Below are 113,238 nucleotides of genomic sequence, written 5' to 3'. Positions count from 1 at the left end.
CCACGATACGCTGCAAACGCTGGTAGAGCGTTTTGATATCCCGTTCCACCTGGTCAGCCACGAAGGCCTGACGCGCGATCAACACGATCAGAAAATGATGGCCCAGATTGATCAGTATCAGCCGGATTACGTAGTGCTGGCCAAATACATGCGCGTGCTGACACCAGCATTCGTGCAGCATTATCCAAACCAGGTGATCAATATCCACCACTCGTTCCTGCCGGCCTTTATCGGTGCACGCCCTTACCACCAGGCTTACGAGCGCGGGGTGAAAATCATCGGCGCTACTGCCCATTACGTTAACGATAATCTGGATGAAGGCCCAATCATCATGCAGGACGTGATTCATGTCGATCACACCTATTCGGCTGAAGATATGATGCGTGCCGGGCGAGACGTCGAGAAAAATGCCCTTAGCCGCGCGCTATACCATGTGCTGGCGCAACGGGTATTTGTCTACGGCAACCGGACGGTTATCCTGTAATTGCTCAAGAAAGCGGTGCCTTTCGTTCAGGGATGCACCGCCACGAGTAAAAAATCGGCAAACGATTCATTTTCTGCATTTCAATGCTTTACACGCCCGTTTCATTTGATATGATGCGCCCCGCTTACCGAGACAGACGTTTCGCAAGCAAGGCCAGTGGTGGGGTTCCCGAGCGGCCAAAGGGAGCAGACTGTAAATCTGCCGTCACAGACTTCGAAGGTTCGAATCCTTCCCCCACCACCATCTTCTCTCTGTTAAGAGTGAAGACGCAGTAAAGGAACCGGCCAGGTTTCTTCCGGATAAAACCGGAACTACAATTTGTAAAACCATGAATACCATGGTGGGGTTCCCGAGCGGCCAAAGGGAGCAGACTGTAAATCTGCCGTCACAGACTTCGAAGGTTCGAATCCTTCCCCCACCACCATCCTTGTATATACCCCAGAATCAAATCAAACCTGGCAGTATCCATATCGCTCCTTACCGGGAGGGATGAGAAGCTTCGACAAGGTTCGAGTCTCATGCAATGAGACAACGCGCTTCAGCGCGGCCCGCAGGGTGAGTCGCACAGCGACGAATAATCCTTCCCCCACCACCATCCTTGTATGCCCCCCAGAATCAAATCAAACCCGAAAGTATCCCTTTCACTCTGTCCGTTCATCATTTATCAATTCCCTTAACCATTCAGCGCATCCTCAACTTGAACTCCGGTCAACAATTCGCTATACCACTGACTTCTTTAATGCAGTAAGGAAGAAAGTGCATGCGTAACAATATCTGCGTTTTTTGTGGTGCCAGCGAAGGCGTTAATCCTGCTTATGCCGAGAACGCGCGGCAATTGGGGCAAACGCTTGCCGCTCAGGGCCGACGCCTGATTTATGGCGGCGGCAAAAAAGGGTTGATGGGCATTGTGGCTGATGCCGTGCTTGCCGCCGGTGGTGAAGCCGTGGGCATCATTCCTGAGCGGCTGGTAGAAGCAGAAACCGCACATCGTGGCCTGACCGAACTGGAAGTGGTTCCGGACATGCACACCCGTAAGGCGCGCATGGCGGCCCTGGCAGACGGTTTTATCGCGCTGCCCGGCGGCATAGGTACCCTCGAGGAGCTGTTTGAAATCTGGACCTGGGGTCAGATTGGCTATCACAGCAAACCGGTTGGCTTGCTGGACGTGAATGGGTTCTATCGCCCACTGAACAGTTTCCTGCAGCACGTGGCCGATCAGGGCTTTATGCGCCATGACTATCTGGGCACCATGCACATCAGTGAATCAGCGCAAACCCTGCTGCAACAGTTTGACGACTATCAGCCCAAGACTTACGACCGCTGGGCAAAATAATTCAGCTTGCCGCCGGCGGCCTGATGCCGCTGGCCTGCGTTACATTTCTGGTCAAACTCTGCTACTATCTCAACACATTTTTCTTGTAAAAACGGCACCGCTCATGAAGTTTGTCTCTTTTAATATCAATGGACTGCGTGCGCGTCCGCACCAACTGGCCGCGATCATCGAACAGCACCAGCCCGACGTGATCGGCCTGCAGGAAACGAAAGTTCACGATGACATGTTCCCGCTGGAAGAAGTCAGCCAGCATGGTTATCACGTGTTCTATCATGGCCAAAAAGGTCACTATGGCGTGGCACTGCTAACCAAAGAGAAGCCGCTTGCCGTACGCCGTGGTTTCCCTACCGATGATGAAGATGCACAGCGCCGCATCATCATGGCCGATCTGGCGACGCCGCAAGGCACGCTGACGGTGATCAATGGCTACTTCCCACAGGGGGAAAGCCGTGACCATCCGATCAAATTCCCCGCCAAGACACGCTTCTATCAGGATTTGCAAAACTACCTGGAGCAGCAAATGTCAGTGGACTCACCGGTATTGGTGATGGGTGACGTGAATATCAGCCCAAGCGATTACGATATCGGCATCGGCGAGGAAAGCCGTAAACGCTGGCTGCGTACCGGTAAGTGCTCCTTCCTGCCGGAGGAGCGCGAATGGATGGATCGCCTGATGAACTGGGGCCTGGTCGATACCTACCGCCACGCCAACCCGGAACGTAACGATCAATTCTCGTGGTTCGACTACCGCTCACGGGGTTTCGATGAAAACCGGGGTCTACGAATCGATCTGCTGCTGGCCAGCACGCCATTGGCCGCACGCTGCACCGCCACCGGTATCGATTATCAGATCCGCGGGATGGAAAAGCCGTCGGATCACGCGCCAGTCTGGGCGGAATTCTCACTGTAATTGTCCCAACCCCGGCCATTGCCGGGGTTTCGCTATGTGGTACCTATGAAAATTATCGATGTCGTCGCCGCCATCATTGAAAGAAATGGCCAGATTCTTTTGGCGCAGCGTAATGCTGACAGCGATCAGGCCGGACTGTGGGAGTTCCCCGGCGGCAAGGTAGAAGCAGGCGAGAGCCAGCCACAGGCACTGGCGCGTGAACTGGACGAAGAGTTGGGAATTGTGGCCAGCGTGGGCCGCTATGTCGCCAGCAACCAGTGGCAGCAAAGTGAGCGCGTCATCCGGCTCCATGCCTGGCAGGTTGAAACCTTTAGCGGCGAATTACAAAACCGCTGCCATTCAGATTTTGTCTGGTTGGCGCCGGAGCAGGCATTTGATTATCCGCTGGCTCCGGCGGATGTGCCGCTATTAACCGCCTATATTAGCGCACTGCAGGCGCAAGGCTGAGTTACCGCGTCACTTCTTCAGACGCACCCAGATTAACGGATTGGTCCCCACCACGTTGGGGTCGCGTACGCACTGCAACGCTTCCCCTTCCACCTTCAGTATCGCCCCTTCAGAATAGTTTTTATCCTGATAGATACAGCAGCGACTGCAAGGTTGAGCTGTCGGCTGAGCAGCAGCGTTTTTGGCTGCCCCCCAGATTTCCGGCGAAACTGGCACCACCACATCGACATCGCCACGATTGGCCATCGCCGTGGAGCAAAACATCAGTGCGCTACCGGCCAGCAACAGTAAGCCGTGATTCATTCGCTCTTCTCCCGCGCCTTACCGGCGCTTTTCTTGCGTTTTTTCGCTCCGCCAGAAGGTGACGGCGGCAACCCGCGAAACGCCATACTCGCCCGGCTCTGCTTGGCCTGATAGATCAGTTCCTGCAGAGTGCCTACCAGAGGTTGCATAAAGTCCTGATAACGACAGGATTTCTCACTGATTTGCGTCAGCGTGGCTTCCCAGTTGGCGGTCATATCAGGACGGGCAGCAATATCCGGCAGCGAATGGATCAACGCTCGACCGGTTTCACTGGAGTGAATATAGCGCCCTTTCTTATACAAAAACGCCCGCTTGAACAGCAACTCAATGATGCCCGCGCGCGTGGCCTCGGTCCCTAAACCATCGGTCGCTCGCAGGATTTTCTTTAGCGCTTTATCCTGAACGAAACGTGCAATCCCGGTCATGGCGGAAAGCAGGCTGGCATCGGTAAACGGCCGTGGCGGTTGAGTCTGGCGTTCAACCACCTCACCACGTTCGCACAGTAGCTCATCATCCTTCACCACGACCGGCAACGGAGCGCCTTCATTTTCTTCATCACGCTCTTTACTGCCAAGCAGCGTTCGCCATCCTGCCTCAGCAAGAAAACGCGCCTTGGCGATAAACTTGCCGCCGGCGATATCCAGCTCAATCACGCATTTGCGGAACATGGCATCCGGGCAGAACTGCATCAGGTACTGCCGCGCAACCAAGCCATAAACGTTCAGCTCATCCTGGCTAAGGCTGACCTTACTGGCACGGGCGGTAGGAATAATAGCGTGGTGAGCATCCACCTTCTTGTCGTCCCAGCAACGGTTACGACGATCGCTGTCGATCACCGGCTGCGGATACAGATCCGGCTGATGAACGCTGATGGCGTTCAACACCGAATGCCGCCCGGCAAAATGCTCTTCCGGCAGGTAGCGGCAGTCGGAACGCGGATAGGTAATCAATTTATGGGTTTCATACAGCCGCTGGCACACGTCCAGCACCTGCTGCGCGCTCAGGTTAAAGCGCTTGGAAGCCTCAATCTGTAAGGTCGACAGTGAAAACGGCAAGGGTGCAGTATCTGATTCCCGTTTATCATTATAAGAGGTGACCAGCGCCGGCTGACCCTCGATACGCTTGAGCACGTGCTCTGCCAACGATCGATGCAGCAAGCGCCCTTCTTCGTCCTGATAAGGCTCGCAGGAGTCACTCGGTTGCCACAGGGCGACAAAACGCTCGTCTTTGGGCGTCACGATGTGCGCTTTAACTTCAAAGAAGTCCTTCGAGACAAAATTTTCAATATCTTCGTCACGTCGGACTACCAGCCCCAACACCGGCGTTTGCACCCGGCCCACCGACAACACGCCATCATAACCGGCATTACGCCCCAAAATGGTGTAGGCGCGGGTCATGTTGATGCCATACAGCCAGTCGGCACGGGAGCGCGCCAGGGCGGAGACACAAAGTGGGATAAAGTCGCGGTTGTCACGCAGCCGTTCAATCGCGCGCTCCACCGCCTGCGGGTTGAGATCGTTGATCAGGCAACGGCGAACGCTGTGACGTTTTTCCGGCGATAGCGCCAGATAATCCAGCACCTCATCCACCAGCAATTGGCCTTCCCTGTCCGGGTCACCGGCATGCACCACTTCATCGGCCTCGTGCAGCAGCTTTTTAATGGCATTAAGCTGTTTGCTGACCGAAGGCCGTGGCTGCAACTGCCACTTTTCAGGGATGATCGGCAGGTCCGCCAGCGACCAGCGCGCATAACGGCTGTCGTAGGCATCCGGCTGCGCCTGTTCTAACAAGTGGCCCACACACCAGGTCACCACATCATTGTTACCGCAGGCGATAAACCCGTCGCCGCGGCGATGTGGCTTGGGAAGTACGTCGGCAATGGCGCGCGCCAAACTCGGTTTCTCGGCAATAAACAGTCGCATTATTCACCGTTATTCTGGCTGTACGTCATCAGGAATTCTCTTACTTCAGCATAATTCCCACGGAACACAATCCGCTGGGATTTCTTTTCCAATTGGTAGTGATACATCGGATCGTAGTAGTGCTGCAACAACGGCACCAGCCACTGCTGATGCTGGTCACTATTTCCACTGACCTGCTGATGCTGCAGTGCCCGTTCCAGGTGCTGCGTCAGCAGTTGGAAACGCTCCAGCCCCAGGCGGCGGCGAATGGCAAACAGGCCGTGATGCAGATATTCATCGTACTTCTGCCAGCCAAGCTGCGCACCGTAGGCCTGTTCAAACTCAATACGCATCCGATCGATATATTCGTGCTGCAGCCGTGCCAGACGCACCTCAAAAGGATCGTCTATCACCGCCACCGGTGCCTGCTGCATGCGGTTGAAGATCGGTAATGGCAGGTTGTTGCTGCCGATAATGCGCCCTTCATCTTCCAGCACCCAGCGGCGGCAGCCACCATGCTGTTTTTTCAGCAATAACACAGCCAGACGATTCTCAAAATCAATCTGGCCGCTTTGACTCACCAGCGTTCGACCAAAAGATGACCCGCGGTGGTGCGCCGCACCTTCCAGATCAACACCGTCGGCCAGCTCATTGACCAGCAGCGTTTTACCGCTGCCGGTATTGCCGCCAATCAGCACCATCGGCAGTTCGGCGCTTTGCTCCAGCGTGGTAAGCAGAAAATTGCGCAGGGCCTTGTAACCGCCGGTGATGCGCGGATAGGCGACGCCGGCCTCACGCAGCCACTGTTGCACCAGTTGCGAACGCAAACCGCCGCGGAAGCAGTAAATATAGCCTTCCGGCCATTGAGCACATTGCGCCAGCCAAGCGGCCGTACGTTGCTCGCGCAGCCTGCCATTAACCAGGCTGTGGCCCAGGGCAATCGCTGCCTGCTGCCCTTGCTGTTTGTAACAGGTGCCAACCGCCTGCCGCTCATCGTCATTCATTAACGGCAGATTGATGGCATTGGCGAAAGCCCCCTGCTGAAACTCAACCGGTGCACGCACGTCAATCAGCGGGATATTCTGCAAAAAAATACGGCGATAGTCCTGGCTGTCTTCCCGTTCCCTGGTGGCTGACACTAGACAACCTCGATCAACGGCTTGCCCGGCACGACCGCATGCAGTTCACCGATAGCCTGGAGTTGAATGCCGTGGCGCTCGGCAATCGCCTGCACCTGCTGCTCCGCTTCAGGCAGTACCGCCAGCAGCAAGCCGCCGGAGGTCTGCGGATCGCACAGCAATTGGCGCTGCAGATCGGTCATTTCACCGACCAGATGGCCGTAACTGTCAAAATTGCGCCCGGTACCGCCGGGTACGCAGCCTTCGGCAATATAACGCTCTATGTCCGGCAATTTAGGCACCTGATCAAACCATACCGTCGCCTGTAGCCCTGAACCCTGGCAAACCTCGCTCAGATGGCCCAGCAGGCCGAAACCGGTGACGTCGGTCATCGCCGTCACGCCTTCGACTTCGGCAAAATCGGTGCCCGGTTTGTTCAGTTGGCACATCACTTCGGTCGCCAGGCCTTCATGCTCTGGCAACAGCTTGCTTTTCTTCTCGGCGGTAGTCAGCACACCAATGCCCAACGGCTTGGTCAGGTATAATTTGGCTCCGGCCTGCGCCGCGCTGTTTTTCTTCACCCGCTCGGTATTGACGATGCCGGTTACCGCCAGGCCAAAAATAGGCTCTGGCGCATCGATAGAATGGCCCCCCGCCAGAGAGATACCCGCCTGCTGGCAAGCATAACGCCCGCCGTCGATCACCTGTTGCGCCACTTCCGCCGGCAGCGTGGCAATCGGCCAGCCCAGAATGGCAATCGCCATGATCGGTTTACCGCCCATGGCATACACGTCGCTGATGGCGTTGGTGGCGGCAATGCGCCCGAAGTCGAACGGGTTATCGACGATCGGCATAAAGAAGTCGGTGGTGCTGATAATGCCCACGCCGTTGCCGATGTCATACACCGCCGCATCGTCACGGGTTTCATTACCCACCAGCAAGCGCGGATCGACAAATTTCTCCCGCTCGCTGTGCAGAATAGTTTCGAGAACTTTCGGTGAGATTTTACAACCGCAGCCGGCGCCATGGCTGTACTGGGTTAAACGGATCGCTGGCGATGTCATATACCACTCCCTTCGGTTAACGGCATTCAAGATATCATAGGGTAGCGCTTGCCGACGGGATTGGTAAGAGCGGGCTGCCGATAACCGAACGGCCTGCTCATAAACAACACAGAATGGCGGGATTTAGCGCATTTTTGCCGCAATCCCGCCGGTGGGATCAGAAATAGCTGACGAAAGGCGTGCTGTCCGGGGCGATCACTTTGGTCGAAGCTTTTAACTGTGGGGTACCCAAATACAGGAAGCCGACAATTTCGTCCTGCTCGCGACAGCCAAAGGCTTCACGAACCAGTGGGTGCTCGGTCCAGGCACCGGTGCGCCAGATACCGTTGAAGCCCTGCGCCAGTGCAGCCATCTGCATCGCCTGGACCGCACAACCGGCAGAAACCACCTGTTCCCAGCGCGGAACCTTGGTTTCTTCGGTGCAATGGGCCACCACGGTGATAATCAGCGGGGCGCGGAATGGCGCTTTTGTCGCCTTTTCTAGCGCGGCTTCATCCATTTCGTCCTGCTTTGCAGCAGCTTGTAACAATTGACTAAAACGCTCCAGACCCTGGTTTTCAATCATCACAAAACGCCATGGCTGCAAGGCGCCATGATCGGGCGCTCGCAGGCCCGCGTTGATGATATTCTGACGCGCCTCGCCTTCCGGCGCCGGGGCCGCGAGGCGTGACGCAGAGCGGCGATTCAGTAAAAGATCCAGTGCATCCATCGTAAACTCCTGATAACAATTTTCATTCAAATCACGGTAACATAGCTAAACGGCGAGTGACAGCCTCGACATTAGCCTCTGTGACCCACGATTTAAAGCTGACATTTCTTTGGCCGCTCATTAGGATAGCGGAACATTCTCGACTCTTGCTGGAGAGCACATGCGCACATTGTGGCAAATCATTGCCGGCGTTTTCAGGTGGACATGGCGTCTGCTGAACTTTATCAGGGAACTGATCCTCAATTTGTTCCTGGTGTTGCTGATCCTGGTTGGGGTTGGCATCTATCTTTCATTCCAGAGTGCCACCACCCCTGCCGTCCCTACTCGCGGTGCGTTGCTGGTTGATCTGAGCGGCGTGGTGGTTGACCAACCGTCGATGAACAACAAGGTTCGCCAATGGGGTCGTGAACTGTTGGGCGCTTCCAGCAACCGCCTGCAGGAAAACTCCCTGTTTGACGTGGTTGACAGCATCCGCAAGGCCAAAGACGACAAAAACATTACCGGCATGGTATTGCAGTTGAATGACTTTGCCGGTGCCGATCAGCCTTCGCTGCAGTACATCGGCAAGGCACTGCGTGAATTCCGTGACAGTGGCAAACCGATCTTTGCCATTGGCGACAGCTATAACCAGACACAATATTATCTGGCCAGCTACGCCAACAAGGTTTACCTGTCGCCACAGGGTGCGGTCGACCTGCACGGTTTCGCCACCAACAACCTTTACTACAAATCGTTGTTGGAAAAACTCAAGGTCACCACCAACATCTTCCGCGTCGGCACCTATAAATCCGCCGTGGAACCCTTGATCCGTGACGATATGTCACCGGCTGCCCGTGAGGCTGACAGCCGCTGGATTGGTGGATTGTGGCAAAACTATCTGGATACCGTGGCGGCTAACCGCCAGATCACGGCGCAACAGCTGTTCCCAGGGGCCGCAGGCGTGCTGAGCGGGATGCAGGCGGCAGGTGGTGATACGGCGAAGTATGCGCTGGATAACAAACTGGTCGATGAACTGGCGTCGCGCACCGTTATCGAAAACCAACTGATCAAGACTTTCGGTTGGGACAAACAGGCCAATGATTTCAACGCTACCAGTATCTACGACTACCAGCCGAAGCCGACGCCGGATCAAGGCGGTAAAATCGCCGTGATCTTCGCTAACGGCGCGATCATGGACGGCCCGCAAACACCAGGCACCGTTGGCGGCGATACCACTGCCGCAGAACTGCGTCAGGCGCGACTGGATCCGGCTATCAAGGCGGTGATTTTCCGGGTCAACAGCCCAGGGGGCAGCGTCAGTGCCTCGGAAGTGATCCGCTCCGAGTTGGCTGCGGTACGTGCCGCCGGCAAACCTGTGGTGGTTTCCATGGGTGGCATGGCGGCCTCGGGCGGCTATTGGGTCTCTACACCGGCGGATTACATCATCGCCAGCCCAAGCACCCTCACCGGCTCCATTGGCATCTTCGGGGTGATTAACACCTACGAGCAGACGCTGGACAGTATCGGCGTACATACCGACGGCGTGGCAACCTCGCCGCTGGCGGATCTGGCGGTCACCAAGGCACTGCCGCCTGAGTTCTCGCAGATGATGCAGTTGAACATCGAGAAGGGTTATCAAAACTTTATCGACCTGGTTGCCAAGTCGCGCAAAATGACACCACAGCAGGTTGATCAGATTGCTCAGGGTCACGTGTGGCTGGGCAGCGATGCCAAGACCAATGGTCTGGTCGATCAGTTGGGTGACTTCGACGACGCGGTGAAGAAAGCCGCCGAACTGGCGCAATTGAAACAGTGGCAGCTTAACTGGTTTGTCGATACGCCAAGCCTGACCGATATGGTTCTCAGCCAATTTGGCGTTTCCATTCACGCCATGTTGCCGGCGGCCATCCAGTCGATGCTGCCTGCGCCCTTGGCATCAGTGGCCATGGCGGTCAAAGAGCAACCGGGTTTGTTCAATAACCTGAACGATCCGCAAAACCGCTATGCCATCTGTTTGACCTGCGGAGAAGTCCGCTAACAAATTAATCCTCAGCCCGGCACCCGCCGGGCTTTTTTTCTGCGTTTATCCCCCTATAATTCAGCCCATCTTATTTCTGTTAAAACAATCACTATGCAAAAGAAATCGATTTACGTCGCCTACACTGGCGGAACCATCGGCATGCAGCGTTCTGAGCACGGCTATATTCCAGTCTCCGGCCACCTGCAGCGGCAACTGGCGCTGATGCCGGAATTCCACCGCCCGGAAATGCCGGACTTCACCATTCATGAATATGCGCCGCTGATCGACTCCTCCGACATGACGCCGGAAGACTGGCAGCACATCGCCGACGATATCAAACTCAATTATGACCGCTATGACGGCTTTGTGATCCTGCACGGTACCGACACCATGGCGTTCACCGCCTCGGCGCTGTCGTTCATGCTGGAAAACCTGGCCAAGCCGGTGATTGTCACCGGTTCTCAGATCCCACTGGCGGAACTGCGTTCCGATGGCCAGACCAACCTGCTGAACGCGCTTTATCTGGCAGCCAACCATCCGGTGAATGAAGTCAGCCTGTTCTTCAATAACAAGCTGTTCCGCGGCAACCGTACCACCAAGGCGCATGCTGACGGTTTCGACGCCTTTGCTTCCCCCAATCTGCCACCGCTGCTGGAGGCCGGTATTCATATTCGTCGCCAGAACGGCATCGACAGCCCGGTCTGCAATGGCGAGCTCAAGGTACATGACATTACGCCGCAGCCAATCGGTGTGGTGACCATTTACCCAGGCATTTCCGGCGCGGTAGTACGCAATTTCCTGCTACAACCGGTGAAAGCCTTGATCCTGCGCTCTTACGGGGTAGGCAACGCACCGCAAAAAGCAGAGCTGGTGGATGAATTGCGCGATGCCTCTGAACGCGGCATTGTGGTGGTCAACCTGACGCAGTGCATCTCCGGGCGGGTCAATATGGAAGGCTACGCCACCGGTAATGCGCTGGCCCATGCCGGCGTCATCAGTGGGTTTGATATGACGGTCGAAGCCGCATTGACCAAGCTGCACTACCTGCTGAGCCAACCCCTGACGCCGGAACAAATCCGCAGCCTGATGCAACAGGACCTGCGCGGTGAATTGAGCATTAGCGGTTAACCCTACACACCATGGAGTCGCAATGAAAACAGCGCTGTTGCTTATCGATTTGCAAAACGACTTTTGCCCCGGCGGCGCATTGGCGGTGACCGAAGGTGATGCCGTGATTAGCGTTGCCAATCAGGCCATAGCGGCCTGCAACGCACGCGGTGAGCCGGTGGTCGCCAGCCAGGACTGGCACCCCGCCAATCACCGCAGCTTTGCGGTAAATGCCAACGCACCAGTAGGCACCCTGGGTGAGCTGGAGGGGTTGCCGCAGGTTTGGTGGCCGGTGCACTGCGTACAGGAAAGCCAGGGCGCTGAGTTTCATCCGCAATTGCACCAACGGGAGATTATCGCGGTGTTCCGTAAAGGGCAAAATACGGCTATCGACAGCTACAGCGCCTTCTTCGACAACAGTCACCGCTCGCACACCGAGTTGGACAGCTGGCTGAAAGCGCAGAACGTTAGTCATCTGGCGATTATGGGGTTAGCGACCGACTACTGCGTAAAATTCAGCGTGCTGGATGCGCTGGAGTTGGGCTACAAAACTACGGTGATTACCGACGGCTGCCGCGGGGTTGATTTGCAGCCCGGCGACAGTCAGGAAGCGCTCCGGGTAATGCAACAGGCTGGAGCGCAATTAGTTACCCTGTCACAATTTATTGCCCACTGATACTCTTGGGCGCTTTTGCGCCCTTTCCCTCCCCTGATCCAAACCTCGACATCGCTCACATTCCAACCATTCTCCTGTGATTACATCTTGTTCACGTGCGGCGCTTTTGCTGTTATGACCGCTGATGCATTGGCATCAGTAAGTTATACGCATCCGGGGCCCATTGAGCCCGGCTTTATGTTACCGCCTCAGGCGGTTTCGGTCGGCCTTGCCGACCAAAGGAGATGACATGGTATTAACCCGTAAACTGCTGCCTTTACTGGTAGCGGTACAGCTTGGTATGGCTGGTGCCGGCATGGCTCATGCCGCTTCTTACCTTTCCGTCGGTTATTTCAACGGCGGCGGTGATGTTACCGCCGGCCCTGGCGGCGATATCAACAAGCTGGACGTCACACAAATTACCCACCTCAATTACTCTTTCGGTCTGATCTACAACGACGAGAAACAGGAAACCAACCCGGCGCTAAAAGATCCGTCCCGCCTGCACCAAATTTATCTGTCACCCAAGGTGATGGCGGATTTGCAACTGTTGCCGATTCTGCGTAAACAGAACCCGGAGCTGAAAGTCTTGCTGTCCGTCGGTGGCTGGGGCGCGCGCGGGTTCTCCGGCGCAGCTGCCACAGCGGAAAGTCGGGCGGTGTTTATCCGCTCGGTACAACAGGTCATCAAGCAATATCATCTGGACGGCATCGATCTCGACTGGGAATACCCGGTTAACGGTGCCTGGGGGCTGGTCGAAAGCCAACCGGCAGATCGTGCCAACTTCACGCTGTTGCTGGCTGAGCTACATAAAGCGCTGGATAAAGGCAAGTTGCTGACCATCGCCGTCGGGGCCAACGTGAAAAGCCCGCAGGAATGGGTCGACGTTAAAGGCATTGCGCCCTACCTCGACTACATCAACCTGATGACTTACGACATGGCGTACGGCACCCAATACTTCAACTCCAATCTGTATGACTCCAAACAATGGCCAACCGTCGCCGCTGCCGATCGTTACAGCGCCAATTTTGTGGTGGATAACTATCTTGCCGCCGGGTTAAAGCCAGCTCAGTTGAATCTGGGGATTGGTTTCTATGGCCGGGTGCCAAAACGGGCGACCGAGCCGGGCATCGATTGGGACAAAGCGGACGCGGCCAAAAACCCGGTCACCCAACCCTACTTCACCGCCCATGAAACGGCTGTGTTCAAGGCTATGGGGCTGGACCTGACCAAGGACAGCTATTTCAAATACAACGATATCGTCAGCAAGCTGCTAAACGATCCACAACGGCGCTTCACCGCCCATTGGGACAATGACGCCCAGGTGCCTTACCTGACGATGAAATCCGCCGAGGGTAAGCCGCTGTTCGCTATTTCCTACGAGAACCCGCGTTCGGTTGAACTCAAGGCTGACTACATCAAAAGCAAGGGATTGGGCGGTGCGATGTTCTGGGAATATGGCGCAGACGACAATAACCGGTTAGCGCATCAACTGGCGGAGTCGTTGGGGATTAACGGCGGGAAACGGTAACTCAGCGGGCGATGCGAGCATCGCCCTGCTGTCAGATTTACTGTGGTTTTAACTTGACCAGCGGTTCAGCAATGAACTGCTGTTTCAGCTCCTGCTTACTCTTCATCACTATCTGCCCGTCGGTGCCAATACTCATGTGCTGCGGGTCAGCGTTGTGTAATGACTGCCACAGCATCACCGCTTGCAGACTGTTTTCTTTCTGTTCCGGCGTCAGTGCCACGCCGTCCGGCCACTTGCCCAACTCAACGGCCAGCACCAGTCGCTGATAGATTTCCGGCGTCATGGCGGCAATCAGATCTTTTACGTCCATCAGAGCATTTCCTCACTCGTGGAAGAATAATTAGCTGAATCGATTTTTCTCACTGAATAATCCGTCAGCCGGCCGTTTTTTCGCCGCTCTCATCGTCGGTAAAGCTCAACGACGCCGAGTTAACGCAAAAACGCTCGCCGGTTGGCTGTGGCCCATCGGGGAAGACATGCCCCAGGTGGGCGTCGCAATGCCCACAGCGGATCTCAACGCGATGCATATTATGCGTATTATCATCAAGATAACGAATAGCATCGTCGGAAACCGGCTGATAGAAACTCGGCCAGCCGCAGCCGGAGTCATACTTGCTGTCGGAGTAGAACAGCGGATGGTTGCAGCACAGGCAATGGTACACGCCCTCGCGTTTGTTGTGCAGCAATTTGCCGGAATACGGCGCCTCGGTACCACGTTCCTGAGTCACATAACGTTGGATTTCATTCAGTTCCGTGGCCGGATGGTCAGGGGTTGTCTCTTTAGCCATTTGTGCGTTTCTCTGAATGTGGATAATGTCAACGAAAACAATGAGTAATAATAACAAAAAATTAACAACACTGCAGCGCTTTTTGGCCTAAACTGTAGCCCATAAAGGTCACGCCACGATGATTTGTGATGCCGATCACATATCTTACACGGGCTGACTTTATACTTAGCGGTTTGACCCCATATAACGGATGAGGCCGAACGCAAACGGAATGTGCAATAAGCACTCAAACCCGGCTTCCAGGTTTGATTTGCAGCAAGTATTGACACGATTCCGCTTGACGCTTGGTAAGGTTTTTGTAATTTTACAGGCAACCTTTTATTCACTAACAAATAGCTGGTGGAATATATGACTATCAAAGTAGGTATCAACGGTTTTGGCCGTATCGGTCGCATTGTTTTTCGTGCTGCTCAAGAACGTTCTGACATCGAAATCGTTGCAATCAACGACCTGTTAGACGCAGAGTACATGGCTTACATGCTGAAATATGACTCTACTCACGGCCGCTTCAACGGCACTGTAGAAGTTAAAGACGGCCACTTGGTTGTTAACGGCAAAACCATCCGTTGTACCTCAGAAAGAGATCCGGCTAACCTGAAGTGGAACGAAGTCAACGTTGACGTCGTTGCTGAAGCAACTGGCCTGTTCCTGACTGACGAAACTGCACGTAAACACATCGCTGCAGGCGCTAAGAAAGTTGTTCTGACTGGCCCATCCAAAGACGACACCCCAATGTTCGTTATGGGTGTTAACCACAAATCCTACGCTGGCCAGGAAATCGTTTCTAACGCTTCTTGTACCACCAACTGCCTGGCACCACTGGCTAAAGTTATCAACGACAAGTTCGGTATCGTTGAAGCTCTGATGACCACTGTGCATGCAACTACCGCAACTCAGAAAACTGTTGATGGCCCGTCTCACAAAGACTGGCGCGGCGGCCGCGGCGCATCCCAGAACATCATCCCTTCTTCTACCGGTGCTGCGAAAGCAGTAGGTAAAGTTATCCCAGAACTGAACGGCAAACTGACCGGTATGGCGTTCCGCGTTCCAACTCCGAACGTGTCTGTGGTTGACCTGACTGCTCGTCTGGCAAAACCAGCTTCTTACAAAGAAATCTGTGCTGCTATCAAAGCCGCTTCTGAAGGCGAGCTGAAAGGCGTGCTGGGCTACACCGAAGACGAAGTAGTTTCTACCGATTTCAACGGCGAAACTCTGACTTCCGTATTCGATGCCAAAGCCGGTATCGCTCTGAGCGACACCTTCGTGAAACTGGTTTCCTGGTACGACAACGAAACTGGCTATTCCAACAAGGTTCTGGATCTGATCGCTCACATCTCCAAATAATGGATTGATGTTAAGCTGATGATGAGGGCGACATTTTTGTCGCCCTTTTTTTGTTTCTACAGCGAACAAAAGGCAACCCGATGAACGAAAAGATTTTCACCCTACCCGTTACCGAACAGATTTCCCCTTTTATCAGTCAGCGCCAGCTCGATGAGCTGCCTGTCGTGGTGGTTTCCCATCCGAAAGTGCGTGCTGCTATCTCCCTTCAGGGCGCACATCTGTTGGCCTGGCAACCTAGCGGTGAAAAACCGGTTATTTGGCTGAGCAACAATACACCGTTTAAAAAGGGCAATGCCATCCGTGGCGGCGTGCCAATCTGCTGGCCCTGGTTTGGCCCGGTGGCAAAACCTTCGCACGGTTTCGCACGCAATCAGCCGTGGACTCTGACGGCGCATGATGAAGACGACAACGGCGTTATTCTGACCTTCACCTTGAAAGACAATGAGCAGACCCGCAGCCTGTGGCCACATGCCTTCACGCTGATCGCCCGTTTCAAACTGGGTGAGGAATGTGAAATCGAGCTGGAGTCCCACGGCGACTATCAGGCGACCGCAGCCCTGCACACTTACTTCCAGATTGGTGATATTGCGCAGGTCAAGGTAGCGGGTCTCGGCGAACCTTACATTGATAAAGTGGCCGCTGGTGCACAAGCACACCAGGTGGGTGACGTGACCTTCGTCGGCCAGACCGACCGGGTTTATACCCAACCGGACGCGTTCAGCCTGATCAAGGATGCATCATTACAGCGCACCATTGAGGTTCATCACCATCACATGAGTGACGTTATTGCCTGGAACCCGGGTGTGGAGCTCTCTTGCAGCATGGCGGATATGCCGAATGACGGTTATAAAACCATGGTTTGTGTAGAAACCGGTCGCGTAAGTAAACCCCTGGTGGCTGCAGGTGAACAGCCGGCCCGACTGGCCGTGACCTTCCGTATTCGTAACAACGCCTGATCCCGTTAAGGGCGGTGAACAGTACCGCCCAGTAACCACGCACTACAGATGTGCAAAAGGGGCGCTAGCGCCCCTTTATGATGCATACATTGCCCGATACTGGTGCAACCCTCGATTAGAAGGTGTATTTCACACCCGTCATCAACACCCCGGTGTAAGATTTATCCACCATTGGGCTGTCTTTCACTTCGCTGGACAGGCTGATGTAGCGCCCGAGGAAGAATGCGTCCCAGTCTTTGTTAATCTTATAGTTGGCGCTCAGCTCAACATAAGGTGCCCAGCTATCGCTCGGCGTGTAGCTGTCCAGGCCGCTGCGGTGGGACTCGTTTTCGCTGATACCGTAGTAGTATTTGTTCTGGTTTTTGCTGCTCCAGGCCAAGCCCACGCCAGGCACCAGGGTGAAATCGCCCAGATCAAATTTATACAGATAGGCGAAATCACCCACCATACCGTTACTGTAATTCAGCGTATCACCGGTAAAGGTGGTACGCAGAATGCCCCACTCGGCAAAATGCGAATAGGCCAGACCGGCCATCAGCGTACCGCGACGCTTGTTCAACTGCTTCATGCGGTCGTCGTCGCTGTCACCCGGACGATAGCCCAGCGGTGAAAAGTAGCCCATCAGACTCAGTTGGTTTTGCTGATCTTTCCACAGGTAATAACCAGCGGTCAGCGTACGGAAGTAGAAGTCATCACCTTCATAGTTAATGACGGGTACCGGATACACGCGGTCCTGATAACCACGATACGGGTCCGGGCTAACCAGCGCGGAAGCGCCGAGTGACCAAGTTCCTGCCTGAGCACTTTGCGCACAAACCATTGCGGAAGCGATAATTGCTAGCGTTTTGAGTTTAAAAATCTTCACTGGTTCTTTTTCCATAAATAACAGAGTTAATAGCGTGCTTAGTTTATGTGAGAATTTCGTGACGCGCTGAATCTTTACAATAGAAAACGACCAAGATCGAATAACTTAGAACCTAAATATGAATTAATCATGGCAGAACCATGACGTTTTTTGCCGCAGGCCGCGCCAGACAAGGCATTTGGCTATCCCTGTAATAACTGAGTCATTGATATGACTTAAAAAAAGCTTTTTACCACGCAGGAAATTTTCTGGTATGCAAACTAAGCTTAAATCAGAAGGTGAATAAATCCTGAGCCAGTGGCAATACAGCGCAACTCGCGATAATAAGCGCACCAAGTTGGCATACGAGTTGCTGTACTCAGGGATAACTTCTTCTTTCGGGAGCCAAAACACTATCACCAGCTCCCTTTAACCTGTGCTAATAACGAAAGGACGGGCATCGCCATGAACATATTTGACCACTATCGCCAGCGCTACGAAGCTGCCAAGGACGAAGAGTTCACACTGCAGGACTTTCTTACCATTTGCCGGCAAGATCGCAGTGCATATGCCAATGCGGCCGAACGTCTGCTGATGGCTATCGGTGAACCAGTAATGGTCGACACTGCGCTTGAGTCGCGCATGTCTCGCCTGTTCTCCAACCGCGTGATCGCACGCTATCCGGCATTCGAAGAGTTCTACGGCATGGAGGAAGCTATCGAGCAGATAGTCTCTTACCTGAAACACGCCGCTCAGGGCCTCGAAGAGAAGAAACAAATCCTTTATCTGTTGGGCCCGGTGGGCGGCGGTAAATCATCGCTGGCGGAACGCCTGAAAGCGCTGATGCAACTGGTGCCGATTTACACCCTGAGCGCCAACGGTGAACGCAGCCCGGTTAACGACCACCCGCTGTGCCTGTTCAATCCGCAGGAGGATGCCAATATTCTGGAAAAAGAATATAACATCCCGAATCGCTACCTCGGCACCATCATGTCGCCGTGGGCGGCCAAACGCCTGCATGAGTTTGGCGGCGACATCACCAAATTCAAAGTAGTCAAAGTACGCCCTTCTATTCTGGAACAGATTGCCATCGCCAAAACCGAACCGGGCGATGAGAACAACCAGGATATCTCTGCACTGGTCGGTAAGGTCGATATCCGTAAGCTGGAAAACCATGCACAGAACGATCCGGATGCCTACGGCTATTCCGGTGCCCTGTGCCGCGCCAACCAGGGGATCATGGAGTTCGTAGAGATGTTTAAAGCGCCGATCAAGGTGCTGCACCCTCTGCTGACCGCCACCCAGGAAGGTAACTACAACGGAACCGAGGGGATTTCCGCCCTGCCGTTCAGCGGCATTATCCTGGCTCACTCCAACGAATCAGAATGGGTGACCTTCCGTAACAACAAAAACAACGAGGCCTTCCTCGACCGTGTTTACATTGTCAAAGTGCCTTACTGCCTGCGGGTTTCGGAAGAGATCAAAATCTATGACAAGCTGCTGGATCACAGTGAGCTGACCCATGCGCCATGCGCCCCAGGCACTCTGGAAACGCTGGCTCGCTTTACCGTGCTCTCTCGCATGAAAGAGCCGGAAAACTCGAGCATTTACTCGAAGATGCGCGTCTATGACGGTGAAAGCCTCAAGGACACCGATCCTAAAGCCAAGTCGTATCAGGAATACCGCGACTATGCCGGGGTCGATGAAGGCATGAACGGCCTGTCTACCCGTTTCGCGTTTAAAATTCTGTCGCGGGTGTTCAACTTCGATCACGCAGAGGTCGCCGCTAACCCGGTACACCTGTTCTACGTGCTGGAACAGCAGATCGAACGTGAGCAGTTCCCTCAGGATCAGTCAGAGAAATATCTGGAACACCTGAAAGGCTATCTGATCCCGAAATACGCCGAGTTTATCGGCAAAGAGATCCAGACGGCTTATCTGGAGTCTTACTCGGAATACGGGCAGAACATTTTTGACCGCTACGTGACCTATGCAGATTTCTGGATCCAGGATCAAGAGTACCGTGATCCGGACACCGGCCAACTGTTCGATCGCGAATCGCTGAACGCCGAGCTGGAAAAAATCGAGAAGCCGGCCGGCATCAGCAACCCGAAAGATTTCCGCAACGAAATAGTCAACTTCGTGCTGCGCGCGCGGGCTAATAACAGTGGCCGCAACCCTAACTGGACCAGCTATGAGAAGCTGCGTACCGTGATCGAGAAGAAAATGTTCTCGAACACCGAAGAGTTGCTGCCGGTCATTTCGTTTAACGCTAAAACCTCAACGGACGAGCAGAAGAAACACGACGACTTCGTCGATCGCATGATGGAAAAAGGCTACACCCGCAAACAGGTTCGCTTGCTGTGTGAATGGTATCTGCGGGTCAGAAAGTCTTCATAACGTCTAATGAGAATTAGCGTCATGGAGATGGCGTAGAAAGTTGGCAACGTCGTTTGGGGGAAGTATGGCTTATTTTATTGACCGACGGCTGAACGGTAAAAACAAGAGCATGGTGAACCGCCAACGCTTCTTGCGTCGTTACAAGTCGCAAATCAAACAGTCGATTGCCGAAGCCATCAACAAGCGTTCGGTCACCGACGTAGACAGCGGGGAGTCAGTCTCGATCCCCAATGGCGATATCAACGAACCGATGTTTCATCAGGGTCGCGGTGGCACACGCCACCGCGTTCATCCCGGTAATGACCACTTTGTCCAGAATGACCGCGTTGAGCGCCCACAGGGTGGCGGCGGCGGTGGTGGCGGCCAGGGTAACGCCAGCCAGGACGGCGAAGGCGAGGACGAATTCGTCTTCCAGATCTCCAAGGATGAATACCTCGACCTGCTGTTTGAGGATCTGGCGTTGCCAAACCTGAAAAAGAATCAGTACAAGCAGCTCACCGAGTACAAGACCCATAGAGCCGGTTACACCGCCAACGGCGTGCCGGCCAACATCAGCGTAGTGCGTTCGCTGCAAAATTCACTGGCGAGACGAACCGCCATGACCGCCGGCAAACGGCGCGCCTTGCATGAGTTGGAAGACGAACTCACCCAGATGGAAAACACCGAACCGGTGCAACTGCTGGAAGAGGAACGGCTGCGGAAGGAAATTGCCGAGCTGCGCAAAAAAATCGAAAGTGTGCCTTTTATCGACACCTTCGACTTACGCTACAAGAACTATGAGCGTCGGCCCGAACCCTCCAGCCAGGCGGTGATGTTCTGCCTGATGGACGTTTCCGGCTCGATGGATCAGGCCACCAAAGACATGGCAAAACGTTTCTATATTCTGCTCTATCTGTTCCTGAGCAGAACCTATAAAAACGTCGACGTGGTGTACATCCGTCACCATACCCAGGCGAAGGAAGTGGATGAACAGGAGTTCTTCTATTCGCAGGAAACTGGCGGCACCATAGTTTCCAGCGCGCTGAAACTGATGAATGAAGTGGTTGAAGAGCGTTACGACCCGGCACAATGGAATATCTACGCCGCACAGGCGTCGGATGGTGACAACTGGGCCGATGACTCACCGCTGTGTCATGAACTGCTGGCGAAGAAGCTGCTGCCGATGGTGCGTTACTATAGCTATATTGAAATCACCCGCCGTGCCCATCAAACACTGTGGCGTGAGTATGAAGATCTGCAGGCGAAATTCGAAAATTTTGCCATGCAACATATCCGCGAACCGGACGATATCTATCCGGTGTTCCGCGAGCTTTTTCACAAGCAGACAGCATAATTAACATCTTTACCCACGGCCGGTTAATCAGACTAATCGGCCGTTTTCTTTTACAAAAATAATGAAAACTGCCACGAGAAAGATTTAATTCAGCTTTAACCTAACGCCATGGTCAATTAAATCCCTCCCTCACTATCCTTACCTCGTAGATAAAGCTGTAAGTAACTGTTCATCTAAAAGTTTTTTCTCCTGAACAGGCTCGATGGTCACCAGCTAAGGTAATTCCTAATTACACTTCCCCTACGCAATGTTTATTGCGCGGATTAGGAAAAGTCCTATTTAATGGTGTACCGAATTGCCATCTCAGGTGAGTGCCATGGAGTTACTTCCCGTTGCAATCATCGTCGTTTTGATCGCAGTTGTTGTATTTTCCTTTGTCATGTATTTGCGACAAAGAAGGGGAACTACTTTCAACACCAAGCGGAGACGACGCTAGGACGCCTCTCCACAAGGAAGTGGCTCAATAATCGCTATCAGGCTGTGCCCCTTTCCATTGAGTTAACCATTTAGCAAACAATTTCAATTTCTTATGAGGATATTCTGATAGCTGCGCTATTGCAGTTTTTCGTCTTGTCGTCGAAATTCAGGTGCGCTACTGTCGTGGTCTGGAAACACACAACACCGCATAATCAGAACAACATCCAGTTTGTCGCTATCATCCCTTAATCCCGCCGCTGTGCGGGATTTTTTTGATATCAACCGTGCTATTGAACACAATGATCGGTCGCAAACCCTACTGACAGAAATTGGCAGTGCTCACCCTTAGACTGGGTATTCCTGCGGGAGAAAACCTCCACGCCCATGACCAAATGCACAAGGAAATACGCGCCAATGACACGAGTTATCACCATTCTTACCGAGAATTTCTCCGACTGGGAAACCGCACTGATCAACTCAACCGGTCGTGGTTATTATGGCTTCGACACCCGTTTTGCCTCACCCAAGGGGCTTCAGGTCACCTCTTCCAGCGGCATGCTGGTGACTCCGCAGTTGTCAATCGAGTCCATCCGACTGGATGAAATCGACCTGCTGATCGTTTGTGGCGGCACCGCATGGCAAACAGAACAGGCACCCAATATCACCGAGCTGGTTGCACAGGCATATGAGAAAAACATCGTTGTCGCCGGCATTTGCGATGGAACCCGCGTATTGGCACAAGCGGGTGTGCTGGATAACCTCCGCCATACTTCCAATTCGCCGGAAAACCTGTCGCAGCTCAATTATCGTGGGGCGGCGTACTATCAGGATGTGCCTTACGCCGTGGCCGATCGACGCGTGATCACCGCCCCCGGTAGCGCTCCAGTCAGCTTTATGGCCGAGATTTTAGCAACTCTGGGGATTGGTGACGATAATCTCAAAACCTATCTGGCGATGCATGCGGCCGAACATCGTAAGTCGGTTTAACACTATAGGCTACTACAACGAGGCTAACAGCCCGCTGTACAGTACTGGTCCCGTCGGTTGTCCGGTTGGCGAGCCGCCAGCCGGTTCCAGGCTAATAGCGATGGTCATCCCGCTGGACAACTGGATCTGCTCCAGTGGCAATCTGGTGACCTGTTGTGACGCAATCACCCCCAATGACACAGGTTTCCCCCCGGCAGGTATTGCCCAGAGCTGCAAACTTTTTGCCACAGCGATTGGCTGCGGATTAACCGGTGTTAGTTGCAGATGGCTTGCCGCTTTGTCCAGACTCACAATCCACTGCCCGCTACCGGTTTGGCTACTGGTGAGCACCACCGCCGGGCTAAACTCCTGCGGCGATGTGATAAAACGCGGCACCAATATTACAGCAGCTAAACCGGCAGCCAGTGCCCAGGCAAGATAATCCCAACGCCAGCGGCTTTGACGGGATTCAGCTGGCAGACTAAGCAGGATTTTTTTCCACACCCGTTCAGGCGGTGTTATTGGCATCAACGCACTGTCCAGAGGAGACAACAACGCCTGCCATCGGGCCACCAAAGCGGCCAGCTCCGGTTCATGACGGATCCGCTGTTCCAGCCTGAATCTCGCCGGGCCACGCAGCGTGCCTAGTGCATACTCCGCGGCCAGGGCTGAGTCGTACTCCCCCCGGTTTTTCATAATCCCACGCAGTCTTTTAGATGATCGAGAGCTCGGCGGATCCAGCTTTTCACCGTGCCAAGCGGCTGTTGAAGATAAACAGAAACTTCGCCGTGCGACATACCCTGATAGTAAGCCAGCACAATACTTTGCCTTTGATCGACGGGCAAATTATCTAAACACGCCGTCAGCTTTTGTCCCTCCTGCGAGCGCTGTAACTCTTCAACCGGTTCAATGAGGCTGGCACCGTCAAGATCCCCCCACTCATCCTCGCGTTCTGCCGCCTTCCCACTCGAACCGCGTAGCCAGTCGATGGCACGGTTACGCACAATGTGTGTCAACCAGGTCAGAGGGGAACTGAGCTGTGGATCGTAACTGGCTGCCCGGTTCCAAACGCTGATAAAGCTTTCATGCAACACTTCTTCCGCCCAGGACTGCCTACGGAGTATACGCATGGCAACAGCAAACAAACGCGGTGACGTTTGGCGATAAAGCTGTTCAAAGGCCTGACGATCGCCACGACCTATAGCTTTCATCATCGCCACATCATCTTCTGCCAAAGGTGCTGTCATGTTCCATCCTGATTAAACCGCGGGTGACTGACACTCAGAACACCCGCAGCAAGTATAGCCCTAATTTATTTAGGCATCAGGACGGTATCAATAACATCAATCACCCCATTTTTTTGGAATACATCGTAGGTGCTTATATTGGCAATATTGCCCTTTCCGTCTTTAAGCTGAATATTATGTGGCCCGTTACTCATGATCCACAAAGGCTGTCCGTTCACCGTTTTCAATTCAGCAGAACCCTTGCCGTCATGGATTTTCTTTTCCAACTGCTTCATATCATATCTGCCTGCCACCACGTGGTAGGTCAGCACGCTGGTCAACAAAGCCTTATTTTCGGGTTTCAACAAGCTGTCTACGGTGCCGGCCGGTAATTTGGCGAAGGCCGCGTTGGTCGGTGCAAATACGGTAAACGGCCCCTTGCCTTGTAGGGTATCCACCAGCCCCGCCGCCTTGACCGCAGCCACCAGAGTCGAATGATCTTTAGAATTAACGGCATTTTCGACAATATTTTTACTTGGGTACATGGCGGCGCCACCTACCATGACTTGATCAGACATCATGGCAGCGGCAGACACGCCACTGAACAGTACCGATGCACATATAACGCCAGTAATGAGCTTTTTCATGACCAATTCCTCGAAGGTAAGAGAGGTGAAGTTTTGCCTCACATTCGGATATACGTACGAGGAGATGTTTTTGGATGCAGCTCAGCAAGAATAATTTTTATTATTCCCATATCAGGGCATAAAAAAACCCCGCAGTAGCGGGGTCTGAACGATGGGCGTTTACGAGGCGTTAGCCGCATCGTCAATCAACGTTGCCACTTCTCGAGGATGAGAAGCCAGCGATGCATGGCTGGCATTCAGCGTAATGACTTTTTTAGCCTTCAGCCGCGCCGACATATGCTGTTGATTTTCCGGTGCAATCATCCGGTCATTGCTTGAAATTTGATACCAGGAAGGTTTGTGCTTCCAGGCCGGTTCAGTGATCTCGTTGCCGAAGGTGCTGGCCAGCGGTGCCTTCTGCGTTACCGCCATGACCAGTGCTGCATCGGCGGAAAGATCCTGACAGAAGCTTTCGTGAAATTTATCGGCTTTAATCCATAAATAGCCATCGCTATCCGGTGCCAGGTTCGCCGCCGCAATCGGAGGATGTTGCTGGGTGATGCCGCCAGGGCTTTCCCCTGCATCTGGCGCAAAGGCAGCGATAAACACCAGCCCGACCACATTAGGCAGATTGCCCATTTCGCTGATTACCGCGCCACCATAAGAGTGCCCGACCAATAACACCGGCCCTTCTTGCTGTGCCACCATCTTGCGCGTGCGCTCTGCATCATCGGCCAGCGATGTCAGTGGCATCTCTACGGCATGAATCGAGTGATATCCTTTATGCGACAATTCGGTAATGACCTTACTCCAGTGCGCTGCACCGCCCCAAAATCCATGAACCAGGACTACTGTAGGTTTTGCATTCATTACAAATTCCCTCTTTAACCACGTGGAGGCGCTACACCAGACCCGATAATCAACATGGCCATGCTTCCAGCGCCATCTGCACCAAACCAAAACGCCTTATATGCCCTGTTGTATATAGTTCACATCAGCAGCTTTCAGCAATAGCTACGAATAGTTAGCCCTTCATCATATCCCTTCTGGCGTTCCATTCGGCCCGGCTGATCTGCCAGATTTCCGTCTGCATGCGTCCAACGATATAGTCATTTTCTTGAGTGGCAACCACGCTCATACCGTTATGCTCAGAAATACAACGTGATGCCAGATTGTCTTTTGCCTTGGATACTCTCAATACCTCCTGCCCCAACACATTGAACCAGAAGTCCGTGACGCTTTGACTGGCTTCAGTCATCAATCCCTGGCGTTGCCATTGCTGTGCTAACCAAAAACCACGATTGCTGTTGCCACCCAGGCTAAGGTTAATCACACCTATCAAATGTCGTTGATCCTCCAAACGTCGGATAGACCAAAACCACCCGTTACCCGCAGCCATCGCCGGTAATGCGACATTATTTATAAACTCAAGTGCTGCACCATCAGGATATGGCCAAGGAATTTGGCTGGTCATCAGACGTACGATTTCCCAGTGCGGAAACATAAGCTGAATATCTTCGGCATCATCAGCCTGCAGCGGGCGTAATACCAGACGGCGGCTGTTTAAAACAGGGATTTCCAAGGGGTAAACCTCCTATGCAAGTGCTGTATTTTGGTCGATGAAGAGTCACACCACCACATTAAAACTAGGATTTTTACCTATTACGATCTAAAATCCCATGAAAAAACAATGAGAAGTAATTTCAACGAAATCAAAAGGGAATTATTCAGTGAAGGAAATGATCTCCATTCTTTTTATTGCAGGCCTGCTGGCGATGTTTTTTTCATGGTTGTTTGTCTACGGCCTCAATATTCATTAGCCCCTTCAAAGATAAAAACCCCGGCATGTGCCCATACCAGGGTTGATAGCGTTACGCTGAACAGCAGCTTCCCTGGGCGATATGCCCGTAAAACCCTTACTGTTTGGTCTGGATCCAGAATGCGTGGATCAGGCCCGGGAAGTAGCCGAGCAGAGTCAGAATAATGTTGAGGATAAACGCCCCGCCGATCCCTTTATCCAGCAGTACACCCAAAGGGGGCAAGATGATGGTAAATACGATTCTCCAAAAGCTCATAATAACGCCTCATTTTGCTTTATAAGACACCAATATATTACATATGCTTAACATTTTCAAATTTCGCTCTCTCCAGAGAGTCTTATAAAACCGTTAAATTGGTATATATCTACAAAAACTGTGGTTATATATCGTCAATAAAAGAAAGAATTAATAAGCATTGATTATGTGGGATTGAGCCCTTAAAATTTAAGGCTTAAAAATACAACTGGGATTGGTTTCATGTCGTCGCTGTGGGTAGCAACACAATACTTTTATTTAATTGGCCTGTTAGTTTCTATGATTTTTACCTATCTGGTCAGCCGGGATACCATTAAAATTCGTTTTATCAGTGCGTTAACCATTGGCCTGACCTGGCCATTAAGCCTACCGGTAGTGTTGATGTTCTCCTTGTTTTAACGCTTGAGCAACCGCCCCGCCAAAGACCGACGGGGCAGTGATGAGCCTTCCCTTAAAAATCGTACCCTACCGTCGCCAGCACGGAGCGTTCTGCCCCCCAATAGCAATAACCGGTGCCATAACAGGCCGCGACGTATTTTCGATCGGTCAGATTATTCACGTTTAACTGCACATAAGCGCCTTTCAACGATGAGTTAACAGCATCCAGATTCATCCGCACCGAAGCATCCACCAGCGTCACCGAAGGAATACGTAGCGTATTCTCGTTATCCGCCCACTGCTTGCCGATATAACGCACCCCAGCCCCCAGATCCACCCCGTAGATGGTGGCGTATTTGCCCCACAGCGAAGCCATTTGCTCCGGCGCCAAATACGGCGTATTGCCGTTGTTGCCGTCAATCGCATCTTTAAACTTCACCTTGTTGTAGGTGTAGCCTGCTATCAGATCGAGATGTTCGGTTAACTTGCTGCGAGCTTCCAGTTCAATCCCCTGAGAATGGACTTTTCCGGCGGGCAGATAATAACTTTGCTGCACCACGCGGTTGGCGACGTCATTCTGCGTCAGGTCATACAGTGCCACGCTGTAGATTGATGAGCTGCCCGGCGGCTGATATTTCAGCCCCACCTCGTACTGCTCACTGGTGCTCGGCTTCAGCATATGGCCGTTTTGATCGGACAGCGCTTCCGGCGTCACCGCAGTGCTGTAACTGGCGTAAGGTGAGAAACCGCTGTCAAAGCGGTACAGCAACGAGGCACGGCCGCTAAAGTTATCGTCACGACGTTCATCGCTGGTGCCGGTGTTGAGCACCGTATTTTTGGCCTCCATACGGTCAAAACGACCAGACAGATTCAGATACCAGTTCTGCAGGCTGATTTCATCCTGCAGATAAACGCCCATCTGTTCATAGTGGCGGCGGGAATCGGTATGCGTCAGATTGGTCAACCCCGCGCCCCCCGAAACACCGGTATAAGGGTTCAATTGAGAGGCCTCAGCAGACTCATCCCACAGGTTATTACGAAAACGCTGGTAATCCAGGCCCAGCATCACTCGGTGATCCAGCGGCCCGGTAGCAAAGTCGGCTTCCAGTTGGTTGTCGACGGCGAATGCGTCCAGTGAGGTTGCCGATCCGCTGTAATAGCGGTTCAGTAACTGGTGATCCTGATCCCAACCAATCTGATAAACCTGCTGCAATTCAACGTTAGAATGGGTATAGCTGGCATTCTGGCGAAATGACCAAACGTCATTAAAGCTGTGTGAGAAGGCGTAGCTGTAGATCTGCTCCCAACGTTTGAAGACGTTACGGCTGCTCTCGCCATCAAAGAATCCGCGATCCAGTTTGTCGCCTGAGCTGGAATAGAGACTGCCATCTGCCGGTACGGCACTGTGATAACCGCCGGACGGATCCTTTTGCAGGTAAGCTTTCAGTAACAGTGAGGTATTTTCATCTGGTTGCCACAGCAGTGACGGCGAAATTGCATAACGTTCTTCGCGCTGATGGTCATACATGGTATCGCTGCTGCGCGTCATTCCGGTCAGCCTATAAGCCCACTGCTCCGACAAAGGACCGGTCACATCGAAAGCCGCGCCCTTGGTGCTGTTATTGCCTGCCGAAAGATTAACCTTTCCCTGCGTAGCAAACTGCGGGCGCTTGGAGGTCAAGGCCACCAGCCCGCCCGGAATGCTCTGCCCATACATCACGGAAGAAGGCCCCTTGATGACGTCGATACGCTCCAGGAACCAGGGATCAACCTGCAAGGCATTATAGGTGCCGCCGTCACTTAACAGACGAAGACCGTCGAGGAAGGTGTTATTGACATCTCCACCGTGGAAACCGCGCAATGCAATGGTGTCATAGCGTGTCGCACCGCCGGCGAAGTTGGTGAAAACGCCCGGGGTATATTTCAGTGCATCGTTAACCGTTTGGGTATTCTGATCGCTCATTTGTTGGCGTGTCACCACAGAAACAGACTGCGCCGTCAGGATCAGCGGCTGGTCGGTTTTGGTCGCCCCCTGGCTGGTGGTCGCCTGATAGCCTTGAGTCGCAGACTCGGCGGTATCCGCAGGTCTGGCGGTAACCACCAGGGTATCTTCGGCAAGCGAGGTCAGCGGCAGGAACATCGCGAGCGCACACAAAACACGCGACCGTTTGACAGGAAAAATCATCTGCATATTTATAATCCCCGGTAAGTATCATTAAGTCACCCCCGACCCGCCCCCATCAGCAGCGCTGGCTGACAAGAGTGCAAAAGTTCTATCGGTGGGCTGTATGTAAAGAAAAGGAAATATTAATGATAATTATTATCTTTATCGATAAGGGATTACAAGCATGAGGATACTTTTTATCAGCAGGCGAACTAACTTGTCGCAGGTAAAAACCCTGGACTGATTACGGAAATTTCGGGGTATTGGTCATCAAACTAATGCCAGCATTTGGCTGGCATACCAATTGGAAGCAAATTGATCTATCTGGTGCCCGTGCTCAACGAGTTCTTCTGACTAACCGGACATAGAGACGTCGAGCCATCAGCAAAATAAGCGCCAGCAGAATATTCGCTATAACCCATAAGATTAATATGTATATAAAGGTTTGATAGAGAGGAATGCCGCGGTCGGCGGAAAACGGATTAAAATGCCAGAAGCGAATAATGCTAAAGGGGTTGAGATTTAACCAATCAAAGAAGAAAGCGACCAGCGCCGGTGGCAGGAAAAAATAGAGTCCCAGGGTGATAATCAACAGATACACGGCGGAGCTATCGCTTTTATAATCTTTCATATCAATGAATTACCATTATGGAGCACATAAAAACACCTTACGTGTTGCAACGTTCAACAGACCTGGCGAATGCGGCTTAGTTCCAGGTCAGGGGGTAAAATAAAGCCTGTTTGGCGTTTAATTTTCATTTAGTTTTTAGGTGGTATAACGCTAGTCAGCTCAGGAGGCTCCAATGATATCGGATTATTGCCCAACCCCGCCAACGCCCAAAAAGCTCAAAATCATCTATGGCTGGTATATCTATACCATCTATGCCCAGTTGGTGTTTAATATCTATCTGGCGGTGTATAACGGCTGCGTCAGGCGCCCCATTGAAGCGCCACTGATCTCTGTGTGCCACAGCATTTTCATCGCATTTCTACTTTATCAGGTGCTGAAAAAACGTACCCATTTCGCCTGGCTGATGCTGGCTTATTATATTTTGATGCGGCTGTACTACGCCAATGTGCTGCACATCGAGTTCAATGCATGGAGTCGTGGGTTGGTATTCATTTTTCTGACGCTGCTGCTGGCCGGTACGGTTGCCGTGGGTCAGCTTGCGACACCACCACTGCGCCAGGATTGGTTGGCACGCCTTGGGTGGCGACAATGGGCAACGCTGGCCGCATTATCAGGGCTGTTGACGCCGCTTATCACCGCTGATTATCTGAGCTGACAGCCGAATTTACTTTGGAATATGCGGCTCCGAAATATCGACCAGGCGGCACACCTTGGTGTAGTTATTGGATTTCTCACATATTTTATCCGTGACGAAAACACCAAGGTAACTCAACACCAGCAGATAACCCGCCATACACAAAATAAAAATAAGCGTTCTCACCGATAAGACCAACCTGACAACAAAACCCTCAGCATCATACCTTGCTTACCCCGCTTTAGACTATTTCAAAGTATTTCATAAATCCGCTGGTTATTTCGAACTCACAAATGTTATGTTATCACATAACAAATAAACCCAAAAAGATGCGTCAATGGATAACCAAACCTCGCCGTTACTCACCGTAGAACACCTGACGCTGTCGCTCGACGGAGACGTCAAAATTCACGATTTGAATTTTACTCTGTATGCCGGCGAACGTCTGTGTCTGTTGGGTGCATCGGGTTCAGGTAAATCACTCACTGCCGCCGCCATTTTGGGGACGTTACCGGCTGGCGCAGTAGTAAGCGGCTCAATACGATTGCAAGGACAAGAACTCTGTGGCCAGCGTTTACAACAGCGCAAACACCCTGCACTGGCGGCCATCTTTCAGGATCCCTTTACCAGTCTCAATCCTCTGACCCGAGTGGGCCAGCAGCTAATTCTCGCAATACGCGGTCAGAACAACATGAAAAAACAACCGGCACAGTGCTGCGCCGCCGAGTTGCTGGCGGCATTAGGCTTGCCACCAGAGATCATCATGTCACGCTATCCGGGCCAACTGTCTGGCGGACAATGCCAGCGAGTCTGCGCAGCGCTGGCATTGGTGGGTGAGAAAAGCCTGCTAATCGCCGATGAGCCCACCACTGCGTTGGACATGGTCAGCCAACATCAACTGATCGCTATCCTGAAAGCTTACACCGAACGTCCTCACGCACCGGCATTGCTGTTTATTACCCACGATCTCACCGTTGCCGCCAACCTGTGTCAGCGTGCCATCGTCATGGTGGATGGCAAAATAGTCGAGCAAGGATCGTTCGCACAATTATTGCATCACCCTGCTCACCCCTATACCCGGCAGTTGGTTGCTACAGCGCAGCGTCCAGCCTTCAAACAGACATCGCCGTTGAGCCTGGCAGGTTAACGGAGTGAATGGCATGTCAATCAGTGGAACGCTGCCCTTCATCAGCCTGCAGCAAGTCTGCCTCCGATATTCATCACAGTCTGACGGACTAAAACCCACCGACCTGAATCTGTACCCAGGGGAGCGCGTCGGACTGGTAGGCTGCTCCGGCGCCGGGAAATCGACGCTACTCAGGCTGTTGCTGGCATTGGATACAGCGGATGCCGGCCATATCCTGTGCCAGGGCAACGCCATCCGCCCTGCCTCCATGAGGCAATTACGCTGGTATCGACGTTTGGTGCAATACGTACCACAAGATGCCCATGCTTCACTTAACCCGCGCCACACCGTGGCCGAGTTGATTATTGCTCCTCTGCGTCAACTGGCACCCTCGCAAGATTTGAGCATTGCCGCTGAACGGGCATTACGGCAGGTCGAATTGGATGAGGACCTGCTACACGCCCGTCCCGGCCAACTTTCTGGTGGGCAAGCTCAACGGGTGGCGCTGGCACGTGCTATCGCCCTACAACCCCTTTTTTTAATCGCCGATGAACCGGTCAGCGGTCTGGATCTGCCGCTGCGTCAGCAGATCATTGGCCTGCTCGACAAGATTACTCGTCAACAAAATATGGGCATGCTGCTTGTCTCCCATGATATTTCACTGGTCGCCGCCCTATGCCAACGAACGCTGGTGATGGCCTGCGGCGCCATCGTGGAAGATCGCCCAACCGATGAACTGCTGCGCAGTCCCAGGCATACCGCCACCTGCGAACTGCTGGCTGCAATTCCATCGTTACCCGCCCTTTATCAGCCCTGACATTCTGAGGACTTTTTCATGTTGAATCCGCGCTTTATTGGCCCCACCGGCTGCCTGCTCGCCGGCAGCTTGCTGCTTGGCGGCTGTTTTGACCCTGCCGAACCGAAAGCCGGTGCCGGCGAAGAACGGCGCATCCGGCTGGCCATGCTGCAACCGCCTCGTTCCGGCCTTACGCCGCTCAGCGATGATGCGTTTAAGCTTTCGCGCTGGAGCAATACCGAAACGCTGGTGCTGCTGAACGCCAATGGTGATGCCGAACCGGCATTGGCCACCGAATGGCAGCAGATAGATCAACACCGCTGGCGCTTTGTGTTGCGGCCAGGGGTTAGCTTCCACGACGGCAGTGTAATGACAGCACAAAGCGTCGTACGCTCACTTTCGGCGGCAATCAACGCCGCGCCAAAACCACGCATCCTTGACGGCATTGAATTATCAGTCAGTACAGAAGGTGATCACGCCGTGATCATCTCCACTGCGGTACCCGACCCTTTACTTCCGCAGCGGCTGTCCAGCCCACAACTGGCTATCCTTGCCGAACGGGCTTACGGTGCCAACGGTGTGGTTAATCCATTGCAGGCAGGGACCGGCGCTTTTGTACTGACGGAAATCAACGGGACCAGCAGCGCGCGACTCAAGCGCTTTGACGGTTATTGGGGCCAAAAAGCCGCAGCGCCAGGCATTGACGTCAGCTTTGTACCGGACGGCGCCGCCCGTGCCGCAGCCCTGCGCACTGGCAGTGCCGATCTGGTTGAAGCCGTGCCGGTATCACAGTTGCCACTGATTGCAGCAAAACTGATCCATGAAGTGCCGATGCCGCGCACCAACACCCTGTATCTGAACACCCGAGTGGGTGCCTTTCGCGATCCGCAGGTGCGTGCCGCCGCCGCAGCGGCTATTGAGCGTCAGCCTCTGGTGGACAATGTCTACGAAGGCCGTGCCGATGTCGCCAGCGGGCTGCTTGGCCCGGCACTGCCCTGGGCGGCACCGTTGCGACAGCCGCAACCCTTGCTGCCCACCACGACGGTGAAGGGACAAATAATCACTCTGGCCACCTTCAGCGATCGCGCCGAGTTGCCGGAAGTCGCCGTTTATCTGGCGCAACAGCTCAGCGCGGCAGGCTTTGTGGTGAAACAGGAAGTGCGGGAATATGCGCATATTGAAGCCGATGCGCTGGCGGGCAAATTCGACGCATTTATTCTGTCGCGAGCCACGGTGTTGGACTCCGGCGATCCACTGGCTTATATGTTCAGCGATTTCGCCTGTCAGGGCTCGTTCAATATCGCCCAACTGTGCGACCCCCAGGTGGATGCGGCTTTAACCCGGGCTGCCGCTATTGCGGCTGGTGCACAGCGACGCCAGGCGATCATGGCGGCGGAAAACCGCATCCTGGCCACTCATGCCGCGATCCCGCTACTGCATGAACGAGTGATCCAGGGGGAAACCGCGGACATGAAGAACGCAGAGCGCGATCCGCGAGAACGCCAACTGGTGACAGCGCGCAGCATGATCGCCAGCGGACAGCCCTGATGCGACTGGCCCAATGGCTATTGCCACTGGCCTCGCGCCTGTTTGCCCTGTCGGCAATGATATCTCTGATCGGTCTGATGCCCTGGCTATCCGGTCGCGACCCGGCACTTAGCCTGCTGCGAGCTCGCTCGGCCGAACAGGAAGCGACGCCCGAAGCCCTGAATGCCATTCGCCAACGCTTTGGTCTGGACGACGGACCGCTGATACTGCTTGGCCGCTGGCTTAATGGCGTATTACATGGCGACGCCGGTCATTCCTGGATCTCCGGTCGTCCGGTACTGGAGGGGCTGTTACAGGCTACCGGGGTTTCTCTGACGCTAATGGGCTACGCGCTGGCGATAGCGCTGTTGGTCGCATTATTACTGGCACTGCCAACCCTTTGGCGCGGCTTGCATGGCGAGAACCGCCGCCCTGCAGGCGTGTTGGCGGTGGCGCTGACCGCCCTGCCCGAGTTCCTGCTGGCCGCGCTGTTACTGATCCTCGGTGCCGTCTGGCTAAACTGGTTTCCCCCCTACGGCTGGCAAAGTTTGCGCCATGTAGTGCTGCCGGCGCTGGCATTGGGTTTACCTGCCGGCGGCCTGCTGGGCCTGTTGTTCAGTGACGGCCTGGCCGCGACCTTATCCGAGCGCTGGCTAATCACCTGGAGCCTGGCCGGTATCTCCCGGTGGCATTGTCTGCTGGCAGTGTTGCGCCGCACGCTACCCGCCTTGTTACCGCAAATCGGTTTGGTGCTGGTTGGGCTTACCGGCGGTGCCATCGCCGTCGAAAAAGTGTTCGCCATTCCCGGTCTGGGCAGAGCGACATTAGGTGCCGCCATCGCGCAAGATCTGCCAACGCTGCAATGCGGCATTCTGATCTTATTGCTGATCGCCTTCAGCACCGGTTTTTTTGCACAGGCCGCGCATTATCTGTTGCTGGGTCGGGTTGCGCCAAGCCTGGCCAATTCGACGCCGCCACAGCACAGCGGCAAAGGCAGTTACGTTTTCGCCGCCTTGGCCGCACTGTTGTTATGCCTGTTGGTGCTGAGCGGGATCATTCGCGATCCACTCTCGTCACTGCATATTCGCCTGCAGCCGCCCAGCCTCGATCTGCCCTTCGGTGCCGACGCCACCGGTCGCGATATTCTGGCGCGCGTCGCTTACGGTGCGCTGAATACCAGCCTGCTGGCACTGGGGGTCAGCTTCGCTTCGCTGTTTCTCGGGATCATGTTCGGGCTGATGCCCCGTCTGATGTGCGGAATGATTGAACTGGCCAACGCCACACCGCCGATTATCGCAGGCCTGCTGGTGGTCGCCATTAGCGGCCCTTCGGCCTACGGCGCCGCCTGCGCGGTGATGTTGGTCAGTTGGGCTCCGCTGGCCGCCCATTGCGCTTCGCTGCTGATGGAGGCCCGCACGCAGCCCTATATTCGCATGTTGCCGGTGTTGGGGATGGGTCGACTGCGTACGTTGACGCATTACCTGTTGCCTGCGTTATGGGGGCCACTGCTGCGCCATGCCATGCTGCGCCTGCCGGGCATTGCGCTGGCGCTGGCCGCCCTGGGTTTCCTTGGTCTGGGCCCGCAGCCACCCAGCGCAGAATGGGGGCTGGTGCTGGCGGAAGGCATGCCTTATATCGAACGGGCGCCATGGGGAGTGCTGGCACCGGCCATCGCTCTGATATTGCTGGCGGTGCTTGCAGTAACGCTGGCCAATACCACCGGCAACCGTCGGGGCTGACGGCGCATCCTGGTCCGGTTTGTAGTAATATTATGCATTACCTCAACCGGCCGGGAGACCCAATGCACCATCTGATGTTAGATATTGAAACGCTGGATATAAAACCCAGCGCGGTGATCCTGGTGGTCGCCGCGGTATTTTTCGATCCCCAAACCGGGCAGCTCGGCGCAGAGTTTGAAAACGCCGTCAGCAGCCAAAAAGATCAGCCCGGCAGAACCATCAGCCTGGATACCGTTGCCTGGTGGGCGAAACAGTCGGATGAAGCGCGCAAGCTGGCTTTCGGCGGCACAGAAAGCCTCAAACGCGCGTTGACCAACCTGAGCCGATTTATCCATATGAACAGCACCGATAAGGTCAAGGTTTGGGGCAACGGCAAGGAGTTCGATTGCGCCATTCTCGAGCATGCCTTCCAGCAGCTTGAAATGCCCTGTCCGTGGAAGTTTTGGGACACGCAAGATGTGCGCACGGTGATCACCCTGGCAGAAATGCTGGGCTTTAACCCGAAGAAAGAACGGGCATTTGAAGGCACGCCCCATCGGGCATTGGATGACGCCAAACATCAGGCGCGTTACGTGGCGGATACGGTATCGGCACTTTACTATCGCAAAGCCGCTGCGTCATAAATAGAACAAGACTGGCGTACCGGCGGCAGGCCTGGGCTTTGCCTCTTTCCATTTAGCGCCAGAATCTCTACTCTAGCCCTCTTTGTCACTCGGATGTGCTGTTTTTGTTATGCAAAAATTTCTGTTTCTGCTTCTTAGCCTGGTGCTGCTCGGCCCGCTGGGTATCGATCTCTATCTGCCGACCATCCCCGCCATCGCCGCTGGCCTTAACAGCAGTGAAGCGCTGATTCAGTCCACCATTTCTCTGTTTATTCTGGTGTTGGGCCTCGGGCAGGTTATTGCCGGCCCGCTGGTGGATAACTACGGCCGTAAGCCGGTGGCTCTGGCCGGTATTGTGATTTACATGATTGGCGCAGCAATGGCGGCGTTGGCCACCACGCCAACGATGTTTGTCGCCTCTCGCCTGTTGCAGGGTGTGGCGGTCTGTTGTACCGCCGTGGTGGCATTCAGCGGCGTGCGCGATCGGATGAACGGCGACGATGCAGCCCGTGCCTTCGGTTTTCTCAACGGTACGCTGAATATTATTCCTGCTCTGGCCCCCTTGCTGGGTGGGCTGCTGGCAGAAGCCTATGGCTGGCGCGCCCCATTCTGGTTCCTGGTGTGTTACGCGTTGGCGGTACTGGTACTGATCGCCCTTCGCCTGCCGGAAACCCGTCCGGCGGACACCGTGCGCGTCAAAGGATTGCCGGTGCGGCAATATGCCCGCATCGCCCGCGACCGCCGTTTTCTGTCCTTCGCCGTGGTCAACTCCGGTGCCATGGGCATGGCGCTGACCTACGTCTCGCTGGCACCCAACGTGCTAATGGGAACCGCCGGGCTGACGCCGCTGCAATTCTCGTTGGTGTTTGGCGCCAACGGCTTTTGGATCATGCTGGTGAGCTTTTTCGCCAACCGCATCATTCACAAGGTCGGGCGTCCCGTCTGTCTGGCGACCGGCGGTATCTTGATGGGTCTCGGGGCTATCGGGCTACTGCTGGGCGTCTCCTTACTGTCCGGTGCGGCGCAAAGTCACTGGCTGGCCTATATGCTGCCGGTCGCTTTCGCCTGCGCTGGGCTGGCCTTTGTGATGGGTCCGGCAACCAGTTACGCGCTGGAGCCATATTCCAATGAGGCCGGGGTAGCTTCTGCCTTGGTCGGTTTTGTGCAGATGGCCGGCGGTGCCGCTCTGGGCTTGTTGGCGATGGCGCTGCCGTTGCCGCCCAAGCTGTCACTGGCGCTGGTAATGCTGGTGGGTTGCCTGCTGGCGCTGCACGCACGACAGCGCAGCAAGCAAATAAAAGGTCAGTTGAAGAAAATTGCCTGAGGCTTAGGCCTCGGTGATGATGGGCACTCTGGCGGCCAACGCCGTCAGTAGTTCATAACCCAGCGTGCCTGCCGCGGCGGCGACATCGTCAACCGGTAGGCGTCGCCCCCACAGCTCCACTTCTGTCCCAATACCCGCATGTGGGCAAGGCGTCAGATCGACCACCAGCATATCCATTGAAACCGTGCCCAGCGTTCGTGTCAGCACACCGTCCACCCAGACTGGCGTGCCGGTTTGCGCATGGCGCGGATAGCCATCGGCATACCCACAGGCCACCACGCCGATACGTTGTGCTCCCTCAGCGCGGTAACGCCAGCCATAACCCACCTGATCACCGGATTTCAACGTTTGAACACCGATAATTTCGCTACTCAGCGTCATGGTAGGTTGCAGACCGCTGTCGGCAATATCGCTCCACTGGCCGCTGGGCGAAGCACCATAGAGCACGATGCCTGGCCGCACCCAACTGCCGTGGGTTTGCGGATGCCACAAGGTGGCGGCAGAGTTGGCCAGACAGCGCGGTGAAGTGATACCCGTCGCCGCCTGCTCAATGGCGGCCATTTGCGCTTCGACGCCCTGTGGGCCGTCAGCGGTGGCGAAATGGCTCATCAGCGTCAGGCTGGCGATGTTGCCGATCTCCTGGGCCTTCATCCAGACAGCGTGCAAACGTTCCGGCGTAAACCCCAGACGATTCATGCCGCTGTTCACTTTCAGATAAACATCCAGCGGCTCCGACAGTTTGGCCTCGGCTATCGCCGCCAGTTGCCAGTCGCTGTGTACCGAGGTCGTCAAACGATAACGGTCCAGCAAGGCCAAATCCTGTGGTTTGAAAAAGCCTTCCAGCAGCAAAATCGGTCCTTGCCAACCGGACTCGCGCAGCAAAATGGCTTCGGCCAGATCCAGCAAGGCAAAACCGTCGGTCTGCGCCATACTGCGCCAGACATGTTTGATACCGTGACCATAGGCATTGGCCTTGACCACCGACCAGACTTTGGCTTTGGGGGCGTAACGACGAACCACCTGCAGGTTATTATCAAAAGCGCCAAGGTGTAACGTGGCGGAAATCGGGCGAGGCATGAGCACTCCTACGGGCCGGCAAATGCGGTCACGGGCCAACGCCCGTGACAATAACATTATAAATTAGGGTTTTTAACGCGCGGGATGCACATCGTTCAAGGGGCCGGTGTAGTGGCTGCTAAATCCGGCGCTGTAACGAGCCACTCCCAGATCGTCTGAAGGAATGGCCGGAGTGATACCGGACATCAAATCGGAGAGCAACTGCCCGGAACCACAGGCCATGGTCCAGCCCAGAGTGCCGTGACCGGTATTCAGGAACAGATTTTTCAGCGAAGTCTTGCCGACAATCGGCGTACCGTCCGGCGTCATCGGCCGCAAACCGGTCCAGAAGGTCGCGTCTTCTACCCGTCCACCGTTAGGGTAAAGGTCGCGAACCACCATCTCCAACGTCTCTCTACGCTTTTGTTCAAGCTGAGTATTGAAACCCACGATTTCCGCCATGCCGCCGACGCGAATGCGCTGATCAAAACGGGTAATGGCAATTTTGTAGGTTTCATCCAGCACGGTTGAGAACGGCGCGGCGGACTCATCGGTAATAGGAATGGTCAGCGAGTAGCCTTTCAGCGGGTAGACAGGGATCGACACCAGATCACGCAACAGCGCGGTGGAATAAGAACCAAAGGCCACCACATAGCTGTCGGCTTTGAAGATTTCTCCGCCACATTGCACACCGCTGATCTTGTCCCCTTCCACCAGCAGACGGTCGACGCTGCGGTTATACAGGAAGGTGACCCCGGCCTGCTGTGCCAGTTTGGCCAACTGCTGGGTAAAGAGTTGGCAGTCGCCGGTTTCATCGTTAGGCAGTTGCAGCCCGCCGGTCAGCTTATGCGCCACCTGCGCCAGCGCAGGTTCAACGCTGGCCAACTGGCTGGCTTCCAGCAGTTTGTAAGGCACGCCGGCATCTTCCAACACCGCAATATCCTTAGACGCACTTTCAAACTGTTGCTGGGTACGGAACAGTTGCAGCGTCCCGCCCTGACGGCCTTCGTATTGGATGCCAGTCTCCTGACGCAGCGCCTTGATACAGTCACGACTGTATTCAGCCAGTCGCACCATACGCCCTTTATTGGTCATGTAGTGTTCGGTATTGCAGTTTTTGAGCATCTGCCACATCCAGCTCAATTGGAAGCTGCTGCCGTCCAGACGAACCGCCAAGGGCGCATGGCGTTGGAACATCCATTTGACCGCCTTCAAAGGCACACCAGGCGCAGCCCACGGAGCCGCATAGCCCGGTGAGATCTGTCCGGCATTCGCCGCGCTGGTTTCCATCGCCGGACCGGGTTGACGATCGATCACCGTCACCTCATGTCCCGCTTTCGCCAAATACCAGGCGCTGGCAACACCCACCACTCCACTACCTAAAATTACCACTCGCATCGCTGACTCCAGCTTAAGGCTTCACAAAGCATAATCTTCTGCTCACAGGAAATTAACTCAGTGGAAAAATCCGTCCAACATCTTCGTCATCAAACGTGACAACATTCACAATTAATTTATCGTTCATGGCCGTCTCTTTTGCAATAGCTACCTATAAATAGCGATAAGATGTGGTGAAAGGAGGATTTCAGAGCGAAACACGGGCTGTTATGCAGTCAATGACTGCATTGATAGCATCAAGGGAAAGCCAAGAAAGCAACAAGGATTTAACAGAATATAAAAATGAGACAGCGCCAATACAACAGAATAATAAACCACAAAACTGCAACATTACCAATATAACGCTTTGCCGGAGTGAGATCCTGCTCCAGCAGAAAAAACTCAGGGTAAAACCTCCCCGGCAGCTCTATAGGTGGGTTCCCTGCGACAGATCGTTGAATTTTTAAGCTTTATATCATTATTACCTCTGCGCAGATTGAGCTACGATTGATACAAGGGTCTGCCGTTCGAGCAAGGTCCGTAATAACGAGGGTGCGCTGATGACTACTTCAACACATGATAAGGTCAAGGAAGATAAACGTCTGAGCGATGGACCGGACTGGACGTTCGAGTTGCTGCAGGTGTATCTGGAGCACATCGATCGCGTAGCCAAACATTACAAGCTCGATACCTACCCGCATCAGATCGAGGTCATTACCTCAGAGCAGATGATGGACGCTTATTCCAGCGTCGGCATGCCGATTAACTACACCCATTGGTCATTCGGTAAAAAATTCATTGAGACCGAGCAGCGCTATAAGCATGGGCAGCAAGGCCTGGCCTATGAGATTGTGATCAACTCCAACCCCTGCATCGCCTACCTGATGGAAGAAAACACCATCACCATGCAGGCTTTGGTGATGGCGCACGCCTGCTATGGACACAATTCATTCTTCAAGAATAACTACCTGTTCCGCAGTTGGACCGACGCCAGTTCGATCGTCGATTACCTGCTGTTCGCCCGCCACTACATCAGCCAGTGCGAAGAACGTTACGGCGTTGAAGAAGTAGAGAAGCTGCTCGACTCTTGCCATGCGTTGATGAACTACGGCGTGGACCGTTACAAACGGCCACAGAAAATTTCACTGATCGAAGAAACAGCCCGGCAAAAAAGCCGCGAAGAGTACCTGCAAAGCCAGGTGAACACGCTGTGGAAGACCCTGCCACGGGTTGAGCGTGAAGAGGCACCTGAGCAGGCGCGCCGCTATCCAAGCGAACCGCAGGAAAACATCCTCTACTTTATGGAAAAGAATGCGCCGCTGCTGGAACCCTGGCAGCGTGAGGTTCTGCGTATTGTGCGCAAAGTGAGCCAGTATTTTTATCCGCAGAAACAAACCCAGGTGATGAACGAAGGCTGGGCGACATTCTGGCACTACACCATCCTCAATCATTTGTACGACGAGGGCCGGGTAACCGAACGTTTTATGCTGGAGTTTTTGCACAGCCATACCAACGTGGTGTATCAACCGCCTTACAACAGCCCTTATTACAACGGCATTAACCCTTACGCACTGGGCTTTGCCATGTTCCAGGACATCAAGCGCATCTGCCAGTCGCCGACGGAAGAAGATCGTTACTGGTTCCCGGACATCGCTGGTAAAGACTGGCTGGAAACCCTTCACTTCGCCATGCGTGACTTCAAGGATGAAAGCTTTATCAGTCAGTTCCTGTCACCGAAGATCATGCGTGATTTCCGGCTGTTCACCGTGCTGGATGACGATCGCAATAACTACCTGGAAATAGCCGCGATCCATGATGAAGCCGGTTACCGCGCAATCCGTCAGGAGCTGTCGGCGCAATATAATCTGAGCGACCACGAGCCGAACATTCAGATCTGGAATGTGGATTTACGCGGTGACCGTTCATTAACGTTGCGTTATATCCCGCAGGATCGAGCCCCGCTGGATAAAAGCCGGCGTGAAGTGATGAAACACCTGCATCGCCTTTGGGGCTTCGACATTATTTTGGAGCAACAAAACGAGGACGGCAGCGTCGAGTTACTGGAGCGTTGCCCACCCCGCCCGACACCGCTGTAAGACTCTTCAATAACTAAAAGGGCGCCATTTGGCGCCCTTTTACGTAATGCGGTGTTGAGGTTAGCGACGGGCTTCGGTCAGATCGCTTGGCATAGTGCCTTGCATGCTTTGCCAAATGGCGCCGCTATCTTTACCGTAGTTACGCACGCAATCCATTACCTGATCGTATGACTTCTCATGGCACAGCGTCGACAGCTTGCTATAGAAAGTCAGCGCCAGCTTGCGAGACTCCGGGTTTGAGAAGTAGTAACGGCCAACGCGGGTGTACAAGCCTTTCAGACCGTTGAAGATCAGACCGTAAATCGGGTTGCCGGAGGCAAACGCCAGACCACGGAAAATTTCGTAGTCCAACAGATTGAATGCATCCGCCTGATCTTCGACCTGGGTGGCTTTTGCCAACACTTCCTGAGCGGCCTCTGGATGGTTACGCACCGCTGCGCGAATAAAGATCGCCGCAATATTGGTCCGCACAGACAGCAAGTTGTCGATCAATTGTGGAACGCTCTGATGGTCGAGGCGAGCCACCGTCTCAAGAATATTGAGGCCGGATGTTTCCCAGAAATTATTTACTTTGGTCGGTTTGCCATGCTGAATGGTCAACCAGCCATCACGGGCCAGGCGTTGTAAAACTTCACGTAAGGTGGTGCGCGTGACACCAATCAGTTCTGAAAGCTCACGCTCCGCGGGCAAAATAGTGCCAGGAGGGAAGCGATTATTCCAGATACTCTCGATAATGTATTCTTCCGCGAAACCGGCAGGACTCTGCGCCTTTATGACCATGTGTTTGACGTTCCGTAGCGACGATAATCAGTAATAGTAGTCGGCTGATCATACCAGATCGCTATTGCATGACCTAGTGTGAGCGAAAAACATTGAACGAAACTGTGCATAAAGTGGCAAAAAACCTGCAAAAACACCACTTAGAGAAAATTCTCATCGTAAAGCAAGCCCGTATTGCATCTGCCCCGGCGGCATTGTTAGGCTAGTATGAGACAACTTATTTTCAGGACGTGTAACACACAATGGAAACAACCTTACGCAGTGCCCTGGTGAAAAACTTCCTCGGGCAATCACCGGACTGGTACAAACTGGCGATTCTTATTTTCCTGGTGGTCAACCCACTGGTTTTCTTCCTGGTCGATCCGTTCATTGCGGGTTGGCTGTTTGTGGTCGAATTTATCTTTACCCTGGCAATGGCGCTGAAGTGCTACCCACTGCTGCCGGGCGGTCTGCTGGCCATTGAGTCGGTGCTGATTGGCATGACCAGCCCCGATCGGGTGGGTAAAGAAATTGCCCATAATCTGGAAGTGCTGCTGTTGCTGATCTTTATGGTGGCCGGCATCTACTTTATGAAGCAGTTGCTGCTGTTCGTCTTCACCAAGCTACTGCTCAACATTCGCTCAAAAATGCTGCTTTCGTTGGCGTTCTGCTTTGCAGCCGCGCTATTGTCAGCTTTTCTCGATGCGCTGACGGTAGTGGCAGTAGTTATCAGCGTCGCAACCGGGTTTTATTCCATCTACCACAACGTGGCCTCCAACCGTCCTGACGGTAATGTTGATGTCGGTGACGACAGCACTCTGGCCAGTGACGATCATAAACAGACGCTCGAGCAATTCCGTGCCTTCCTGCGCAGCCTGCTGATGCACGCCGGCGTCGGTACCGCGCTGGGTGGCGTAATGACCATGGTGGGTGAACCCCAGAATCTGATTATTGCCAAAAGCGCCGACTGGGGATTTGTTGACTTCTTCCTGCGCATGGCGCCGGTGACCCTGCCGGTGTTTGCGTGCGGTCTGGTGGTTTGCTTATTACTTGAGCGCTTCGGCATCTTCGGCTACGGAGCAAAATTACCGGAACGCGTACGTGAAGTGCTGACCGAATTTGACCGTCAGGCCACCGCCGGACGCAGTAAACAAGAACAGGTCAGATTGGTCATTCAGGCGCTGATCGGCATTTGGTTGGTGGTGGCACTGGCCTTTCATCTGGCGGAAGTGGGCCTGATTGGTCTGTCGGTGATTATCCTCGCCACTTCTTTGTGCGGCGTCACCGATGAACACGCCATCGGCAAGGCATTTCAGGAAGCGCTGCCCTTTACCGCGCTGCTGACGGTATTTTTCACCGTGGTGGCGGTGATTATTGAGCAACACCTGTTCACACCGATTATCCAGTTTGTGCTGCAGGCGCAACCCTCTTCACAACTGGCGTTGTTTTATCTGTTTAATGGCCTGCTTTCTTCGGTATCTGACAACGTGTTCGTCGGGACGGTCTATATCAATGAAGCGCGTGCGGCGTTTGAAAACGGTGCGATTTCCCTGAAGCAGTTCGAGATGCTGGCGGTCGCCATTAATACCGGCACCAATCTACCGTCGGTTGCCACGCCGAATGGTCAGGCGGCCTTCTTGTTCCTGCTGACCTCTGCACTGGCGCCGCTGGTGCGTTTGTCTTACGGGCGAATGGTATGGATGGCTTTACCCTATACTGTGGTATTAACCCTGGTGGGTCTGCTGTGCGTCCAGTTTACCCTGGCACCCGTGACTGACCTGCTGACCCAGTGGCATTGGCTGACGCTGCCATCGATTGAAGCCGCTGCACACTGATCCTGTAAATCCACTCCGCTGTCAGCGACTATTTTTGTGCTGAATCAGGCTCAGGTAGCTGGCAGCAGAGTTGAATTGGTTTACACTGCCAGTTCAATTGCTTACTGCATGGAAGAATAAATATATGTTGCAATTCTTTAACCGCTGCTCGCAGGGGCGCGGTGCTTGGCTGTTGATGGCCCTGACTGCGCTGGTGCTGGAATTGGTTGCTCTCTACTTTCAGCACGTAATGCTGCTGCAACCCTGTGTGATGTGCATTTACGAACGCTGCGCGCTGTTTGGCATTTTGGGTGCCTCGCTGCTTGGCGCCATCGCACCGAAAACGCCACTGCGTTATATCGCTATTCTGCTGTGGATTTACAGTGCCTGGGAAGGCCTGCAACTGGCATGGAAACACACCATGATCCAACTGCATCCTTCGCCATTTAATACCTGTGATTTCTTCGTCAGCTTCCCATCCTGGCTGCCGCTGGACAAATGGCTGCCTGCAGTATTCCACGCATCCGGTGACTGTTCCGTACGCCAATGGGAGTTCCTGACGCTGGAAATGCCACAGTGGTTGGTGGGGATCTTCACGGCCTATCTGATGTTCGCCATCATCGTATTGGCTGCGCAGTTTGTTCGCCCGCGTCGCCGTGACCTGTTTGGTCGTTAAGCATGACCGAATAAAAAACGGCGCCTCAGGGCGCCGTTTTTTATGGATTTTCGAATATTTTTCAGAGATAAAGCTACATTAAGTATGCGTAAGGTAATAAACGAGCACTATCAGCGCCCCAGCCACGGCAAACAGACGTATCATTTTCATTATTTTACTCTCGGAACTTAGCGTGAGAGCGGTCAAACTACCTAACCTTCTGTATAAAAAGAAGCATCCGGGCGGGATTTGGCACGTAATTTACATAACATTAACTTAGAGGAGTAAAAAGCCTTATTCGCGGAATGACAATCTCAGTTTTCCGGTCTGAAATCATACTATAACGGAACGATTTATTGGCTCTCACACACCTTATACAAAAAAACTCATCATAGTGATGCATTATTGCATCGATATTTTGATGAAGTTTTGCCGCAAAAACCTTATAGTATCCGCAAGTTAGTATTAACGATTTCCCTGGTGTTGTTGTGTGTCTTGCCCCTCTTCTTTGCAGGGGCTTTTTTCGTTTAACGTCCCTATCTGTGCTTGTTCAAACTAACAAGGGCCGGAAACTACCGCTACAAATCTGATTGGGTTAAGACTATCACCTCAACCCAGCCACTAAAAAACCCGCCGAAGCGGGTTCATTTTTTTAGCTGTTCCAGCTTCAATTTCAAATCTGGGAGGTCGATGACTTCTTGTGATGGCTTGGTTTTATATCTGTCGTCATATCTTGCAACTGCTGTTTGCGCTGAAAGCAGGCGTTTGATTATTCTGTCACCATAAATGCCGCTAAAGCCATTGGGTTCATTCACATACAATATGTCACCATCAACAACAATGCTTCCCGATCTAAGAATAGACTGGTCAGGGAATGTAATTTTAAAGTGACCGTCAATCTGTCTGATTGTCAGTGTACCGTTGTGAATAAACTCCCTACTGTCATCTACTTTCCAATCTGCGGCACTTACCGTGTTGGCTAATAAAAGCAAAAAAAACAATGCAGGCTTCCTCATTCTTATCTCCCTATAAGAAGTTAACTCCTATCGTGCCCAGCTTGGTTTGTTCATGATGTGGTCCTGCCAGTCCACCACTTCACTTTCACGTACCGCAATATGCCGCACCGTAATGCGCTCACCGTGCATCGCCGCCTTGGAACCGCTAACCAATGGGTGCCAGGAAAACAACGGTTTGCCTTCGCCAATCAGGCGATATGCGCAGGTCGGTGGCAACCAGTCAAATGTCGTGAGGTTCTCACGCGTCAACTTGATGCAGTCCTCTTCCAGCTCAAAGCGACGTTCATAGTTGCGGCACTGGCACGACTTAATATTCAGCTGGTCACAGGCTACGTTGGTGAAATAAATCTCGTCGGTGTCTTCGTCGATCAGCTTATTCAGACAGCATTGCCCACAACCGTCGCACAGCGATTCCCACTCTTGTTCTGACATTTCCGCCAGCGTTTTTTGTTGCCAAAAAGGGGTTTGTGACATGTTCGCGTCCGGTATAGGTAAATGAATAGATAACCTGCGTACAGGTTTTGAGGGTGCACTATATAGAGATCCCAGCCAAATAGAAAGACTGAAAACACAATATAATCATAGCGATAACAACATAATTGCTTAAAAAAAATGCTATTTAAAACAACGGCATTCAACACTAAGCGCCGTGACTCTCCGCCAATTGTTGCTTGGTCCTTGCAGATAAAAACACGGTATGCATCGCCTAATTATACGTACAAATCACAGGCCTATCACCTTTTCGTTTGCCCCAGAATTATTGCCTGGCAACTCTGCAACTTACCGCTAAGATTCATCTTATAACGCACGATTTGCCGCCAAACACGACATAATCCTGCTATGTTTAATGTTCGCCTTTGATAACCGAGATAGGGAGCCAAGTATGTTTGGAAAAGCAGAAGACAAGGTCAATGAAGCTGCCGGTGCCGTTGAAGAAGCCTTTGGTAAGGCAACGGACTCGCCGGATCATCAGGTTAAAGGCGCAGCCCGTAAATATGCCTCCCAGGCCAGCTACGCGGCTCGCGATGCGGCTGATACGGTGCGGACTCAGGTTGAATCCAACCCGCTTGCCGGTGTGGCTATCGCCGCTGCGGTGGGGATTGTTTTCGGTTTCTTGCTGGGCCGTAAATAAGCACGTTGCCCAACCCTGACCGAAGAAAAAGACAAAAGGCCCCGCGGGGCCTTTTTTAGTGGGTCTTACCCTGGTTTTAAATAACGCGAGTCGTTAATGATTTACCGTTGAGCGTGATTTTCAGCATATCGCCTGAGCTCATCGGGCCAACGCCTTGCGGAGTACCGGTAAGAATAATGTCACCTGCGCGCAACGTGAAGAAGCGGCTCATATAGCTGATCAGCGGCAGGATCGGGGTGATCATATCGCGAGTATTGCCCTGCTGACGCAGTTGGTCATTGACCGTCAGGGACAGCTCGGCATTTTGCGGATCGCCAAATTCCGCCACCGGAATAAAACCGGAGATCGGGCAGGAGCCATCAAACCCCTTGGCTTTTTCCCAGGGCTGCCCCGCCTTCTTGAAGCCCGCCTGCAGTTCACGCAGCGTCAAATCCAGCGCCACACCGTACCCGGCGATGGCTCGAGCAACCCGATCTTCATTAGCCTGTTTTAACGGCGTGCCGATCAACACCGCCAGTTCCACTTCATGATGTACCGAACCAAACTCTTTGGGGATCGCCACCGGCTGGCGGATATCGCACAGCGCCGTTTCAGGCTTGATAAACACTACCGGCTCTGCCGAGGTCGCACTACCCATTTCCTTAATATGATCGGCGTAGTTACTGCCTACACAAACCACTTTGTTTACCGGAAAATCAAGTAATGAACCCTGCCAGTCTCTATGTTGATACATACCGCTTCTCCCTACAATCATGTAGGGGCTTAGCTTGCTAAGCCCGTTATCCCACGCGCGGGTGGAGGTACTCTGGCCCTGATTTATTGGCCGATACCGTCAGCCATCATACCCACACCGATGGCAAAATAGTAAGAGCGATTCCAGTGCATGATCGTGCGGAAATTGTCATAAACCATGAATGCCCGCCCCTGCATGTCATCCGGCGTAATCACCCAGCTGCGCAGGGTAGAATGCGGCAAGGCTGAACCATCCGCACGGCGCACGCCACGCTTTTGCCATTCATTGACGCTGTGGACCTGGCTAACTTTCAACCCCAGGCTGTCACTACTGAAACCGGCAGGCAGTTTAACTTCCCTGCCCCAGCCTACGCCCGGTTGCCAACCTTCACGCGACAGATAACGGGCCGTAGAGGCAAACACGTCGTCAACGTTGTTCCAAATATCAATGCGGCCATCGCCATCACCATCCGCCGCATAATTCAGGAATGAGGTCGGCATAAACTGGCACTGCCCCATCGCACCGGCCCAGGAGCCTTTCAGTTGTTCGCGACTGACATGCCCCTGTTCGAGGATCCGCAGTGCTGCCATGAGCTGTTGGCTGAAGAAAGCTTCACGACGACCTTCAAAGGCCAGCGTAGCCAGCGCAGATATCACATCCTCACGCCCCTGGATTTTGCCGAAGGCGCTTTCCATCCCCCACAACGCCACCACATAACGCCCAGGCACACCGTAGTGAGCGGTAACGCGAGACAACTGGGGTTGATATTGCCGGTAAAGAGCACGGCCCTGCGCGATTTTGGCCGGCGGCAATACGCGTTTTAGATAATCATCCAGGGTGATTTTCTTTTCCGGCTGATTGCGGTCTGCCTTGATCACTCGATCGACAAAATGCACGTTGGCAAAAGCGCTGTCGACGATAGCCGGGTTAATGCCCTGCGCCAGCGCCTGACGTTTCAGTTGCTCAATATAGGCTGGAAACTGTGCCGGATCGCGACCGGTTTCAGCCAACGTGCTTTGTGCTGGCGCAACAGTTGTGGCCGGTGAAGCGACCTGTGCCATCAGTTGCGGACAGACGCCAGTTCCCAGCGCCAGCAGAGTCACTATCGCTGTCTTCGCTGACCCTCTCATCACCCAGCTCCTTTATCAGTTTGGGGTTACTGATCCAGCGTAGCCCCTGCACGCCAACGACGGTTATTTTTTGTCGTCAGACAAGTGCTGTTTTAATAAATTTTCCAACGGCGGGGGTACCTGCAGATAAAACCCTTCTTCTTTCAGGGCCTCTTTCACTTTCTCAATATCTGCCGAGGCTAATTTGTCCCGGCCCTCAAGAGAAAGCATCATTGCCAATTGCGGCGTGCCGAAACTTTTCAGCAGATCTTCCGGCACTCGGGAGAAATCGTCTTTTTTTTCGACATAAAGATAAGTTTGATCGCGTTTCGAGCTTCTATAGATCACACAAAGCATGTTTTTAACTCTATTTAATTGGGGCAGCGTCTTGCCTGGATATAACTCTGACTATAACATGCTTATAGTACTTCGGAATATCGCACCCCGATTGGTATTCCGGGGATTTAAAGTTGCTGAGACTGAGTCAGGATAGATGTCACAATCGCCAATTGAGCTAAAAGGCAGCAGTTTTACCCTATCGGTTGTTCATTTGTATAATTCGGAACCCGAGGTAATACGTCAGGCGTTACAAGAAAAAGTCGAGCAAGCGCCCGCTTTTTTGAAAAATGCCCCTGTTGTTATCAACGTTGCAACGCTGAACGGCGACGCAAACTGGAAAGAACTTCAACAGGCTGTCACGGCAGCAGGGCTGCGCGTTGTGGGTATCAGCGGTTGCAGAGATGAGCGGCAAAAACGTGCCATAGCCCGTGCCGGGCTGCCGTTATTGAACGAAGGCAAAGGCCAGAAGATGGCCGCCCCGGAAGCGGCGCCCGCGCCAGCCCCGGTGGTGGATCCCAACGCCCCCGCCAAGACGCGCATCATCAGTACCCCTGTTCGTTCCGGCCAACAGATTTATGCCCGCAACAGCGATCTGATCGTGACCAGCAGCGTCAGCGCCGGCGCTGAATTAATTGCCGATGGCAATATTCACGTTTACGGCATGATGCGCGGTCGTGCGCTGGCTGGTGCTTCAGGTGATACACAGTGCCAGATTTTTTGCACGCACCTGGGTGCTGAGCTAGTCTCTATCGCAGGGCAGTACTGGTTGAGCGACCAAATCCCGTCCGACTATGTCGGGCAGGCAGTACGACTCAGCCTGTTGGATAACGCTTTAACCATACAACCTTTAAATTAAGCCCTTTTGACAAGGAATCCATTTCATGGCACGCATTATTGTTGTTACATCGGGTAAAGGGGGCGTTGGCAAGACCACTTCAAGCGCGGCCATCGCTACCGGCCTGGCCCAAAAAGGTAAGAAAACCGTGGTGATCGATTTTGATATCGGTCTGCGGAATCTTGACCTGATCATGGGCTGTGAACGCCGGGTTGTTTACGATTTCGTTAACGTCATTCAGGGTGATGCCACGCTGAACCAGGCGTTGATCAAAGACAAGCGCACCGACAACCTGTTTATCTTGCCAGCATCGCAAACGCGCGATAAAGACGCGCTGACCCGCGAAGGCGTTGAAAAGATCCTCAACGATTTGGGCGAGATGGATTTTGACTTTGTGGTCTGTGACTCTCCGGCAGGTATCGAAACCGGCGCCCTGATGGCCCTGTACTTCGCAGATGAAGCCATCATCACTACCAACCCGGAAGTTTCCTCAGTACGTGACTCCGACCGTATCCTGGGCATTTTGTCGTCCAAGTCCCGTCGCGCTGAAAGAGGCGAATCGGCGATTAAGGAACACCTGCTGCTGACTCGCTATAACCCGGGCCGCGTGAGCCGTGGCGACATGCTGAGCATGGAAGACGTCCTGGAAATCCTGCGCATTCCTCTGGTCGGCGTTATCCCGGAAGACCAGTCTGTGCTGCGGGCCTCCAACCAGGGTGAGCCGGTGATCCTTGATGCCGAATCAGACGCCGGTAAGGCCTATGACGATACCGTTAGCCGCTTGTTAGGGGAAGAACGCCCCTTCCGCTTCATTGAAGAAGAGAAGAAGGGTTTCCTGAAACGCCTTTTTGGGGGATAAACCATGGCATTACTAGACTTCTTTCTGTCCCGCAAAAAGCAGACAGCCAATATAGCCAAGGAACGGCTGCAGATTATCGTCGCGGAGCGTCGTCGGGGGGACAGTGAGCCCCCGTATCTGCCTGATTTAAAACGCGATATTCTGGCGGTAATTTGCAAATACATTCAAATCGACCCTGAAATGCTGCACGTGCAGTTTGAGCAGAAAGGGGACGATATTTCGGTGCTTGAACTCAACGTGACATTACCGGAATCGGAAGAAGTAACTAAATGAGTGTGACGCATTAATTACCCCCTGTGTATTTCATACAGGGGGTAACTGTATGCATAACCAGTTATTGAGATAAAAAAACTTAATTAGCGTTTTTATCCTTTGGGATTAATCTCAATTAATCTTGCGTCACGGTTGTTTAAAGTAAATGCTGCCGGTAAGAGTCTCTACTTCGATTATTTCTAATAAATAACCAGAGCAGAGTTTCCTTACCCTGCCCCAACGTTTTCACTGCCCGATTAATAATCCTTCAAAATGTCCTGAAGGGGAGCCGCTAATAAATCACCGCGCCATCCGCTGACTAATTCTGGCAAATTGTCGCCAACCTTCAATTTCCAATGCCAGTTCAGCAACTGGTTAATCTGCCGACGCGATGCCAGCAATTCGCTGCTCAACCCGCTTTGCTCACTGGCAATGACGATCGCCGCTTTGATTTCCTTAAACACTTTCTTATAACCCGGCTGATCGATCAGATTCGGTAACGGCTCCGGCAATGCCGACTCTTCCAGCTCGGCGGCCTCTGCCACCAGCGCCACCAGCGTTTTACCGTGATAACGAATTTCCGGGCCGCTCAGCCCCAGCGAGTCCAGTTCACCCAGCGAGGTTGGCATATGACGCGCTACCTGCCAGAGGTTCTCCTCACGTACCACGAAGTTCACCGCCAGGTCACGCTCACGCGCCTGACGCAGTCGCCATTCAGCCAGTTTCTGCAAGCAACCCAACTGACGTGGACGTAATTGCCAGGCGTTGGTGATTTCGCGGTAGGCCAATTCCGGCGCCAGCGTCTCGCTACGGCGTTGACACAACAGCAGGCATTCATTGCTGGCAGCCGCCGTCCAACCGGCCTCTTCCGTCTCCTGCACCAGCCGTTTGGCCATTGGCAGCAGATAGAACACGTCGGCAGCGGCGTAGACGCACTGTTTTTCCGTCAGCGGACGCGCCAGCCAGTCGGTCCGGGCTTCGCTTTTATCCAGCTCCACCTGCATATACTCCGCCACCAGGGTAGCGAAGCCACAAGACATCGGACGACCGGTAAAGGCCGCCAGGATCTGAGTATCCACCATTGGCGTCGGTAGCGTTTTGAACGCGTTGAGGAACACTTCCAGATCCTCACTGCCGGCATGCAGGAATTTCACCACCTGAGTGTTGCTCAGCAGATCGATAAACGGCTGCCACTGCTTGATTGGCAAAGGGTCAATCAGGGAGAGTTGTTCACCATCGTATAATTGAATCAGGCCTAACTGCGGATAGTAAGTGCGCGTTCTGACAAATTCGGTGTCCAGCGCAATCTGGGCATGGTTTTTCGCCTGCTCGCAGACCTGCTGCAATCCGGCATCGGTAGTGATCAACTGATAGTTCAAAACGTCATTCTCTTGGTCGCTTTCATGATTCAAACACAACAACGCCGGCATTCACCGGCGTTGTTGATCTGTAAGGCGTAGATGATAGCCTAGGCGGCATCGGCCGCCACAAGTTTTTTCTGCTCATCACGCAGTTCTCGCCGCAAAATTTTACCGACGTTAGACTTCGGCAACTCGTCGCGGAACTCAACAATTTTAGGCACTTTATACCCGGTAAGCTGCCGACGACAATGGGTCAACAGCTCTTCTTTGGTCAACGAGGCGTCTTTCTTCACCACGCAGATCTTGACCGCTTCACCGGAGACGTCACTTGGTACGCCAATCGCCGCGCATTCCAACACTTTAGGGTGCTGACTGACCACGTCTTCAATCTCGTTCGGGTATACGTTAAACCCGGAAACCAGGATCATGTCTTTTTTACGATCGACGACGCGCACAAAGCCCATGTCATCCACTGTAACTATATCGCCGGTCGCGAGCCAGCCATCTTTCAACACTTCATCAGTGGCATCCGGCCGCTGCCAGTAGCCTAACATAACTTGCGGCCCTTTGACCCACAGTTCGCCCGGCTCGCCGACCGGCACATCATTGCCGTTATCATCCACCAGCCGAATATCGGTGGAGGGCACCGGCAGACCGATGCTGCCGCTGTAGTGTTTTAAATCGTGCGGGTTACAGGTCACCAGGGGAGCGCATTCAGTCAGGCCATAGCCTTCCAGCAGATGCTTGCCGGTGGTTTTCTCCCATTTGTCCGCCACCGCCTTTTGTACCGACATGCCGCCACCGACCGAGAAGCGCAGCGTCGAGAAATCGAGCTGATGGAAGTCGGCATTATTGAGCAGCGCATTAAACAAGGTATTCACCCCACTTAATGCGGTGAACGGATAGCGCCCCAGCTCCTTCACCAACCCCGGAATATCACGCGGGTTGGTAATCAACAGATTACGGCCGCCTAATTCGATGAACAGCAGGCAGTTAACCGTTAACGCAAAAATATGGTAGAGCGGCAAGGCGGTGACAATCAGTTCCTGACCGTCGCGGAACAGCGGCTCGTAGGCGGCTTTGGCCTGCGCCACGTTGGCCTGCATGTTACGGTGCGTCAGCATCGCGCCTTTCGCCACGCCGGTGGTGCCACCGGTATATTGCAGGAACGCCAGGTCGGAGTTGATGATATCGGGTTTGACATACTGCAGCCGGCGTCCGCGCTGCAAAGCGCTGCGGAAAGAAATGGCGGCCGGCAGATGGTATTTTGGCACCAGCCGCTTGATGTATTTCACCACAAAGTTAACCAGCGTACCTTTCGCGGCAGAGAGCTGGTCGCCCATGCGCGTCAGGATCACGTGTTTTACCTGGGTGTTGAACACCACTTTTTCCAGCGTGTGGGCAAAGTTGGAGACGATCACGATGGCACTGGCACCGCTGTCGTTCAGTTGGTGCTCCAGTTCACGCGGCGTATACAGTGGGTTAACGTTGACCACCACCATACCGGCTCGCAAAATGCCAAACAACGCGATCGGATACTGCAACAGATTCGGCATCATCAGGGCAACGCGGTCACCCTTCTGCAGACCCAGTTCATTTTGCAGGTAAGCGGCAAAAGCTCGACTGCGCTCTTCCAGCTTGCGGTAGGTCATGACCTCACCCATGTTCATGAAAGCGGGTTGATCCGCGTAACGCTTAACCGCATTTTCAAACATTTCGACCAAAGATGAATAACGATCGGCGTCGATCTCTGCCGGAACATCTGCCGGGTAACGTTTTAACCAAACCTTATCCAAGGTATTACTCCTGAAATCATTATTCATTATCATCATCGCAGCCCCTAAATATGCAGCTAAACCATAACAATATTTTAACTCAGCAGACCAGTTTGAGTTTTAAACAATATTCAGGTTGCGATGTACATCACTAATTGGCGCCGTTTCCCTGCGCCAAAAAGAAAAGGCGGCCGGAGCCGCCCTAATAAAATTGTTAACTTCTCGCGAACACTACTCGGTAACTATGGTTTGCACCTGTACCGGACCAGGGTTGTACCAACCGTAGCCTACGCCCCAGCCCGGCCCCCAGGTACCGCTACGCCAGCCCCATGGCCCCATTGGCGCTGGCGGCATCATCACCTGCTGGCTAAGGTGCCAACGTTTATAGCCGGTAGCGTTCATGGTGACAAACTTGTACGGCGTCATGCCAATCTTGCCGTCTCTGACGCCGGTAATTGGCCCCACCACGGTAACCAGCTGACCTCTAAAATCTACCGGCTCCAGGAAACCGTTAACCGAGGCCAACAAACGCCCCCGTGACGGCTCGCCCAAAATCGGCCGGGCACCGGAATCGAGCGGCACGGCGGCAATTTCCAACACCGTACGCCCCTGCTCATTGGCGACATTCACCACGGTGCCGCCAAAACGGGCTTCTGCACCCACAAACAGGTTCGGAGCATTCTGCACCGAGGACAACTGCTGCACCGGCGTTTCCGTGCTGCCTTTAATTGCGTCGGGTACGGTAACACAGCCCGACAGCACCAGCGCGCCACCGGCAATAGCCAGCAACGACATTTTTTTACTTACAGTGCGGGTTAGCATCGTCGCAATCTCCTGAAATAACTGTAACTTTGACATCAGTTCACCGAGCAAGTTGCAGTTCAGTCATATGCCGAACGCCAGCAAAGCACAATAGGTTGCGCTATTCACGCCCCGGCAATTTTTTCCAGGTGACTTCGTTACGCAGGTAGGTCGGCTCGGCATTTTCTACCGCTACGGCCTGCCCCTGTTGCCAGGTATGCAACGCCAACGGCAGCATATCTTCCGCCTGTGGCAACAGCATTTGGCCATCGCTCAAGCTTAACGAGGAACCGGTGACCAGATCCGGATAGGTTTGCCAGCCGGTGCCAACATGCGCCCAGTGCCCCTGCAGACCTTGTGCACGCACCAGCGCCTGCGGGGGTGAAAGTACCGCCTCACCTTCGCTTTCCAGCCAATGGCCGTCTTGCTGACGCTCAAACTGGCCCCAGTAAACTTCACCCATGCGCGCGTCTATCGCCGCCAGCACTCGATCTGCTCCGGTGACGCGCCAGGCACCTTGCGCCATGGTCTGCAACGTGGAGATACCCAGTAACGGCAAGCCGGCGCCCAACGCCAGGCCCTGCGCGATACCGATACCGATACGCACGCCGGTAAAACTCCCTGGCCCACGACCAAAGGCCAGAGCATCGAGTTGATTAAGAGTGACGCCGGATTCCGCCAGCACTTGCTGCACCATAGGTAAAATGCGTTGCGTATGCTCACGTGGGCACAGTTCAAACAGGGCGTGGATTTCGCCTTGATTCCAGATGGCAACGGAACAGGCTTCCGTCGCCGTATCGATCGCTAAAATTCGCGTGGACATGCCAACCTCAGGCGGGAAAAAAACAGGGTTTTTCATACAGGGCGCGCATTGTAGCACAGCCCTGTGGTCACGCCTATCCGCTAGCGCTCCGCCTGCAGGAAGGCAATCGCCTGGGCGATATCGCGGGTGCGTGGCGTCGGCGGCAAGCTGTTGAGGAACACTTCGCCATACGGCCGCATCACCAGACGGTTATCGCAGATCACCAGCACGCCGCGATCGTCGGTATCGCGGATCAAACGCCCAACGCCCTGTTTCAGGGTGATGACCGCATCCGGCAGTTGCACATCGTTAAAAGGATCGCCACCGCGCAGCCGGCAATCTTCAATCCTCGCTTTCAACAATGGATCGTCGGGTGAAGTAAACGGCAGCTTGTCGATAATCACGCACGATAATGCATCGCCGCGCACGTCGACCCCTTCCCAAAAACTGCTGGTCGCCACCAGCAACGCGTTACCGGATTCAACAAATTGCGCCAACAGTTGGCCCTTACTGGTTTCCCCCTGCAACAGTACCGGCAAGGTCATGGTCGCCCGGAATTCTTCCGCCAGTTCACGCATCATCTGATGCGAGGTACAGAGGAAGAAACAGCGGCCGTTATTGGCCTCAATCAACGGCCGCAGCATACGCGCCAAGTGCCGGGCGCCACCTGGCTGGTTCGGTGACGGCAAAAAGCGCGGCACGCACAGCAATGCCTGTTTCGCATAGTCGAACGGGCTGGCCAGCAGCAAGGTTTTGGCCTTGTTCAGGCCCAGACGATCGGTAAAATGCCCCATTTGCTCATTAACCGATAAGGTTGCCGAGGTGAAGATCCAACTGCCCGGTTTCTCATCCAGCAGCTCACGGAAACGATCGGCTACCGTCAATGGCGTCAGCGCCAAAACAAAATGGCGCGAGTTGCACTCGTACCAGTAACTGAAACCCGGTTCCGTCACTTCTTTCAAACGTTTGAGCCGTGCACGATACAGCGTAGCGCGCTCGAAGGCGGCGTCCAGCAAGGCTGAACGACCCAGGGACAGCTTGACTACGTCGTAGCAGAGTTCGAGCGCATCATCGAGCAACAGCAAGGCGCGCTGCACATTAGGTTGGCTTAGTACCTCGCGCAGATTACCGCGAAAGCCTGGCTCTCCCAGCATTAAGCGGAAATCCTGGGTACTCTGGCTGAGACGGTCGGCGCTTTTTTGGAGCTGCGCCGCGTCACGCACTTCGGTGCGGTAAGCAATGGAAATATCTTTGGCCAGATCCAGCAACTGGCGGCTGGTTAGCTGTTTGCCAAAATACTGGCTGGCGATGTCCGGGATCTGATGCGCTTCATCGAAGATCATCACATCGGCCTCGGGGATCAGTTCGGCAAAGCCGCCCTCTTTCACGACCATGTCCGCCAGGAACAAATGGTGGTTCACTACCACCACGTCCGCATCCATGGCACGGCGACGGGCTTTGACGACAAAACAATCTTTATACAGCGGGCAGTCGCTGCCCAGACAGTTATCGTTGGTGCTGGTCACCAACGGCCAGACGAAGCTGTCTTCCGCTACGTCGCTGCAGCTGCTGATGTCACCCTCTTTGGTCATTGATGACCATTTGCGCAGATGGACCAGGTCGATCAGTGCCTGTCCGGCCAGTTCACCACCGGCCATCGACTGCTGCTCCAGACGCTCCAGACACAGGTAGTTGGATCGCCCCTTCAACAGCGCCATCTTGCCTTTGTAGTTCAGCGCCTTGGCAACGGTGGGCAGATCGCGTGCATAAAGCTGATCCTGAAGCGCTTTTGAACCGGTGGAAATAATCACTTTGCGATCGGCCCGCAGTGCCGGAGCCAGGTAGGCGAAGGTTTTACCGGTGCCGGTGCCCGCTTCGACCACCAACTCCTGCTTGAAGTTAATGGCTTCGGTGACCGCTTCCGCCATCTGCCGCTGTGCTTCACGCGGTTTGAAACCCTTGATTGCCTGCGCCAGGGCGCCGTCTGTTGCGAAATCGTCTGTCACGCTATCTCTCTGCCGGTATTATTCAGCGTTGATTATGCCAATCCTGCCGCGCGGCTACCACCGACTTTAACGTCGAGTATTTCTGCCGATGGCTGTGATACCCTACACGCGACTATGATATGGAGATAACCGAATGAATATTGAACGAATTGATCCTGCCGATCGCTGGTCTGAAGCCGTAGTTCATAACGACACTGTTTATTACACCAGCGTGCCGGAAAATCTGGATGATGATGCGACCGCGCAGACCGCTAACGCCCTGGCAGCGATTGACATGATCCTGACCCGCGTAGGCTCCGACAAAAGCCGGGTGCTGGACGCCACCATTTTTCTGGCCGACGGCGCTGACTTTGCTGCGATGAATACCGCCTGGGATGCCTGGGTAGTTGCCGGTAGTGCCCCAGTGCGCTGTACCGTGCAGGCCAAATTGATGAACCCGAAGTACAAGGTTGAAATCAAAATTATTGCCGCGCTGTAAAGTAAAAAACCGCAGACGATAACGCCTGCGGTTTTATTTTTTCGTATTTGTTGCTGATTAAGCCAGTTTGATGATTACCATTCCCGCCAGTAACAGCACCAGGCCAATCCAGCCTTTGGCGTTCAATCGCTGACCAAACAGGATCCAGCCGGCAGCAATTGTCGCGGCGATACCGAAACCGCCCCACAGCGCATAGGCAACCGACAGATCAATCCCCTTCACCGCCTGCGCCAGCGCACTGAACGCCCCCAGCACCGACAGCAGAGAAAGCAGACCCAACCAAACTTTACGGAAACCGTCCGACATCTTCAGGAAAATGTTGGCAATAATCTCCAGCACGATCGCCAACCCCAGAAAAGCAATGTGGTACAACTCAAGCTGTTGCATGGTTGTCACCTCGCGGAGTTGCCTGTTTTCGTGGTTTGCGGGTGCCGGACTTCACCAACATGATACCGGCAATCAACGTCACCAGACCCAGCACCTTCAATGCCGAGATCGGTTCGTCAAACCACAGCACGCTAAACAGGGTAATAAACAGGATGCCGATACCTTCCCACAGAGCATAAGCGACGCCCAGGGCAACCCGTTTTACCGCCATCGACAGCATCACATATGACGCGGTGATCATTACATACATCACTATATGGCCGGTCATGCCGCCGCTGACGCTGGCGTATTTCATTGACAGGGTACCGATAATTTCGGTGACGATGGCCAAACCTAAAAAGATCCAATAAATCATGATTTCTCTCCCAAACGGCGAATAACGCACGCTAAGGCATATTTATCCCGATTTATCTCGTCAAACAGGCGCAAACAGGCGCTGAAGACGCAGAGATCCCTGGGGATAAACTGACCCAAACGTAATAAGAATGTTTGCCCGGTTACGCGTAATGACGGAGGACTGAGCCTGTCACCAGCACCGGTTAAGGGAGAAAGACGCTATAGCTCGCTGCACCAGTGATGCTCACTGGCAAGGATGGCAGACAGGAAAAGCTGGCAAGTAGAGGTTCTGAGGGTAATTCCATTAGTTGTCATCATAAGTATTCTCTATTCTCAGTCGCACATAATCTTGTTACACGGGTGCGATTTGCCCAATATCCTCATCAAGTAAAATTTCAACTACAATAGTTGTACCATAGCAATAATCATAAAGCAAACCGCCATTTTCACAAAAACAGTAAAAAAATAGTCTATAAATAAGAAAGTTAACTAATTTAAAAATAAAAAAAGGCTCAACAAGTCGTTGAACCTTCGTTTAAGTTTGACCGACCAAATAATCGCCAAAACCAGGCCCGGCGGGGGTTACGCCGTGGCGCCACTCACCGCAGTACGTGCCAGTTCAGTGATGCGCGCGTAGTCGCCATTTTCCAACGCGTCGGCCGGTACCAACCAGGAGCCACCGATACACAATACGCTTTTCAGCGCCAGATAATCACGGTAGTTATTTGGGGTGATGCCACCGGTCGGGCAGAAACGTACCTGCGGGAATGGGCCGCCGATCGCCTGTAGTGCCTTAACGCCGCCGTTGGCTTCAGCCGGGAAGAATTTGAACTCACGCAGACCGTGATCCAAACCCAGCATCAGCTCTGAAACGGTGCTGATACCCGGAATCAATGGAATGCTGCCTGCGGTAGCGGCTTTCAGCAGCGCTTCTGTCAGGCCAGGGCTGATGGCGAATTGCGCACCGGCTTCGGTCACTGCCTGCAACTGCTGCGGGTTAAGCACCGTACCGGCACCAATAATCGCCTCCGGCACCTCAGCTGCGATAGCGCGGATCGCGTCCATCGCGCAGGCGGTGCGCAAAGTGACTTCCAGTACACGTACGCCACCGGCGACCAGCGCCCTGGCCAGCGGCACCGCATGTTCCAGCTTATTAATCACAATCACCGGAACTACCGGACCGGCGGTCAGGATCTGTTCTGCGCTGGTTTTCCAGTTTTTCATCGTTACTTCTCCATTACTTACGGGTTATCAATGGCACGCCCCTGCCACAGGGCCCCACGGAGTCTCGCGGGTGTCCGGCCGTACCCCAAGTGATGTTGCGCCCCGGTCGTGCGGGCAAAAAAATGCCGGCAGATAAACTGCCGGCCGGGTCGTTATTCGAACTCGTTCCAGGAACGGCCATCGCGGGTGATCATCGCCACCGAGGCTACCGGACCCCAGGTACCGGACTGATACGGCTTCGGCGCTTCGTTATCCGCTTTCCACGCATCCATGATGGAGTCTACCCACTTCCAGGCTTCCTCCACTTCGTCACGGCGCACAAACAGCGCCTGGATACCACGCATAGTCTCCAGCAAGAGGCGCTCGTAGGCGTCTGCCACGTGCTCCTGGTTGAAGGTCTCCGAGAAACTCAGATCCAGCTTGGTGGTTTGCAGGCGGTGCTTGTGATCCAGGCCAGGAACCTTGTTCAACACCTGGATCTCGATGCCTTCATCCGGCTGCAGACGAATGGTCAATTTGTTCTGCGGCAGCTGCTGGTAGGAATCGCTGAACAGGTTCAGCGGTGGGTTCTTGAAGTAGACCACCACTTCAGAGCATTTGGTCGGCAAACGCTTACCGGTACGCAGGTAAAACGGCACGCCGGCCCACTGCCAGTTATCGATATCGACACGGATAGAGACGAAGGTTTCGGTGTTGCTGCTTTTGTTCGCCCCTTCCTCTTCCAAATAGCCAGGGACCTTTTTGCCCTGCACAAAACCGGCAGTATATTGGCCGCGCACCGTGGTTTCGCGCACATTGGTCTGATTGATACGACGCAGTGAGCGCAGTACCTTCACTTTCTCATCACGAATACGGTCGGTGGTCAGATCCGCCGGAGGTGACATGGCGATCATGGTCAGAATTTGCAACAGGTGGTTCTGGATCATGTCGCGCATCTGGCCGGCCTGGTCAAAGTAACCCCAACGACCTTCAATACCCACCTCTTCCGCTACGGTAATTTGCACGGAGTCGATGGTACGGTTGTCCCAGTTGGAGGCAAACAGTGAGTTGGCAAAACGCAGTGCCAGCAGGTTCAATACCGTCTCTTTGCCCAGGTAGTGGTCAATACGGTAAACCTGAGTCTCGTTGAAATACTCCGCCACCTGATCGTTGATCACGCGCGAAGACGCCAGATCGGTACCGAGAGGTTTTTCCATCACTACGCGGGCCGGCTCGTGGTTCAGCTTGGCTTCACCCAACCCTTTGCAGATCGCGCCGAAAGTGCTGGGCGGCATCGCAAAGTAGTTGATGGTGGTGCGATGTTTCTGGTCCAGCATTTTGCCCAATTTGGCAAAATTCTTGCTGTCGTTCACATCCAGGTTGCAGAAATCCAGGCGCGCACTTAGCGTGGCCCAAAGTTCGTCATCGAGTTTTTCTTTCATAAAGGTGCCAAGCGCTTCCTTGACCACCTTGATATAGGCTTCTTTATCCCACTCGGCACGGCCGACGCCGATAATACGGGTATCCGGGTGGATATGACCGGCTTTCTCTAACTGGTACAGGGAAGGCAACAGCTTACGACGCGCCAAATCGCCTTTCGCGCCGAAAATAACCAGGTCACACGCCTGGGCTGTAGAGGTTACCGCCATGTTCATCTCCTCGTTGCAGGATATTTGTAATTTTCTTACATTACTAATGTACTCTCTTTGACTACGGCCAGTAAACCCGGATAAAAAGTAGAAAAAAAGCCCCAAAAATTGCAGTGTTAAGCGCTATCGGTAGTAAACGCCGCTGGCTGAACCAAAAACTGTAATTTTCTGTCTTTTTTGATGCTCTTTTACCATTATGAAAGTTAGACACAGGTCATGTTCTGATGAAAAAACTCTGCATACCCTCTGTCGACACTGCCAACGGTTACCAGCACGTAGTATATTTTCACTAAACCGGCATTGATTTCTCCTTTGATTGAAATCGACAAAACCCATGAGTGACTCTCGTTATATGAATACGCTGGAAAAAATCCAGAGCCATCTGGAGCTGCTGAGCAAATCTGAACGGAAAGTCGCCGAGGTGATCCTCGCCTCCCCGCAGACCGCCATTCACTCCAGTATCGCGACGCTGGCCAGGATGGCGGACGTTAGCGAGCCCACCGTCAACCGCTTTTGTCGCCGTCTCGATACCAAGGGTTTTCCTGATTTTAAACTGCATCTTGCCCAAAGCCTGGCCAACGGCACCCCGTACGTAAACCGTAACGTGGAGGAAGATGACAGCGTTGCTTCCTATACCGGTAAAATTTTCGAATCCGTGATGGCCAGTCTTGATACAGTAAAGGCAAATTTGGATATTGCAGCAATCAATCGTGCGGTTGACTTGCTTACCCAGGCAAAAAAAATCTCTTTCTTCGGTTTGGGTGCCTCGGCAGCCGTGGCCCACGACGCGATGAACAAATTTTTCCGCTTCAATATTCCGGTGGTCTATTTCGATGACATCGTCATGCAACGCATGGGATGCATGAACTCCAGCGAGGGGGATGTGGTGGTACTCATCTCCCATACCGGCCGCACCAAGAACCTGGTGGAAATGGCGCAACTGGCGCGTGAAAACGATGCCACAGTCATAGCCATTACCTCACGTGATACCCCACTGGCTCATGAAGCCACGCTGGCATTATTGCTCGATGTCCCGGAAGACACCGACGTTTATATGCCGATGGTATCGCGAATTGCACAATTAACGCTCATCGACGTGCTGGCCACCGGATTTACCTTGCGTAGAGGGGCCAAATTCAGAGATAACTTGAAGCGGGTCAAGGAAGCGTTGAAAGAATCGCGCTTTGATAAGGGTGTGGTTATCCCCAACAGTTTCGACTCGTAACCGATGTGAAAAAACCTGTCGTTCAAAGTCATCTGGACGGCAGCATTAGAGGCAGTACCCTATAAAACGCTCATGCGGGTAACCCGGGTGAAATATCAGTGTAGTAAAATTACATTTCGCTCCTGGTTTCGTTATCCGACGTTATCGCAACACCAATAATTTGCTTCACCAGTCAACGGAGTAATACATGTCCAGACGGCTCAGAAGAACCAAAATCGTTACCACCCTGGGTCCGGCTACTGACCGCGACAATAATCTGGAAAAGATCATTGCCGCCGGCGCTAACGTAGTTCGGCTTAACTTTTCCCACGGCACTGCAGAAGACCACCAGATCCGCGCTGACAAAGTGCGCGAAATTGCTGCCAAGTTGGGACGCCACGTCGCTATTCTGGGTGACCTGCAAGGGCCGAAAATTCGTGTTTCCACCTTTAAGGAGGGCAAAATCTTCCTTAACATCGGTGATAAATTCCTGCTTGATGCCAACATGTCCAAGGGCGAAGGCGATAAAGAAAAAGTCGGTATCGACTATAAAGGCCTGCCTGCCGACGTGGTACCCGGCGACGTACTGCTGCTCGATGACGGCCGCGTACAGCTGAAAGTGCTCGAAGTTCAGGGCATGAAAGTGTTTACCGAAGTCACCGTTGGCGGCCCGCTGTCCAACAACAAAGGCATCAACAAACTCGGTGGCGGCCTGTCTGCTGAAGCCCTGACCGAGAAAGACAAGGCCGATATCGTCACCGCGGCAAAAATCGGCGTCGACTACCTGGCGGTTTCCTTCCCGCGTACCGGCGAAGATTTGAACTACGCACGTCGTCTGGCACGCGATGCAGGCTGCAACGCCAAGATCGTGTCCAAGGTTGAACGTGCCGAAGCCGTTTGCAGCGACGAAGCCATGGATGACATCATCCTGGCCTCCGACGTAGTGATGGTCGCTCGTGGCGATTTAGGCGTCGAAATCGGCGATCCGGAACTGGTCGGCATCCAGAAAAAACTGATCCGCCGTGCCCGTACGCTAAACCGTGCCGTGATCACCGCGACCCAGATGATGGAGTCGATGATCACCAACCCGATGCCTACCCGTGCCGAAGTGATGGACGTGGCGAACGCCGTGCTGGATGGTACCGACGCCGTAATGCTGTCTGCTGAAACCGCGGCCGGTCAGTACCCGGCAGAAACCGTGGCGGCTATGGCACGCGTTTGTCTGGGTGCAGAGAAAATCCCAAGCATCAACGTCTCCAAACACCGTCTCGACGTGCAATTCGACAACATTGAAGAAGCCATTGCCATGTCTTCAATGTACGCGGCCAACCACCTGAAAGGGGTCACCGCACTGATCGCCATGACCGAGTCAGGCCGCACCGCGCTGATGATGTCACGTATCAGCTCCGGCCTGCCGATCTTCGCCATGTCACGCCATGAGCACACCTTGAACCTGACTGCGCTGTACCGCGGCGTTACGCCAGTGTACTTCGACAGCCATAATGACGGCGTTATCGCGGCCAATGACGCGGTTAACCGCCTGCGTGATAAAGGCTTCCTGGTCTCTGGCGATCTGGTGATCGTCACCCAGGGCGACGTGATGGAAACCGTGGGTACCACCAATACCAGCCGTATCCTGCGCGTCGAGTAAAATAGACTGCTGCCGGCCGTTAACGCGGTCGGCATTTTTTACGCTCCCCCCTCTCCCCTGATAAACTCAGCTCCAGTCGCCGTTACGGCAAATGGAGAGCCACCGATGCTTCATCAACACCCACAGCAAAACCACCATGCCCAAGCGCTGGATCTCGACGGCCAGGGGCTGGAGAATCTGGACGATGCCAGTCTGCAGGGCAACTCTCTGCTGAAAATCAGTCTGTACGACAATCGGCTTCGCCAGTTCCCGATGCAAATTTTGCGGCATAGCGACCTGCAGGTATTGAATATCTCCTGCAACCAACTCAGCGGGTTACCGAACGAAATTGGTCAACTTAAACGGCTGTCCATGCTGGATTGTGGCCACAATAAAGCCACCAGTGTCCCTGCAAGCCTGGGTGAACTGCGTGAACTGACCTATTTGTATTTGAGCGACAACGCCTTTTGCGACCTGCCCATTGAGCTGGGGAAATTGCACAAATTACGCTATCTGAACGTGACGGATAACCAGCTCAGTGAACTGCCGGCGGCTGTTGTGCAGCTCAGTAATCTGCAAGAACTGCGACTGTACAACAATCAGATTCGTGCATTACCTGCCACCCTCGGTCGGTTGACCGCACTGCGGGAACTGCATCTGATGAAAAACCGTCTGACCACGCTGCCGGATGAAATAGCTCAACTGTCTGAACTGGCCGTACTGGATTTGGAAAACAACGCCATCAATCGGCTACCGGCTGCATTCTGCCAGTTGGCCAACCTGACTCAGCTCAACCTGCGTACAAATCAGCTACAGCAGTTACCGGCGGACTTTGGCCAGTTGACGACACTGAGCACGCTAGACCTGCGCGCTAACCGCCTGACTACCTTACCTGACAGCATGGCGGCATTGACCCGTCTGCGACGGTTAGACCTGCGCTGGAACAACTTTGCTCAGATACCCGCCGTACTGGAGCCGCTCATGGCTCAGGGTTGCATGGTACATATTTAACACAAGGGGCCAGTCACCCTGAGATGACTGGCCCCTGACGCCAGGCAAACGCAACGCTCGCTTAGCGGTATAAATCATCGCGTGAATAAGGTTCAATTTCACCTTCTTTACGCGTTTTCAACAGCTTGAGGATCCAGGTGTACTGTTCCGGGTTCGGCCCCACCAGATTCTCCACCTCTTCATTCATCCGACGCGCAATACTGTGGTCATCGGCGGTGGCCAAATCGTCCATCGGCGGGCGAATATAAACATCCAGCATACTGGTTTTGCCGTCATACACCGGGAACAAAGGCACAATGGCCGCCCGGCAGACTTTCATCAGGCGGCCCACCGCCGGCAGCGTCGCCTTATAGGTGGCGAAGAAGTCAACGAATTCACTGTGTTCAGCACCGTGATCCTGATCGGGCAGATAATAGCCCCAATAGCCCTGGCGCACCGAACTGATAAATGGCTTGATGCCGTCATTGCGCGCATGCATCCGGCCACCAAATTTACGGCGCACCGTATTCCACAGGTAGTCGACCAACGGGTTGCTCTGATTGTGGAACATCGCCGCCATCGGCTGACCGCGAGCCGCCATTAACATCGCCGGAACATCCACCGCCCAGCCATGCGGCACCAGGAAAATCACGTTACGGCCTTCTTCACGGATTTTATCCAGCACCTCTTCACCGTGCCAGCGAACGCGCTTCAACACTTTTTCCGGTTTGGTGCAGGCCAGTTCGGCCATCAGGATCATCGACTGCGGCGCGGTGGCAAACATCTCATCAATGATGTGCTCACGCTCGTTTTCCGGCACTTCCGGCAAGCAATACAGCAGGTTGATGCGCGCACGACGTCGGGCACCTTTAGCCACCTTGCCGGCCAGCTTGCCAACGGCACCCAGCACCGGATCGCGCAAGCGCGCAGGCACCAATGAAATACCGGCCATCAGCCCGGTTCCCAGCCAAACGCCCCAGTAGCGCGGGTGGTAAAAGGCTTTCTGAAATTGCGGGATGAACTCTGAGTTAGATTTTTTTTCGTTTTGCATGCACAAGCTCTTAACTTAGCGGTTCGGCTAATCATAATTGCAATGGTTGATTTTGCAATTAACCACGACGAAGCGCCAATATAAAACAACATCGGCCCGAAATCAGGCCGATGGTATCACTGGCGCACAGCGCCCGAACAAGGGATTAATCCAGCTGCAGCTGCGGGGTGACTTCCTTCACCTGCGCCAGATAATCACTGCGATCTTTACCGGTCAGCCCTTCAGAGCGCGGCAGTTTCGCCGTCAATGGGTTCACGGCCTGTTGGTTTGTCCACATTTCAAAGTGCAGATGTGGGCCGGTAGAGCGGCCGGTGTTGCCGGACAACGCAATACGGTCGCCGCGTTTCACTTTCTGACCTGGCTTAACCAACAGTTTTTTCAGATGCATATAACGCGTGGTGTACTGGCGACCATGACGGATAGCCACATAGTTACCCGCAGCGCCACTGCGTTTGGCGATCAGTACTTCACCGTCACCCACGGCCAGCACCGGGGTGCCAACCGGCATCGCGAAGTCGACGCCTTTATGCGGCGCAATGCGCCCGGTGACCGGGTTAACCCGGCGTGGGTTGAAGTTTGAGGAAATGCGGAATTGCTTCATGGTTGGGAAACGCATAAAGCCTTTCGCCAGACCGGAACCCTGACGATCGTAGAATTTACCGTCTTCGGCACGAATAGCGTAGTAGTCCTTACCGCCGGTGCGCATGCGCACACCCAGCAACTGGCTCTGCGCACTCTTGCCATCAAAGTGTTCGCGGGACATTAATACCGAGAATTGATCGCCCTTGCGCAGTTTGCGGAAATCCAACTGCCACTGCAGTGCTTTGATCACCGCATTGATTTCAGCACGGCTCAGGCCGGCGTTAGCGGCGCTGGTGACAAAGCTGCCGTTGAGTCGGCCGCTGATCACATTATTGCGCCATTCACCCTGTTGCGATTCCTGACTTTCTTTAAAACTGTTGCCCGTACGATCGTAAGTGCGGGTTTCACGCCGGGACACTTCCCAGGTCAAACGCTGCAGGTCACCGGCATCATTCACTGTCCATGACAGCTGTTGACCAATTTTCAGATTACGCAGATCGCGGTTCTGCGATGCCAGCAGGGTGACGTCCGACATATCGATGCCATATTGGGTCAGGATACTGCCCAGGGTGTCACCAGTGGAAACCACATATTCATGCACTCCATCCTCGCCGGCGACCTTTTGGTCCAGCTCATCCTGTGGGATGTCATCATCGGGGGTGGCTTGGTCAAGATCGATCGGCTCACTGGCTTCTGGCAGCAAGGATCGTAACTGGCTGGATTCTAATTCGATACTCTTAACGATGGGGTTATGTTCTGGGTGATAAACAAAAGGCCGCCAGACGGCAACGGCCAATGTAACCACTGTCAACGACCCCAGCATGACGCGGTGGGGCCGTGGCAGGTTGTTATACGCCAGAGCGATAGTTTTGACTATCTGCTGCACTCGATTTTATCCTCATAATCTTTACTTCAGGCAGCTCACGTACTGGTTTGACAGCTGTGTCAGGAAGTTCCCGTAGCTGTCTTTCCCCAGTGCGATGCCGGTGCCCAGCGGATCCAGCGTTCCAGAACGCACTTTGGTCCCCTTGGCAACCGCATTGATTACGGCCGGCCTGAATTGTGGCTCAGCAAAAACGCATACTGCTTTCTGCTCAACCAACTGTGTTCGAATTTGGTGTAAGCGCTGTGCCCCAGGCTGGATTTCGGGATTAACGGTGAAATGGCCCAGCGGGCTCAAACCGAAATGTTTCTCAAAATAGCCGTAAGCATCATGAAAAACAAAATATCCCTTGCCTTGCACAGGCTTGAGCATGTTACCAACATTTTTGTCAGTTTGCGTCAGCAGATTCTCGAACTGGCGCAGGTTTGCGTCTAATTTGTCTTTATTTTGCGGCATAAGTTCCAATAACCTGTCGTGAATCGCGATCGCGGTCACTTTTGCCACTTCCGGAGACAGCCAAACGTGCATGTTATATTCGCCGTGATGGTGTCCATCCCCCTCGTCACTTTCAGCATGATTATGCGTATCTGCTGCATGATCATGGCCGTGTTCATGGTCGTGATCGTCGTCTTCGCCCTTCATCAGCAGAGGTTTCACCCCACTCAATTCACTGATGGCAACCTGGCGGTTAGCCGATATGGAGACTAAAGGTTTGGTCAGAAAAGCTTCCATATCCGGCCCCACCCACACCACCAGATCGGCGGCACGCAGGCGCTGGATATCGGAAGGCCGCAGCGCGAAATCGTGCGGTGATGCGCCATCCGGCAATAGCACTTCGGTCGGCGTCACGCCATCGGCTATCGCCGCGGCGATAAAACCCACTGGCCGTATAGAAGTTACCACCGCCGCAGACGCGCTGCTCAGTGGCCCGGCCATCATCAATGCGCTGGCCAGCAACGTGCGCTGCAGCCATTTATTTTTCTGTGCCATTATCTGTAATCCCGTCGTTTTCATCAGCGAGGCGTGATATTATAACATTCGGTTAGTTCTGCAAAATGTAATCATGAGATGTCCACACTGACAACGCTAAAAAATATCTCCGTCTCCTTTGGTAACCGCAAGGTGCTGTCGAATATTTCGCTCAGCCTGCAGCCGGGCCGTATTCTGACGCTGCTCGGCCCCAATGGCGCGGGCAAATCCACGCTGGTGCGAGTGGTGCTGGGGCTGATTGCGCCCACCGAGGGAACACTGGAACGCGAGCCTGGCCTGCGCATTGGCTATGTGCCGCAAAAATTGCACCTCGATGCCACCCTGCCGCTGACTGTCAGCCGCTTTATGCGCCTGAAGCCCGGTGTCAAAAAGGCCGATATTCTGCCAGCGCTTAAGCGCGTACAGGCGGCCCACCTACTCGATCAACCCATGCAAAAGCTTTCCGGGGGTGAAAACCAGCGCGTATTGCTGGCTCGGGCGCTGCTGAACAAGCCACAGCTGCTGGTGCTGGATGAACCGACCCAGGGGGTTGATGTTAACGGCCAACTGGCGCTGTATGACCTGATCGACCAGTTGCGTAAAGAGTTGGGCTGCGCGGTATTGATGGTGTCCCATGACCTGCACCTGGTGATGGCGAAAACCGATGAAGTGCTGTGCCTCAACCAACACATCTGCTGTTCCGGCGCGCCGGAAGTGGTTTCGATGCATCCTGAATTTATCGCCATGTTCGGCAATCGCGGTGCGGAACAACTGGCGGTCTATCGCCACCACCATAACCACCGTCACGACCTGCAAGGACGAATTGTGTTGAAGAAAACCGGGGGCCGTGAGGCATGATCGAACTGTTATTACCCGGCTGGCTGGCCGGCGTCCTGCTGGCCTGCGCCGCCGGTCCGCTTGGCTCATTTGTGGTCTGGCGGCGGATGTCCTATTTCGGCGATACTCTGGCGCATGCCTCGTTACTTGGCGTGGCTTTCGGTCTGCTGCTGGATATCAATCCCTTCTATGCGGTGATTGCCGTGACGCTGGTGTTGGCTCTGGTGCTGGTGTGGCTGGAGCGTCGCCCGCAGCTTTCCGTTGATACCCTGCTCGGCATTATGGCGCACAGCGCACTTTCATTAGGGTTGGTTGTAGTAGCGCTAATGTCGAACGTGCGGGTCGATCTGATGGCCTACCTGTTTGGCGACCTGCTATCGGTCACCCTCACCGATATCTGGATGATTGGTATTGGCGTGACCGTCGTGCTGCTGATCCTGTGGTGGCAGTGGCGCAACCTGCTGTCGATGACCGTCAGCCCGGAGCTGGCCCATGTCGACGGTGTTAATCTGGTGCGCGCGCGCACCGTGTTGATGCTGGTGACAGCCCTGACCATCGGCCTGGCGATGAAATTCGTCGGTGCGCTGATCATAACTTCACTGTTGATTATTCCTGCGGCGACTGCACGTCGCTTTGCTCGCACGCCGGAGCAAATGGCCGGATACGCGGTGCTGGTGGGTGTGCTTGCCGTAACCGGCGGGCTGACCTTTTCGGCCTTCTACGACACCCCAGCCGGTCCGTCGGTCGTCTTGAGCGCCGCGGTGCTGTTTGTTTTAAGTTTGTCCAAAAAGCAGCAAGCCTGACCCCGGCAGCTACCGATGTCAAAAGGGCCGCAATTGATTCAATTGCGGCCCTTTTTTAATGCACCGAGTTGTCTTACTCTTCGCGCACCATGCCAAAATGCTTATAGGCATGATTGGTCGCCATGCGCCCACGCGGTGTGCGCTGGATAAAACCTTGCTGGATCAGGAAGGGTTCGATAACGTCCTCGATAGTTTCCCGTTCCTCACCAATCGCCGCTGCCAGGTTATCCAGGCCAACGGGCCCACCGGTGAACTTGTCGATAATCGCCAGCAGCAGCTTGCGGTCCATATAGTCAAAACCTTCGGCATCGACGTTCAACATATCCAGCGCCTGCATCGCCACTTCGCCATTGATAACGCCATTGGCGCGAACTTCGGCAAAGTCACGCACCCGGCGCAGTAAACGGTTGGCAATACGCGGTGTGCCGCGCGCACGACGGGCTACCTGATGGGCGCCCTCTTCCGACAGATCCAGCCCCAGGCAATTAGCGCTGCGTGAAACGATATGCTGCAAATCGGCGACCTGATAAAACTCCAGACGCTGCACAATACCGAAGCGGTCACGCAATGGCGACGTCAGTGAACCGGCACGGGTGGTTGCGCCCACCAGCGTGAACGGCGGCAAATCGAGTTTGATCGAGCGAGCGGCCGGGCCTTCGCCGATCATGATATCCAGTTGGTAATCTTCCATCGCCGGGTACAGCACTTCTTCTACTACCGGAGAGAGGCGGTGGATTTCATCGATGAACAGCACGTCATGTGGCTCGAGGTTGGTCAGCATCGCCGCCAGATCGCCCGCCTTTTCCAATACCGGCCCGGAAGTGGTACGCAGGTTAACGCCCATTTCATTGGCAACGATGTTGGCCAGCGTGGTTTTACCCAGCCCCGGCGGACCGAAAATCAGCAGGTGGTCCAGCGCGTCGCCACGCTGCTTGGCCGCCTGAATAAAGATTTCCATCTGCTCGCGGACATGTGGCTGACCGACGTACTCCGTCAGCAGCTTCGGCCGGATGGCGCGATCAAGAATTTCTTCTTCATTGATCGGTTCGGCAGAAATCAGGCGATCGGCTTCAATCATTCTCTATCCCTTATCGGCGCTTACAGCGCGGCGCGCAACGCGTCGCGGATCAGGGTTTCGCAATCGGCGCCAGGTTTGGCTATTTTGCTGACCATACGGCTGGCTTCCTGCGGTTTGTATCCCAATGCCACCAGTGCAGAGGCAGCTTCTGCTTCTGCATCCACTTCGGCAGCTTGTGCGGCGGTTGGCAGCGCAATTTCACTGCTGTTGTTGAACAGATCGCCATTAAGCCCTTTGAAGCGGTCTTTCATTTCAACCACCAGGCGTTCAGCGGTTTTCTTACCGACACCCGGCAATTTCACCAGCGTGGTAATTTCTTCACGTTCTACCGCACTGACAAACTGTTGCGCCGACATCCCGGACAAAATAGCCAGCGCCAGCTTCGGCCCTACGCCGTTGACTTTGATCAACTCGCGGAACAGCGCACGCTCCTGTTTATCATTAAAGCCGTACAGCAATTGTGCATCTTCGCGCACCACGAATTGGGTAAACACGATAGCCTCTTGCCCCAGTTCCGGCAGCTCATAAAAGCAGGTCATCGGCATATGCACTTCATAGCCCACACCGTTTGCCTCCAGTAACACCAGCGGCGGCTGCTTTTCCAGAATAACTCCTCTGAGACGACCTATCATTTACCCTCCTGCAAAATTCATGAGCATGACCTGCTGTCATGCCGTGCTGGTAAAGCTTATAACATAAAAAAGGCTGGATGAATATCCAGCCTAAGGTATCACCGATCAAGCGCTACTTTAAACGCCCACGCGCCAGGTTCAATCGCCCTTCACTCATCCGCAACACGTTTTGGCTGAGATGGCAGTGGGTAATGGCGATGGCCAGCGCATCGGCGGCGTCAGCCTGAGGATTGGCCGACAGCTTCAGCAAGGAGCGCACCATGTGCTGCACCTGGGCTTTTTCTGCCGCGCCGGTACCGACCACCGTTTGTTTCACCTGGCGTGCCGCATACTCAAACACTTCCAAATCCTGGTTCACGGCAGCGACAATGGCCACGCCGCGCGCCTGCCCTAGCTTGAGCGCCGAATCCGGGTTCTTCGCCATGAACACCTGTTCGATGGCAAAAAAGTCCGGTTTGAACTGGGTGATAATTTCGCTCACGCCCGCATAAATCAGCTTCAGACGCGTCGGCATGTCATCCACCACGGTGCGGATACAGCCGCTGGCCACATAGGTCAACTGACGGCCCTGCTGGCGAATAAGGCCGTAACCGGTGATGCGCGATCCGGGATCGATACCGAGAATGATCGTCATCCCTACACCCACCTTGCGTTAAGCATTAACTTCGCCAGGCGCTGCCACCAGGCAGCGCCGTACTTCAAGCCGATTACAGCGTTGCTGCAACTTCGTCGGAGATCTCACCGTTGTGGTAAACCTCCTGCACGTCGTCGCAGTCTTCCAGCATGTCGATCAGGCGCAACAGCTTAGGCGCGGTTTCCTCATCCATATCGGCCTTGGTCGATGGGATCATGGAAACCTCTGCCGAGTCGGCAGTGAAACCCGCAGCGGTCAGGGCATCTTTCACTTCGCCGAGGTTTTCCCAGGCGGTGAATACGTCGATGACACCGTCGTCGTAGCTGACGATATCTTCGGCACCGGCTTCCAGCGCCGCTTCCATCACCACGTCTTCATCCAGGCCCGGTGCGTAAGTGATGACGCCCTTCTTGGTGAACAGGTAAGCTACGGAACCGTCGGTACCCAGGTTACCGCCACATTTGGTGAAGGCATGACGCACTTCGGCCACGGTACGGTTACGGTTGTCACTCAGGCATTCGATCATGACGGCAGTGCCGCCCGGGCCGTAGCCTTCATAAATGATGGTTTCCATGTTGGAATCATCATCACCGCCCACGCCGCGCGCAATGGCACGGTTCAGGGTGTCGCGCGTCATGTTGTTGGACAGCGCCTTGTCAACCGCCGCACGCAGACGCGGGTTAGCACCCGGATCGCCACCGCCCAGTTTCGCGGCGGTCACCAGCTCGCGAATAATTTTGGTGAAAATTTTACCGCGCTTGGAATCCTGCGCTGCCTTGCGGTGCTTGGTGTTGGCCCACTTACTATGACCTGCCATAAAAAATCTCCGAAAAAAATTACTGGACTGAATTAATCACAAACTCTTCAATCGCCTGCTGATTGCTCCAGGACTTGGTCAACTTCACGGCCTGCGCCGCCTCAAGCCACTGGTAGGCGTGATGTTCGGTAATCACCGGATCGCGCTCTTCAGGCAAAGCCAGACAGAACCAATGCTCTTTATTGCGCGTGGTTCCCGGGGCATAGCGATGTCGCAAATGGACAAAGAGTTCAAACTCCACACAGCGCTGGCAATCGAACAACGGCAGATTCTCTGCTTCGATATCGATGCCGACTTCTTCCATGACCTCACGCCGGGCGGCATGCGGCGGCGACTCATCTTCCTCCAGGCTGCCGGTCACCGACTGCCAGAATTCAGTATCATCGCGCCGCTGTAACATCAGCACCCGGCCACTGGAGATGGCATAAATCACTACCAGAATAGACTCGGGTCGCTTGTAGTTCATTAAACGTTCTCTAGCTTTGAATCGTCGGCCGCTTTCTTCACCACACAAATCCCCAACTCCTGCAGCGACGCCGGGTTGGCGAAGCTCGGCGCTTCGGTCATCAGACAGGCAGCCGCGGTAGTTTTCGGGAAGGCGATGACGTCACGAATGTTGTCGGTACCGGTCAGCAGCATTACCAGACGATCCAGGCCAAAAGCCAGGCCGGCGTGTGGCGGCGTGCCGTACTTCAGCGCGTCCAGCAGGAAGCCAAACTTCTCGCGTTGTTCGTGCTCGTTAATACCGAGGATGCTAAATACCGTCTGCTGCATTTCGCTGCGGTGAATACGTACTGAACCGCCGCCCACTTCATAGCCATTGATAACCATGTCGTAAGCGTTGGCAATGGCCGCGGTTGGCGTTGCTGCCAGCTCTTCCGGGCTCATGTCGCGTGGAGCGGTGAACGGATGGTGCATCGCTGCCAGGCCGCCTTCACCGTCTTCTTCGAACATTGGGAAGTCGACCACCCACAGCGGTGCCCAGCTGTCGAGTTTGGTCAGTTGCAAGTCACGGCCCAGTTTCAGACGCAGCGCGCCCATCGCATCGGTCACAATCTTGAAGCTGTCGGCGCCGAAGAACAGGATGTCGCCGGACTGCGCGTTAGTACGCGCCAGGACTGCTTCCAGCACCTCCGCGCTGAGGAATTTGGCGATCGGGCTTTGTACGCCTTCCATGCCGGCTGCACGGTCATTGACCTTCAGCCAGGCCAGGCCTTTGGCGCCATAGATGTTAACGAAAGCGCCGTATTCGTCGATCAGTTTACGGGTCAGCTGCGCGCCGCCCGGAACGCAAATCGCGGCTACGCGGCCTTTGGCATCGTTAGCCGGGCCGGAGAACACTTTGAACTCGACATCTTTCACCAGGTCGGCAACGTCCACCAGTTCCAGCGGGTTACGCAGATCCGGTTTGTCCGAGCCGTAGCGGCGCATCGCTTCTTCGAAGGTCATGATCGGGAAATCACCCAGATCCACATTCTTCACGTCCAGCCACAGTTCACGCGCCAGTTTCTCCATCACTTCACGCACCTGTTCGGCGGTCATGAAAGAGGTTTCCACGTCGATCTGGGTAAATTCAGGCTGACGGTCAGCACGCAGGTCTTCGTCGCGGAAGCATTTAACGATTTGATAGTAGCGATCGAAACCGGACATCATCAGCAACTGCTTGAACAGCTGTGGTGACTGCGGCAACGCATAGAATTTGCCTTTATGTACGCGGCTCGGTACCAGGTAGTCACGGGCACCTTCCGGCGTGGCTTTGGTCAACATCGGCGTTTCGATATCGAGGAAGCCGTGGCTGTCCATAAAGCGGCGCACGAAGCTGGTGATTTTGGCGCGGGTTTTCAGGCGGTCGGCCATTTCAGGACGACGCAGATCCAGGTAGCGATATTTCAGGCGCGCTTCTTCGCTGTTGACCTGGTTGGAATCCAGCGGCAGAGGCTCGGAACGGTTGATGATCTCCAGAGCGTGGGCGAACACTTCCACTTCGCCGGTGGCCATATCTTTATTGATCTGGCTGTCCGGACGAGCACGCACGGTGCCGACGATCTGGATGCAGAATTCATTGCGCAGGTCGTACGCCTTATCGAACGCGGCCTTCTGGTCCGGATCGAAAAACACCTGCACGATGCCTTCGCGGTCGCGCATATCAATAAAGATCAGGCCGCCCAGATCGCGACGACGGTTGACCCAACCACACAAAGTGACTTCCTGGCCCACGTGAGACAGATTCAACTGCCCGCAATATTCAGTACGCATACGCTATCCTTTTGGCTTAAGCCGATGCCGCGCGGGCTTTAGCGCCTGCCACGCGGCTGTTTTCTGATAATTTCTGATGAACTCTACTTATTACCCGGTTTGAAGTCTGTTGCATACCAACCCGTACCCTTTAACTGGAAACCGGTGGACGAAATCAGCTTGGTTAACGCGGGCTGCCCACACGCCGGACAATCTGTCAGCGGCGCATCGGAAAATTTTTGCAGTTTCTCTAACCGAAGGCTGCAAGCACCACATGCATATTCATAAATCGGCATAGGTCGTCGGAGTAAAGTGTGTTGAAAAAAGGCGATCATTATAAAGGAAATTCATGCGACAGATAAGTGCGAACACAGCTTTGTTACAGCACTAAATGACGTGTTTTTGCCCGAAATAACACATTGATTAACAAATTTCCCATTAACCCGTGACGCTTTTTTCACGTAGCCTGAATCTACCCCTGTTTAGCGCGCCAGCTCACCTGCGCGTATTTCATCCACCTCGTAACGAGATATTCCCATGTTAAAACTTGATGCTCAAACTACGGCCCTGGTATTGATTGATTTGCAAAAGGGTATTCTGCCTTACGCCGGTGGGCCACACAGCGCCGAGAGCGTGGTTGCCCATGGTGCACAGTTGGCAGCCCACTTTCGTTCGCTGGGTGCGCCGGTTGTCCTCGTGCGCGTCGGCTGGTCAGATTCCTTTGCCGAAGCGCTGAAACAACCGGTAGATCAACCCTCCCCAGCCGGTGAGTTGCCTGCCAACTGGTGGGAGTTCCCCGAGTCGCTGGCGGTTAGCGACAGCGATATCCTGGTGACCAAGCGACAATGGGGCGCATTTTACGGCACCGATCTTGACCTGCAACTGCGTCGCCGCGGCATTAAATCCATCGTACTGGGGGGTATTGCCACCAACATTGGCGTGGAATCGACCGCCCGGGCCGCCTGGGAGCACGGCTACGAGTTGGTGATCGCCGAAGACCTGTGCAGCGCACCCAACGCTGAAATGCACCAGTTTGCTTTCAACAACATCTTCCCGCGTCTGGCGCGCGTTCGCAGCACCCGTGAAATTCTTGCCGCCATCGGCGAGTAACGTTAAGTTGTAGGGGCGCCGCATACTGCGCCCGCGTTTGACTGTCAGGGATAATTAAGGAAGATGCCAGCTTGATGTATATCGGACTCCCACAGTGGCAACACCCGGCCTGGAACCGTATCGGGCTGCGCGATCTGGCGGATTACAGCCGCTACTTTAACTGCGTGGAAGGCAATACCACCTTCTACGCGTTACCAAAACTGGAAATAGTCCAGCGCTGGCGCGACATGACCACCGATGATTTTCGCTTCTGTTTTAAATTTCCCGCCACCATCAGTCATCAGGCGGCACTACGCAACTGTGACGCCAATGTACAAGCCTTTTACCAATGCCTGAGCCCGGTGCATCAGCGCATCGGCCAACTTTGGCTGCAACTGCCCGCCGCGTTCGGCCCGGCGGAGCTACCGGCGATGTGGCAATTTTTTGACGCCTTGCCAAAAGAGTTTACCTACGGGGTGGAAGTACGCCACCCGGCATTCTTTGGCAAGGGTGAAGAAGAGCGACTGTTGAATCAGGGGTTGCATCAGCGGGGTATCAACCGCGTGATCCTTGACAGCAGACCGGTGCATCACGCCGTGCCCAACAGCGCAGCAGTGCGCGATGCACAGCAGAAAAAGCCCAAGCTGCCGGTGCATGCGCTGGTCACCGCCAACAATCCGCTGGTACGTTTTATCGGTGGCGATGTGTTGCAGGATAACCTGCGCTGGTTCGACGCCTGGCAACAGAAACTGCCCAGTTGGCAATCCCGGCATCAGCCCTTCTTGTTTATCCATACGCCGGATAACGGCGATTCCCCGCAACAGGCGCAGAAAATCTGGCAGCAACTGCATCAGGCTATTCCGAATTTGCCACCGCCACCTGACTGGCCCGAGCAGGATGCACTGTTTTGACCTATTAATCTGACCAATAACATCAGATTTTTCCTCGCGACAGTGAATGCAATGGCGGCTATGATGCTGGCTGCCAGTTTTGGTTAGGGAATGGAGTTAAAAATGGTAAGCGCGCTTTATGTCGTGCTCGGCGCACTGTTGTTGATCAAACTATCTTATGACGTGGTTAGGCTAAGGATGCAATACCGTGTCGCTTACGGAGACGGCGGATTTTACGAGCTACAAACCGCCATCCGCGTTCACGGCAATGCCGTAGAATACATTCCTATCGCCGCCGTTTTGCTGGTGATCATGGAGATGAACGGCGCTGAAGTCTGGATGATCCATATTTGTGGCCTGATGTTGATGGCCGGCCGTCTGGTGCATTATTACGGTTTACGCAATCGTGAAGTCCGCTGGCGTCGTTCCGGCATGACGGCCACCTACCTTTCGTTGGTGTTAATGGTGCTGGCCAATATTTTCTATCTGCCGTGGGATATTATTTTCAGCCTTCATTGATCCCTGCACGACCTCAGGCGGTTACGCCGCCTGCTTCCGCTGCTCTTTCTTGCCATTTTCTGTTAGCATATGCGCCTTCGAATTCTGAACTGATTTGCCGCCATGCCAAACCACGATACTCTTTTTTCTGCCCCAATCGCCAAACTGGGCGACTGGACCTTCGACGAACGCGTCGCTGAAGTGTTCCCTGACATGATCCAGCGTTCCGTTCCCGGCTATTCCAATATCATTTCGATGATTGGCATGCTGGCCGAACGTTTCGTTAAGCCAGGCAGCCAGGTGTATGACCTCGGCTGTTCACTGGGCGCCGCAACGCTGTCGATGCGAAGGAATATCAAGGTGGCGGGTTGTAACATCATTGCCGTCGACAATTCCCCGGCGATGGTGGAACGCTGCCGCCGCCATATTGACGCCTTCCGCGCCGACACCCCGGTAGAAGTGATTGAGGCTGATATTCTCGATATCAAAATCGAAAACGCCTCGATGGTGGTGCTGAACTTCACCCTGCAATTCCTGGAGCCGGCTGACCGGCTGCGCCTGCTGGAACAGGTTTATCGCGGACTGCGTCCGGGCGGTGCACTGGTACTGTCGGAGAAATTCAGTTTTGAAGATGCCGACGTCGGCGAGTTGCTGTTCAACATGCACCACGATTTTAAACGCGCCAACGGCTATAGCGAACTGGAAATCAGCCAGAAGCGCAGCATGCTGGAAAACGTCATGCTGACCGACTCCGTAGATGCCCACAAAACGCGTTTGAAGCAGGCCGGTTTTGAACATGCCGAAGTCTGGTTCCAGTGCTTTAACTTCGGTTCACTGATCGCCCTGAAATCGGGGGCAGCAGCATGATTGAGTTTGGTGATTTTTATCAACGCATCGCAAAAGGCAACCTCAGTCACTGGCTCGATACCCTGCCCGCGCAGCTTAGCGCCTGGCAGCGTGAGTCACTGCACGGCAAGTTCAAACAGTGGTTTAATTCGGTTGAACACCTGCCGGCACTGACGCCAACCCGTCTGGATTTACTGGACGGCGTGCGTGCCGAGATGGCCCCCCCTCTGTCGCCAGGTCAGTTGGAAGGCATCGAAAAGATGCTGCGCACCATGATGCCGTGGCGTAAAGGGCCGTTCTCGCTGTATGGCATCGATATCGACACCGAATGGCATTCCGACTGGAAATGGGATCGCGTTTTACCGCACATTTCACCGCTGGCCGGTCGCACCATTCTTGATGTCGGCTGCGGCAGCGGTTATCACCTGTGGCGCATGCTTGGCGCTGGGGCACATCTGGCGGTCGGCATCGACCCGATGCAGCTGTTCCTGTGTCAGTTCGAAGCGGTGCGTAAACTGTTGGGCGGCGATCAGCGTGCTCATCTGTTGCCGCTCGGCATTGAACAACTGCCGGAACTGGCCGCCTTCGATACGGTATTTTCGATGGGTGTGCTGTACCACCGCCGCTCGCCGCTGGATCACCTCTACCAGTTGAAAAACCAATTGGTTAACGAAGGTGAACTGGTGCTGGAAACGTTGGTGATAGAAGGCGACCGCAATCAGGTATTGGTGCCCGGCGATCGCTACGCGCAAATGCGGAACGTCTATTTTATTCCGTCTGCCGAAGCGCTGAAGTGCTGGCTGGAGAAGTGCGGTTTCGTCGACGTGAAAATCGCCGACATGTGTGTGACCAGCACTGAAGAGCAACGCCGCACCGACTGGATGACCAGCGAGTCACTGGCCGAGTTCCTCGATCCTGACAATCCGGGTAAAACCATCGAAGGCTACCCTGCTCCGCTGCGTGCCGTATTGGTGGCGAAAAAACCTTAAGCCAAAATGAAAACAGCGTCATCACCTCCTATGCCAGCGAGGTGATGACGCCATCCTCAGTTACTTTCGCAAGGCTTCCAGTAAATCCTTTTCCAGCACCCCGCTGGATTGGCATTCAAAAGGTTTAACCTTGTCATTACCGTCCGGCGTGGTCAGCCCCGCCACACCACTAACCTGCACCATGACATGGCTGCCTTCCCCGGCAGAATAGACCTGAATCAGAATTCGGTACTCCTGCGTCAGATTTGAAGGGGTGGTCTGGACGGCACAATCCAAATAAAGCGCGGCCAGCTCGGTATCGTTACCCGTGACCCCGACAACGCCCAGTCGACGATCCGTCAGCGTTGGGGTTATCCCTTTTGCAGCAAGAACCGCCCCCACCCGATCAAGCAGTTCATCGGGTTTTCTATTGCCGATTAGCTGGGTATTTGCCGCATCAGGCGAGTTCGGAACAACGGCTGCGCTGCCCTCGGTGGGTTGATTACCGGTTTTTGTCGGCCCATAGACTGAGACGCATCCCGTCAACATTAGTATCGCAATAGCAGTTAACAATCTCATGATGTTCACCGGTAATACAGCGTTGCACAGGCGCTTAGGCTGCAGACCAGGCATAAAATAATCAGAAAACGCATACGCTCTCCTTAGCGATAATAGGCTGCGACACAGCCGGATAATGAAAGGCATGCCACCAGCAGGCAAATAAAATAGAACTTCATGTTTCCTCCTTAACTACACAGTTTCCCTAGGATGAATTCGGCCATTCAACGTGGCTCGTAGCAAAGGTTACTGCATCAGGAAGTAGGCGGTCGCGCCAGGACGTTTGTGCCAGCCATGGCAGGACGATATGGAGGATTTTGTTCGATATCATATTGATTTATAAATGTAAAAAACCCGGCAACTTGCCGGGTTATGGTGTTCATTTACTGGCCAATCGACCTTTCAGTCTGAAAGCGGCTTAGCTATGCGGTTTGCGCCAAGGGATCGACCAATGCCAGCGAGTTTTTCATGGCTTCGACCATTTCGCCATCCACGCAATAATGGCTAAATTCATCAAACTCACTGTCTGAACACATGGTCACGCCGGCTTTGCGATAACGCATGGTCGAAGGCACCGCATGACCGGATGAACTGTGCAGCTCCTGAATACCGATATCGACAAATTTATGCAGATTGCTCAAGCGCACGCCGGCACCGGCCATAATGACCGGCCCCTGACTGGCCTGCAGCAGGTCACGCAGCAAGGGTAAACCCAGCTCCGCATTTTGCTGCTGGCCGGAAGTCAGGATCCGCGCCACGCCCAACTGAGTTAGTTGACTGAGCGCGACCATCGGGTTCTGGCACATATCAAATGCACGATGAAAGGTCACCGCCATATTGCCACTCAAGCGCATCACTTCGCGCATGCGCGGCAGGTCGATATGCCCTTCTTCATCCAGCATGCCGACCACCACACCGGCAAAACCCATATCGCGGATCTGTGCAATATCATGCTTGATCACATCAAAATCTACCGCACCGTAGCAAAAATCCCCACCGCGCGGACGAATAATAGGATGCACCGGCACGCTGACTCTGTCGCGCGCCAGGCGTAATGAGCCGTAGCTGGGTGTCAAACCGCCCTCGCTCGGGCTGGAGCACAATTCTATGCGATCGGCACCTGCCCGCTCAGCCGTCAGCGCGCAATCGACGCTATAGCAACAAACTTCCAGTTTTATCATTGTCACCCCCAGATGACGGCTAACCTGCGACGGCAATTGTTAATTTTTCAATTTATCTCTTAGGCTGATAAAGAGGTATCAGCCTACACAGGGTAGTAACTATGGCATTCAATTTTGATCAATGGGTAGACCGTAGTCACAGTGACAGCGTTAAGTGGGATAAATATCGCGACCGCGACATTATTCCACTCTGGGTCGCCGATACCGATTTCCCGTCACCACCGGCCATCATCGACGCATTACAGCAGCGCGTAGCACATGCGGTATTCGGCTACAGCCATCCTTCACCCGAACTTATTGAGATTTTTACCCGCCGCATGCTGGAACGTTACGGCTGGCGTATCAACCCCGAATGGCTGATTTTCCTGCCCGGTCTGGTTTGCGGTCTTAATTTATGCGTGCGCGCTTTTACCTCTGAGGGCGAAAGCACTCTGGCACCCTCCCTGATTTACCCCCCGTTTCGCAAAGCAGCGAAATTTGCCGGACGCACCCAGTTGCCAGTACCGTTGACGCTGCACGACCGTCGCTGGCTGTTGGATTTCAGCGCCATTACCGGGCAGCTCAGTGGTAAAGAGAAACTACTGTTGTTGTGCAACCCGCAAAATCCGGGCGGTACGGTTTATCGCAGGCAAGAGCTATTGCTGCACCATGAATTTGCCCTGGCCCATGAGCTGACAGTCTGTTCGGACGAAATTCATTGTGACCTGTTGCTGGAACCCGGCTGCGAGCACATCCCCTTTGCCACCCTGAATGAAGACGCCGCCCAGCGCAGCATCACGCTGATGTCACCGTCAAAAACCTTCAACATTGCCGGTCTTGGCGCCTCGCTGGCGATTGTTCCCAACCCGCAGTTACGCCAGAAGCTGGCCCGTGCTCGCAGCGGCATCGTGCCGGAGGTGGACGTACTGGCGCTGGTTGCCGCCCAGGCCGCCTACCAGCATGGCCAAGACTGGCTGGACGCGCTGTTGATTTATCTGCGCGCCAACCGCGATTTGGTGACCGAGCGTATTAATGCCATGCCCGGTCTGTTGCTACAGCCCGTTGAAGCCACTTATTTGGCCTGGATTGACTGTAGCCAACTGGCGGTCGATAACCCGCACGCCTTTTTTGAACAGGCCGGCGTCGGGTTAAGTCCGGGGCTGGATTTTGGCAACCGCCATTTCGTCCGTTTGAATTTCGGTTGTCGGCGCGAACTGCTGACTCAGGCACTGGATCGCATGATGCTGGCGACCCAATCGCGGATGCCAAATTAGGCTTGCTCGCTGGCGACGATTTCCCGGATGGAATAAGGATGAAATTTAATAGTCACCGTCCCATCGGTGATCGCCAGCGTCGGGTTAGGCAAACGTTCGCCCTCACCCTGGGGTGAACTCTGCTTCAATTTGATCCCAGGTGCCAGCAACGCTTCATCGGGAAGATGACTCAACGCCCGCGCATACAAGGTGGCCGGTTCGCCACTCAGCACCAGCTCCACATGCTCCCAGCCCTCGTGCGGATAACGTTTATCGCCGGGATAAGGCAGCTCCACGCAGTCGATCAACCATGGCCCGACCTTGAGCGGTTGCTGGAGATCAAACAAGCATATAGGGCGACCATTTATCATCGACTCTGACAGCAATGAGCCACAGTGTTCAAACCCCTGCCGCCAGCGATCGGCCGTGGTGTTTTGATGGCAACGTACCGAGATATGATCCGCCGTAAACTGGGACAAATCCAAATGCAGCTTTTCGGCAAACCGGCACAGCGCCAGTTCAAAGCGGGGTAAATCCAGCGCTAAATCGTCAAGTTCGGCCATCGCCGGGAAAGTGGTCATAGCATCCTCGATACTGCGGAAAGCGGTTTTCAGGAGGGGTAATTTACACGTCTGAGGCGCTGCTAGCCACCCGGCTGACGCGGCAAGTTAATATTTTTTGCTCTCAAATAGAACGCCAAGATAAAGTGGCTATTTGCTGAACATAAAAAGCACAAAAGAATAATTTTCTCGTTTTTTATTACACTGCAGATTTTACTTTTCCAGCCTTTAATTCCCGACAAAGGCTATGGCATAAGTTTATAGCTTTTTCTTATGACCAGAGCACTGAAGATATTGCTAACTTATTAAGCCAAATAATTCACCACTGCCAACATTCATAAATGCTTAAGAAATAGTTAATTCATACGTAGTAAAAAAACGATTCGGAATGAATGTCCATTAAAACAGAAGCATCAACAACTTGTTAACTAAAGGCTTTGCAATAAATCAGGCATGAGAATCTTCCTAAACACTAGCGCGGTAATTGCTTGAAAATATCAATTGAGCTACTTTAGTGAAAATTGAGTCAGAGATAATCACTTATGTTCCTTTTAATAGTTTCTTTGCTATTGGTAGTTATTGCTGCCTATGCGATATATCGTCATTTTAAATCACGTCGCAATAACACGCTGGATGCTGGTCGCAGAAACAAAAAACACTAGTTCTGCTGATTCCAATTTATCCCCTCCATGTTTTTTCTCGTATGCCGTTCACTCTGCCACCGCAACTCATTGCTGGCGGGCATTAATGAACCAGGACTTTCACCTAATCCTCCCGCGCCAACTGCTGACGTCACCCATCAAATCAGTTACAATTACAGGCTGTTTTGTGGTGGGCCGCCGTGTTGACGCGCAGCCAAAAAAACCACCTTTGAATCCCGCAGGGGCATGGCATACGGCCCCTCGTTCGTCATTAAGGTAACCCGGTGAATATTCAGGTTCTTCTTTCAGATAAAGTCAGCCAGGCGCTGATTGCCGCAGGCGCGCCAGCCGATTGCGAAGCGCAGGTCCGTCAATCAGCCAAAGCACAGTTCGGTGATTATCAGGCCAATGGCGTGATGTCCGTCGCCAAAAAACTCGGCATGCCGCCGCGCCAATTGGCGGAAAAAGTGGTGCAACTGCTTGACCTCGGCGTCGTCGCCAGCAAAGTGGAAATCGCCGGCCCCGGCTTTATCAATATTTTCCTGAACAGCGAATGGGTTGCCCAGCAAGCCGATCGCGTGCTGAGCGCGCCAAAACTGGATATTGCGCCGGTCAAACAGCAGACCATCGTTATTGACTACTCTGCCCCCAACGTGGCGAAAGAAATGCACGTCGGCCACCTGCGCTCCACCATTATTGGTGACGCCGCCGCACGTACCCAGGAGTTCCTGGGCCATAAGGTGATCCGCGCTAACCACGTTGGCGACTGGGGCACCCAGTTCGGCATGTTAATCGCCTATCTGGAAAAAATGCAGAACGAGAACGCCAGCGATATGGATCTGTCCGACCTGGAACAGTTCTACCGTGAAGCGAAGAAACACTATGACGAAGACGCCGATTTTGCCGAACGCGCTCGCGCCTATGTGGTGAAGTTGCAAGGCGGCGATCAGTACTGTCTGAAGATGTGGCGCAAGCTGGTCGACATCACCATGGCGCAAAATCAGCTGACCTATAACCGTCTGAACGTCACCCTGACCGAAGACGACGTGATGGGTGAAAGCCTGTACAACTCGATGCTGCCGGGGATTGTTGCCGATCTCAAGGCCAAGGGCCTGGCGGTGGAAAGCGAAGGCGCCACCGTGGTATTCCTCGATGAATACAAAAATAAAGACGGCGAGCCTATGGGCGTCATCATCCAGAAAAAGGATGGCGGCTACCTGTACACCACTACCGATATCGCCTGTGCCAAATACCGTTATGAAACTCTGGGCGCCGATCGTGTGCTGTATTACATCGACTCGCGTCAGCACCAACATCTGATGCAGGCCTGGACCATCGTGCGCAAAGCCGGCTATATACCGGACTCGCTGTCGCTGGAACACCACATGTTCGGCATGATGCTGGGTAAAGACGGCAAGCCGTTCAAAACCCGCTCAGGCGGCACGGTGAAACTGTCCGACCTGCTGGATGAAGCGGTGGATCGCGCCGGCAAACTGATCGCCGAGAAAAACCCGGATATGCCGGCAGAAGAAATGCAGAGCCTGGCCAATGCGGTTGGCATCGGTGCGGTAAAATATGCCGACCTGTCAAAAAGCCGGACCACCGATTACATCTTCGACTGGGACAATATGCTGGCGTTTGAAGGTAATACCGCACCTTATATGCAGTATGCCTATACCCGCGTGGCCTCGGTGTTCAAACGCGCCGGTGTCGATGAAAGCAATCTGACCCTGCCACTGGTGATGACCGAAGAGCGTGAAATCACGCTGGCAACCCGTCTGCTGCAGTTTGAAGAAGTGATCACCACAGTGGCGCGCGAAGGCACCCCGCACGTGATGTGTAGCTATCTGTACGACCTCGCGGGCCTGTTCTCCGGCTTCTACGAGCACTGCCAGATCCTCAATGCAGACAGCGAAGAAGCGCGTCAGAGCCGCCTGAAACTGGCACTGCTGACCGCCAAAACCTTGAAAGCCGGTCTGGATACGCTGGGTATCGAAACCGTCGAACGTATGTAACCTCTCGGGGTTGAATACGAGAAAGGGTCGCCATGGCGACCCTTTTTTATGCTTTGACGACGGCAATATCCGTTACGCCACCCGGCGGGCAAAGTCCCGTGGCCGGAAGCCCAGCCCAGCCAATACGCCAAAGTAAGCCACCACGCCGGTGACCACCACGACCGCCAGCCGTAGCAAACGCTCCAGCATATTGCCCTGATCCCAGGCAGGCATTAGCCACATCACGCCGACCAGCACCACCGACATCACCAGCACCGCGATCACCAGCTTGGTCAGGAACATCGCCCAACCCGGCTGCGGGTGGAAAATCTTCTGCTTACGCAACTGCCAGTACAGCAGCGAAGCGTTAAGGCAGGCCCCGAGACCGATCGACAGCGAAAGCCCGGCATGTTTCAGCGGGCCGATAAACATCAGGTTCATCACCTGAGTCAAAATCAGCGTGATGATGGCGATTTTAACCGGCGTTTTAATGTCCTGGCGCGAATAGAAGCCTGGTGCCAACACCTTGACCACGATTAACCCCATCAGCCCGACCGAATAGGCCACCAGCGCACGCTGAGTCATGGCGGCATCAAAGGCACTGAACTTGCCGTACTGGAACAACGAAACGGTCAACGGCTTGGCCAAAATACCCAGCGCGATAGCACTCGGCAGCGCCAGCAGGAAGCACAGACGCAAACCCCAGTCCATCAGTCGGGAATATTCGTCGTGGTTACCGCTGGAGAAACTTTTTGCCAGCGACGGCAACAAAATAGTGCCCAATGCCACACCCAACACCCCGGAAGGAAACTCCATCAGACGGTCGGCATAGTACATCCAGGAAACCGATCCTGAGACCAGGAACGAGGCAAAAATGGTGTTGATAATCAGTGAAATCTGGCTAACCGAAACGCCAAAAATCGCCGGCCCCATCTGACGCATCACGCGCCATACCCCGGCATCACCAAGTTTGATACGCGGCAGCACCAGCATGCCGATCTTCTTCAGGTGCGGCAGTTGATAACCCAGTTGCAGCACCCCACCGACCACCACCGCCCAGGCCAGCGCCATCACCGGTGGATTGAAGTATGGCGCGGCAAACAGCGCGAAACCGATCATGCTGACGTTCAGCAGGGTTGGCGCAAACGCCGGGATCGAAAAACGGTTCCAGGTATTGAGGATCGAGCCGACCAGCGAGGCCAGCGAAATCAGCAAAATATAGGGGAAGGTAACGCGCAACAGCGACGATGTCAGAGCAAATTTGTCCGGTGAATCGACAAAGCCCGGTGCGGTAATGTAGATAACCCAGGGGGCGGCCAGCATCCCCAACACCGTGACCAACGCCAGTATCAGCGTCAACAGCCCGGAAACGTAGGAGATAAAGGTGCGCGTCGCTTCTTCACCCTGCTGGCTTTTATATTCGGCCAGGATCGGCACAAAGGCTTGAGAAAATGCGCCCTCGGCAAAAATGCGCCGCAGCAGGTTGGGCAGTTTGAACGCCACGAAGAAGGCATCTGTTGCCATACCGGCGCCAAACACCCGCGCCACGATAGCGTCACGGGCAAAGCCCAGCACCCGCGAAAACATCGTCATAGAGCTGACGGCGGCCAACGATTTTAGTAGGTTCATGTGGTTTTTCTGATGTGCCCTGTAAATGTCGACGCCTGCATCAGCAGGCGTCAGTAAAACTATCGGCTAAGTTTACTCATCCGCGGCAGAATAGCTACCGCCATATGTTACATGGGGTTACCTTATAATCCGGCATCGCGCAGCAGTTTTTCAATCACCCTTTGAGCAGCAATCGCCTGCTCTCCGGCGGTTTCCGGCAGCGTCTGGTTGCTGACAGAAGTAATAAAATGGCGAACTGCACCGTCAAAGCCGCGCTGTGCCAGGGTGGTCTGCCAGCCTGGTGCCGGTTGCTCCAGCACGCCTTGTGAGTCTTCCCGCAGCCACTGGCGCATATCGCTCAACTGATAGACTGCGCCGTCGGTTACTGCCTGCACGCTTTCGCGCTGGCTGCCGGCGCGGCGATGCATACTGGTGGTCACCAACGTTTCACCGCACTCAAAATGATGCTCGGCATACATCAACTCACCGGCCGCCGTGGCTCGCAGGCTACCGCTGAGTAATTTCCCCCCATCGCCACCCAGCCACAGCGCGGTATCCACCACGTGCAGATAATCGTCCAGCAGGGTAAAGCGCAGGCTGTTTGGCCCGACGCTGTCGGCACGGTGTTTGTCCATGCGAATCGATGCCGGTTGCTGCATCTGTTGCTTCAACTGACGATATAACGGCGCAAAACGACGGTTAAAACCCACCATCAGCGTTTTGCCCTGCTTTTCAGCCAGGGCGATCAACTGCTCGCCTTGTTCAACCGTCTCCGCCAGCGGCTTGTCGACATAGACATGAACGCCGTAACGCAGTAATTCGCTAATCACCTGAAAATGACTGGCGGTGCTGCTGTGCACGAACACCGCATCGCATTGCCTGGCCAAAGTGTCCAGCCCGGAAAAACAGGCCATCCGATAGCTGTCGCAGAGCGGTTGTGCCTTTTGCTGGTTGGGGGAAAAACCGCCGACCAGCGTCCAGTCCGCCGCCTGGCTCAGGATTGGCAAATAGGCTTTTTGTGCAATACCGCCCAACCCCACGACGCCAACGCGTAATTTAGTCATTCGCTCTCCCGCAGCAAAAGCGCCTGCACTTGCTGTTTTAACTGTGCCACTTCGTTTTCCAATACGCTGACGCGCTGGCTCAATTCAGTGTCATTGCCCGGCTCTGCTTCTGCCGGGGCCTCGTCAATCTGGCCGCAGAACAAATGCATAAATCGGCTTTCACGCTTGCCCGGCTCGCGCGCCAGACGCACTACAAAGGGGCCATCCTCTCGGGCGCTCAGATTCGTCAGTACCTGCTCCACTTCAGTAACGTCATTAAACTCATGCATGCGGTTAGTGCGGGTGCGCAGTTCACCGGGAGTTTGCGCGCCACGAAGCAACAAGGTGGCAACCACCGCCACCTCGGCGGCAGACAGTTTTAGCTGGCCGAACTCCGAATTACAGAAGCGGTGCTCATACTTGACCACGCGATTGCCGAAGCCGCTGAGGGTGCGCAGAAAATGTTTCTTTAGCAACAGGTCGAGAATTTGCTGCACTTCACTTTCCGTCAGTTCCATCACCGGCTCGCGGTTGGTTTTCTGGTTACAGGCAAGCTGGATGCCATTGAGGGAAAGGGGATACTGATCCGGGGTAGTCACCTGCTTTTCCAGCAGGCAGCCAATCACCCTGGCTTCTTTAGCGCTTAATTCATATTTCATTTTCTGGCCTCAGCGTGGCGGTAGCCATTCTTTATTGGTTAATGCCGTCAGTACGTGATCCTGCCACTGCCCGTCAATCAGCAGATAGTCCTTGGCATAACCTTCACGTTCAAATCCCAGGCGGGTCAACAACGCGCCGCTGCGCTGATTATGCGGCATATAGTTGGCCATAATGCGATGCATCCGCTGCTGACGCAGCATATAGCGGATAGCGGACTGCAGCGCTTCATACATCAGCCCTTGCCCCTGCCATTTTTCGGCCAGTGAATAACCGAGGAAACAGGCATGGAATGAACCGCGCAGCACGTTGCTGAAGTTCGCCACGCCCTGCACTTCATGTTCTTCCTGATCAAGCAGGATAAAATAGTAGGCGCTGCCCTGCTTTTGCATTTCGGTGATCATCCCCAGCCGTGCCTGCCAGCCGGAAGGATAACAATGGCTTTCATCCCGGACCGGTTCCCATGGCTTAAGGAAGGCTCGGTTTTCGGCATAGTATTCCGCCAGCCGGTAGGCATCGCGTTCATGAACTAAACGGACAACCAGCCGGTCGGTGGTGAGGCGTACTTTTGGTGATGCAGAGCGGTAGCCAAACATCATTTCCCCCGCGGTCAGAACGGTTCGATAAGAAGTATTTATTGGGCGCATGTCTGGATATTCATCCTGCGACGAACCTATCCTGGGCCATTATTTTTTAAACAGCGGCGCAGAACCGCACTTACCCTCATTTAATATAACCGTAGCCTGCCCCGGAGGTAAAATCCCGACAGCTCAGTAAATAAGCGATTGGCCATTTTACGGCTATTTTCGTGCTGTTTTGCCGTGCAGGTAACGTATTGACGATAAAAAAATATTATCTTCCTCGCCCCTATCGGCAATCCGGGAATGGGTACAAACTAGGGCGGTCGCACTCCTCTCCCCCTTAATTGCTCGTGGTGAAGCATGTCTCTGGTATCGCAAGCTCGGAGCTTGGGTAAGTATTTTCTATTACTCGATAACCTGTTAGTGGTTTTAGGCTTTTTTGTGGTCTTTCCACTTATTTCGATTCGCTTTGTCGATCAGCTTGGCTGGGCGGCCGTAGTGGTCGGTGCCGCACTGGGTTTGCGGCAATTAATCCAACAGGGATTGGGCATTTTTGGCGGGGCAATCGCCGACCGATTTGGCGCCAAACCGATGATCGTCACTGGCATGCTGATGCGCGCAGCCGGTTTCGCCACCATGGCCATGGCCGATCAGCCCTGGTTGCTGTGGTTCTCCTGCGCCCTTTCCGCCCTCGGTGGCACCTTGTTTGACCCACCGCGCACCGCGCTGGTGATTAAGCTCACCCGTCCGCATGAGCGTGGCCGTTTTTACTCCCTGTTAATGATGCAGGACAGTGCCGGGGCGGTGATTGGCGCCCTGATCGGCAGTTGGCTGCTGCAATATGATTTCCACTTCGTTTGCTGGGTCGGCGCGGGCATTTTCGTGTTGGCTGCGGGCTGGAACGCCTGGCTGCTGCCGGCATACCGTATTTCTACCGTCCGCACCCCAATGAAGGAAGGCATGATGCGCGTACTGCGTGACCGCCGTTTCCTGACCTACGTGCTGACGCTGACCGGCTACTACATGCTGTCGGTACAGGTGATGCTGATGCTGCCGATCGTGGTCAATGAAATTGCCGGTTCACCCACGGCGGTAAAATGGATGTATGCCATCGAAGCCGCGCTGTCGCTGTCACTTCTGTACCCACTGGCTCGCTGGAGCGAAAAACGTTTTCGGCTGGAACAGCGCTTGATGGCCGGCCTGCTGCTGATGACCCTCAGCCTGATGCCGGTTGGGCTGGCAACCAGTCTGCAGGGCGTGTTTACTCTGATCTGCTGTTTCTATCTCGGTTCGATCATCGCCGAGCCCGCGCGTGAAACCCTCAGCGCTTCGCTGGCCGATCCCCGCGCACGCGGCAGCTACATGGGGTTCAGCCGCCTGGGGCTGGCATTGGGCGGCGCACTGGGTTACACCGGCGGCGGCTGGATGTACGACACCGGCCACTCGATGAACATGCCGGAACTGCCGTGGATACTGCTGGGTATCGTGGGCTTTATTACCCTGTTCGCCCTTTACTGGCAGTTCAACCCGCGCAGCAGCGCACCGGCGATTGCCCCCGGGGGCTAAGGTTTTTCTCTAAGTTGCCAGAAAATCAGCCGAATTTGCCATAGCTGCTATCCTGATAGTAAAAACATAAACAGGAGAAGTTGGCGATGACCGATGAATCAAAATTACCGCAGTTACTCGAGCACATGGTACTGAACCTGCGCATGCTGTACGCACGCTCAACTCTGGTAGAAAAAGCGCTGGCCCATATCATTGCTGGGAATGCCGACCTGAAGAGCGACATCATCAAGCAGTTACAGATAGTCAACGCCAGCAACGAGCGGGATAAAATCGATCTGGAAGAGGCGCGTATCCACCTGATAGAAGTGATCAATTCGGTTCCAACCAAAAAATAACGCCTGCTTTGGCCCGCGTATTTTGCGCGGGCCATCCAACAATAACGCACCTTCCAACAAGAACTCTTCGCGACAGCCTCAGTATGCTGTGATAACTATTGCTGTTAAAACCTGACAACGGGAGCAAGCATGAAACTGTTTATCTACGATCATTGCCCATTCTGCGTTAAAGCCCGCATGATTTTTGGCCTGAAAAATCTGCCCGTCCGCCTGGTCACCCTGCTCAACGACGATGAAGCTACGCCTGTCAGCATGATTGGCAAGAAAATGGCCCCCATTCTGCAAAAAGACGACGGCAGTTTCCTGCCGGAAAGCATGGATATCGTGCATTACGTCGATCAACTCGACGGTAACCCCCTGCTGACCGGTAAAACCAACCCGGCGATCGCCGACTGGCTACAACGGGTCGGTAGCTACAGCCTCAACTTGCTGCTGCCACGCTTTGCCAACGCGGATTTCGAAGAGTTCGCCACCGACAGCGCCCGTCAGTATTTTACCGACAAGAAACAAGCCTCGATCGGTGAATTTTCCACCCATCTGGCCGACAGTGCCGATCTGATCGCTCAACTGGAAGCCGATCTGCAGGTGCTTTCCGGGCTGATTGTTTCCCCTGAAGCCGTCAATGGCAGCCTGTCGGAGGACGATATTCATCTGTTCCCACTGCTGCGTTCGCTGTCGATCGTCGCCGGGCTTACGCTGCCGGATAGCGTCGAAGCCTATCGTAACCGTATGGCGCAGCGCAGTGATATTCCGCTGCTGTTCGATATGGAACAGTGATCCTCCGCAATAAGGATATAGCGCGCAAATGTTGAAAATGGTGCTGGTTACCGCCCGCGATCGGGCGAGACTGAAAGAAATCTCCGCGGTGCTGATCCGCTACGGCCTGCAGGATGTGATTCGCCTGCTGGGTCTGAGCACCCTGCTAAGCGGCGGTGAAGGCGGCGGTGAGCCACAAGATAACCAAACCTTGCCGCAACGCTTGCGCGCCGCACTGGAAGCGCTGGGGCCAACCTTCGTCAAGTTCGGCCAGATCCTGGCGACCCGCTCAGACCTGTTGGACTCAAGTTGGACCGACGAACTGGATCGCCTGCACAGCCAGGCGACAACCCTGGCCTGGAGCGAACTGGCACCGCATATTACCGCCGATTTGGGTGGTGACCCACACCAACTGTTCGCCGAGTTTGATGAAACCCCACTGGCCGCCGCATCGATGGCACAGATTTATCGCGCCCGTTTGCACAGCGGTGAAGCCGTGGTGATCAAGGTCTTGCGCCCTGGCCTGGCAAAAACCATTCACGCCGATTTGCGCCTGCTGGCCTATCTGGCGGAAACCGTGGAACAGCAAAGCCCGGCACTGGCCCGCTACCGGCCGCGCCAGATGGTACGTGCGCTGGCAACCGCGCTTAATCACGAGCTGGACCTGACTCACGAAGGCAATAATTGTGAACGGGTAGCGCAGCAATTTGCTCAACAGCCCGAGGTAGTAATACCGAAAATTTATTGGCAATGGTCGTCGAAACGTCTGCTGGTGCAGGAGTTTCTGCCCGGCATCGCGCCGGAAAATCCACAGCAATTGGCAACCGCCGGTTTTGATGGCCCGCTTCTGGCACGGCGCGGCGCGCAGGCCTTTATGAAAATGGTGCTGGAGCACCGGCTTTATCACGCCGATCCGCACCCCGGCAACGTGATGGCCCTGGCGGATAACCGCGTCGGCTTTATCGATTTCGGTATGGTCGGCCAACTTTCCGAACGGCGGCGTAATCAGTTACTGCTGTTGCTGCAGGCCATTGCCGAGCGGGAGTCCGGCGGTATCGTCAATACCTTGATCGCCTGGTCGGACAGCGATCCTCTGGATCTGCTGGATTTGGAACTGGCGGCGCAAAACTTTCTCGATAAGCAGGCTTCGGCAACCCTGACGCTGGGTAAGGCGTTAACCGACCTGCTGGTGATGGCGCGTGAACATCAGTTGGCGTTGCCGCCGGATCTGGTGTTGCTGTTCAAGGCGTTAATCACCGCAGATGGCGTGTTGCACCGGCTGGATCCCAACTTCGATATCATCGCCACCCTGAAACCCATGCTGCAACAGGTGATGCTGCAGCGTTATACCCCCGAAGCGGTGCGTCGGCGGATGTTGGCGCTGGGCGGTGAAGCACTGGACGCGGGTGAAGAACTTCCGCAAACCCTGCGTCTGCTGATGCGCCGACTAAAACGCGGGCAAATCAGTGCCGATATCAACCTCAAGAACATCAGCCAGCTAAGTCAGGCGCTGGAGCGGGCTGCCGTCACCCTGGCCATTGCCATAGTGACCGCCGCCTTCACGCTGGGTCTGGCGCCCTACCTGATGCAATCCTCGGTGCGGCTTTGGGGCATTCCGCTGTTTCCGGCACTGGGTGCGCTAGCCTGTCTGGGGGGCGTATTGTTGCTGGCATTGCGTTTGCGCCGCTGAGCAGTTTCGGCGTTATCCGATAGGTCGTGAGCAGTTTCCCGCGCATTATCAATATTATCCCATGTTCTGAAAGTGGCGCGGTATACTGCGCCCATGTCAATCGGGGCGGATAGATAGGCCCCCTACACGTGAGTACTTATGAAAAAAATTATGATGGGTGTGGCAGCCCTGGCATTTGTTGGCGCATTGGTCGGCTGCAATCAACTGACCCAATACACACTTAGCGAGCAGGAAGTGAACGATTACCTGCAAAAGCATAATGATTACCAGAAGCAGATCGGCGTGCCGGGATTACTCGACGCCAATATCGTTTTGACGCAGTTGCAGAGCCAAATTGGCCGTAGCGAACCGGGCAAAGTCACCCTTTCCGGCGATGCTAAAGTGAATATTACCTCGATCCTCGGCCCGCAGACTGCGGATCTGAAGCTGACGCTGAAGGCACAACCGGTCTATGACCGTGAGCAAGGCGCGGTATTCCTGAAGGACATGGAATTGACCGACTATAGCGTGCAGCCGGAGAAAATGCAGACGGTGATGAAGGCGCTGACGCCTTACCTGAATCAGTCGCTGAAATCCTACTTCGACCAAAAGCCGGCCTACGTGCTGAACCCGGATAACAGTAAAACCGAGGCGATGGCCAAGAAACTGGCGAAAGGACTGGAAGTGAAACCGGGCGAATTGGTGATCCCGTTCACCGACTAAGGCCCGTAGTTTGCAACAAAAAGCCCGCTGATAAGGCGGGCTGAGTATTTCCAGTCAGGTAACCCATACCGGCCCCCGCTGAAACTTGCGCTATTACTGTGGTTCGCTGTAGGTAATCTTGCCGGCGTTACAGTCCAGGACCACGTTATAGGTTTTATCCTGTTTGGTGCCGCGAACCGTTAAAGGAACCTGCCAGACGGCATCTTTACCGGTAATGGCTTCCGGGCTGATCCAGGCTATCGGGGTGGCCGTGCCCAGCAGCTTTTTATCAGCTTCCCAGCGCGTGATGCGGTTTTGCAGAAAATCGCGTTTCACCTGAGCGGCAACGTCCGCCGGTTGCAGGCCCGCGCATTGCGCGACTTTGGCGCTACGTTGCTCCTGCGCCTGCACCGTGGTGGTTAACCCCGCCATGGCCAACAGTGCTACCACCAAACTCAGTCCCGTTGTTTTCATATTCCCTCCAGTTGTGATTAACGCTATCCGCAGGCGCTGGCCCTTGGCTCACAACTGGTCTGGCTAAAGATCAGCGTTTGGCGAAGGTGATGACAAACAGCTCATCGAGCCCCGGATAGATTTCCTTGATCACCTGCTTCAGTTCGCTGAGCGACATATTCTCCTGCCGGGCATGCTGCTCGGTTAACCCGTCCAGGCGCACCGGTGTGACTGACAGCACTTCAATCTGGCAGAAAAATACGTTGTCTTCATTGCGGCTTACGCGCAATACCTCACCGGGCTGAAAGTGGGACTCACTGGCATCCCGAATGGTAATGGTCTTGCGCCCGGCCAGAATGTCTGGCTCAAAGCGACTGAAGAAAGTTATTCCACGGCTCATTCTAGATCCTTTTTCATCACATTGCCGCAACATAAGTCATTATGCTGCCTGCTTTTCTGACGCAGATCCCTCTTTAGTGGTAGCGACAGGTTTTTCCGTTTTCACTTTGGCGGTTTTCTTGGGTGCTTCTGTCGGCGCAGCGCCACGCAGAATTTGCCCCAGCACGTCTTTATTCTCCGCCAGGAAGAAGCTCAGCCCTTCACGCTGCTCATCATCCAGAGTCAGGGGTGACTGCTGCAGCCATTCACCGAGGCTATCCGCCAGATCCAGCATTTTGTCGTAAGCGTCGGCTTCTTTCTTGGTTGCGAAAGTCATCTTTTCCTCACCGTTTCTCACCACCACATATTTAACTTCTACGGCCATGTGTGCATTCCTCAAAGGTTAGAATACTGTATTTTTATACAGTATAAGGTGATTTTACGCAGGGATGCAAGCGCACCCCTGACGCGACTTATTTCAACAACCGCACCTTGCAGTTCTTACCCTTGATTTTGCCCTGCTGAAGCTGTTGCAATGCCTTGCGGGCGCTTTCCTTGCGGATCGCCACATAGGCATGCACCGGGAACATGTCGATCTTGCCCACTTCCGCCGCCGTCAGCCCGGCATCGCCGGTCAATGCGCCAAGAATGTCGCCTGGACGGATTTTGGCCTTGCGCCCACCGTCGATGCACAGGGTGACCATTTCGGCTTCCAGCGTGGTATTGCCCGCCCCGCTCAGCTCAGACACCGGTGCCCACTTAACCTTGGTTTGCAAATAGTCTTCAATGGCATGTGCGCGCGTCATTTCCTGCGGCGTACACAGGCTGATCGCCTTGCCACTCAAACCGGCACGGCCGGTACGACCGATACGGTGTACGTGAACTTCCGGATCAAATGCCAGCTCGTAGTTGACTACCAGCTCCAGCTCTTTGATATCCAGGCCGCGCGCGGCGACGTCGGTCGCTACCAGCACGCGGCAGCTGCGGTTGGCAAAACGCACCAGCACCTGGTCACGATCGCGCTGTTCCAGATCGCCATGCAGCGCCAGCACGTTAATGCCGCGAGATTCCAGCGCCTCATATACGCTCTGACAGTCACGCTTGGTGTTACAGAACACCACGCAGGAAGAAGGTTGGTAATGGCGAATTGCCGATACCAGCACTGCCGGGCGCTGATCGCGGGTGGTTTCGTAGAAGCGTTGTTCGATGGTGGTTTGTTCTTCACCGTCGTCCACTTCCACATTTAACGGGCTGCGCTGCACGCGTGCGCTGATGCGTTCAATACCGCTCGGATAGGTTGCCGAGAACAGCAGCGTTTGGCGCTGTGGCGGCGTGTAGCTGATCACGTCATCGATGTCATCGGCGAAGCCCATGTCCAACATACGGTCAGCTTCGTCCAGCACCAGCACTTTCAATTCGTCCAGTACCAGCGTTTTCTTGCGCAGGTGCTCCTGAATGCGTCCCGGCGTCCCCACCACGATATGCGGGGCGTGCACCAGCGAGTCAAGCTGCGGCCCCATCGGCTGGCCGCCGCACAGGGTCAAAATTTTGATGTTCTGGGTGAAGCGCGCCAAACGGCGCAGTTCTTTGCTCACCTGGTCGGCCAGCTCACGCGTCGGGCACAGGATCAGCGCCTGCGCAGCCACTTGGGCGACGTTAATTTTGTCCAGCAAACCGATGCCGAACGCCGCCGTTTTACCGCTGCCGGTTTTTGCTTTGGCACGTACGTCCTGCCCATTCAGGATGGCGGGCAGTGCGGCGGCCTGCACCGGTGTCATTTCGGCATACCCCAGTTCGTTGAGGTTGGCCAACTGTTCGGCTGGCAGCGGCAGGGAAGAAAAGGATACTGTGCTCACGGCGATAACTCTTTATGGCAAATGGAATGGCGGCGCGCTCAAGGCAGCACCGAATCAGCCGCAGATGATAACAGAGATAGGGTGAATTACGGATTTCACGCATAAAAAAAGCCACCCTGGGCAGTTTTTGGCCGCCATAACGGTGCCGGATGGCCTTCGGCTTCACACGCAAACGTTTTCGTATATACTACTGGCCCATTATCAGACCGCGTTAAACGCCACAGATCCAGGTACGAGACTATGTTAACTATTGGAACCGCCCTGCGCCCGTCCGCCACCCGCGTTATGTTGCTCGGCTCCGGCGAGCTGGGTAAAGAAGTGGCTATCGAATGCCAGCGTTTGGGCCTCGAAGTCATCGCCGTCGATCGCTATGCCGACGCCCCCGCCATGCATGTGGCACACCGCAGCCACGTGATTAACATGCTGGACGGCAACGCGTTGAAAGCCGTGATCGAGCAGGAGCGTCCTGACTATATCGTGCCGGAGATCGAAGCCATCGCCACCAGCATGCTGGTTGAACTGGAACAGCAAGGACATCGCGTGGTGCCCTGTGCCGAGGCAACGCGCCTGACGATGAACCGCGAAGGCATCCGCCGCCTGGCTGCCGAAACCCTCGGGCTGCCCACCTCCAGCTACCGCTTTGCCGATGGCGAGCAGGCTTTCCGGCAGGCGGTCGAGCAAATCGGCTACCCGTGCATTATCAAGCCAGTGATGAGCTCTTCCGGCAAAGGCCAGAGCCTGATCCGCAACCCGGAACAGCTGAAAAGCGCCTGGGATTACGCCCAGCAAGGCGGTCGTGCCGGTGGTGGCCGGGTGATTGTTGAAGGGCTGGTGAAATTTGATTTTGAAATCACCCTGCTGACCATCAGCGCAGTCGATGGCGTGCATTTCTGCGCACCGATCGGCCATCGTCAGGAGGACGGTGATTACCGTGAATCATGGCAACCGCAGCAGATGAGTGACCTGGCTCTGAGCCGCGCGCAGGCGATTGCAGAAAACGTGGTGAAGGCGTTGGGCGGTTTTGGCCTGTTCGGCGTTGAATTGTTTGTCTGTGGCGACGAAGTGATCTTCAGCGAGGTTTCACCGCGCCCGCACGATACCGGCATGGTGACCCTGATTTCACAAGACCTGTCAGAATTCGCGCTGCACGTGCGCGCTTTCCTCGGTCTGCCGATTGGTGCCATTCGCCAGTTTGGCCCTTCTGCTTCGGCGGTGATCCTGCCGCAACTAATCAGCAGTGACCTGCGCTTTAGCGGTCTGGAACACGCGCTGGTTGGCCACAATCAACTGCGTCTGTTCGGCAAGCCGGAAATTAACGGTCAACGTCGGATGGGGGTCGCGCTGGCTACGGCAGAAAATGTAGAGCTGGCGGTGGAATCAGCCAAACGGGCCGCCGCTGCGGTGGTGATTGAAGGTTAATACTTTGGGGCCGGTTTACCGGCCCCGACAACATCAATAGTTTTCGTCTTCTTCCGAGTCATCATCAGCCTGGTCATCCGGCCGTTCCTGATACTCTTCATCGTCGTCTTCGTCATCAAACATGACGCTGACCTGATCACCCTGATGTTTTTCGCGGATTTCCTGCGCGACGCGCGCGATGGCTTCACCACTGCTCATGCCTTGTTCCATCAACAGATGGATACGATCTGCAGCTTCCTGCTGCTCTAGATGACTCAGTGACGGCATACCTGCAAGCATGTGTTTCTCTCCGGCAAAATGGAGGCTGAGTATACGCCTTAAACCGACGGATCCCAACGCCTGTTATTCAGTAGCCTGCAGAGAATGAGGATCGCCATGTCGCCACTGCTTCAGGCGGTGAAGCCAGAGAATAACGTGCCATCCCTGTTTGAGGCCGCGGGCGTTATCAACCATCGCCCGATCGATACCAAGCTGAAAGAACTCATCGGTAATGCGGCACTGGGCCGCCAGCTCGGGTTCACGGCGAATGCTGTGACAAATACCCAGGGCTTCACGGGTAATCTGCCAGTGGAAGGCTGGGCGGATGTCAATTTTATCGGCATAACGCCGATTCAACGCCACCAGCATGGCGACTATTTTCATGTAATGGCGCTGATACTCGACGTTTGCCTTGCCCGTACGGCGACGGTTGCTGATCGATTGACCGTGCACCCGCTGGCGATACAGCGCTTTGCTAAGGTATTTCACCCGCTGTGCATTAAACATCACTTCAGTAGTCCAGGGAATATCCTGATGATGCAAACCCGGTTCGAAATACAACCGGTGCTGCTTAATGAAATCAAGGCGATATACCGCCAGCCAGACCACATGAATAAACTTTCTTGATTTTAACGCCCGCTCCAGCCATTGCACGCCGCTAATAACATCGGTATCCCCCAATCGCTTTAGCGGAATAATCGGCTGCAGTTCATCCTGGTCGGTGAAATAACGTTCGCCATTACACTGCATGACATCCAGTTGGTTTTGTTCGGCTAATTCAACCAGCGTTGAATACATTTCAGGTGCCAGTAAATCATCGGCATCAGGGAACGCCACATATTTCCCCCTGGCAACCGCCAACCCCGCATTACGCGCGCAGGATACCCCGGCATTAAGCTGGTCAATCACGGTAATATGCGAGTATTGCTGCGCATAGCGGTGGGCGATATCGCCAGAGCCGTCGGTGGAACCATCATTGACGATGATAACCTCAAGACGACGCTCTTTCTGGGCCAGCAGTGACGCCAGAAACGGCTCAAACAGTTCACCCACGTTGTGCAACGGGACAATAACACTTAGCATTAGGGGCATAGGCAGCTCTTCGCAAAAAGTAACGAATGAATATTTCTGTTTTTAAAAATATCAGGGTGCATTTAAATTAAATAAGGCACTTGCCCATCGACAGAGTCACAGGCATAAATGCGTCTTGTTACCATTTATATTTTAAGATCTGTACTTTCACAGATGAGTGATAACAAGCAAAAACAATAACTGAATGAAACTAATAGTGAAATTTAGGATTTGAAATTGAAATCATCGAATCCAAGAATTATCTTAACCGTTCAATGATGTAGTTTTTAACATATTGGATTATAGCCAAAGTCGCAAAAAATGCTTCATTTGCAAAATTGTTTACTCATCGTTTATGTGAAGTGTGCTTATGCGCCTGATGCCAGAGCATGCGTCAGCCGGTTGAATATGGCAGAATAGCGGTCAGAAACCGCCGCCCCGCCAGTCAGGTTTATTGAGGCCCATGAGCACAATCGCACCGAATCTTAAGTCTTTACCCTACACCCGCACCGCCCTGCTGGAGCTGTTTGCCCCACTGGCCTCACAGCCTTGGGCGATGTTGCTGCATTCCGGTTTTGCCGAACACTCACATAACCGTTTCGATATTCTGGTGGCGCAACCCTGTGCAACCCTGACCACACGCGGCCCCGTTACCGAGATCCGTCGCGGTGAAGAACACTGGTCGTCGCCGGAAGACCCTTTCCGCCTGATACAGCAGCAGTTGGAACAACAGAACTTGCAGCCGGAGGTTGATACCTGTCTGCCGTTTCTGGGGGGCGCCCTCGGGTTGTTCGGTTACGATTTGGGCCGCCGGGTAGAAAAACTGCCGCAGTGGGCACAGGCAGATATCACGCTGCCGGATATGGCGGTCGGTATTTATGACTGGGCGTTGATAGCCGATCATCACCAACAAACGCTGACGTTACTCAGCTATGGTGATGGTGAACAGCGCTGGCAGTGGCTCCGCAATCAGCAGCCTGCGCCCCGACCGCCATTTACCCTGACCAGCCCCTGGCAGGCCAATATGACGCGGCGGCAATACGGGGAAAAGTTCCAGCGTATTCAGCATTACCTGCGCAGTGGGGACTGTTATCAAATCAATCTGGCGCAACGTTTTGCTGCCGATTATCAGGGCGATGAATGGCAAGCCTTTCAGCAATTGAGCGCCAGCAACCGGGCGCCCTTCTCAGCCTTCCTGCGCCTGCCGGATAACACCGTGCTGAGCGTTTCACCCGAGCGTTTTTTGTGGCTGGAAAACCAACAGATTCAAACCCGCCCGATCAAAGGCACGCTGCCGCGGCTGGCTGATGCCGGGCAGGATGCGCAACAGGCGCAACGTTTGGCAAACTCCAACAAAGACCGCGCAGAGAACCTGATGATTGTCGATCTGCTACGCAATGATATCGGCCGCGTCGCCGAACCGGGCAGCGTCGAGGTTCCCGAACTGTTCGTGGTCGAACCCTTCCCGGCAGTACATCATCTGGTCAGCACCATCACCGCCACTCTGCCGCAATCCACTCCGGCGACCGAACTGTTGCGCGCCTGCTTCCCTGGGGGATCCATTACCGGGGCGCCCAAGGTACGAGCAATGGAAATTATTGAAGAGCTGGAGCCGCAGCGACGCAACGCCTACTGCGGCAGCATTGGCTATATCAGCGCCTGCGGTACCATGGACACCAACATCACTATCCGCACCTTGATCACCGAAAACGGCCGTATTTACTGCTCTGCCGGGGGCGGTATCGTTGCCGATAGCCAGGAACAGGCGGAATATCAGGAAACCTTTGATAAGGTCGGCCGCATTCTGCCGCAACTGGGGGAGTTTATCGCTTCGTGAACCAACCCACTTATCCGGCCTCGCTGGCGGCCTTTATCAGCCGCTTTCAGCTGCAACTGCCACAGGCCTCGCAGATTTCACATAACGTTCGTCCGGCCGCGGTGTTGATCCCGATTATTTGCCGCCCCGAACCCACCCTGTTGCTGACCCGCCGCGCCGACTCGCTGCGCAAGCACCCGGGCCAGGTAGCATTCCCAGGCGGTAAAACCGATGCTGAAGACGGCTCGGCGATTATCACCGCCCTGCGTGAAGCTCAGGAAGAAGTGGCTATCCCACCGCAAGCCGTGACCATTCTGGGTCAACTGGCCCCTCTCGACAGCAGCACCGGTTTTCAGGTGACCCCGGTGGTTGGCTTGATCTCACCCGATGTGCAATTTTTCGCCAATGAAGATGAAGTGGCCGAGGTTTTTGAAATGCCGCTGCACGAAGCACTGACGCTTTCGCGCTATTATCCGTTGGATATTCACCGTGCCGGTCATTCACACCGCATTTATCTGTCCTGGTATCAGAGCCAATTTGTCTGGGGATTGACCGCCGCCATCATTCGAAGACTGGCACAACAGGTCAGCATTTAACGCCAATAATGTGAACCTCATCACAAGCCAAACGGTTACCTGCGCAACAGGCGTGGGTAAAGCGATCGGCATCACTTCATTGGTTTGCTTTTTAAACTACCTTTCTGGCTATCAGAGTTTTAAAAAAACTGTAAACCCTCTCTTCAACCTTACGAAATACCTGTAAAATAGCGCAGTCCGGAATAAACCACTATTTCAGCAGGGTTTAAGCCGGCCGCGTTCAGCAACGGAAGCTGGCGCGATTGCCATTAACCGAGATTAGGCAACGGATGTTCCACGAACGGCCGAATGCCTGCGGCAATCAGTAAAAAACTAACACCAAGGATTATTTTATTTCATGCGAAAAAGGCAGCCAAACCCGTGCGGCCCTTTTACAATATCGCAGTTCCCTGCTCGGTTTTTAACCGCTGCAGCCATAACAATATGCCTCTAAGGAGTTTTAGCGTGATTAGCGTTTTCGACATGTTTAAGATCGGCATCGGCCCGTCCAGCTCTCATACGGTTGGACCGATGAAAGCCGGCAAACAGTTTGTCGACGATCTGGTAAATCAAGGCCTGATGCCTTCTATCACGCGTGTTGCCGTAGATGTTTACGGCTCACTCTCATTGACCGGTAAAGGTCACCATACCGATATCGCTATCATTCTCGGCCTGGCGGGCAATATGCCCGACACCGTTGATATCGATAGCATCCCGGGCTTTATTCGCGATGTAGAACAACGTCAACGCCTGATGCTGGCCAACGGCCTGCATGAGGTTGATTTCCCGCGTGACGGCGGCATGGTTTTCCGTAGCGACAATTTGCCGCTGCATGAGAACGGCATGCAGATCCACGCCTTCGCTGGGGATAAACAAGTTTACAGCAAGACTTACTACTCACTCGGCGGCGGTTTTATCGTCGACGAAGAGAACTTCGGTAAAGCCGACGCACACGAGCTGAGCGTCCCTTATCCGTTCAGTTTTGCTCGTGATATTCTCGCCCACTGCCGTGATACCGGGCTGTCGTTTTCCGGCCTGGTGATGCAGAACGAACTGGCGCTGCACAGCAAGCAGGATATCGAAACCTACTTCGGTAACATTTGGCAGACCATGCGCGCCTGTATCGATCGCGGTCTGAACACCGAGGGCGTACTGCCGGGGCCACTGCGTGTGCCACGTCGTGCCTCCGCGCTGCGTCGCATGCTGGTGTCTTCCGACAAGCTGTCCAACGATCCGATGAACGTAATTGACTGGGTCAACATGTTCGCACTGGCGGTCAACGAAGAGAACGCGGCCGGCGGGCGAGTCGTCACCGCGCCGACCAACGGCGCCTGTGGCATCGTCCCTGCCGTACTGGCTTACTATGACCACTTTATTGAATCCGTCAGCCCGGATATTTATATCCGTTACTTTATGGCAGCGGGCGCAGTAGGCGCATTGTACAAGATGAATGCCTCTATCTCCGGTGCCGAAGTGGGTTGCCAGGGTGAAGTGGGCGTGGCCTGCTCGATGGCCGCAGCCGGCCTGGCCGAACTGCTGGGTGCCAGCCCGGAACAGGTTTGCATCGCGGCAGAGATCGGCATGGAGCATAACCTGGGGCTGACCTGTGACCCGGTTGCCGGCCAGGTTCAGGTTCCTTGCATTGAACGTAATGCCATTGCTTCGGTGAAGGCGATCAACTCAGCGCGTATGGCGCTGCGTCGTACCAGTGAACCACGTGTCTCGCTGGATAAGGTCATCGAAACCATGTACGAAACCGGCAAAGACATGAATGCCAAATATCGCGAAACCTCTCGCGGTGGTCTGGCGATCAAAGTGCAGTGTGACTGACCCTCTAACCCCGCCTTCGCGGCGGGGTTTTTCTTGCTGTAACCTTCGGCTAATCAAATCATTAATGCCATTTGGTGACAATGTCACACAAAATATTCAAAACCCCGTCCCCCTATCCCACAGTTAACCAACAATTTAGCCCTCTGTTTCACCAAATTTAAATAATTTACTGGGTTAACATCACTCTTGTATAACGACAGGCTAGAATTAGCCAAGTATCATTTAGGACAGTTTGGCCTGACGGTGATTCTGGGCTGGCTTACCGAACAAGGATTTAGCGATGTTGATGACCCAACTTGCCGTGACCAAATACCGCTATTACCGTTGGCTACTCGCCGGGGCGGTCGGGTTGGCTATTCTGCTGTTATCGCTCTACACCCGTTATTATCAAGAAATTGGCACTATTGAACAAAACCGGCAGGTGCTCGCCACCCGCACCGTCGCCAAGATTAACGATCTGCTGACACCGGCAAAGCAACAGGCCGAGCGATCCATGCCGCTGCTGGACTCATCCTGTGAGGCCGTGATGCCAACGCTGCGTTTTCGCGCAGCGCAAAACCAGGCCCTGCGGGCCATGCTGCTGGTTAAAGACGGGGTTATTTACTGTTCCAGCCTGTTTGGCACCCGTAAGTACGTTTTCAGCGCTATTTTGCCCAGCGTAGCAAACGATGGCGCGAAACTGGTGTTGCGCCCTTCACTCTCTGTCGCCAAAGGCGTGCCGACGCTGATCATGTGGACTCCAACGCAGCCTGATAACCACAGTAACGGCGTGTTGCACGTGTTCAATATTGAGCTCTTGGCGAACTTCCTGCTGGAACCTCAGGAGCCCTACGCACAACGAGTGGTGCTGAACGTCGGCAACTACAGCCTGGAATATGGCCGCCGGGAAATCTTGCGCAGCGACACCCTGACAAGCGACCTGCGCTATACCGCAAAATCTACCAGGTATCCGTTCTCTATTTCACTGTTCGGCCCTCAGGCCAGCATGTTGGCGCTGGCGGCGCTGCCGCGCCATATCCCACTGTCGTTGCTGATCAGCCTGCTGGCGGCCTATGTGGTGTATCTGCTCACCGCTAACCGCATGAGCCTGTCGTATCACATTGGCCACGCCATTTCCCACCGCGAATTCCGCGTTTACTGTCAGCCGATCATCAATGCTGAAACCGGCCGCTGTGTCGGGGTTGAGATGCTGCTGCGCTGGAAAAACAAGCGCCAGGGCTGGATCTCTCCCGACGTGTTTATCCCGCTGGCGGAGCAGCATGGTTTGATTATCGCCCTGACCCGTTACCTGATGAACACCGTGGTGGAAAACCTGCAGTTGTTCCCGCCACGCCCGTCGTTTTATATCAGCATCAACGTTGCGGCTGAGCATTTCAACGGGGTGACCATTATCGATGATATCCGCCGCCTGTGGCTTCCCGCCCATCCGATGCCTTCGCTGATGCTGGAGTTGACCGAACGTACCGCCCTGTCGGAAATTCAGTATGAGCAAATCAAAACGCTCAAGGAAATGGGCATCATGTTGGCCATCGACGACTTTGGTACCGGACACAGTTCGCTTAGCTATTTGAAAAAACTCAGCCCTGACGTGTTGAAAATCGACCGTGGCTTTACCGCCGCCATTGGTACCGATGCGATTAACGCCACCGTCACCGATACCATTATTACTCTGGCGCAGCGGCTGAAATTAAGACTGGTGGCTGAAGGAGTGGAAACTGCCGAACAGGCAGATTATCTGCGCTCGCGCGAGGTCAATGCATTGCAGGGGTTCTATTTCGCCAAGCCGATGCCAATCAATGTATTTCCACTGTGGTTACAGCAGTATGAGTCACGGTTGCGGTCGGTAAATCAGCGGGAAGAGCAGCGGAAGGAACAGGAAAGCAAGCCGGAGGCGTGATGCCTCCGGCCCGTAGGTTACTGGTGCTCCTCGTCGTGAGGCTCAACTTTGGTAATACGCACCAGTTCAATGCGGTACTCGGACACCGCAACGACTTCGAAACGCAGCCGGTTAAGCTCCACCGTTTCACCCACCGCCGGCATTTGGCCGTAGTGGGACAGCAGGAACCCCGCCAGGGTGGCGAAGTCCGCCGTCGGGCTGACCAGATCGTCGCAGTTCAGCGCCTGCTCCAGTGAGTGCAGATCGGCGCCGCCCTTCACCAGCCAACTGGCGTCTTCCACCACGATATCCGGCGTTTCATCCTCGTCCGGGAATTCACCGGCAATGGCTTCCAGCACGTCCAGTGGCGTGACCAGCCCCTGCACAACACCAAATTCATTGGTAACCACCACCAGACGTCCCTTGGCACGGCGCAATACCGCCAGCAGGTTAATCACGTCCATGGTGTCCGGTACCACAATCGGTGGCGTACGCGCGGCAAACTCGGCGATATCCTCACCCCGCTCTACCGCCACCAGCAGATCCTTGGCACGCACCACGCCGATAATTTCATCCAGCGAGTCGCGGCAAACCGGGAACAGGCTATGCGGCGTATCCAACAGTTGTTCACGCACCTCTTCACGGGAACGGTCGCAATCCACCCATGAAATATCGGTGCGCGGCGTCATCACGCTTCGCAGTGAACGTGAAGCCAGCGTCAACACACCGCTGATCATATAACGTTCTTCCTCGGCGAAGGTTTCATTCACCGGCAGCGGTGCCGCTTCGTCCGTCTGCTGCGCGCGCTGCTGCCCCATCAGGCGCATGATCGCCTCTGCGGTACGCTCACGCATCGGGCGATGAGCCTGATGTTTGATAAAGTTACGGCGGGCAATTTGGTTAAACAGTTCGATCAAAATCGAGAAACCAATCGCGGCGTACAGGTAACCTTTAGGAATATGCAAACCAAAGCCTTCGGCGATCAGGCTCAGGCCGATCATCAGCAGGAAGCTCAGGCACAGCACCACAATGGTCGGGTGCGCATTGACGAAGTTGGTCAGCGGTTTGGAAGCCACCAGCATCACCACCATGGCGATGACAACGGCGGTCATCATCACCGGCAGGTCGTTCACCATGCCCACCGCGGTAATGACCGCATCGAGTGAGAACACCGCATCAAGGATCACAATCTGCACCACCACCGCCCAGAATTTGGCGTAGCCACGGTTGGCGCCATCCTGGTGCGTTTGCCCTTCCAGCCGTTCGTGCAGCTCCATGGTGGCCTTGAACAACAGGAACACACCACCGAACAGCAGGATCAAATCACGACCGGAGAAGCTGAACTCCCCGACGCTAAACAGCGGCGTGGTCAGCGTCACCATCCAGGAAATGACCGACAACAGGCCCAAACGCATAAACAGCGCCAGCGACAGGCCGAGTATGCGTGCTTTATCACGCTGCTTCGGCGGCAGTTTATCGGCCAGAATGGCGATAAACACCAGGTTGTCGATACCCAGTACGATTTCCAATACCACCAGTGTCAGTAACCCGGCCCAAATTGAGGGGTCCATTAAAAATTCCATATCAGACTCCGAAAAAAAGACAGGATGGCCGAGCGGTGCTCAGGCGTGACGATGCCGACGCAGAAAAGGCGCGGACAGAAATAGCAAGATATCGGGATTGCAGTACCGGGGGATGGCCGAGCGGCCGTGTGATTTGTACTACGCCAGCAGGTGGCGGGTGGAACCTTGAAAAACAGTAACTTCGGTGACAGTCCATAGGGTGGGCTGAGGCCCTTCACTCCTAAATATGAAAGAAGAAATACTCTAGCAGGAATTTTTTTGCCGGCAAAGAAGCTTTTTTACCTTCTGCATCGTCTTGTAACAGCTCTGTTGTTTAATTCCGCAAACACCGGGTTAGGAGTAATCCGAGCGCTCAATAGCAGAGCAATGTCACAAAATTTATTTTTTCACTCACTAAAATAAATGGCGCTGACGTGGATTCACGCGCACAGGCTTTTGAAACTGCGCGAGAAATGTTAACGGCGGGTTTCCAAATTTCTACCATAATGTATCTGAACCACGGAAGTGACCACCAGCAAGAAAATGAACTGAACAAACACAATCCGTGCATGAAGTTCAATGAGGAGGTAGCGAGTGGCAATAGCTATTATCATCGGCACACACGGGACCGCAGCAGAACAATTGCTGAAGACGACGGAAATGCTATTGGGCGAACAGGATAACGTCGCTTTTATAGATTTCGTCCCCGGTGAAAATGCCGAAACGTTAATCGAGAAATACAAGGGTAAAATCAGCGGGCTGGACACCAGTGGTGGCGTCCTGTTCCTGGTAGATACCTGGGGCGGCAGCCCGTTCAACGCGGCCAGCCGCATCGCCGTCGATAAAGAGAACTATGAGGTCGTCACCGGGGTTAACATTCCGATGCTGGTGGAAACGTTCATGGCACGAGACGACAACCCTGGCTTCGACGAACTGGTCGCGCTGGCGTTGGAAACCGGCCGTGAAGGCGTGAAAGCGCTGAAAAAACCAGCCGAAGAGAGTGTTAAGCCCGCGGCACCACAAAGTGCTCCCACCGCAAAACCCGCCGCCCCTCAGGCGCCGCTGGGTCCCAATGACCATATGAAAATCGGCCTGGCCCGTATCGATGACCGTCTGATCCACGGTCAGGTCGCGACCCGCTGGACCAAGGAAACCGACGTCAGCCGCATCATCGTGATCAGTGACGAAGTCGCCGCCGACCACGTTCGCAAAACCTTGCTGACCCAGGTTGCCCCTCCGGGCGTCACCGCACACGTGGTCGACGTGGCGAAAGCCATTCGGGTGTGGAACAACCCGAAATATGCCGGCGATCGCGTGATGCTGCTGTTCACCAACCCGACCGACGTCTGGCGTTTGGTGGAAGCCGGCGTGGATATCAAGTCGGTAAATATCGGCGGCATGGCGTTCCGCCAGGGCAAAACCCAGGTGAATAATGCCGTCTCGGTTGACGAAAAAGATATCGAAGCGTTTAAGAAATTAAACGAGCGCGGTATTGAATTGGAAGTTCGTAAAGTCTCGTCCGACAGTCGGTTAAAAATGATGGACCTGATTAACAAACTCAATTAATGGCGACAGCCAATAATTATTTTACTCAGAGATCTTTGGTCATAGGAGAAGTGCAATGGAGATTACCACTCTTCAGATTGTACTGATATTTATCGTTGCCTGTATCGCCGGGATGGGTTCCGTCCTCGACGAGTTTCAGTTCCACCGTCCGCTGGTCGCCTGTACCCTGATCGGCTTTATTCTCGGTGACATGAAAACCGGTATCATCATCGGCGGTACGCTGGAGATGATCGCCCTGGGCTGGATGAACATTGGTGCGGCGGTAGCGCCAGATGCGGCGTTAGCGTCAATCATTTCCACCATTCTGGTTATTGCCGGCGGACAAAGCGTCGGTGCCGGTATCGCCCTGGCCATTCCGCTGGCGGCGGCCGGGCAAGTGCTGACCATCATCGTGCGTACCCTGACCGTGGCCTTCCAGCACGCGGCGGACAGCGCGGCGGAGCGAGGCAGTTTGCGCGCCATTACCTGGCTGCATATCTCTGCCCTGCTGCTGCAGGCGATGCGTATTGCCATCCCGGCGGTTATCGTCGCTATCTCTGTGGGTACCTCAGGCGTTCACGCGCTGCTTAACTCGATCCCGGAAGTCGTCACCAGCGGCCTGAACATCGCCGGCGGGATGATCGTGGTAGTAGGTTACGCCATGGTGATCAACATGATGCGTGCCGGCTACCTGATGCCATTCTTCTACCTCGGCTTCGTTACTGCCGCCTTCACCAACTTTAACCTGGTCGCCCTCGGCGTGATCGGCGTGGTGATGGCCGTGCTTTATATCCAGCTCAGCCCGAAATACAACAAGTCTCAGGTAGTCCAGGCTGGCCCGGCAAATGCCAACGACCTCGATAACGAACTCGACTAGGAATAGGTGAGAGAAATGGTTGATACAACAGCTCAAAAGAAACTCACGCCGGCCGATATTCGCGGTGTGTTTATGCGCTCGAATCTGTTCCAGGGTTCATGGAACTTCGAACGTATGCAGGCGCTGGGTTTTTGCTTCTCAATGGTACCGGTGATCCGTCGCCTGTATCCGGAAAATAACGACGAGCGCAAACAGGCAATCAAACGCCATCTGGAGTTCTTTAACACCCACCCTTACGTGGCGGCGCCGGTCCTTGGCGTTACCATGGCGATGGAAGAACAGCGCGCTAACGGTGCGCCTATCGACGATGCGGCCATCAACGGTATCAAAGTCGGTTTGATGGGGCCTTTGGCTGGTGTCGGCGACCCGATTTTCTGGGGTACCGTACGTCCGGTATTTGCCGCACTCGGCGCCGGTATTGCCATGAGTGGCAGCCTGCTGGGCCCGATTTTGTTCTTCGTCCTGTTCAACCTGGTGCGCCTGTTGACCCGCTATTACGGCGTGGCCTACGGTTATCGCAAAGGGGTGGATATCGTTAATGATATGGGCGGCGGCTTCCTGCAAAAACTGACGGAAGGAGCGTCCATTCTTGGCCTGTTTGTCATGGGGGCCCTGGTTAACAAGTGGACGCACGTGAATATCCCGCTGGTGGTGTCGAAGATCACCGACCAGACCGGGCATACCACGGTAACCACGGTGCAAACCATCCTCGACCAGTTGATGCCGGGCCTGGTGCCGTTGCTGCTGACCTTCGGCTGTATGTGGCTGCTGCGCAGGAAAGTGAATGCGCTGTGGATCATCATTGGCTTCTTCGCCATCGGTATCTTCGGTTACTGGATAGGTCTGCTGGGTCTGTAAGCGTTTTAACCGCCGGGGGGAAACCCCCGGTTTTTTTATTTGTGGAGTTGAAAGATGTCGCTGACCGATGGCGTATTACTGATTTTCACCGCGCTGATGCTGGTGTATGCGATTTACGATGAGTTCGGCATGAACCTGCTGAAAGGCAAAACCTTGCTCAAGGTGCAGTTAAAGCGCCGAAATCGAATTGATTGCCTGATTTTTGTCGGCCTGATCGCCATTCTGCTCTACCGAAATGTCACCACCCAGGGTGCGGTATTAACCACCTGGCTGCTTATTTCTTTAGCACTGATCGCAATTTATATTTCTTATATCCGCTGGCCCAAGATGTTGTTTAAAGCGCAGGGTTTCTTTTATGCCAATGCCTTTATTGAATATAACCGGATTAAGGCCATGAATTTATCCGAGGATGGCATCCTGGTGATAGATCTTGAGCAGCGTCGGTTGTTGATTCAGGTCACTCAATTAGACGATCTGGAGAAAATTTATCACTTTTTCGTTGAGAATCAGTGAGTAAAAAACAACCTTAATTCTGCCCCGTGTTGCCCTGCGCTGTATGTGGATAATTAATCATCAGCGCACATGGCTACCTGATGATTATTTACGCAATATTGTTGCACTCGCCTACATTATATTCCTTCTTATACACTTCATTAATGAAAACCATTATCAATTTCAAACCAATGTCCATCGGGAATAAGGGTTGTTGGAAACGGAATTAATATGCTATGGTTGCGCCGTCATTGGGGAGTAGCCGGTTTCTGGGCAATAAAACGCCAGAAACGCCCGTATCAACATACTCGTTTTATACATTAAAACGTGGTGCGGGCAGCCAGGTAAGGTTGGCGAGACCATAGA

The 113,238-nt window shown here is 54.2% G+C and carries 112 protein-coding genes, 2 tRNA genes, 1 other RNA gene and 1 riboswitch (2 of these 116 running past the window's edge); of the genes, 58 read left to right on the top strand and 57 right to left on the bottom strand.

Features of this window, described 5'->3' with window-relative positions:
* From purU to FCL49_RS00855, 7 genes are all read left to right on the top strand, one after another.
* A protein-coding gene (purU, locus tag FCL49_RS00885) for a formyltetrahydrofolate deformylase (RefSeq protein ID WP_012145438.1) crosses the window boundary here: on the top strand, positions 1–484 show its 3' portion. Its footprint begins 365 nt before the window's first position; only the last 484 of its 849 coding nucleotides appear in the window; its start codon lies off the left edge, out of view; the stop codon is at positions 482–484.
* Between the two features lie 158 nt (positions 485–642).
* Positions 643–727, top strand: a tRNA-Tyr gene (locus FCL49_RS00880).
* A 96-nt stretch (positions 728–823) separates the two neighbouring features.
* Positions 824–908: transfer RNA gene (locus tag FCL49_RS00875), tRNA-Tyr, on the top strand.
* A 44-nt stretch (positions 909–952) separates the two neighbouring features.
* Positions 953–1,079: non-coding RNA, RtT sRNA (locus tag FCL49_RS00870), on the top strand.
* Positions 1,080–1,244: 165 nt separating this feature from the next.
* The gene (locus tag FCL49_RS00865) at positions 1,245–1,817 is read left to right on the top strand and encodes a TIGR00730 family Rossman fold protein (RefSeq protein WP_012145439.1); all 573 of its coding nucleotides are present in this window, start codon (positions 1,245–1,247) and stop codon (positions 1,815–1,817) included.
* Positions 1,818–1,920: 103 nt separating this feature from the next.
* Complete coding sequence (xthA, locus tag FCL49_RS00860; protein WP_115184531.1) at positions 1,921–2,727, top strand: exodeoxyribonuclease III; 807 nt, start codon at positions 1,921–1,923, stop codon at positions 2,725–2,727.
* 45 nt (positions 2,728–2,772) lie between these two features.
* A complete protein-coding gene (locus FCL49_RS00855) occupies positions 2,773–3,174 on the top strand; it encodes a pyrimidine (deoxy)nucleoside triphosphate diphosphatase (RefSeq protein WP_153860201.1) in 402 nt (133 codons plus the stop codon).
* A gap of 9 nt (positions 3,175–3,183) precedes the next feature.
* Here FCL49_RS00855 and FCL49_RS00850 read toward each other — a convergent pair whose 3' ends face one another.
* The 5 genes from FCL49_RS00850 to FCL49_RS00830 all read right to left on the bottom strand — a co-directional run bounded on the left by FCL49_RS00850 (position 3,184) and on the right by FCL49_RS00830 (position 8,269).
* Positions 3,184–3,477, bottom strand: a complete 294-nt coding sequence (locus tag FCL49_RS00850) for a DUF1496 domain-containing protein (RefSeq protein ID WP_174352036.1) — start codon at positions 3,475–3,477, stop codon at positions 3,184–3,186.
* Positions 3,474–5,399, bottom strand: a complete 1,926-nt coding sequence (locus FCL49_RS00845) for a DNA topoisomerase III (protein WP_174352035.1) — start codon at positions 5,397–5,399, stop codon at positions 3,474–3,476. The genes FCL49_RS00850 and FCL49_RS00845 overlap by 4 nt, the downstream gene beginning before the upstream one ends.
* Entirely contained in the window at positions 5,399–6,517 is a 1,119-nt protein-coding gene (gene mnmH / locus FCL49_RS00840) for a tRNA 2-selenouridine(34) synthase MnmH (RefSeq protein ID WP_174352034.1), read from the bottom strand. The genes FCL49_RS00845 and mnmH overlap by 1 nt, the downstream gene beginning before the upstream one ends.
* Positions 6,517–7,560 carry a selenide, water dikinase SelD gene (gene selD / locus FCL49_RS00835; RefSeq protein WP_174352033.1) on the bottom strand — a complete coding sequence of 348 codons (1,044 nt, stop codon included), beginning with the start codon at positions 7,558–7,560 and terminating at the stop codon, positions 6,517–6,519. Before selD ends, mnmH begins: the two co-directional genes overlap by 1 nt.
* Positions 7,561–7,717: 157 nt before the next feature.
* Positions 7,718–8,269 (bottom strand): NAD(P)H nitroreductase, encoded by a 552-nt coding sequence (locus FCL49_RS00830; protein WP_174352032.1) that lies wholly within the window; start codon positions 8,267–8,269, stop codon positions 7,718–7,720.
* A gap of 160 nt (positions 8,270–8,429) precedes the next feature.
* Between FCL49_RS00830 and sppA the strand changes: the two genes are divergently transcribed.
* The 4 genes from sppA to FCL49_RS00810 all read left to right on the top strand — a co-directional run bounded on the left by sppA (position 8,430) and on the right by FCL49_RS00810 (position 13,561).
* Positions 8,430–10,286, top strand: coding sequence for a signal peptide peptidase SppA (gene sppA, locus FCL49_RS00825; protein ID WP_012145447.1), 1,857 nt, complete (start codon positions 8,430–8,432; stop codon positions 10,284–10,286).
* A 93-nt stretch (positions 10,287–10,379) separates the two neighbouring features.
* Positions 10,380–11,396, top strand: a complete 1,017-nt coding sequence (ansA, locus tag FCL49_RS00820; RefSeq protein WP_174352031.1) for an asparaginase — start codon at positions 10,380–10,382, stop codon at positions 11,394–11,396.
* A gap of 22 nt (positions 11,397–11,418) precedes the next feature.
* Entirely contained in the window at positions 11,419–12,051 is a 633-nt protein-coding gene (gene pncA / locus FCL49_RS00815; protein ID WP_174352030.1) for a bifunctional nicotinamidase/pyrazinamidase, read from the top strand.
* 229 nt (positions 12,052–12,280) lie between these two features.
* Positions 12,281–13,561: a glycoside hydrolase family 18 protein gene (locus FCL49_RS00810; protein WP_174352029.1), complete on the top strand. Its 1,281-nt coding sequence runs from the start codon at positions 12,281–12,283 to the stop codon at positions 13,559–13,561.
* Positions 13,562–13,598: 37 nt separating this feature from the next.
* On the opposite strand, the gene FCL49_RS00805 is transcribed toward FCL49_RS00810, so the two are convergent.
* A complete protein-coding gene (locus FCL49_RS00805) occupies positions 13,599–13,871 on the bottom strand; it encodes a YeaC family protein (protein ID WP_012145451.1) in 273 nt (90 codons plus the stop codon).
* A 64-nt stretch (positions 13,872–13,935) separates the two neighbouring features.
* Complete coding sequence (gene msrB, locus FCL49_RS00800) at positions 13,936–14,349, bottom strand: peptide-methionine (R)-S-oxide reductase MsrB (RefSeq protein WP_174352028.1); 414 nt, start codon at positions 14,347–14,349, stop codon at positions 13,936–13,938.
* Positions 14,350–14,697: 348 nt separating this feature from the next.
* Between msrB and gapA the strand changes: the two genes are divergently transcribed.
* Both gapA and FCL49_RS00790 read left to right on the top strand, forming a co-directional pair.
* Entirely contained in the window at positions 14,698–15,693 is a 996-nt protein-coding gene (gene gapA, locus FCL49_RS00795) for a glyceraldehyde-3-phosphate dehydrogenase (protein WP_012145453.1), read from the top strand.
* 80 nt (positions 15,694–15,773) lie between these two features.
* Entirely contained in the window at positions 15,774–16,649 is an 876-nt protein-coding gene (locus tag FCL49_RS00790) for a D-hexose-6-phosphate mutarotase (protein WP_174352027.1), read from the top strand.
* 115 nt (positions 16,650–16,764) lie between these two features.
* Here the strand turns inward: FCL49_RS00790 and FCL49_RS00785 are convergent, their stop codons facing one another.
* A complete protein-coding gene (locus FCL49_RS00785) occupies positions 16,765–17,529 on the bottom strand; it encodes a MipA/OmpV family protein (protein ID WP_174352026.1) in 765 nt (254 codons plus the stop codon).
* A gap of 429 nt (positions 17,530–17,958) precedes the next feature.
* Here FCL49_RS00785 and yeaG point away from each other — a divergent pair, with 429 nt between their 5' ends.
* The 3 genes from yeaG to FCL49_RS00770 all read left to right on the top strand — a co-directional run bounded on the left by yeaG (position 17,959) and on the right by FCL49_RS00770 (position 22,630).
* Positions 17,959–19,893: a protein kinase YeaG gene (gene yeaG, locus FCL49_RS00780; protein WP_012145456.1), complete on the top strand. Its 1,935-nt coding sequence runs from the start codon at positions 17,959–17,961 to the stop codon at positions 19,891–19,893.
* Between the two features lie 64 nt (positions 19,894–19,957).
* Entirely contained in the window at positions 19,958–21,226 is a 1,269-nt protein-coding gene (locus FCL49_RS00775) for a YeaH/YhbH family protein (protein ID WP_174352025.1), read from the top strand.
* An 831-nt stretch (positions 21,227–22,057) separates the two neighbouring features.
* Positions 22,058–22,630, top strand: coding sequence for a type 1 glutamine amidotransferase family protein (locus FCL49_RS00770; protein ID WP_174352024.1), 573 nt, complete (start codon positions 22,058–22,060; stop codon positions 22,628–22,630).
* 12 nt (positions 22,631–22,642) lie between these two features.
* Here the strand turns inward: FCL49_RS00770 and FCL49_RS00765 are convergent, their stop codons facing one another.
* The 6 genes from FCL49_RS00765 to FCL49_RS00740 all read right to left on the bottom strand — a co-directional run bounded on the left by FCL49_RS00765 (position 22,643) and on the right by FCL49_RS00740 (position 26,536).
* Positions 22,643–23,305, bottom strand: a complete 663-nt coding sequence (locus tag FCL49_RS00765; RefSeq protein ID WP_174352023.1) for an anti-sigma factor — start codon at positions 23,303–23,305, stop codon at positions 22,643–22,645.
* Positions 23,302–23,856 carry a sigma-70 family RNA polymerase sigma factor gene (locus FCL49_RS00760; protein ID WP_174352022.1) on the bottom strand — a complete coding sequence of 185 codons (555 nt, stop codon included), beginning with the start codon at positions 23,854–23,856 and terminating at the stop codon, positions 23,302–23,304. Before FCL49_RS00760 ends, FCL49_RS00765 begins: the two co-directional genes overlap by 4 nt.
* Positions 23,857–23,921: 65 nt before the next feature.
* Complete coding sequence (locus FCL49_RS00755; RefSeq protein WP_174352021.1) at positions 23,922–24,482, bottom strand: fasciclin domain-containing protein; 561 nt, start codon at positions 24,480–24,482, stop codon at positions 23,922–23,924.
* 159 nt (positions 24,483–24,641) lie between these two features.
* Positions 24,642–25,331, bottom strand: a complete 690-nt coding sequence (locus tag FCL49_RS00750) for an alpha/beta hydrolase (RefSeq protein WP_174352020.1) — start codon at positions 25,329–25,331, stop codon at positions 24,642–24,644.
* A gap of 154 nt (positions 25,332–25,485) precedes the next feature.
* On the bottom strand, positions 25,486–26,043 hold the full coding sequence (locus tag FCL49_RS00745) for a GNAT family N-acetyltransferase (RefSeq protein WP_174352019.1): 558 nt from the start codon (positions 26,041–26,043) through the stop codon (positions 25,486–25,488).
* A 334-nt stretch (positions 26,044–26,377) separates the two neighbouring features.
* The gene (locus tag FCL49_RS00740) at positions 26,378–26,536 is read right to left on the bottom strand and encodes a YqaE/Pmp3 family membrane protein (RefSeq protein ID WP_006322621.1); all 159 of its coding nucleotides are present in this window, start codon (positions 26,534–26,536) and stop codon (positions 26,378–26,380) included.
* A gap of 222 nt (positions 26,537–26,758) precedes the next feature.
* Between FCL49_RS00740 and FCL49_RS00735 the strand changes: the two genes are divergently transcribed.
* A complete protein-coding gene (locus FCL49_RS00735; protein WP_012145459.1) occupies positions 26,759–26,935 on the top strand; it encodes a GhoT/OrtT family toxin in 177 nt (58 codons plus the stop codon).
* 52 nt (positions 26,936–26,987) lie between these two features.
* Here FCL49_RS00735 and FCL49_RS00730 read toward each other — a convergent pair whose 3' ends face one another.
* Together FCL49_RS00730 and FCL49_RS00725 are read right to left on the bottom strand one after the other, a co-directional pair.
* A complete protein-coding gene (locus FCL49_RS00730) occupies positions 26,988–29,105 on the bottom strand; it encodes a TonB-dependent siderophore receptor (protein WP_174352018.1) in 2,118 nt (705 codons plus the stop codon).
* A 310-nt stretch (positions 29,106–29,415) separates the two neighbouring features.
* Entirely contained in the window at positions 29,416–29,709 is a 294-nt protein-coding gene (locus FCL49_RS00725; protein WP_174352017.1) for a hypothetical protein, read from the bottom strand.
* 172 nt (positions 29,710–29,881) lie between these two features.
* Between FCL49_RS00725 and FCL49_RS00720 the strand changes: the two genes are divergently transcribed.
* The 7 genes from FCL49_RS00720 to FCL49_RS00690 all read left to right on the top strand — a co-directional run bounded on the left by FCL49_RS00720 (position 29,882) and on the right by FCL49_RS00690 (position 37,457).
* Entirely contained in the window at positions 29,882–30,364 is a 483-nt protein-coding gene (locus tag FCL49_RS00720) for a hypothetical protein (protein ID WP_174352016.1), read from the top strand.
* Between the two features lie 316 nt (positions 30,365–30,680).
* Positions 30,681–31,490 (top strand): ATP-binding cassette domain-containing protein, encoded by an 810-nt coding sequence (locus FCL49_RS00715; protein ID WP_174352015.1) that lies wholly within the window; start codon positions 30,681–30,683, stop codon positions 31,488–31,490.
* A 13-nt stretch (positions 31,491–31,503) separates the two neighbouring features.
* Positions 31,504–32,286, top strand: a complete 783-nt coding sequence (locus FCL49_RS00710) for an ABC transporter ATP-binding protein (protein ID WP_174352014.1) — start codon at positions 31,504–31,506, stop codon at positions 32,284–32,286.
* Between the two features lie 18 nt (positions 32,287–32,304).
* Positions 32,305–33,813 carry an ABC transporter substrate-binding protein gene (locus tag FCL49_RS00705; protein ID WP_174352013.1) on the top strand — a complete coding sequence of 503 codons (1,509 nt, stop codon included), beginning with the start codon at positions 32,305–32,307 and terminating at the stop codon, positions 33,811–33,813.
* On the top strand, positions 33,813–35,531 hold the full coding sequence (locus FCL49_RS00700) for an ABC transporter permease subunit (RefSeq protein WP_174352012.1): 1,719 nt from the start codon (positions 33,813–33,815) through the stop codon (positions 35,529–35,531). The genes FCL49_RS00705 and FCL49_RS00700 overlap by 1 nt, the downstream gene beginning before the upstream one ends.
* 62 nt (positions 35,532–35,593) lie before the next feature.
* Complete coding sequence (locus FCL49_RS00695; protein WP_174352011.1) at positions 35,594–36,154, top strand: 3'-5' exonuclease; 561 nt, start codon at positions 35,594–35,596, stop codon at positions 36,152–36,154.
* Positions 36,155–36,263: 109 nt separating this feature from the next.
* Positions 36,264–37,457, top strand: a complete 1,194-nt coding sequence (locus FCL49_RS00690) for a multidrug effflux MFS transporter (protein ID WP_174352010.1) — start codon at positions 36,264–36,266, stop codon at positions 37,455–37,457.
* 3 nt (positions 37,458–37,460) lie between these two features.
* On the opposite strand, the gene dadX is transcribed toward FCL49_RS00690, so the two are convergent.
* Both dadX and FCL49_RS00680 read right to left on the bottom strand, forming a co-directional pair.
* Positions 37,461–38,534: a catabolic alanine racemase DadX gene (dadX, locus tag FCL49_RS00685; protein ID WP_174352009.1), complete on the bottom strand. Its 1,074-nt coding sequence runs from the start codon at positions 38,532–38,534 to the stop codon at positions 37,461–37,463.
* Positions 38,535–38,606: 72 nt separating this feature from the next.
* Positions 38,607–39,911 carry a D-amino acid dehydrogenase gene (locus FCL49_RS00680; RefSeq protein WP_174352008.1) on the bottom strand — a complete coding sequence of 435 codons (1,305 nt, stop codon included), beginning with the start codon at positions 39,909–39,911 and terminating at the stop codon, positions 38,607–38,609.
* Between the two features lie 539 nt (positions 39,912–40,450).
* On the opposite strand from FCL49_RS00680, the gene FCL49_RS00675 reads away from it, so the two are divergent.
* Positions 40,451–41,986 carry a SpoVR family protein gene (locus FCL49_RS00675; RefSeq protein WP_135316859.1) on the top strand — a complete coding sequence of 512 codons (1,536 nt, stop codon included), beginning with the start codon at positions 40,451–40,453 and terminating at the stop codon, positions 41,984–41,986.
* Between the two features lie 60 nt (positions 41,987–42,046).
* Here the strand turns inward: FCL49_RS00675 and fadR are convergent, their stop codons facing one another.
* The gene (gene fadR, locus FCL49_RS00670) at positions 42,047–42,766 is read right to left on the bottom strand and encodes a fatty acid metabolism transcriptional regulator FadR (RefSeq protein ID WP_012145472.1); all 720 of its coding nucleotides are present in this window, start codon (positions 42,764–42,766) and stop codon (positions 42,047–42,049) included.
* 242 nt (positions 42,767–43,008) lie between these two features.
* On the opposite strand from fadR, the gene nhaB reads away from it, so the two are divergent.
* Together nhaB and dsbB are read left to right on the top strand one after the other, a co-directional pair.
* A complete protein-coding gene (nhaB, locus tag FCL49_RS00665; protein WP_174352007.1) occupies positions 43,009–44,580 on the top strand; it encodes a sodium/proton antiporter NhaB in 1,572 nt (523 codons plus the stop codon).
* Positions 44,581–44,704: 124 nt separating this feature from the next.
* Complete coding sequence (dsbB, locus tag FCL49_RS00660) at positions 44,705–45,235, top strand: disulfide bond formation protein DsbB (protein WP_174352006.1); 531 nt, start codon at positions 44,705–44,707, stop codon at positions 45,233–45,235.
* Between the two features lie 623 nt (positions 45,236–45,858).
* Here the strand turns inward: dsbB and FCL49_RS00655 are convergent.
* Entirely contained in the window at positions 45,859–46,230 is a 372-nt protein-coding gene (locus FCL49_RS00655; RefSeq protein WP_174352005.1) for a hypothetical protein, read from the bottom strand.
* Between the two features lie 27 nt (positions 46,231–46,257).
* Positions 46,258–46,704, bottom strand: coding sequence for a YcgN family cysteine cluster protein (locus FCL49_RS00650; protein WP_012145475.1), 447 nt, complete (start codon positions 46,702–46,704; stop codon positions 46,258–46,260).
* A gap of 409 nt (positions 46,705–47,113) precedes the next feature.
* Between FCL49_RS00650 and FCL49_RS00645 the strand changes: the two genes are divergently transcribed.
* A complete protein-coding gene (locus FCL49_RS00645) occupies positions 47,114–47,362 on the top strand; it encodes a CsbD family protein (RefSeq protein ID WP_012145476.1) in 249 nt (82 codons plus the stop codon).
* A 76-nt stretch (positions 47,363–47,438) separates the two neighbouring features.
* Here the strand turns inward: FCL49_RS00645 and FCL49_RS00640 are convergent, their stop codons facing one another.
* The 3 genes from FCL49_RS00640 to FCL49_RS00630 all read right to left on the bottom strand — a co-directional run bounded on the left by FCL49_RS00640 (position 47,439) and on the right by FCL49_RS00630 (position 49,561).
* Positions 47,439–48,095: a fumarylacetoacetate hydrolase family protein gene (locus FCL49_RS00640; RefSeq protein WP_174352004.1), complete on the bottom strand. Its 657-nt coding sequence runs from the start codon at positions 48,093–48,095 to the stop codon at positions 47,439–47,441.
* A gap of 83 nt (positions 48,096–48,178) precedes the next feature.
* Positions 48,179–49,225 carry a lytic murein transglycosylase gene (locus FCL49_RS00635; protein WP_174352003.1) on the bottom strand — a complete coding sequence of 349 codons (1,047 nt, stop codon included), beginning with the start codon at positions 49,223–49,225 and terminating at the stop codon, positions 48,179–48,181.
* A gap of 63 nt (positions 49,226–49,288) precedes the next feature.
* Positions 49,289–49,561 (bottom strand): YcgL domain-containing protein, encoded by a 273-nt coding sequence (locus tag FCL49_RS00630; protein ID WP_174352002.1) that lies wholly within the window; start codon positions 49,559–49,561, stop codon positions 49,289–49,291.
* A 136-nt stretch (positions 49,562–49,697) separates the two neighbouring features.
* Here FCL49_RS00630 and minC point away from each other — a divergent pair, with 136 nt between their 5' ends.
* From minC to minE, 3 genes are read left to right on the top strand one after another with little or no spacing between them, the layout of a single operon-like run.
* Positions 49,698–50,399 (top strand): septum site-determining protein MinC, encoded by a 702-nt coding sequence (minC, locus tag FCL49_RS00625; protein WP_135316865.1) that lies wholly within the window; start codon positions 49,698–49,700, stop codon positions 50,397–50,399.
* 25 nt (positions 50,400–50,424) lie between these two features.
* Positions 50,425–51,237, top strand: coding sequence for a septum site-determining protein MinD (gene minD / locus FCL49_RS00620; RefSeq protein WP_135316866.1), 813 nt, complete (start codon positions 50,425–50,427; stop codon positions 51,235–51,237).
* Positions 51,238–51,240: 3 nt separating this feature from the next.
* Positions 51,241–51,510: a cell division topological specificity factor MinE gene (minE, locus tag FCL49_RS00615; protein WP_012145482.1), complete on the top strand. Its 270-nt coding sequence runs from the start codon at positions 51,241–51,243 to the stop codon at positions 51,508–51,510.
* Positions 51,511–51,746: 236 nt separating this feature from the next.
* Here the strand turns inward: minE and rnd are convergent, their stop codons facing one another.
* The 5 genes from rnd to FCL49_RS00590 form a co-directional block, all read right to left on the bottom strand.
* Positions 51,747–52,868, bottom strand: a complete 1,122-nt coding sequence (rnd, locus tag FCL49_RS00610; RefSeq protein ID WP_174352001.1) for a ribonuclease D — start codon at positions 52,866–52,868, stop codon at positions 51,747–51,749.
* 89 nt (positions 52,869–52,957) lie between these two features.
* Positions 52,958–54,646, bottom strand: a complete 1,689-nt coding sequence (gene fadD / locus FCL49_RS00605) for a long-chain-fatty-acid--CoA ligase FadD (RefSeq protein WP_174352000.1) — start codon at positions 54,644–54,646, stop codon at positions 52,958–52,960.
* A gap of 210 nt (positions 54,647–54,856) precedes the next feature.
* Positions 54,857–55,447, bottom strand: a complete 591-nt coding sequence (locus FCL49_RS00600; RefSeq protein WP_174351999.1) for a Slp family lipoprotein — start codon at positions 55,445–55,447, stop codon at positions 54,857–54,859.
* Positions 55,448–55,547: 100 nt separating this feature from the next.
* A complete protein-coding gene (tsaB, locus tag FCL49_RS00595; RefSeq protein ID WP_174351998.1) occupies positions 55,548–56,249 on the bottom strand; it encodes a tRNA (adenosine(37)-N6)-threonylcarbamoyltransferase complex dimerization subunit type 1 TsaB in 702 nt (233 codons plus the stop codon).
* 80 nt (positions 56,250–56,329) lie between these two features.
* Entirely contained in the window at positions 56,330–58,234 is a 1,905-nt protein-coding gene (locus FCL49_RS00590) for an ATP-dependent DNA helicase (protein WP_174351997.1), read from the bottom strand.
* 133 nt (positions 58,235–58,367) lie between these two features.
* On the opposite strand from FCL49_RS00590, the gene FCL49_RS00585 reads away from it, so the two are divergent.
* Positions 58,368–58,712 carry a RidA family protein gene (locus FCL49_RS00585; RefSeq protein WP_174351996.1) on the top strand — a complete coding sequence of 115 codons (345 nt, stop codon included), beginning with the start codon at positions 58,368–58,370 and terminating at the stop codon, positions 58,710–58,712.
* Between the two features lie 57 nt (positions 58,713–58,769).
* On the opposite strand, the gene mdtI is transcribed toward FCL49_RS00585, so the two are convergent.
* From mdtI to zwf, 4 genes are all read right to left on the bottom strand, one after another.
* A complete protein-coding gene (gene mdtI, locus FCL49_RS00580; protein ID WP_012145489.1) occupies positions 58,770–59,099 on the bottom strand; it encodes a multidrug/spermidine efflux SMR transporter subunit MdtI in 330 nt (109 codons plus the stop codon).
* Positions 59,086–59,454, bottom strand: coding sequence for a multidrug/spermidine efflux SMR transporter subunit MdtJ (mdtJ, locus tag FCL49_RS00575; RefSeq protein ID WP_167796655.1), 369 nt, complete (start codon positions 59,452–59,454; stop codon positions 59,086–59,088). Before mdtJ ends, mdtI begins: the two co-directional genes overlap by 14 nt.
* A gap of 563 nt (positions 59,455–60,017) precedes the next feature.
* A complete protein-coding gene (locus FCL49_RS00570; protein ID WP_174351995.1) occupies positions 60,018–60,659 on the bottom strand; it encodes a bifunctional 4-hydroxy-2-oxoglutarate aldolase/2-dehydro-3-deoxy-phosphogluconate aldolase in 642 nt (213 codons plus the stop codon).
* A 152-nt stretch (positions 60,660–60,811) separates the two neighbouring features.
* Positions 60,812–62,287 carry a glucose-6-phosphate dehydrogenase gene (zwf, locus tag FCL49_RS00565; protein ID WP_135316875.1) on the bottom strand — a complete coding sequence of 492 codons (1,476 nt, stop codon included), beginning with the start codon at positions 62,285–62,287 and terminating at the stop codon, positions 60,812–60,814.
* A gap of 352 nt (positions 62,288–62,639) precedes the next feature.
* On the opposite strand from zwf, the gene FCL49_RS00560 reads away from it, so the two are divergent.
* The 3 genes from FCL49_RS00560 (at position 62,640) to FCL49_RS00550 (ending at position 66,132) form a co-directional block, all read left to right on the top strand.
* Complete coding sequence (locus FCL49_RS00560) at positions 62,640–63,512, top strand: MurR/RpiR family transcriptional regulator (protein ID WP_012145493.1); 873 nt, start codon at positions 62,640–62,642, stop codon at positions 63,510–63,512.
* Between the two features lie 187 nt (positions 63,513–63,699).
* Positions 63,700–65,142 (top strand): pyruvate kinase, encoded by a 1,443-nt coding sequence (gene pyk, locus FCL49_RS00555; protein ID WP_012145494.1) that lies wholly within the window; start codon positions 63,700–63,702, stop codon positions 65,140–65,142.
* A 105-nt stretch (positions 65,143–65,247) separates the two neighbouring features.
* Entirely contained in the window at positions 65,248–66,132 is an 885-nt protein-coding gene (locus FCL49_RS00550) for a leucine-rich repeat domain-containing protein (protein ID WP_174351994.1), read from the top strand.
* Positions 66,133–66,193: 61 nt separating this feature from the next.
* Here FCL49_RS00550 and lpxM read toward each other — a convergent pair whose 3' ends face one another.
* The 3 genes from lpxM to znuA all read right to left on the bottom strand — a co-directional run bounded on the left by lpxM (position 66,194) and on the right by znuA (position 69,617).
* The gene (gene lpxM, locus FCL49_RS00545) at positions 66,194–67,162 is read right to left on the bottom strand and encodes a lauroyl-Kdo(2)-lipid IV(A) myristoyltransferase (protein ID WP_174351993.1); all 969 of its coding nucleotides are present in this window, start codon (positions 67,160–67,162) and stop codon (positions 66,194–66,196) included.
* 145 nt (positions 67,163–67,307) lie between these two features.
* The gene (gene mepM / locus FCL49_RS00540; RefSeq protein WP_012145496.1) at positions 67,308–68,630 is read right to left on the bottom strand and encodes a murein DD-endopeptidase MepM; all 1,323 of its coding nucleotides are present in this window, start codon (positions 68,628–68,630) and stop codon (positions 67,308–67,310) included.
* A 21-nt stretch (positions 68,631–68,651) separates the two neighbouring features.
* Positions 68,652–69,617 (bottom strand): zinc ABC transporter substrate-binding protein ZnuA, encoded by a 966-nt coding sequence (znuA, locus tag FCL49_RS00535; RefSeq protein WP_174351992.1) that lies wholly within the window; start codon positions 69,615–69,617, stop codon positions 68,652–68,654.
* A gap of 78 nt (positions 69,618–69,695) precedes the next feature.
* On the opposite strand from znuA, the gene znuC reads away from it, so the two are divergent.
* Positions 69,696–70,454: a zinc ABC transporter ATP-binding protein ZnuC gene (gene znuC / locus FCL49_RS00530; protein WP_012145498.1), complete on the top strand. Its 759-nt coding sequence runs from the start codon at positions 69,696–69,698 to the stop codon at positions 70,452–70,454.
* Positions 70,451–71,236 carry a zinc ABC transporter permease subunit ZnuB gene (znuB, locus tag FCL49_RS00525; protein ID WP_174351991.1) on the top strand — a complete coding sequence of 262 codons (786 nt, stop codon included), beginning with the start codon at positions 70,451–70,453 and terminating at the stop codon, positions 71,234–71,236. Before znuC ends, znuB begins: the two co-directional genes overlap by 4 nt.
* A 73-nt stretch (positions 71,237–71,309) precedes the next feature.
* Here znuB and ruvB read toward each other — a convergent pair whose 3' ends face one another.
* The 7 genes from ruvB to FCL49_RS00490 form a co-directional block, all read right to left on the bottom strand.
* Positions 71,310–72,314 (bottom strand): Holliday junction branch migration DNA helicase RuvB, encoded by a 1,005-nt coding sequence (gene ruvB / locus FCL49_RS00520; protein ID WP_012145500.1) that lies wholly within the window; start codon positions 72,312–72,314, stop codon positions 71,310–71,312.
* Positions 72,315–72,334: 20 nt separating this feature from the next.
* Complete coding sequence (gene ruvA, locus FCL49_RS00515) at positions 72,335–72,946, bottom strand: Holliday junction branch migration protein RuvA (protein ID WP_174351990.1); 612 nt, start codon at positions 72,944–72,946, stop codon at positions 72,335–72,337.
* A gap of 112 nt (positions 72,947–73,058) precedes the next feature.
* Positions 73,059–73,580, bottom strand: coding sequence for a crossover junction endodeoxyribonuclease RuvC (gene ruvC / locus FCL49_RS00510; RefSeq protein ID WP_135316882.1), 522 nt, complete (start codon positions 73,578–73,580; stop codon positions 73,059–73,061).
* A gap of 73 nt (positions 73,581–73,653) precedes the next feature.
* A complete protein-coding gene (locus FCL49_RS00505; protein ID WP_174351989.1) occupies positions 73,654–74,397 on the bottom strand; it encodes a YebC/PmpR family DNA-binding transcriptional regulator in 744 nt (247 codons plus the stop codon).
* Positions 74,398–74,416: 19 nt separating this feature from the next.
* Complete coding sequence (nudB, locus tag FCL49_RS00500; protein WP_099064270.1) at positions 74,417–74,863, bottom strand: dihydroneopterin triphosphate diphosphatase; 447 nt, start codon at positions 74,861–74,863, stop codon at positions 74,417–74,419.
* On the bottom strand, positions 74,863–76,653 hold the full coding sequence (gene aspS / locus FCL49_RS00495; RefSeq protein ID WP_174351988.1) for an aspartate--tRNA ligase: 1,791 nt from the start codon (positions 76,651–76,653) through the stop codon (positions 74,863–74,865). Before aspS ends, nudB begins: the two co-directional genes overlap by 1 nt.
* Positions 76,654–76,736: 83 nt before the next feature.
* On the bottom strand, positions 76,737–76,928 hold the full coding sequence (locus FCL49_RS00490) for an FmdB family zinc ribbon protein (protein WP_012145506.1): 192 nt from the start codon (positions 76,926–76,928) through the stop codon (positions 76,737–76,739).
* Positions 76,929–77,169: 241 nt separating this feature from the next.
* Between FCL49_RS00490 and FCL49_RS00485 the strand changes: the two genes are divergently transcribed.
* The 5 genes from FCL49_RS00485 to cmoB all read left to right on the top strand — a co-directional run bounded on the left by FCL49_RS00485 (position 77,170) and on the right by cmoB (position 80,944).
* Positions 77,170–77,742 carry a hydrolase gene (locus FCL49_RS00485; RefSeq protein WP_174351987.1) on the top strand — a complete coding sequence of 191 codons (573 nt, stop codon included), beginning with the start codon at positions 77,170–77,172 and terminating at the stop codon, positions 77,740–77,742.
* A gap of 74 nt (positions 77,743–77,816) precedes the next feature.
* Entirely contained in the window at positions 77,817–78,632 is an 816-nt protein-coding gene (locus FCL49_RS00480; RefSeq protein ID WP_174351986.1) for a DUF72 domain-containing protein, read from the top strand.
* A 102-nt stretch (positions 78,633–78,734) separates the two neighbouring features.
* On the top strand, positions 78,735–79,130 hold the full coding sequence (locus tag FCL49_RS00475) for an MAPEG family protein (RefSeq protein ID WP_099064274.1): 396 nt from the start codon (positions 78,735–78,737) through the stop codon (positions 79,128–79,130).
* A gap of 102 nt (positions 79,131–79,232) precedes the next feature.
* Complete coding sequence (gene cmoA, locus FCL49_RS00470) at positions 79,233–79,976, top strand: carboxy-S-adenosyl-L-methionine synthase CmoA (RefSeq protein WP_174351985.1); 744 nt, start codon at positions 79,233–79,235, stop codon at positions 79,974–79,976.
* A complete protein-coding gene (gene cmoB / locus FCL49_RS00465; protein WP_174351984.1) occupies positions 79,973–80,944 on the top strand; it encodes a tRNA 5-methoxyuridine(34)/uridine 5-oxyacetic acid(34) synthase CmoB in 972 nt (323 codons plus the stop codon). Before cmoA ends, cmoB begins: the two co-directional genes overlap by 4 nt.
* Before the next feature lie 60 nt (positions 80,945–81,004).
* Here cmoB and FCL49_RS00460 read toward each other — a convergent pair whose 3' ends face one another.
* Complete coding sequence (locus tag FCL49_RS00460; protein WP_217434301.1) at positions 81,005–81,502, bottom strand: hypothetical protein; 498 nt, start codon at positions 81,500–81,502, stop codon at positions 81,005–81,007.
* Between the two features lie 401 nt (positions 81,503–81,903).
* Positions 81,904–82,662 (bottom strand): copper homeostasis protein CutC, encoded by a 759-nt coding sequence (gene cutC / locus FCL49_RS00455; protein WP_135316891.1) that lies wholly within the window; start codon positions 82,660–82,662, stop codon positions 81,904–81,906.
* 101 nt (positions 82,663–82,763) lie between these two features.
* Between cutC and FCL49_RS00450 the strand changes: the two genes are divergently transcribed.
* Complete coding sequence (locus FCL49_RS00450; RefSeq protein ID WP_174351983.1) at positions 82,764–83,915, top strand: MalY/PatB family protein; 1,152 nt, start codon at positions 82,764–82,766, stop codon at positions 83,913–83,915.
* Here FCL49_RS00450 and FCL49_RS00445 read toward each other — a convergent pair.
* Complete coding sequence (locus FCL49_RS00445) at positions 83,912–84,475, bottom strand: VOC family protein (RefSeq protein ID WP_174351982.1); 564 nt, start codon at positions 84,473–84,475, stop codon at positions 83,912–83,914. The two genes, FCL49_RS00450 and FCL49_RS00445, sit on opposite strands and share 4 nt — an antisense overlap.
* A 904-nt stretch (positions 84,476–85,379) precedes the next feature.
* On the opposite strand from FCL49_RS00445, the gene argS reads away from it, so the two are divergent.
* Complete coding sequence (gene argS / locus FCL49_RS00440) at positions 85,380–87,110, top strand: arginine--tRNA ligase (protein ID WP_174351981.1); 1,731 nt, start codon at positions 85,380–85,382, stop codon at positions 87,108–87,110.
* 72 nt (positions 87,111–87,182) lie between these two features.
* On the opposite strand, the gene murJ is transcribed toward argS, so the two are convergent.
* The 4 genes from murJ to rimJ form a co-directional block, all read right to left on the bottom strand.
* Positions 87,183–88,718, bottom strand: a complete 1,536-nt coding sequence (gene murJ / locus FCL49_RS00435) for a murein biosynthesis integral membrane protein MurJ (protein WP_174351980.1) — start codon at positions 88,716–88,718, stop codon at positions 87,183–87,185.
* 122 nt (positions 88,719–88,840) lie between these two features.
* Positions 88,841–89,761, bottom strand: a complete 921-nt coding sequence (locus FCL49_RS00430; RefSeq protein WP_174351979.1) for a Gfo/Idh/MocA family protein — start codon at positions 89,759–89,761, stop codon at positions 88,841–88,843.
* Entirely contained in the window at positions 89,758–90,399 is a 642-nt protein-coding gene (locus FCL49_RS00425; protein WP_174351978.1) for a YceH family protein, read from the bottom strand. Before FCL49_RS00425 ends, FCL49_RS00430 begins: the two co-directional genes overlap by 4 nt.
* 9 nt (positions 90,400–90,408) lie before the next feature.
* Positions 90,409–90,993: a ribosomal protein S5-alanine N-acetyltransferase gene (rimJ, locus tag FCL49_RS00420; RefSeq protein WP_174353424.1), complete on the bottom strand. Its 585-nt coding sequence runs from the start codon at positions 90,991–90,993 to the stop codon at positions 90,409–90,411.
* Positions 90,994–91,338: 345 nt separating this feature from the next.
* Here rimJ and mdtH point away from each other — a divergent pair, with 345 nt between their 5' ends.
* The 5 genes from mdtH to FCL49_RS00395 all read left to right on the top strand — a co-directional run bounded on the left by mdtH (position 91,339) and on the right by FCL49_RS00395 (position 96,027).
* Positions 91,339–92,544: a multidrug efflux MFS transporter MdtH gene (mdtH, locus tag FCL49_RS00415; RefSeq protein ID WP_174351977.1), complete on the top strand. Its 1,206-nt coding sequence runs from the start codon at positions 91,339–91,341 to the stop codon at positions 92,542–92,544.
* A gap of 86 nt (positions 92,545–92,630) precedes the next feature.
* Complete coding sequence (locus FCL49_RS00410; RefSeq protein ID WP_153860077.1) at positions 92,631–92,879, top strand: hypothetical protein; 249 nt, start codon at positions 92,631–92,633, stop codon at positions 92,877–92,879.
* Positions 92,880–93,008: 129 nt separating this feature from the next.
* A complete protein-coding gene (gene grxB, locus FCL49_RS00405; RefSeq protein ID WP_174351976.1) occupies positions 93,009–93,656 on the top strand; it encodes a glutaredoxin 2 in 648 nt (215 codons plus the stop codon).
* 28 nt (positions 93,657–93,684) lie between these two features.
* Entirely contained in the window at positions 93,685–95,325 is a 1,641-nt protein-coding gene (locus tag FCL49_RS00400; RefSeq protein WP_174351975.1) for an ABC1 kinase family protein, read from the top strand.
* Between the two features lie 138 nt (positions 95,326–95,463).
* Entirely contained in the window at positions 95,464–96,027 is a 564-nt protein-coding gene (locus FCL49_RS00395) for a lipoprotein (RefSeq protein WP_174351974.1), read from the top strand.
* 93 nt (positions 96,028–96,120) lie between these two features.
* Here the strand turns inward: FCL49_RS00395 and yebF are convergent, their stop codons facing one another.
* From yebF to dbpA, 4 genes are all read right to left on the bottom strand, one after another.
* Positions 96,121–96,480 (bottom strand): protein YebF, encoded by a 360-nt coding sequence (gene yebF / locus FCL49_RS00390; RefSeq protein ID WP_174351973.1) that lies wholly within the window; start codon positions 96,478–96,480, stop codon positions 96,121–96,123.
* A 70-nt stretch (positions 96,481–96,550) separates the two neighbouring features.
* On the bottom strand, positions 96,551–96,859 hold the full coding sequence (yqfB, locus tag FCL49_RS00385) for a N(4)-acetylcytidine aminohydrolase (protein ID WP_174351972.1): 309 nt from the start codon (positions 96,857–96,859) through the stop codon (positions 96,551–96,553).
* A gap of 39 nt (positions 96,860–96,898) precedes the next feature.
* Positions 96,899–97,222, bottom strand: a complete 324-nt coding sequence (locus tag FCL49_RS00380) for a YebG family protein (protein ID WP_174351971.1) — start codon at positions 97,220–97,222, stop codon at positions 96,899–96,901.
* Positions 97,223–97,310: 88 nt separating this feature from the next.
* The gene (gene dbpA, locus FCL49_RS00375) at positions 97,311–98,693 is read right to left on the bottom strand and encodes an ATP-dependent RNA helicase DbpA (protein ID WP_012145528.1); all 1,383 of its coding nucleotides are present in this window, start codon (positions 98,691–98,693) and stop codon (positions 97,311–97,313) included.
* Between the two features lie 240 nt (positions 98,694–98,933).
* On the opposite strand from dbpA, the gene purT reads away from it, so the two are divergent.
* Positions 98,934–100,112 (top strand): formate-dependent phosphoribosylglycinamide formyltransferase, encoded by a 1,179-nt coding sequence (gene purT / locus FCL49_RS00370; RefSeq protein WP_174351970.1) that lies wholly within the window; start codon positions 98,934–98,936, stop codon positions 100,110–100,112.
* A gap of 33 nt (positions 100,113–100,145) precedes the next feature.
* On the opposite strand, the gene FCL49_RS00365 is transcribed toward purT, so the two are convergent.
* Positions 100,146–100,391, bottom strand: a complete 246-nt coding sequence (locus FCL49_RS00365; protein WP_012145530.1) for a YoaH family protein — start codon at positions 100,389–100,391, stop codon at positions 100,146–100,148.
* Positions 100,392–100,454: 63 nt separating this feature from the next.
* Entirely contained in the window at positions 100,455–101,462 is a 1,008-nt protein-coding gene (locus FCL49_RS00360) for a glycosyltransferase (RefSeq protein ID WP_174351969.1), read from the bottom strand.
* 442 nt (positions 101,463–101,904) lie between these two features.
* Here FCL49_RS00360 and pabB point away from each other — a divergent pair, with 442 nt between their 5' ends.
* The 4 genes from pabB (at position 101,905) to FCL49_RS00340 (ending at position 107,559) form a co-directional block, all read left to right on the top strand.
* The gene (pabB, locus tag FCL49_RS00355) at positions 101,905–103,278 is read left to right on the top strand and encodes an aminodeoxychorismate synthase component 1 (RefSeq protein ID WP_174351968.1); all 1,374 of its coding nucleotides are present in this window, start codon (positions 101,905–101,907) and stop codon (positions 103,276–103,278) included.
* On the top strand, positions 103,275–103,853 hold the full coding sequence (locus tag FCL49_RS00350; RefSeq protein ID WP_174351967.1) for a CoA pyrophosphatase: 579 nt from the start codon (positions 103,275–103,277) through the stop codon (positions 103,851–103,853). The genes pabB and FCL49_RS00350 overlap by 4 nt, the downstream gene beginning before the upstream one ends.
* A gap of 444 nt (positions 103,854–104,297) precedes the next feature.
* Positions 104,298–105,662, top strand: coding sequence for an L-serine ammonia-lyase (gene sdaA / locus FCL49_RS00345; RefSeq protein WP_135316912.1), 1,365 nt, complete (start codon positions 104,298–104,300; stop codon positions 105,660–105,662).
* 280 nt (positions 105,663–105,942) lie between these two features.
* Positions 105,943–107,559, top strand: coding sequence for an EAL domain-containing protein (locus tag FCL49_RS00340; protein ID WP_174351966.1), 1,617 nt, complete (start codon positions 105,943–105,945; stop codon positions 107,557–107,559).
* Between the two features lie 17 nt (positions 107,560–107,576).
* Here FCL49_RS00340 and FCL49_RS00335 read toward each other — a convergent pair whose 3' ends face one another.
* Positions 107,577–109,121 carry a TerC family protein gene (locus tag FCL49_RS00335; RefSeq protein ID WP_012145536.1) on the bottom strand — a complete coding sequence of 515 codons (1,545 nt, stop codon included), beginning with the start codon at positions 109,119–109,121 and terminating at the stop codon, positions 107,577–107,579.
* 573 nt (positions 109,122–109,694) lie between these two features.
* Between FCL49_RS00335 and manX the strand changes: the two genes are divergently transcribed.
* Genes manX through FCL49_RS00315 form a run of 4 tightly spaced genes read left to right on the top strand, consistent with a single transcriptional unit; the run spans position 109,695 to position 112,893 of the window.
* The gene (gene manX / locus FCL49_RS00330; protein WP_012145537.1) at positions 109,695–110,666 is read left to right on the top strand and encodes a PTS mannose transporter subunit IIAB; all 972 of its coding nucleotides are present in this window, start codon (positions 109,695–109,697) and stop codon (positions 110,664–110,666) included.
* Positions 110,667–110,721: 55 nt separating this feature from the next.
* Positions 110,722–111,522 carry a PTS mannose/fructose/sorbose transporter subunit IIC gene (locus FCL49_RS00325; RefSeq protein ID WP_017893113.1) on the top strand — a complete coding sequence of 267 codons (801 nt, stop codon included), beginning with the start codon at positions 110,722–110,724 and terminating at the stop codon, positions 111,520–111,522.
* A 15-nt stretch (positions 111,523–111,537) separates the two neighbouring features.
* Entirely contained in the window at positions 111,538–112,380 is an 843-nt protein-coding gene (locus tag FCL49_RS00320) for a PTS mannose transporter subunit IID (protein WP_174351965.1), read from the top strand.
* Between the two features lie 54 nt (positions 112,381–112,434).
* Positions 112,435–112,893: a DUF986 family protein gene (locus FCL49_RS00315; RefSeq protein ID WP_135316917.1), complete on the top strand. Its 459-nt coding sequence runs from the start codon at positions 112,435–112,437 to the stop codon at positions 112,891–112,893.
* A gap of 220 nt (positions 112,894–113,113) precedes the next feature.
* Positions 113,114–113,238, top strand: a riboswitch (yybP-ykoY riboswitch); it runs 59 nt beyond the window's last position.

Source organism: Serratia proteamaculans (assembly GCF_013337185.1).
Lineage (GTDB): Bacteria > Pseudomonadota > Gammaproteobacteria > Enterobacterales > Enterobacteriaceae > Serratia > Serratia proteamaculans_D.
This window is presented reverse-complemented; position numbering and strand designations above follow the sequence as displayed.

What these genes read in the sequence shown, in the direction of transcription:
- FCL49_RS00865 (WP_012145439.1), top strand. Translation starts at nt 1,245, where the DNA reads ATGCGTAACAATATCTGCGTTTTTTGTGGTGCCAGCGAAGGCGTTAAT.
- xthA (WP_115184531.1), top strand. Translation starts at nt 1,921, where the DNA reads ATGAAGTTTGTCTCTTTTAATATCAATGGACTGCGTGCGCGTCCGCAC.
- FCL49_RS00855 (WP_153860201.1), top strand. Translation starts at nt 2,773, where the DNA reads ATGAAAATTATCGATGTCGTCGCCGCCATCATTGAAAGAAATGGCCAG.
- FCL49_RS00850 (WP_174352036.1), bottom strand. Translation starts at nt 3,477, where the DNA reads ATGAATCACGGCTTACTGTTGCTGGCCGGTAGCGCACTGATGTTTTGC.
- FCL49_RS00845 (WP_174352035.1), bottom strand. Translation starts at nt 5,399, where the DNA reads ATGCGACTGTTTATTGCCGAGAAACCGAGTTTGGCGCGCGCCATTGCC.
- selD (WP_174352033.1), bottom strand. Translation starts at nt 7,560, where the DNA reads ATGACATCGCCAGCGATCCGTTTAACCCAGTACAGCCATGGCGCCGGC.
- FCL49_RS00830 (WP_174352032.1), bottom strand. Translation starts at nt 8,269, where the DNA reads ATGGATGCACTGGATCTTTTACTGAATCGCCGCTCTGCGTCACGCCTC.
- sppA (WP_012145447.1), top strand. Translation starts at nt 8,430, where the DNA reads ATGCGCACATTGTGGCAAATCATTGCCGGCGTTTTCAGGTGGACATGG.
- ansA (WP_174352031.1), top strand. Translation starts at nt 10,380, where the DNA reads ATGCAAAAGAAATCGATTTACGTCGCCTACACTGGCGGAACCATCGGC.
- pncA (WP_174352030.1), top strand. Translation starts at nt 11,419, where the DNA reads ATGAAAACAGCGCTGTTGCTTATCGATTTGCAAAACGACTTTTGCCCC.
- FCL49_RS00810 (WP_174352029.1), top strand. Translation starts at nt 12,281, where the DNA reads ATGGTATTAACCCGTAAACTGCTGCCTTTACTGGTAGCGGTACAGCTT.
- FCL49_RS00805 (WP_012145451.1), bottom strand. Translation starts at nt 13,871, where the DNA reads ATGGACGTAAAAGATCTGATTGCCGCCATGACGCCGGAAATCTATCAG.
- msrB (WP_174352028.1), bottom strand. Translation starts at nt 14,349, where the DNA reads ATGGCTAAAGAGACAACCCCTGACCATCCGGCCACGGAACTGAATGAA.
- gapA (WP_012145453.1), top strand. Translation starts at nt 14,698, where the DNA reads ATGACTATCAAAGTAGGTATCAACGGTTTTGGCCGTATCGGTCGCATT.
- FCL49_RS00790 (WP_174352027.1), top strand. Translation starts at nt 15,774, where the DNA reads ATGAACGAAAAGATTTTCACCCTACCCGTTACCGAACAGATTTCCCCT.
- FCL49_RS00785 (WP_174352026.1), bottom strand. Translation starts at nt 17,529, where the DNA reads ATGGAAAAAGAACCAGTGAAGATTTTTAAACTCAAAACGCTAGCAATT.
- yeaG (WP_012145456.1), top strand. Translation starts at nt 17,959, where the DNA reads ATGAACATATTTGACCACTATCGCCAGCGCTACGAAGCTGCCAAGGAC.
- FCL49_RS00775 (WP_174352025.1), top strand. Translation starts at nt 19,958, where the DNA reads ATGGCTTATTTTATTGACCGACGGCTGAACGGTAAAAACAAGAGCATG.
- FCL49_RS00770 (WP_174352024.1), top strand. Translation starts at nt 22,058, where the DNA reads ATGACACGAGTTATCACCATTCTTACCGAGAATTTCTCCGACTGGGAA.
- FCL49_RS00765 (WP_174352023.1), bottom strand. Translation starts at nt 23,305, where the DNA reads ATGAAAAACCGGGGGGAGTACGACTCAGCCCTGGCCGCGGAGTATGCA.
- FCL49_RS00760 (WP_174352022.1), bottom strand. Translation starts at nt 23,856, where the DNA reads ATGACAGCACCTTTGGCAGAAGATGATGTGGCGATGATGAAAGCTATA.
- FCL49_RS00755 (WP_174352021.1), bottom strand. Translation starts at nt 24,482, where the DNA reads ATGAAAAAGCTCATTACTGGCGTTATATGTGCATCGGTACTGTTCAGT.
- FCL49_RS00750 (WP_174352020.1), bottom strand. Translation starts at nt 25,331, where the DNA reads ATGAATGCAAAACCTACAGTAGTCCTGGTTCATGGATTTTGGGGCGGT.
- FCL49_RS00740 (WP_006322621.1), bottom strand. Translation starts at nt 26,536, where the DNA reads ATGAGCTTTTGGAGAATCGTATTTACCATCATCTTGCCCCCTTTGGGT.
- FCL49_RS00735 (WP_012145459.1), top strand. Translation starts at nt 26,759, where the DNA reads ATGTCGTCGCTGTGGGTAGCAACACAATACTTTTATTTAATTGGCCTG.
- FCL49_RS00730 (WP_174352018.1), bottom strand. Translation starts at nt 29,105, where the DNA reads ATGCAGATGATTTTTCCTGTCAAACGGTCGCGTGTTTTGTGTGCGCTC.
- FCL49_RS00725 (WP_174352017.1), bottom strand. Translation starts at nt 29,709, where the DNA reads ATGAAAGATTATAAAAGCGATAGCTCCGCCGTGTATCTGTTGATTATC.
- FCL49_RS00720 (WP_174352016.1), top strand. Translation starts at nt 29,882, where the DNA reads ATGATATCGGATTATTGCCCAACCCCGCCAACGCCCAAAAAGCTCAAA.
- FCL49_RS00715 (WP_174352015.1), top strand. Translation starts at nt 30,681, where the DNA reads ATGGATAACCAAACCTCGCCGTTACTCACCGTAGAACACCTGACGCTG.
- FCL49_RS00710 (WP_174352014.1), top strand. Translation starts at nt 31,504, where the DNA reads ATGTCAATCAGTGGAACGCTGCCCTTCATCAGCCTGCAGCAAGTCTGC.
- FCL49_RS00705 (WP_174352013.1), top strand. Translation starts at nt 32,305, where the DNA reads ATGTTGAATCCGCGCTTTATTGGCCCCACCGGCTGCCTGCTCGCCGGC.
- FCL49_RS00700 (WP_174352012.1), top strand. Translation starts at nt 33,813, where the DNA reads ATGCGACTGGCCCAATGGCTATTGCCACTGGCCTCGCGCCTGTTTGCC.
- FCL49_RS00695 (WP_174352011.1), top strand. Translation starts at nt 35,594, where the DNA reads ATGCACCATCTGATGTTAGATATTGAAACGCTGGATATAAAACCCAGC.
- FCL49_RS00690 (WP_174352010.1), top strand. Translation starts at nt 36,264, where the DNA reads ATGCAAAAATTTCTGTTTCTGCTTCTTAGCCTGGTGCTGCTCGGCCCG.
- dadX (WP_174352009.1), bottom strand. Translation starts at nt 38,534, where the DNA reads ATGCCTCGCCCGATTTCCGCCACGTTACACCTTGGCGCTTTTGATAAT.
- FCL49_RS00680 (WP_174352008.1), bottom strand. Translation starts at nt 39,911, where the DNA reads ATGCGAGTGGTAATTTTAGGTAGTGGAGTGGTGGGTGTTGCCAGCGCC.
- FCL49_RS00675 (WP_135316859.1), top strand. Translation starts at nt 40,451, where the DNA reads ATGACTACTTCAACACATGATAAGGTCAAGGAAGATAAACGTCTGAGC.
- fadR (WP_012145472.1), bottom strand. Translation starts at nt 42,766, where the DNA reads ATGGTCATAAAGGCGCAGAGTCCTGCCGGTTTCGCGGAAGAATACATT.
- nhaB (WP_174352007.1), top strand. Translation starts at nt 43,009, where the DNA reads ATGGAAACAACCTTACGCAGTGCCCTGGTGAAAAACTTCCTCGGGCAA.
- dsbB (WP_174352006.1), top strand. Translation starts at nt 44,705, where the DNA reads ATGTTGCAATTCTTTAACCGCTGCTCGCAGGGGCGCGGTGCTTGGCTG.
- FCL49_RS00655 (WP_174352005.1), bottom strand. Translation starts at nt 46,230, where the DNA reads ATGAGGAAGCCTGCATTGTTTTTTTTGCTTTTATTAGCCAACACGGTA.
- FCL49_RS00650 (WP_012145475.1), bottom strand. Translation starts at nt 46,704, where the DNA reads ATGTCACAAACCCCTTTTTGGCAACAAAAAACGCTGGCGGAAATGTCA.
- FCL49_RS00645 (WP_012145476.1), top strand. Translation starts at nt 47,114, where the DNA reads ATGTTTGGAAAAGCAGAAGACAAGGTCAATGAAGCTGCCGGTGCCGTT.
- FCL49_RS00640 (WP_174352004.1), bottom strand. Translation starts at nt 48,095, where the DNA reads ATGTATCAACATAGAGACTGGCAGGGTTCATTACTTGATTTTCCGGTA.
- FCL49_RS00635 (WP_174352003.1), bottom strand. Translation starts at nt 49,225, where the DNA reads ATGAGAGGGTCAGCGAAGACAGCGATAGTGACTCTGCTGGCGCTGGGA.
- FCL49_RS00630 (WP_174352002.1), bottom strand. Translation starts at nt 49,561, where the DNA reads ATGCTTTGTGTGATCTATAGAAGCTCGAAACGCGATCAAACTTATCTT.
- minC (WP_135316865.1), top strand. Translation starts at nt 49,698, where the DNA reads ATGTCACAATCGCCAATTGAGCTAAAAGGCAGCAGTTTTACCCTATCG.
- minD (WP_135316866.1), top strand. Translation starts at nt 50,425, where the DNA reads ATGGCACGCATTATTGTTGTTACATCGGGTAAAGGGGGCGTTGGCAAG.
- minE (WP_012145482.1), top strand. Translation starts at nt 51,241, where the DNA reads ATGGCATTACTAGACTTCTTTCTGTCCCGCAAAAAGCAGACAGCCAAT.
- FCL49_RS00600 (WP_174351999.1), bottom strand. Translation starts at nt 55,447, where the DNA reads ATGCTAACCCGCACTGTAAGTAAAAAAATGTCGTTGCTGGCTATTGCC.
- tsaB (WP_174351998.1), bottom strand. Translation starts at nt 56,249, where the DNA reads ATGTCCACGCGAATTTTAGCGATCGATACGGCGACGGAAGCCTGTTCC.
- FCL49_RS00585 (WP_174351996.1), top strand. Translation starts at nt 58,368, where the DNA reads ATGAATATTGAACGAATTGATCCTGCCGATCGCTGGTCTGAAGCCGTA.
- mdtI (WP_012145489.1), bottom strand. Translation starts at nt 59,099, where the DNA reads ATGCAACAGCTTGAGTTGTACCACATTGCTTTTCTGGGGTTGGCGATC.
- mdtJ (WP_167796655.1), bottom strand. Translation starts at nt 59,454, where the DNA reads ATGATTTATTGGATCTTTTTAGGTTTGGCCATCGTCACCGAAATTATC.
- FCL49_RS00570 (WP_174351995.1), bottom strand. Translation starts at nt 60,659, where the DNA reads ATGAAAAACTGGAAAACCAGCGCAGAACAGATCCTGACCGCCGGTCCG.
- zwf (WP_135316875.1), bottom strand. Translation starts at nt 62,287, where the DNA reads ATGGCGGTAACCTCTACAGCCCAGGCGTGTGACCTGGTTATTTTCGGC.
- FCL49_RS00560 (WP_012145493.1), top strand. Translation starts at nt 62,640, where the DNA reads ATGAATACGCTGGAAAAAATCCAGAGCCATCTGGAGCTGCTGAGCAAA.
- pyk (WP_012145494.1), top strand. Translation starts at nt 63,700, where the DNA reads ATGTCCAGACGGCTCAGAAGAACCAAAATCGTTACCACCCTGGGTCCG.
- FCL49_RS00550 (WP_174351994.1), top strand. Translation starts at nt 65,248, where the DNA reads ATGCTTCATCAACACCCACAGCAAAACCACCATGCCCAAGCGCTGGAT.
- lpxM (WP_174351993.1), bottom strand. Translation starts at nt 67,162, where the DNA reads ATGCAAAACGAAAAAAAATCTAACTCAGAGTTCATCCCGCAATTTCAG.
- znuA (WP_174351992.1), bottom strand. Translation starts at nt 69,617, where the DNA reads ATGGCACAGAAAAATAAATGGCTGCAGCGCACGTTGCTGGCCAGCGCA.
- znuC (WP_012145498.1), top strand. Translation starts at nt 69,696, where the DNA reads ATGTCCACACTGACAACGCTAAAAAATATCTCCGTCTCCTTTGGTAAC.
- znuB (WP_174351991.1), top strand. Translation starts at nt 70,451, where the DNA reads ATGATCGAACTGTTATTACCCGGCTGGCTGGCCGGCGTCCTGCTGGCC.
- ruvB (WP_012145500.1), bottom strand. Translation starts at nt 72,314, where the DNA reads ATGATTGAAGCCGATCGCCTGATTTCTGCCGAACCGATCAATGAAGAA.
- ruvA (WP_174351990.1), bottom strand. Translation starts at nt 72,946, where the DNA reads ATGATAGGTCGTCTCAGAGGAGTTATTCTGGAAAAGCAGCCGCCGCTG.
- ruvC (WP_135316882.1), bottom strand. Translation starts at nt 73,580, where the DNA reads ATGACGATCATTCTCGGTATCGATCCCGGATCGCGCATCACCGGTTAC.
- FCL49_RS00505 (WP_174351989.1), bottom strand. Translation starts at nt 74,397, where the DNA reads ATGGCAGGTCATAGTAAGTGGGCCAACACCAAGCACCGCAAGGCAGCG.
- nudB (WP_099064270.1), bottom strand. Translation starts at nt 74,863, where the DNA reads ATGAACTACAAGCGACCCGAGTCTATTCTGGTAGTGATTTATGCCATC.
- aspS (WP_174351988.1), bottom strand. Translation starts at nt 76,653, where the DNA reads ATGCGTACTGAATATTGCGGGCAGTTGAATCTGTCTCACGTGGGCCAG.
- FCL49_RS00490 (WP_012145506.1), bottom strand. Translation starts at nt 76,928, where the DNA reads ATGCCGATTTATGAATATGCATGTGGTGCTTGCAGCCTTCGGTTAGAG.
- FCL49_RS00485 (WP_174351987.1), top strand. Translation starts at nt 77,170, where the DNA reads ATGTTAAAACTTGATGCTCAAACTACGGCCCTGGTATTGATTGATTTG.
- FCL49_RS00480 (WP_174351986.1), top strand. Translation starts at nt 77,817, where the DNA reads ATGTATATCGGACTCCCACAGTGGCAACACCCGGCCTGGAACCGTATC.
- FCL49_RS00475 (WP_099064274.1), top strand. Translation starts at nt 78,735, where the DNA reads ATGGTAAGCGCGCTTTATGTCGTGCTCGGCGCACTGTTGTTGATCAAA.
- cmoA (WP_174351985.1), top strand. Translation starts at nt 79,233, where the DNA reads ATGCCAAACCACGATACTCTTTTTTCTGCCCCAATCGCCAAACTGGGC.
- cmoB (WP_174351984.1), top strand. Translation starts at nt 79,973, where the DNA reads ATGATTGAGTTTGGTGATTTTTATCAACGCATCGCAAAAGGCAACCTC.
- FCL49_RS00460 (WP_217434301.1), bottom strand. Translation starts at nt 81,502, where the DNA reads ATGAGATTGTTAACTGCTATTGCGATACTAATGTTGACGGGATGCGTC.
- cutC (WP_135316891.1), bottom strand. Translation starts at nt 82,662, where the DNA reads ATGATAAAACTGGAAGTTTGTTGCTATAGCGTCGATTGCGCGCTGACG.
- FCL49_RS00450 (WP_174351983.1), top strand. Translation starts at nt 82,764, where the DNA reads ATGGCATTCAATTTTGATCAATGGGTAGACCGTAGTCACAGTGACAGC.
- FCL49_RS00445 (WP_174351982.1), bottom strand. Translation starts at nt 84,475, where the DNA reads ATGACCACTTTCCCGGCGATGGCCGAACTTGACGATTTAGCGCTGGAT.
- murJ (WP_174351980.1), bottom strand. Translation starts at nt 88,718, where the DNA reads ATGAACCTACTAAAATCGTTGGCCGCCGTCAGCTCTATGACGATGTTT.
- FCL49_RS00430 (WP_174351979.1), bottom strand. Translation starts at nt 89,761, where the DNA reads ATGACTAAATTACGCGTTGGCGTCGTGGGGTTGGGCGGTATTGCACAA.
- FCL49_RS00425 (WP_174351978.1), bottom strand. Translation starts at nt 90,399, where the DNA reads ATGAAATATGAATTAAGCGCTAAAGAAGCCAGGGTGATTGGCTGCCTG.
- rimJ (WP_174353424.1), bottom strand. Translation starts at nt 90,993, where the DNA reads ATGTTTGGCTACCGCTCTGCATCACCAAAAGTACGCCTCACCACCGAC.
- mdtH (WP_174351977.1), top strand. Translation starts at nt 91,339, where the DNA reads ATGTCTCTGGTATCGCAAGCTCGGAGCTTGGGTAAGTATTTTCTATTA.
- FCL49_RS00410 (WP_153860077.1), top strand. Translation starts at nt 92,631, where the DNA reads ATGACCGATGAATCAAAATTACCGCAGTTACTCGAGCACATGGTACTG.
- grxB (WP_174351976.1), top strand. Translation starts at nt 93,009, where the DNA reads ATGAAACTGTTTATCTACGATCATTGCCCATTCTGCGTTAAAGCCCGC.
- FCL49_RS00400 (WP_174351975.1), top strand. Translation starts at nt 93,685, where the DNA reads ATGTTGAAAATGGTGCTGGTTACCGCCCGCGATCGGGCGAGACTGAAA.
- FCL49_RS00395 (WP_174351974.1), top strand. Translation starts at nt 95,464, where the DNA reads ATGAAAAAAATTATGATGGGTGTGGCAGCCCTGGCATTTGTTGGCGCA.
- yebF (WP_174351973.1), bottom strand. Translation starts at nt 96,480, where the DNA reads ATGAAAACAACGGGACTGAGTTTGGTGGTAGCACTGTTGGCCATGGCG.
- yqfB (WP_174351972.1), bottom strand. Translation starts at nt 96,859, where the DNA reads ATGAGCCGTGGAATAACTTTCTTCAGTCGCTTTGAGCCAGACATTCTG.
- FCL49_RS00380 (WP_174351971.1), bottom strand. Translation starts at nt 97,222, where the DNA reads ATGGCCGTAGAAGTTAAATATGTGGTGGTGAGAAACGGTGAGGAAAAG.
- purT (WP_174351970.1), top strand. Translation starts at nt 98,934, where the DNA reads ATGTTAACTATTGGAACCGCCCTGCGCCCGTCCGCCACCCGCGTTATG.
- FCL49_RS00365 (WP_012145530.1), bottom strand. Translation starts at nt 100,391, where the DNA reads ATGCTTGCAGGTATGCCGTCACTGAGTCATCTAGAGCAGCAGGAAGCT.
- FCL49_RS00360 (WP_174351969.1), bottom strand. Translation starts at nt 101,462, where the DNA reads ATGCCCCTAATGCTAAGTGTTATTGTCCCGTTGCACAACGTGGGTGAA.
- pabB (WP_174351968.1), top strand. Translation starts at nt 101,905, where the DNA reads ATGAGCACAATCGCACCGAATCTTAAGTCTTTACCCTACACCCGCACC.
- FCL49_RS00340 (WP_174351966.1), top strand. Translation starts at nt 105,943, where the DNA reads ATGTTGATGACCCAACTTGCCGTGACCAAATACCGCTATTACCGTTGG.
- FCL49_RS00335 (WP_012145536.1), bottom strand. Translation starts at nt 109,121, where the DNA reads ATGGAATTTTTAATGGACCCCTCAATTTGGGCCGGGTTACTGACACTG.
- FCL49_RS00325 (WP_017893113.1), top strand. Translation starts at nt 110,722, where the DNA reads ATGGAGATTACCACTCTTCAGATTGTACTGATATTTATCGTTGCCTGT.
- FCL49_RS00320 (WP_174351965.1), top strand. Translation starts at nt 111,538, where the DNA reads ATGGTTGATACAACAGCTCAAAAGAAACTCACGCCGGCCGATATTCGC.
- FCL49_RS00315 (WP_135316917.1), top strand. Translation starts at nt 112,435, where the DNA reads ATGTCGCTGACCGATGGCGTATTACTGATTTTCACCGCGCTGATGCTG.